The organism is Pseudomonas sp. BE134 (assembly GCF_031456105.1).
GTDB lineage: Bacteria > Pseudomonadota > Gammaproteobacteria > Pseudomonadales > Pseudomonadaceae > Aquipseudomonas.
In genome coordinates this window covers 1-115,343 of record NZ_JAVDUA010000009.1, presented here as the reverse complement: position 1 = coordinate 115,343, position 115,343 = coordinate 1, and the positions used below count along the sequence as shown (strand labels likewise).

Sequence of the window (115,343 nt, the reverse complement as noted above, 5' to 3'; positions counted from 1 at the left end):
AATGCGTGACCGACAATATCAACCGCACCGTGGCTGAAATCCGCGTGGCATTCCGCAAGGGCCAGTTGGGCGCTTCCGGTTCGGTGGCTTGGGACTTTAACCATGTCGGCATGATCGAGGCGTCTCCGGACAGCCCGGACGCCGATCCGGAAATGGCCGCGATTGAAGCCGGCGCCCAGGATTTCGAGCCGGGTGAAGAAGAGGGCACGACCTTGTTCCTGACCGAGCCTGCGGATCTGGATGCGGTGCAAAAAGCACTGCCTGAGCAAGGGTTTACCGTGTTGTCGGCGAAACTGGGCTACCAGCCTAAGAACCCGGTCACCGGGTTGAGCGACGAGCAAATGGCTGAAGTCGAAGCGTTCCTGGAAGGCCTCGACAACCATGATGATGTGCAGGATATGTTTGTGGGTCTGGCTGGGTAATTTGTTTATTCAGTAATACCGCTATCGCGAGCAGGCTCGCTCCCACATTGGATCTTCGTCGTACACAGATCCAGTGTGGGAGCGGGCTTGCTCCGGGCGGCGTTCCGACGAATGACCGCGAAGCGGTCACCTATCTTGAAGTTCCCGCACAATCTCGCTAAACCCCGGTCGCTTCAGCACCTCAGGCTGACAGCAGCGCTCTTGCAACACTTCCAGCTCTTCACGCGCGATATCGCTCAACCCCGAGTCGATGCGTTCCAGCAGTTCCCCCAGCAACACACCAAAGGCCCGCACCTCGATCCGTTGCAGCGCTCGGCTTTCCGGGCTGTCGCAGGTGGCGTGGAAAGACGCCGCGCCAAAATCGCCCAGCAGGCAATCACCGTGTTCATTCCACAGGATATTGTGGCCATAGAGGTCGCCGTGGGTGATGCCTTGGCGGTGCAAGTGCCTGGCCACCGAGGCGACGCCATGGGCGATGCGCAATGCCACGCCCGCGCTGAAACGGGTGTCATCGGTGTAGATGTCGCGGGTGCAGGAGGCCAGGCTCGGCAGCGCGGCCAGGTTGCGATAACTCGAATCGATCAGTTGCATGACCAGCCCGGATTGCTGCTCGGGATGATCGACGATTCGGCCTTCGACCCGGATCAGGTTAGGGTGAAGGCCGGCGGTGATGCAGGCGTTCATCTCGTGCAGGGGGGAGCCGTCGCTGGTCATTTCGCCCTTGTAGAGCTTGACCGCGACCGGTATGGCCGGGTGCTCCGGTTGATCCCATGTGGCCCGGTGAATCACTCCCGAAGCGCCTTCGCCCAGTTGCTGCTCCAGACGCAATTGGTCCCATGGAATCCGGGCTGTGGCTTCCAGCGCCGCCGCATCGGCTTCGTTTTCCAGCGGGTTACCGGCGTACGCCAGCCAGGTCAGGCTGGGCAAGGCCAGCAGCCATTCGGGCAGTTCACTGAGTTGATTGGCAGCGATGCGAATCAGCTCAAGTCGATGGCACTGACTGAGGCTGCGGGGCAGGCGCTGCAAGCGGTTGCCGGCGAGCATGAGTTTTTGCAGGTACGGTCGGTCGCCCAGTTCGGTGGGCAGTTGCGTGATGCGGTTATCGGTCAGAATCAACCAGCGCAGCAACGGCGGCAGCGCGGCGCCAGGGACGGATTCGATAGCATTGGCCTTGAAGCCGATCATCGTCAGCGCAGCGCATTGGCCCAGGCATGCTGGCAGTTCTGTGAACAGGTTTTCGGAGCAAAAAAGTACGCGCAAACGGGTCAGGCGATGCAGGTCATCCGGCAGGCTGCTCAAGGAGTTGCCGCTGAGGTTGAGCACTTCCAGCGAGTCTGCCAAGTCGAAGATTTCCCGGGGAAATTCTGTCAGGCCGCAGGCCAGGTCCAGGCGGGTGATGCCAGTCAATTGACCGGCACGCAGTTGGGCGAGGGTATCCATGGGCGAGTTCGCTTTTGATCAAGGGAAGGCGCAGGGGCCTGGAAGTGGGCGACATGATAGCGGTAAAGCAGGCTCGCCTGTCAGGCCGGTGCGCGCACTTCCTGCAACTGCCCCAAACGGCTGCGTGTACGCGCCAGATCGATGGCATCGCCGCCCAGGCTTTCACGCAATGGGTGTGGGCCGAGCAACGTCAGGTGCTTGTCCTGATCGTATAAAACGTCGATCAAATTGATAAAACGCTGCTGCGCGGCAATGGAGCAGTCGGCCAGGTCAGGCAGTTCGTCGATGATCCAGTGATCGAAGCGCCTACACAGCTCCAGGTAATCCATGACTGCCGTGGGGTGATCACACAGATCGGCAAAGGTGAATCCGACGGTCCGTTCTGCGCAGTGCCGCGCATGAAAATGCCGGGTACCGACCGGCAGCTGCAATGGCGGGGTGTTGCCTTCGGGCAGGTTCAACGCCTGGCGTTGCGTCACGCTACCCGGCCAGACATACCGGCCTTGCGTAAACACCTGCTGCGCATGGGTTCTGACCTGACTGCGGTAGTCATGCGGGCCGCCGACTTCCATCACGTGCATGCGGGCGTGGATCAGCTCGATAACGGGTTTGAAGCGTGCGTGGTAGAGCGGGTTGGGTAACAGGCCCTCTGGTGGATAATTGGACGTCACCAGCAGCAGAATACCGCGACGGAACAGCGCCTTGAACAAGCGCGTGATGAGCATCGCGTCGCCGATGTCATGGACGTGAAACTCGTCGAAACACAGCACCCGGCAATCGCTCAGCAATTCATCAAGGGTGACTTCCAGCGCATTGGGTTGATCGCGATGGGTGAACATGCCCTGATGCAGTCGGGCAAAGAATTCATGGAAGTGCAGCCGCTGTTTTTTTTCGATCGGGATCGCCTGGAAGAAGCCGTCGAGCAACCAGCTCTTGCCGCGTCCAACCGCACCATGCAGGTAAAGACCGGGTAGGGTTTTCGCCGACTCGCCGAGCAGGGCGGTGGCGTGCTGCGCCATGCAGTCGATCACCCGCAACTGACTGTGGCTGAGGGTGTAGCCCTGGGCATGGGACTTTTGGTGGAAGTATTCGTGGACGACTTTGCCCGCCGCCACGCCGCTGGCCGGTTCCGCAAGCGCCTTGCCGAAAAGGCCGCGCAAGGAAAGCCAGCGTGGTGTCAGTCGCGAACGTTTGGGCGGTCGAGCGGCCATTGTCATGTCAATCCGTAGTCGTCAGGCCGGCTCCCCGAGCAGCGGCGGCGTAGTGTAACCAGTTGGGTAATTTCTCTTCCAGTCCTGTCGACGGGTGAAGCGGGATTGAACAGACCGCCGGCCTTCGCAGGTGTCAGGGCAAAGCTGAACACATTTCGGAATGATCGCTGATTCCGTTGTGGAAGCGAGCCTGCTAGCGATAGCGGAGTGTCAGCTAACATCAACTTTGAATGTGCCACCGTCATCGCCAGCAGGCTGGCTCCCACAGGGGGCGTCAATCACAAAACCGCCCCCGCAATGGGATCAGCGGTGTGGTCAGAACTGTGCGGTTTGCTTGAGCATCTGCGCCGCCGGCGTGTCACTCGGGCTGACCATCGCATAGTTGTAGCCGCTGCCAGACCAGTACTCGGCCTGCAACTCGCCATCGCTGCGGCTGCCCCGTGGCAGCAAGTAGTTTTTCGGTCCTGGTGGGCGCACGTAGAAACTGATCTTGTGCCCGCCCTGATCCTCGTAAACCACCATCGCCGCCGGCCCTTGTTCGGTGCTGAGCAAACGGCCGCTGACCGGTTTGAAGCCTGCGCCTGACAAGTCGGGGAGACGATTGGCGCGGGTGAAATAACGGTCCAGCCAGCCCTGCATGTCACCGTCGGCGTTGACCTTGTAGTCGGCCGGCAAGATGCCTTGCTGGGCGATCAGGCGATAAGCCTGCATGGCATCGGTCATCGGCGGCGGGGCGCCGGGCAGGGTCATCTCACGCGCTTGCCAGCCGCTCAATCCACCGACGCTGACAGCGATCAACAGCACCGCCGCACTGGCCAGATGACGGTGGGACTGGTGTTTAAGGCGTTGGCGAATCAGTGCCGGGTCAAGCTCCTGATTGACCGGTTGTTGCAGGGCACCGCTCAGTGCTGCGCGCAATTGTTGAGCGTCCTGCTGCCAGGCGCGTACTTGCGCGGCTGCTTCAGGGTTGTTTTCCAGGTAGGTTTTCACCAGACGTCGGTCGGCGTCGTCAAGTTGGTGATCGACGTAAGCGTGCAGGTCACGCTCGCTCGGGGGCATGCTGATCATTTGAGTATCCGCAAAGAAGGGCTGGTGATTTCGCCGTCGCTGAGTTGGCGCAAGGCCTGGCGGGCGCGGGACAGGCGGGACATCACGGTGCCGGTCGGGACGTCGAGAATCTCGGCGACCTCTTTATAACTCAAACCTTCCACCGACACCCAAAGCAGCAGCGCGCGCTGTTCGGTGGTGAGTTGATCGAAGGCTTGCAGCGTCGATTGGGCAATCACCGTGCGTTCGACCGACGGCTGTGCGTCGTCGCGGCCGGTAAAGAATTCGAGCATTCGCGCATAACGCCGGGTGCGACGGTGGGCATCGAGAAACTGCCGGTACAGAATCGAAAACAACCAGGCGCGCAAGTCGCCCCCGGGGCGTTTGTCAGCCCAACTCGACAGCGCTCGCTCCAGGCTCGACTGCACCAGATCGTCGGCGCTGCTGGGATTGCGCGTCAGCGAACCCGCGAAACGCCGCAGCCTGGGAATGATTTCTCTGAGTTGTTCGTCGATATCGTTCATGAAGTTCTGGCTAGTCACTACGCTGGGACTAGGAAGACGCCCGGCATATGAGGTTATTCCACGCCTGCAAAAATAAACACCGGGCGATGGAATAAAGCGCAGTGGGGTACGTCTGCTTGATTCTTCTCACTTGTGGCCGACGGCCCTGGAGTTATTCATGGTAGATCGCTCATCACCGCCCACCCGGCCACCGCTGAGTGCCGCAAGCCTGACACTGCGTTTGACTGGCATTGCGGTCGTGGTCGCCGCGCTGGCCGGTGCCTTTGCCTACGTCAATGGCACACTCGACCCACAGCGCCTGACGCCGAAAGCGCTGATCAACGTGCTGGAAAAGAACAACGGCGTACACCCGGGTTTCCGCCGTAATCACGCCAAAGGTGTGTGCGTGATCGGGTATTTCGAAAGCACCGCTGAGGCCCGCAGCTATTCCAGTGCGCAGGTGTTCAGCGACGCCAAGACCCCGGTGGTCGGGCGATTCGCTTTACCCCCCGGCAATCCTTACGCACCCGACAGCGCCGTGCCGATCCGCAGCATGGCGTTGCGTTTCACCCAGGCCAACGGTCAACAGTGGCGCACCGGGATGAACAGCATGCCGGTATTCCCCGTGGGCACCCCTGAGGCGTTTTATCAGTTGCAGCAAGCCCAGTCGCCGGATCCGGCCACCGGTAAACCCAACCCGGCGGCGGTCCCGGCATTCTTCGGTGCTCATCCCGAATCTGCGCCGTTTCTGGCCTGGATCAAAACCGCCAAGCCGTCGGCCAGCTACGCGACAGAGACGTACAACAGCGTCAACGCGTTCTACCTGGTGAACGCCGCCGGTCAACGCCAGGCAGTGCGTTGGAACATGGTGCCAGTGGCGCAGGATGCGGCGGGTGCCACAGCGCCTGAGGGCAGTGATTTTCTTGAGAAAGATCTGGTTCAGCGCCTGTCAGCCGGGCCGCTGCGCTGGCAGTTGCAGATCACGCTGGCAAACCCGGAGGATCCGGTCAACGACGCCAGCAAGGCCTGGCCAAGCGGTCGCAAAGTGCTGAACGCCGGCACTTTGGTCCTTGAACGCACCCAGCCACAACTCAATGGCGAGTGCCGCGACATCAACTACGATCCGCTCGTGCTACCCAGCGGCATTGAAGGTTCCGACGACCCGTTGCTCGCTGCACGCTCAGCCGGTTACGCCAATTCCTACTTGCGCCGCACCAGTGAAGTCAGTCAGTTGAGTGCCGCTAAACAGGAGGCTCAACAATGAGCGCTCAACCGAACCATTTCGCGCCGTTGGCGCGGCTGCTGCATTGGCTGATGGCGCTGATGATCATTGCGATGCTGTTTATCGGCGCGGGAATGGTGGCCTCGGTGTCCGAGCGCCATGAGTGGTTACTCAATCTGCACAAGCCTTTGGGCGTTGCGATTTTGCTGCTGGTGATTGTGCGTTTGTTCGTGCGCTTTTCCACCCGACAGCCACCGTTGCCGGCGGATCTGCCGAGCTGGCAGGCACTGGCGGCCAAGGCCTCACACGTTTTGTTGTACGTCTTGATGTTGGTTTTGCCGTTGCTTGGCTGGGCCATGATTTCGGCAGCGGGTGACCCTGTGATGATCAGCAACTCGCTCCAGTTGCCCTCGATCCTGCCGGCCAATGCGCAGGTGTTTGCGTTCCTGCGCAAGGCGCATGGGTATCTGGCGTATCTGCTGTTTCTCACCGTGCTGCTGCACCTGGCGGCGGCGTTGTTTCACGGTTGGGTGCGGCGTGATGAGGTGCTGGACAGCATGTTGCGCGGCAAGGATCGCGGCTGACCTTGTAGTAGCTGGCGTAGCCTGCGTCCCGTGTAGCAGCTGCCGAAGGCTGCGTCCGGCTGCGAAGCAGTCGTAAAAAAGAACACCTCGGTCTTTCAGGTCAACCGAGTTGTTTGATGGCGACTGCTTCGCAGCCGGACGCAGGCTTCGCCAGCTGCTACAGGGGCGGGTGATCAGCGCAGGGTGTCGACCATGTCAGCGATGGTGGTCAACACGTCTTTGCCCAATTGCTTCGAGCGCTTGCCGGACCAGCCCGTGAGCGCATTCGGTGAGTCGTTGTTGTCCTTGAACGGCATCTCCAGGGTCAACGACAGGCAGTCGAATTTCTGGCCGACGCTGTTGCAGGCCAGGGTCATGTTGGCTTTTCCCGGTTCGTCGCGGGTGTAGCCGTGCTTGGTCTGGAAATCCTTGGTCAGGTGTTTCAGATGGCTGCGGAAGTGTTCTTCGAGTTTTTCGATTCGCGGCGTATAGCCCGGGTTGCCTTCGCAGCCGGCGGTGAACACGTACGGGATTTCTTCATCACCGTGGACGTCGAGGAACAGGTCGACGCCATACTTTTCCATCTGCTGTTGAGCGAACAGCACTTCCGGGCTGATCTCCTGGCTGGCGCTTTGCCAGGCGCGGTTCAGGTCCTGGCCCATGGCGTTGGTGCGCAGGTGACCATGGAAGGCCCCGTCCGGGTTCATGTTCGGGATCAGGTACAGGTCGGCACTGGCCAGCAGTTTGTTCAACACCGGGTCGTCGTGTTTTTCCAGGCGTTCGATCACGCCCTCCATGAACCACTCGGCCATGTGTTCGCCGGGGTGTTGCTGAGCAATGATCCAGACCTTGCGCCGGCCTTCGGCGCCCGTGCCCTTACGCAGCAACTGGATGTCTCGACCTTCAGCACTCTTGCCGGTGGCCAGCAGTTCGGTGCCGGCCTTGGTCAGGGCCTGTTCGATCAGCCAGTCGTGACGGCCACGGCCGTAAGGTTCGAAATAGGCAAACCAGGCGTGGGTGGCGGTGGCTTCGAGGCTGAAACGCAGGCAGTCGCCTTCGAAGATGGTGGGGACGCGGAACCAGTTGACGTGATCGTAGGATGCAACGGCCTGATAACCGTCCCATGCTTTGTTGTACGAAGACTTGCTGGCGTTATTCAGGCGGAACCAGTGCTCCTGACCGACGTGCAGGCCGCTGGCCTTGAAGTGGAACCATTGAAAATGCTGGCTGCGGGTGTCGGGTTTGATGGCCAGCAACGCTTGAAGCGGATTGCTGATATCCAGCACTTCGATGTTGCCGCTGTCAAAGTTTGCACTGATGTCGAAGGAAGATTTGGCCACGCTCATAGTCGGTTCCTGAATATGACTTTTATGGCTGCTACTTTACACGCTGGAAAGAGATTAGGCGGCTGGAAAAAATCGCCTGGCGCTATAGGTTGCCGTGTTGCCATTCACCCGGCACATCGCCCTGCGGTGAAGTGAAACCTTCATCGACACGTATAGATCACCATCAGAATTGCCCCCTGCACCGAGCCTGCACTGTGTGCCGCGTTCGGCGCGCGGCAACAGTAGTCGCCGACGTTCAGTGTGCGGTTCTGATCGTAGAAGGAACCTTGCAATACGAACAGTTGCTCCAGCTCTCCTTCATGGGTATGACTGGCGACATGGGCGCCGGGGTCGACTTTCATCAGCATGGTTTTTTCGCCGCGCCCGATGTCCTCAAACAGCGGTTTGATCCAGAAGCCTTCCGCTGTTGTCGGCAACCAGTCATCCATCGAGGAGGCGTAATAGAGGGAGCCTTCGACCGGTCCCTGGATGCCGTTTATCCCGGCAATTCTCCATGAGGGTGTTTCATCGCTTGGCATGTTGTTCACCTGAGTTCGTTTTACAAATCCTTGACCAGTCGCAAGGCATCGTAGATCGCGGCGTGGGTATTGCGCGCCGACACTGCATCGCCGATGCGAAACAACTGGAATCGGCCATCCGGGTTGGTCACCACCTGTTGTGGGTTGCCGACGATCAGGTCCTGATGTTCGACCACGCCGCCGTTGCTGGAAGCGGATTTCAGTTCGAAATACAGGTCGTCCAGCGGTCGGGTGCCGTGATTGACCACCACCTGATCCACGCGTCGAACCTTGCGCGCACTGCCGTAATCGCTGTCGATCGTTGCCAGCAGATCCTGACCCTCGCGCTCGACGGCGAGCAGCCGGAAGGTGACGGTGAAGGTGGTGTCCAATGCTTGCAGCGAGCGCATGTAGGGCACCAGATTCATCGCCATGACTTCCGGCGCGAAGGTCCGGTCCGGCGTCATGATTTCTACTTTTGCGCCACTTCTGGCGATGAACTCGGCCGCCTGCAGCCCCGCATGATCACCGGCGTCGTCGAACAGCAGGACATTGCGCCCGGGTTTCACATCCCCGGCAATAATGTCCCAGGTGGAGACCACCAGCTCATTGCCAGCCGAGAGTATCTCGGTATGGGGCAGGCCGCCGGTGGCGATGATCACCACGTCCGGGTTTTCGTCGTGGATGGTGCTGGCCTCGGCCCAGGTATTGAAACGGAAGCTGACGCCGCGCGCCAGACACTGGGCCATGCGCCACTCGACGATGCTGATCATTTCCCGCCGGCGTTCCGATTGCGCGGTGAGCCGAACCTGACCGCCGGCCTGGTTGGCGGCTTCGAACACCACCACTTCATGGCCGCGTTCGGCCGCCACTCGCGCTGCTTCCAGCCCGGCGACACCAGCTCCGACAATCACAATCTTGCGTTTGCTCGCCGCCTTGGGAATGTCATGGGGCATGCTGGTTTCACGGCCGGTGGCCGGGTTGTGAATGCAATAGGCAGCACCTCCCTGGTAGATCCGGTCCAGGCAATAATTAGCCCCGACACAAGGGCGAATATCCTCTTCGCGCCCCTCGATGATCTTGCGCACGATATGCGGATCGGTCATGTGCGCGCGGGTCATGCCGACCATGTCGATCTTGCCCGAGGCGATGGCATGGCGGGCGGTGGCCACGTCCGGAATCTTCGCCGCGTGAAAGGTGGGGAAGTCGGTGGCGGCGCGAATCTCTCCCGCGAAGTCCAGGTGCGGTGAGTTGCGCATGCCCTGGATCGGAATCAGGTCGGTCAAGCCTGCGTCGGTGTCGATGTGGCCGCGGACAACGTTGAGAAAGTCCACCATGCCGCTGTCTTTCAAGCGCCTGGAGATGTCCAGGCCGTCAGCCGCGGTCAGCCCGCCAGGCATCAACTCGTCGCCGGTATAGCGCACGCCGACGATGAACTCGTGTCCGACGCGCTGGCGAATGGCACTGAGGATCTCGAAGGTAAAACGCAGCCGGTTATCGATAGAACCGCCATACGGGGCATCGAGGTCGTTGGTCAGTGGCGACCAGAACTGATCCATCAGATGCCCGTAGGCTTGCAGTTCGATGCCGTCCAGGCCCGCAAACTTCATCCGTTCGGCGGCGTCGGCATAGTCCTTGATGATGCGTTCCACATCCCAGTCTTCCATCTTCTTCGGGAAGGAACGATGGGAGGCTTCGCGCTCGAACGAGGGTGACACCACGGGCAGCCAGTCGCCCTTGTCCCAGCGCGTGCGCCGACCCAGGTGCGTCAACTGGATCATGACGGCCGCGCCATGTTCGTGGCAGGCGTCGCTCAAGTCGCGCATCCAGCCGACCACCTCATCCTTGTAGGCCAGAATGTTGTTGAACACCGGCGGGCTGTCCCGGGAAACCGCAGCGGACCCGGCGGTCATGGTCAAGGCCACGCCGGCCTTCGCCCGTTCCACGTGGTAGGCGCGATAGAGCTCCTTGGGCATGCCGTCCACGGGATAAGCCGGTTCGTGGGCGGTGGTCATGATGCGATTTCGCAAAGTCAGGTGCTTCAACTGATAGGGCTGGAGGAGCGGATCATTCAGCATCGTCAAGACTCTCCGAAAGCGGGCAAGGACCTGTGTTGAAATTACGTTAGGGTGAAATGTACACCTATGTCAACACTCCGGACACAGGTGTACATTTTGCTTGCGTGGTGTTGTTTGAGCGGCTAGGATCGAGCCATGAACGAACAAACCAAAGCAGTAGAAACCGGCTGGAGAGGGTCGCTGGAAGGGTGGCTCGACGCAGCTTATGAAAGCCTGACCGAGTGCGGAGTCGACACGGTGCGGGTGATGCCGCTGGCTAAAAAACTGGGGTTGTCGAGAACCAGCTTTTACTGGTTTTTCAAGGATCGCGAGGAGCTGCTCGCCGCGTTGATCGAGCGCTGGCGGGTGAAGAACACCGGTAATCTGGTCGCCCAGACCGAGTGTTATGCCGAGAGCATTGCAGAGGCGATGCTTAACGTTTTCGACTGTTGGCTGAACTCCGATCTGTTCGATTCACAGTTCGAATTTGCCATGCGCAGTTGGGCCTTGCAGTCCGCTGAAGTGTCCGAGCATATCCGCGTTGCCGACATTGCCCGACGCGAAGCCCTGATCCGGATGTTCATGCGCTTCGACTACACATTCGAGGGGGCCGATGTGCGGGCCCGGACGATTTACCTGACACAGATTGGCTACATCAGCACCAACACCCGAGAGGATATCGGGGAGCGAATGCGGCGGATTCCCGAGTACGTGAAGATCTTCACTGGCCAGGAACCCCTGGAGCGCGAATTGAAACGCTTCTACTCCCGCCATGGGTATGTGATGGATGAGGTTTCATCGTCTACCCAGGACTGATCGCAACGTCTGACTGACGAAGGCAGGTTCACATGTGCGAAGAACCCACGATAGGCATTATCGGTGGATCGGGATGGCTTGGCCGTTCGATTGCCCTGGCGATGCTCGACAAGGCTTTTGTCCAGCCCGGTGCGTTGGTGCTTTCGAACCGTAGCGCAAGCAACCCGCTGTCCGTTGCCAAGTGGTCGCAGGTAACGATAACGCGCGACAACCAGGAACTGGTGGAGCGCTGTGAGGTGGTCATCGTCTCCGTGCGTCCCGAGCAGTTTGCCGAGGTAGAAATCTTCGCTGAAAACCGGTTGGTGATTTCCTTGATGGCAGGCGTTTCTCTGCAAGATGTGGCGCAGCGTACCGGCAGTCGGCAGGTGATTCGCGCCATGGCCAACGCCGCCGCCGAAATCAGCCAATCCTATACGCCCTGGTTGGCGACTCAAGAGGTAAGCGAAGAGCAGAAAGCGTTCGCTCAACGCTTGTTCGAAACCTTTGGTGGTGCCGATGAAGTCTTCAGCGAAAGTCATTTGAACTACCTGACGGCGCTGGTGGGAACAGGACCAGCTTACCCGGCATTGCTGGCTCGCAGCCTGTTTCAGCATGCCGTGAGCAGCGGCTTGCCACCGGCGATCGCCCAGCGCGCTTCCCATGCAGTGGTGGTGCAAGCCAGCCAGTTGATTGGCAATGGGCACTCCGTCGACGAACTCCTGGAGGCGCTCATCAGCTATCGCGGTGTCACGGCGGCGGGCCTCGACGCCATGCTCGCCAGCGGATTCGATAAAACAATAAAAGCAGGTCTGGACTCAGCGGCTTCGGTCGCCAATTCCATGAGTCCCTTTACCCATTCTGCTGACACGAAAGAAGGTCCAATGACGCGGTAGTTGGCCCTCCTTAACTCTGGCCGCAATCGAGGTTAGCGTTTATGAATTTAAAGTCTTTCTCGAAGACGGGACTTGCACTCGGCATCGTTGCCTTCAGCGGTTGGGTGTCAGCCTCCGAGTGTGGTGATGTGACGATTGCCAACATGAACTGGCAATCGGCTGAAGTCATGGCCAACGTCGACAAGCTGATTCTCAATGCGGGATACGGTTGCAATGCCGATCTGGTCACTGGGGATACGGTTCCGACCATCACCTCCATGGTCGAGAAGGGCCGGCCTGACATCGCGCCCGAAGGATGGATCGACTTGGTTCCGGAAGTCGCCAGGACCGGCATTCAAAGCGGCAATCTGATCCAGGCAGCGAACTCGTTATCCGACGGTGGCTCGCAAGGCTGGTGGATTCCGAAGTACATCGCCGACGCCCATCCGGACATCAAAACCTTCGAGGATGTGAAAAAGCATCCCGAATTGTTCCCGGCCCCTGACGACAAGAAAAAAGGCGCGATCTACAACGGCCCGCAGGGTTGGGGCGGCACTGTGGTCACCAGTCAGTTCTATAAGGCATACGACTTCGAGAAGGCCGGTTTCGTGCTGGTGGACACCGGTTCAGCCGCCGCGCTGGATGGCTCCATCGCCAAGGCCTACGAGCGCAAGGCGCCCTGGCTGGGGTTTTACTGGGAGCCGACCGCTTTATTGGGTAAGTACCCGATGGTGAAGTTGGACAATGGACATCCGATCGATGCCGCGGAGTGGAAACGTTGCAATACCGTCGCCGACTGTCCTGATCCCAAACCCAATGGCTGGCCGATTGATCGGGTCTACACCCTCACAACCAAATCCTTCGCCGCTCGCTCGCCAACGGTCATGGCGTACCTGAACAAGCGCGCCTGGTCCAATGAGACAGTGAATAAACTGATTGCCTGGATGACTGACAACCAGGCCACCGGTGAGGAAGGCGCCAAGTATTTCCTGAAAAACAACGAGGCGCTCTGGACTAAATGGGTCACCCCTGAAGCCAGCGGCAAGATCAAGGCTGCGCTTTAATCCACTGGGGTCGATGCAGCTCGCCTTCGCGCGCTGCATCGAGCCTCGCGCACCGATAACAATAAAAACACCCACGTATTGAAACGACCTGCCAGCTTTCTAATGGTCTTCTACAAAAGGGGAATGTCATGGAGTGGTTACTCAGCTTTCCACACATGGAGGACGAAAGACTCCGGGCCTTGAAAAAGGCCATCGATGGCGCCTTTCGGAACTTCACCAGCACCTACGGCGACAGCTTCGAAGCCTTTTTCCAGCCATTGCAGATTTTCCTCAATCAGTCCGAAAGGTTCATGACCACAACGCCATGGCCGATCATCATTGTGCTGGTCGCCTTGATTGCCTGGTTCGCCAGCCGCAGCTGGAGAATTGTCCTGGGTTGCGTGTTCACACTGATGGCGATCGGGTATCTGGACATGTGGTCCGACACGATGAAGACCCTGTCGATGATCTTCGTCTGCACGGTGATATCCATCGTCATCGGTTTGCCGACCGGCATCGCCATGGCCCGTTCCAACCGTCTGCAGAACCTGGTCAGCCCGGTACTGGACGTGATGCAGACCCTGCCGAGCTTTGTCTACTTGATTCCGGTGGTGATGTTGCTGGGGATCGGCAAGGTCGCGGGGCTGATAGCGGTTGTGATCTACGCCTTGCCGCCGATGATCCGCCTGACCAATCTGGGCATCCGTCACGTTGACGCCGAGATGCTCGAGTGCGCCGACGCCTTTGGTTCGTCCAGTTGGCAGAAACTGAAAAACGTCCAGTTACCCTTGGCGTTGCCCTCGATCATGGCCGGCATCAACCAGACGATCATGATGGCGCTGGCCATGGTGGTCATTGCGTCGATGATCGGCGTCCAAGGCCTTGGCCAGCCGGTGCTCAAGGCTATTTCCAATCAATATTTCACCTTGGGCATTTTCAACGGGCTGGCCATTGTCGGTATTGCGGTGATCTTCGACCGAGTCAGCCAAGCCTATGGCCGAAGACTGCAAAAGCATTTGGAGAGAGTTCATGGCCACTAATCTGACCAACGATTTCGGCATCGAAATCAGGCATCTCTACAAGATCTTCGGTTACCAGGCCCAGGCCAGTATCGAGCGGGTCAAACAGGGTATGAGCAAGGCGGAGCTGTTGAGCAATCACAGTCATGTGCTGGGGTTGAAGGACATCAATATCAGCATGCCGTCCGGGGGGATTCAGGTGATCATGGGGCTTTCCGGTTCGGGCAAGTCGACCTTGATCCGCCATATCAACCGCTTGATCGAACCCACCGCCGGCGAAGTCATTGTCGGTGGCGTGGATGTGCTCAAGATGAGCCAGAACGATTTGCGAGAGTTTCGCCGACATAAAATTTCCATGGTGTTCCAGAAGTTCGCGCTGCTGCCCAACCGCACCGTACTCGACAATGCGGTTTATGGACTGGAGATCCAGGGCATGTCCCGTGACAGGCAAGTAGAGATCGCAACAGGCTGGTTGGACCGGGTAGGGCTCCAGGGTTACGCAAATCACTATCCCAATCAGCTGTCCGGAGGCATGCAGCAGCGGGTCGGCCTGGCCCGGGCATTAGCCAGTGATGCGCCGATTCTGTTGATGGATGAAGCGTTCTCGGCCCTGGATCCGCTGATTCGGATGGACATGCAGTCGGTGCTGCTGGACCTGCAAAAAGAGATCAAGAAGACCATCGTGTTCATTACCCATGATCTTGATGAGGCGCTGCGCATTGGCGATCGCATCGCAATCTTGCGTGATGGTGAGGTAGTACAACAAGGCACCCGACAGGAAATCGTCATGAATCCTGCCGATGATTACATTGCCAACTTCGTCAAAGAAGTGAATCGGGGGCGGGTGATCGGCGTCGAGGCCATCATGCAGCCCATTGTTCAGGTGAAAGTCGGAGCGACGTTGACCGTACCCGTGGGGACGTCACTGGAGTCAGCAGTCAAAAGACTGGTTGAGGCGGGGCTCGATGAACTGGTGGTCACAGACAGTCAGGGTCAGCCAGTGGGGCAGTTGGCGCTGAAGTCGATTATCGCGACGATGGTCACCTCGACAGTGAGCGAGGAGTTGCAGGTCGTTCAGCCAAGAGTGATGTCAAAAGCGACACGACTTACTGAAGTAAATCCGGGGGAAATCGCAGGGTGAAAAGGGGGGCGTCCTCCATGACGCAGGCGCAGCTTAGAGACTATGCTATTGATTCTCAAGTGCTATTTGTACATGAGGTTGGCCCAATGATGCCGGGCTTCTCTTGCCAACCGATATTCTTTTGATATCATCCGCGCCATCGAATTTTTAGCACCTTAAAGACTTCATTAGCCTGAAGGAAAAGCCAGAGTAACTGGCAAAAAAAAACCCGGCAAAAAGCCGGGTAAAAAACCGTGATTAGCCTGATGAGGAGAGAGTCCGAGAGACCGACCTAAGGTCACTTGGACAATCGACTGATCTCGCGACCAGCTGAATGCAATAATAATCATTCTCGTTTGCAAGTCAAATGATTTTATCTGCTCGATTGGAAAACTCTTTCCTGTCCTCCCCGAACGCTCATCCGTTTCATACGATCTGATGCCCTTGCAAAGACCGATCGATCATTGCTTTGGCCATGTCAATCATGTGCACCGTCGAAAAGGCCAGGTCGCGACTGGCACCGTGCAGGTTATTGGCTGATTCATGTGCCGTCGCCGCAGCGCATCGCAATAAATCCGAGGCATGAACCAGTGCCTCTTCTGCGCTGATCTGCGGGTTCACATCAAAAAAACGCTCGACAGTCGCTGCTTCGGACACAGTTGGTTTCAAGTAATAATCCAGTGCTCGCTGTGCGGCGGCGTTGCCTTTTGGCGAGGTCAGGGTGGTATCGATTTCCATATCTGGCAGGTCATTGCAGGGTAACGTCATGACGATGGCAAGCTCCGTGATAGATTCAGATCCGTGAATCCATCCTAGTACGAACTGTATTTGTGACTGGAATTTAAATACTACAATTTGTGTTTTGTTGGTCGGAGTACCCCACGTATCGTGCCGCACATGGATAAATGGATTGAGTTAGTCAAAGCCAAGATGAGTGATCTCAAAGTCACTCAAGAGGTCCTCGCCGACCGCCTCGGGATGTCCCAGGGTGGTGTGGGTCACTGGCTGAATAAGCGCCGTCAGCCGAGCATCGAAGACATGAATCGTGTCTTGCACGCGCTCGGGATGGATTTTCTGGAAGTGGCGACGGTGATTCGCGAGCGTCTGGTCTTGCAGGACGACGAGCCTTGTCTGGCGCACAAGTACAACCCGTACTTCCGTTACCCGGTCAGCGATTGGCGAGAGCCCGCGCAAGTGCGTGACGGTGAGTTGTCGGTCTACGGCAAACCGCGTTTCGAGCTGACCGATTACCACGCGCAGGGCGCGGCGTTCTGGCTGGTGGTGGTAGGGGATGCGATGACCGCACCCACGGGCGTGAGCATCGCCGAAGGCATGATGATCCTGGTGGATCCTGCGATTGTGCCGGAGCCTGGAAAGCTGGTGATCGCGCAGTGGTCGGACAGCACCGAGGCGACCTTTCGCAAACTGATCGAAGAGGGCGGGCAGCGTTACCTGGTCCCGCTCAATCCGACCTATCCGAAAGCCCTTTACACCGATGAATGTCGAATCCTCGGTGTAGTGGTTCAGGCAACGGCCAAATTCTAATCAGATCGGTCCTCGAAAAACGTAGGACCGATCTTCATTTCACGCCTCTTCCAGCTCGACCAGCGCACTGCCTTCGCTGACCATTTCGCCTTCCTGGCAATACAGCGCCTTGATCACCCCCGCGTGGGGCGCACGAATGCTGTGTTCCATTTTCATCGCTTCCAAAACCACCAATTGCGCCCCGGCTTCGACCGTTTGCCCGGCCTCCACCAGTACTCGCACAATGCTGCCGTTCATTGGAGCGGTGAGACCACCGTGATGGCTGTGACTGGCTTCGACGGCGCTGATCGGGTCGTAGGACTCGATGCGGCGCAGTTCACCGTCCCATTGCAGATAGACAGAGTCACCACGACGGATTGCCCGATGCTGGCGGCGTACGCCGTTGTGCTCGGTGAGTAACTGCTCACCTTTAAGGTGGGCTGTGCGGATATCGCCCAAAGTCAGCGCCCGGTCCTGGCCTTCGCAGCTCAAGTGCAGGGTGATTTCTTTCGGCAAACCGGCACGGAAACCATTGCTGATCGCCCATGGCGAACTCGCGTCATCTGCACGTGGTGAGTCTGGCTGGCTCTGGGCAACCGCCTGAGCGGCCGCTTGCCAAAACCCGTCGCTGAGGTCCGAAGGCGCTGGCAACAATTGCTCCTGAAAACGCGGGATAAACCCGGTGTCCAGTTCTGCCGCCGCAAACGGGGGGTGAGCGATGATCCGGCGCAGGAAGTTGATGTTGGTCTTGAGCCCGCCAATCGCGAACTCATCGAGCATGCTCAACAAGCGCAAACGCGCCTGTTCGCGATCCTCGCCCCAGGCAATCAGCTTGCCGAGCATCGGGTCGTAGAACGGCGAAATTTCGTCACCTTCCTCGACTCCACTGTCGACCCGACGTCCCGGGCCTTCGGCGGATTCACGATACAGTTCCAGGCGTCCGGTGGCCGGCAGGAAATCATTGGCCGGGTCCTCTGCGTACAGGCGCACTTCAATCGCATGCCCGATCAGCGGCACTTCGGCCTGGGTCATCGGCAGCGCTTCGCCACGGGCCACGCGAATCTGCCAGGCCACCAGGTCCAGGCCGGTGATGGCTTCGGTGACCGGGTGCTCAACCTGCAGGCGCGTGTTCATCTCCATAAAGAAGAACTCACCGCGCGAATCCAGCAAAAACTCCACGGTGCCGGCGCCGACATAACCGATGGCTTGTGCCGAGCGAACAGCGGCTTCGCCCATGGCACGCCGCAGCTCCGGGCTCAAGCCTGGCGCGGGTGCTTCCTCAACGACTTTCTGGTGACGACGCTGGATCGAGCAGTCACGTTCGTTCAGGTACAAGCAGTTGCCATGCTGGTCGGCAAAGACCTGGATTTCCACGTGACGCGGTTTGAGCAGGTACTTCTCCACCAGCATCCGTGAATCGCCGAAGGAGGATTTCGCTTCACGCTGGGCCGAGGCCAGGGCTTCGGCCAACTGGCTGACGTCCTCGACCACTTTCATGCCTTTGCCGCCACCACCGGCGGTGGCCTTGAGCAGCACCGGATAGCCGATGCGCTCACAGGCATCGCGGAAAGTGTCGAAGTCTTGAGCTTCGCCGTGATAACCCGGCACCAAGGGCACACCGGCGGTTTCCATCAGCGCTTTGGCCGCGGATTTGCTGCCCATGGCGTCGATGGCGGAGGCGGGCGGGCCGAGGAAGATCAGGCCGGCGTCTTCAATTGCGCGGGCAAACCCGGCGTTCTCCGATAAAAAGCCGTAGCCCGGATGAATTGCCTGAGCGCCGCTGGCCTTGGCTGCCGCAATCAGTTTGTCGATTTGCAGGTAGCTGTCGGCGGCTTTGCTGCCTCCGAGATCGACGCGAATATCCGCTTCACGGCTGTGTCGCGCTTCACGATCCGTGGCGCTGTGCACGGCCACAGTGGTCAGGCCCAGGGCTTTGGCGGTGCGCATGACCCGGCAGGCGATTTCGCCACGGTTGGCCACCAGCAGGGTGGTGAGAACAGGTGCGCTCATCAACGCGGCTCCTTGGTGGTGGGGGCTTGCCAGGTTGGCGGACGCTTTTGCAAAAAGGCGCGCAATCCTTCCTGACCTTCGGGGCTGACGCGGATGCGGGCGATGGCGTTTTCGGTGTAACGGCGCAGTGCCGGCGTCAGCGCGCCGTGGCCGACTTCACGCAACAAATCTTTGCTGGCGCGCATGGCGGCCGGGCTGTTGAGCAGCAGGTTGTCGATCCACTGTTCGACCTTTTGCTCAAGCTCCGAAGCCGGATAGCTTTCCGACAACAAACCGATTTCCCGCGCCCGCTGTCCGCCGAAACGTTCAGCGGTCAGCGCATAACGGCGTGCCGCGCGTTCACCAATGGCTTGCACCACGAACGGGCTGATCACCGCTGGCGCCAAACCGATGCGCACTTCCGACAGGCAGAACTGCGCGTCGTCGGCGCCAATGGCCATGTCGCAGCAACTGATCAGGCCCAGCGCACCACCGAAGGCCGCGCCTTGCACCACGGCCAGGGTCGGGACTTTCATCTTGGCGAGGTTGTACATCAACTCCGCCAGTTCCCGGGCGTCGTCGAGGTTGGTGTGGTAATCGAGTTCGGCCGACTGCTGCATCCACGCCAGGTCCGCGCCGGCGCTGAAATGTTTGCCGCGTCCACGTACCAGCAAAAAGCGCAAGCTGGTATCGCTCGCGACGGTGTCCAGTGCGAGGATCAGTTCGCGGATCATTTCAGCATTGAACGCGTTGTTTTTTTCTTCACGGCTTAGCCACAGGGTGGCGAAACCCCGTGGGTCTATCAGCAGTTCGAGGGTTTTGAAGTCGCTCATGATTTTCTCCCGATCACATCCGGAACACGCCGAAGCGGCTCGGTTCGATAGGCGCGTTCAACGACGCGGACAAGGCCAGGGCCAGCACATCGCGGGTTTGTGCCGGGTCGATGACGCCGTCGTCCCACAGCCGTGCGCTGGAATAGTAGGGGTGACCCTGTTCTTCGTATTGATCGAGGATCGGTTGCTTGATCTCCGCTTCCTGCTCGGCGCTGAAGCCCTGGCCACTGCGCTCGGACTGCTCGCGTTTAACCTGCACCAATACCCCGGCAGCCTGCTCGGCGCCCATCACGCCAATGCGCGCGTTTGGCCACATCCACAAGAAACGCGGGTCGTAGGCCCGACCGCACATGCCGTAGTTGCCGGCACCAAAACTGCCACCGATGATCACGGTGAATTTCGGCACCTTGGCACAGGCCACCGCCGTCACCAGTTTCGCACCGTGCTTGGCGATGCCGCCGGCCTCATATTTTTGGCCAACCATAAAGCCAGTAATGTTTTGCAGGAACAGCAACGGGATGCCGCGCTGGCAAGCCAGTTCGATAAAGTGCGCGCCTTTCTGCGCGGCTTCAGCGAACAGGATGCCGTTGTTGGCGAGGATCGCGATCGGGTAGCCGTGCAGGTGGGCGAAGCCGCACACCAGCGTGGTGCCGAACAGCGCTTTGAATTCATCGAACACTGAACCGTCGACCAGACGCGCGATGACTTCGCGCACATCGAACGGTTGTTTGGCGTCCGCCGAGACCACGCCGTACAACTCGTCGCTGCTGTACAGCGGCGCAATCGGCGCGCGTTGTTGCAGTTCGCCGAGTTTGCGCCAGTTGAGGTTGGCGATGCTGCGTCGGGCAATGGCCAAGGCGTGTTCATCGCTCTCGGCGTAATGGTCGGCGACCCCGGAGATCTTGCAGTGCACATCGGCCCCGCCCAAGTCTTCGGCGCTGACCACTTCACCGGTCGCCGCTTTCACCAGCGGCGGGCCGGCGAGGAAAATGGTCGCTTGCTGGCGCACCATGATCGCTTCGTCAGCCATCGCGGGTACATACGCACCACCGGCCGTGCACGAGCCCATCACTACCGCGATTTGCGGAATGCCCATGGCGCTCATGTTGGCCTGGTTGAAGAATATCCGCCCGAAGTGCTCGCGATCCGGGAACACTTCATCCTGACGTGGCAGGTTGGCGCCACCGGAGTCCACCAGATAGATGCACGGCAGGCGATTCTGCTGGGCAATAGTCTGGGCGCGCAGGTGTTTCTTCACCGTCAGCGGGTAGTACGAACCGCCTTTCACCGTGGCGTCGTTGGCGACGATCATGCATTCGACGCCTTCCACGCGGCCGATCCCGGCAATCACGCCAGCGGCTGGAACGTCTTCACCGTAAACCTCGTAGGCTGCCAGTTGGCTGATTTCCAGAAACGGCGAACCTGGATCGAGCAGACGATTGATCCGCTCGCGGGGCAGCAATTTGCCTCGCGAGGTGTGGCGTTCTTGCGCCTTCGGGCCGCCACCGAGCTGCACTTGGGCAAGCAGGGTGTGCAGGTCGTCGACCTGTTTGAGCATCGCCGCGCTGTTGGCGGCGAACTCCGCCGAACGGGGATTGAGCTGGGTATGTAGAATCATGGCTTACTCCGTAAGCAGCTATAAGCGGCAAGCTTCAAGCGGCAAGCAAAAGCTGTTCTCTTGCAGCTTGAAGCTTGAAGCTTGCGGCTGACGAAATTCATTTCGTCTCGTTAAACAGTTCGCGACCGATCAGCATGCGACGGATCTCACTGGTGCCGGCGCCGATTTCGTACAGCTTGGCGTCACGCAGCAATCGACCGGCTGGGAATTCGTTGATGTAGCCGTTGCCGCCCAGAATCTGGATCGCGTCGAGGGCCATTTGCGTGGCGCGTTCGGCGCTGTACAGGATCACGCCGGCCGCATCCTTGCGCGTGGTTTCGCCACGTTCGCAGGCCTGTGCCACCGCGTAGAGATAAGCGCGGCTGGCGTTGAGTTGGGTGTACATGTCGGCGACCTTGCCCTGGATCAGCTGGAACTCGCCGATGCTCTGGCCGAATTGCTTGCGGTCGTGGATGTACGGAACGATCAAGTCCATGCACGCCTGCATGATCCCGGTCGGGCCGCCGGAGAGCACGACGCGCTCGTAGTCGAGGCCGCTCATCAGCACTTTCACCCCGCCGTTGAGCACGCCGAGGATGTTTTCTTCCGGCACTTCGACGTCATCGAAGAACAGCTCGCAGGTGTTGGAACCGCGCATGCCGAGCTTGTCGAACTTGTTGCTGCGGCTGAAACCTTTCCAGTCACGCTCGACGATGAACGCGGTGATGCCGTGCGGGCCTTTTTCCAGGTCGGTCTTGGCGTAGATCACGTAGGTGTTGGCGTCAGGGCCGTTGGTGATCCAGGTCTTGCTGCCGTTGAGCACGTACTTGTCGCCACGTTTGTCGGCGCGCAGCTTCATCGACACCACGTCGGAACCGGCATTCGGTTCGCTCATGGCCAGGGCGCCGATGTGCTCTCCGCTGATCAGTTTTGGCAGGTATTTGCTTTTCTGTTCGTGGTTGCCGTTGCGGTTGATCTGGTTGACGCAGAGGTTGGAGTGGGCGCCATAAGACAGGGCAACAGAGGCCGAGCCACGGCTGATTTCTTCCATGGCCACGACGTGGGCCAGGTAACCCAGGCCAGCGCCGCCGTACTCTTCCGGCACGGTAATGCCGAGCAGGCCCATGTCGCCGAATTTGCGCCACAGGTCGGCGGGGAACAGGTTGTCGATGTCGATCTGAGCGGCGCGCGGCGCGATCTCTTTGGCGACGAAGGACTGAACCTGATCGCGCAGCATGTCGATGGTTTCACCGAGGGCAAAATTCAGGGATGGATAGCTCATGGGGCACCTTTTGGCTTTTTTGTAGGGCGGAGAGGGCAGCGGTTCGCTTCTCACCTTTACGTTAACGTAAGCCTGTGACGAATGGCTGTCAATCACCCTTTACGTTAACGTCAACTTGAGCGAGAGTAGAGCCAGTTCAAGATTGAAAAGCGGACCAACTCTGTTGGAGTCGCCAGCCCATAAATAAAGACAATAGGGGTCATCATGGATCAACCCAGTGCAAGCCCGCAGCGCAGCTATACCCGTGGTTCCCAGGACAAAACCTTGCTGGCGATGACCATCGGCCAGGCGTTCGACAACACCGTTGCGCAGCACGCGACCGGGGAGGCGCTGGTCGTGTGCCATCAACAGTTGCGCTACACCTGGCAGCAACTGGCCGACGTCGTAGACCTGCATGCCAGAGCGCTGCTCGCGCTGGGTTTGCAGGCCGGTGATCGTCTCGGCGTCTGGGCTCCGAACTGCGCCCAGTGGTGCATAAGCCAGTTCGCCAGTGCGAAAATCGGCGTGATTCTGGTCAACATCAACCCGGCATACCGCAGCTCCGAACTCGAATACGTGTTGAAGCAATCTGGCTGCCAATGGCTGATCTGTGCCGGTGCGTTCAAAACCTCCGACTATCACGGGATGCTGCAAGGCCTTGTTCCTGAGCTTGCCGAGCAATCCATCGGACAATTGCACAGCGAACGCCTGCCCGACCTGCGCGGTGTCATCAGTCTGGATGCGCAGCCGCCTTCAGGTTTTCTGCCGTGGTCGCAATTGGCGGATCTGGCTGCCAGCGTTTCGAAGGAACAGCTGCTCGAACGCCAGGACAGCCTGCATTTCGATCAGCCGGTGAACATCCAGTACACCTCCGGCACCACCGGGTTCCCGAAGGGCGCGACCCTCAGTCACTACAATATTCTCAACAACGGTTACATGGTCGGCGAAAGCCTTGGCCTGACCGCCGCAGATCGCCTGGTGATCCCGGTGCCGCTGTATCACTGCTTCGGCATGGTCATGGGCAATCTCGGCTGCATCACCCACGGCAGCACCATGATTTATCCGAACGATGCTTTCGATCCGCTGCTGACCCTGGCCACCGTCGCCGAAGAAAAAGCCACGGCGCTTTATGGCGTGCCGACCATGTTCATCGCCATGCTCGATCAGCCCAAGCGCGCTGAATTCGATCTGTCGAGTCTACGCACCGGGATCATGGCCGGCGCCACATGCCCCATCGAGGTGATGCGCCGGGTCATCAACGAAATGCACATGAACGAAGTGCAGATTGCCTATGGCATGACGGAAACAAGCCCTGTTTCGTTGCAGACTGGCCCGTCAGACGAGTTGGAATTGCGCGTGACCACCGTTGGCCGCACCCAGCCGCAGCTGGAAAGCAAAATCATCGACGAGGCCGGTAACCTCGTGCCGCGCGGCACCATTGGCGAACTGTGCACCCGTGGTTACAGCGTGATGCTCGGCTACTGGAACAACCCGCAAGGCACGGCCGAGGCCATCGATCAGGCCGGCTGGATGCACACCGGCGACCTGGCGAGCATGAACGACGAAGGCTATGTAAACATTGCCGGGCGCAACAAGGACATGATCATCCGGGGCGGTGAGAATGTTTACCCACGGGAGCTGGAAGAGTTCTTCTTTACTCATCCCGCAGTGGCGGACGTGCAAGTGATCGGCATTCCATGCTCGCGTTATGGCGAAGAGATTGTCGCCTGGATCAAATTCCACCCCGGCCACAGCGCTACCGAGCAGGAACTGCAAGCCTGGTGCAAGGAACGCATCGCGCACTTCAAGACGCCGCGTTACTTCAAGTTCGTGGAAGAGTTTCCGATGACCGTGACCGGCAAGATCCAGAAATTCCGGATGCGCGAGATCAGTATCGAGGAATTACGCGGTAACAAGGCCTGACCACAACCCCCTGTGGGAGCGCCTGCTCGCGATAGCGGTAGTCCATCCAATACAGATGTCGACTGACCCACCGCCATCGCGAGCAGGCTCGCTCCCACAGGGATAGGCGGTTGAAATTACAAATCTCGGAAAGCACAAAGGGGAGCCGAAGCTCCCCTTTAATTTTGTCGTTGCGCATGCTCTTTTTTTGTTATTGAGGGGCGGCCTGTTGTTGTTTTTGGAAACCGTGACCCTTTACCGCTGTTTTTGTCGATCCCCATCCGGGATCAAGAGCAAACGTATTTTTTTGAGCGCTGATCTACTTTTTCGCTGAGCGATCCAACCAGTTCGGGAGCTACCTGAGGGTAGTTTTATTGTTCTCTGCCCGGTTGCGGGTAACTCCGAAAAGCACCCTGAAAAGCACATCTTCTCCAAAAAAATCTGTTAGCTGCGTCTCTGCCGTGTTGTTTTTGTTATGTCAGAGTCGTTACGTCTTATTTTTATTAGTGGTTGCTGCTTTTTTTGTTCTTGTTATGCAGTAGAGATAGCAGGACCCGTGCCAACTTTTAAAAAACCTTTAAAATCAATGGCTTGAGATTTTGTAGGATTTTTCAATAGGCCAAATCCCGTCAATTTGTTCCCGTGTTACTCGCTTGCCCCCACGTTTTCGACGTCGCGGTAACACCCCAAGGCCTCACTGTGCGCTACGGGCCTTGGCTACACGCGAACCGGTCGGACGCCCCAGCACCGTGCAAATCTGTTGACCGGCCAGGATCAAGGCATCCAGGTGGATACCGGTCTCGATACCCAGGCCGTTGAGCAGGTACACCACGTCTTCGGTGGCGACGTTACCGCTGGCGCCCTTGGCGTATGGGCAGCCGCCGAGGCCGGCAATGGAGCTGTCGAACACCGCGATACCTTCCAGCAGGCTGGCGTAGATGTTGGCCATGGCCTGGCCATAGGTGTCGTGGAAATGCCCGGCGAGTTTGTCACGGGGCACGTCGGCCGCCACCACCTCGAACATCTTGCGGGTGGCGCCCGCGGTGCCCGTGCCGATGGTGTCGCCCAGCGACACTTCGTAACAGCCCATGGCGTAGAGCTCGCGCGCAACCCGGGCGACTTGCTCGGGGGCGACGTTACCTTCGTAAGGGCAGCCCAGCACACAGGACACATAACCGCGCACGCTCACGCCATGTTGTTTGGCGGCGTCCATGATCGGCACGAAACGCTCCAGGCTTTCGCTGATCGAGCAGTTGATGTTGCGCTGGGAAAACGCTTCGGACGCAGCGGCGAACACCGCCACTTCCTTCACGCCCGCCGCGATCGCGTCTTCAAACCCACGCAGGTTGGGGGCGAGCGCGCCATAGGTCACGCCGGGTTTGCGCTGGATCTGCGCGAAGACCTCGGCGGAACCGGCCATCTGCGGTACCCATTTGGGGGAAACGAAACTGCCGACTTCTATGTAGCCCAGGCCTGCGGCGGTCAGCGCGTCGACCAGTTGAACCTTGTCGGCAACGCTGATCGGTTGGGCTTCGTTTTGCAGACCATCGCGTGGGCCGACTTCGACAATGCGTACGTGAGAGGGAAGGGACATAAGCAATTCACCTGTCTGTTAGAGATCGTTCCCACGCTCTGCGTGGGAATGCCTAAATGGACGCTCAGCGTCCGCTTTTGATAGGTGACGCGGAGCGTCACGGGATGCATTCCCACGCGGAGCGTGGGAACGATCAGGGCTACTTAAACCGCTTGGCTTTTGATGGTCTGTTCCAGCGCCTGGGTGCAGCGTTCCTGCGCGGTGTCCAGCTCCAGCTTCATTTGCTCGATGTCGAGCATCTGCTGTTCCAGCTGTTCGCGGCGCTCGGCGATCTTGTTCAACATGGTTTGCAGTTGTTTCTGATTGCCGCCGGTGGGGTCATACAACTCGATCAGTTCGCGGCATTCGGCCAGGGAGAAGCCAATGCGCTTGCCCCGCAGGATCAGCTTCAGGCTGACCTTGTCGCGGGGTGAGTAGATGCGCTCCTGGCCGCGACGCTCGGGGCTGAGCAGACCTTGCTCTTCATAAAAGCGGATGGCTCGCGTGGTGATATCGAGCTCGCGGGCGAGGTCGGAAATGCTGTAGGTCTGGCTGCTCATGGAAGCGCTCGAAAAAGGTCATGGCGCTAAGCTAATGGCAGGTTGACGTTTACGTCAAGGGGCGGGGGGCTTCAGTGTTCTTGCGGGCCTCATCGCGAGCAGGCTCGCCCCCACACGGGATCGGCGTTGAACACACAATCTGTGTCATGGCAGAGATCCCATGTGGGAGCGAGCCTGCTCGCGATGCAGGCGCCTCGATATCAAGTCTTACACCTTTTCGAGCTTCTTCTCATGCGCCGTCACCTGCTGGCACAACTCGATCATTTGCTCGCGCATCCAGCGGTTAGCCGGATCCTGATCGGTGCTTTCGTGCCAGTAGAGGTGCGTTTCCACCGGTGGCACGTCGTTGACCGGCAGGCTGAAGGCGTGCAAGTCATTGCGACGGGCGAAGCGCTCCGGCACGGTCATGACCATGTCGGTCTGTTGCAACACTTGCGAGGCCATCAAGTAGTGTTGGGAGCGAAGGGCGATCTTGCGCTGGATGCCCATTTTTCCCAAGGCGAGGTCAACATGACCCAGGCCACTGCGGCGGCTGGAAATGTGGATGTGGGTCATCGACAGATAATCATCAAGGCTGAATTTCTCTTTGCCCGCCAGCGGATGGCCCTTGCGCATGGCGCACACGTAACGGTCTTCCATCAATTTGACGTGACGTACCTGCGGGTCGGTGTTGAGCGGGGCATCTACTGCAAAGTCCAGACGCCCGGCCGCCAGTTCCTTGGTGGTTTCGCGGCGCTTTGACAGGAAGCTTTCGATGATCACCGTCGGCGCCAGGCGGCGCAGGCGCTGGAACAATGGCGGCAGGATCACCGCTTCGGTGAGGTCGGTCATGCTGATGCGATAGGTCTTGACCGCCTGCAGCGGGTTGAAAATGCGGCTTTCCTGCACCGACACGCGCAGCAGGGAGAGGGCGTTACGCACCGGCCCGATGATGTTCTGGGCCATGGGCGTCGGCACCATGCCTTGGGCGGTACGCACGAACAACGGATCGTTGAAGGTCTCGCGCAGGCGAGCCAGAGCGTTCGAGACCGCTGGCTGGGTAATGCCGACAATCTGCCCCGCGCGGGTCAGATTGGCCTCGGTGTAGATCGCGTCGAAGACGATGAAAAGGTTGAGGTCGACCTTGCTCAGATTCATTGCGCTGCACTCTTATTGTTGGTTCTCAATCAGCCGATCATATATCGGTGATGAATGTTAATACACGCCGAGAATAGGCTAGGTAAATTTTCATGGTTGTTCTAGCATCGATTGCATGACTTAAACAACCTCTGCCCAAGAAGGTAATGCTCATGGATTTCGCTTATTCGCCCAAGGTTCAGGAACTGCGTGAGCGCGTAACCGCGTTCATGGACACTTACGTTTATCCCGCTGAGGCGGTGTTCGAGCGCCAGGTTGCCGAAGGCGATCGCTGGCAGTCGACCGCCATCATGGAAGAGCTCAAACTCAAGGCCAAGGCTGAAGGCCTGTGGAACTTGTTTTTGCCTGAATCCGAACTCGGCGCCGGGCTGACCAACCTCGAGTACGCGCCATTGGCGGAAATCATGGGCCGCTCGTTGCTAGGCCCCGAGCCGTTCAACTGCTCGGCGCCAGACACCGGCAACATGGAAGTGCTGGTGCGCTACGCCAACGAAGAGCAGAAACAACGCTGGCTCGAGCCGCTGCTGCGCGGCGAGATTCGCTCGGCGTTCGCCATGACCGAGCCGGATGTTGCCTCTTCCGATGCCACTAACATGGCCGCTCGCGCCGTGCGTGATGGTAACGAGTGGGTCATCAACGGCAAGAAATGGTGGACCTCGGGCGCCTGCGATCCACGTTGCAAAATTCTGATCTTCATGGGCCTGAGCGATCCTGATGCGCCGCGCCATGCCCAGCACTCGATGATTCTGGTGCCGGTGGACACACCGGGCGTGAAGATCGTCCGTCCGCTGCCGGTGTTCGGTTATGACGACGCCCCTCACGGCCACGCGGAAGTGCTGTTCGAAAACGTCCGTGTGCCGTACGAAAACGTCCTGTTGGGCGAAGGACGCGGCTTCGAAATCGCTCAGGGTCGCCTTGGTCCGGGCCGGATTCACCACTGCATGCGTTCAATCGGCATGGCTGAACGGGCGCTGGAATTGATGTGCAAACGCTCGGTCAGCCGTACCGCATTCGGTAAGCCGTTGGCACGCCTGGGCGGCAACATCGACAAAATCGCCGACTCGCGGATGGAAATCGACATGGCCCGCCTGCTGACGCTTAAAGCGGCGTACATGATGGACACCGTCGGCAACAAAGTGGCGAAAAGCGAGATCGCGCAGATCAAGGTGGTCGCGCCGAACGTAGCCTTGCGGGTCATCGACCGGGCGATTCAGATCCATGGCGGGGCAGGGGTTTCCAACGATTTCCCGCTGGCCTATATGTATGCGATGCAGCGCACCCTGCGCCTGGCCGACGGCCCGGACGAAGTGCACCGCGCGGCGATTGGCAAATTCGAGATCGGCAAGTATGTGCCGAAAGAGATGATGCGTAGCGGGCAGTAATCTACTACACACAGATCGTTCCCACGCTCCGCGTGGGAATGCCTCTATGGACGCTCTGCGTCCCAATGGAATGTGACGCGGAGCGTCACGGGATGCATTCCCACGCAAAGCGTGGGAACGATCGGCTTGGTTAATACACCCAAACCTCAACCCGCCGATTCTTGATCCGCCCCTCATCCCCACTATTGGCCGCCACCGGCATCTCGGCGCCAAAGCCGCGAATCTCGCGAAACACCACGCCGCTTCTCACCAGTTCCCGCCGCACCGCCATGGCCCGCAACTTCGACAGCAGATCGGCGCGCGCCGGGTCGCTCTTGGCATCGCCGAACCCTACCAGCGTGACTTGGCGATTGGTTTTATCACGCTGCTTTATATAGTCGAGCACCCGCGACAGGTCCTGCTGTGCCTTGTTGTCGAGCGTCGCGCTGCCTTCCTCAAAACGAAAATTCACCGACAGCCGCTGGGCATGACGACTGAGAGCCTGATAACCCTCCGGCATCAACGCATTCGGCGTGACCGTGATGGCCTGGACCGTCTGGGCGATGAAACCGTTGGCCGCGACAATCGCCTGGCCTTGACTACTTTGCGCATACGCCGCCAACGCGTCGGCCCAGGGGTTTTTCCCCTGCGGCGGCAGGTAAAAGAACAGCCGGCGGGACAACGGATAGTCTTCCGTGGCGATCAGGCTGTTGAGCGGCAGCATTGCCTGGGATTGGCCATCGACGATCGCCACGGCTTTGGCCTGACGCACATAAGGCAGGCCGATGAACCCGATGCCCTGCGGGTCGTGGCTGACGGCGTCAGACAGTTGCTCGCTGGATTCGAAGCGTTTGGCGGCGCTGTTCAGCGTTTTCCCATGACGGCTGAGGACTACTTCGTTAAACGTGTCATAGGTGCCCGATTGATCATCCCGCGTATAGAGATGAATCGCTCCACCGGTCCCACCGAGTTCCTCCCAGGTTTTTGCGTCGCCGCTGAAAATTCGCGCCAGTTGTTCGGTGTCGAGTGTGTTCAGCGGGTTTTGCGGGTGAAGGATGATAGCCAGCCCGTCGATGGCGATGACTTGCTCGGCCTCAGGGCTTTTGAAGTCGCCCAAGGACTCGAGGTCTACCAGTTCGCTGTCCTTGATCGGGCGCGAGGACGCGGCGAGGTCGGCGCTGGCGTTTTTCAGGGCCTTGAACCCGGTGCTGGAGCCATGGGCGGCGACTTCCACCACGACCTGGCGACCCTGTGCGGTTTCGCCGACGATGCGTTGTTCGTTGGCTTTATTCGCACGTTCACTGTGAACCTTGAGCAGACCCTGTTCGCGCATCAGGCCTTCGACCAGCGCCGGGCCCAAGGCCGCGCCGATGGTGTTGGAACCCTGGATGCGCAACACCGGGCCGTTTTCAGGCGTCGGTAAATCGCCTGCCCGCGCCATCAACGGCAGGCCGGCGCACAGCATCAAGATAAACAAAACGCGCAGCGTCATGCCCGCACCTTAATAACCCAAAGAAAGTGCGGGGAGAATAAGTCAGCAGGATTTCCGAAAGATGACAGTTGTTTCTTAATTGTGGGAGCGAGCCTGCTCCCACAGGGTTTTGTGTTGAGCTTTAAAAATCAGCTCAACTCAAGCCAGATCGGCGCATGATCGGATGGTTTTTCCATCCCGCGCAGGTCGTAATCCACGCCGGCGTCCTTGATCCGTGGCAACAGGCCATGGGAGGCCATGATCACGTCAATGCGCAGCCCGCGCTTGGGCTCGTCTTCAAAGCCGCGGCTACGGTAATCGAACCAGCTGAAGCGGTCGGTCACGTCCGGGTTCAGGTGACGGAAACTGTCCACCAGGCCCCAGTTTTTCAAGCGGGCCATCCACTCGCGTTCTTCCGGCAGGAAGCTGCACTTGCCGGTTTTCAACCAGCGTTTCATGTTGTCCGGGCCGATGCCGATGTCGCAGTCTTCCGGCGAAATGTTGACGTCGCCCATGACCACCAGCGGCTGATCGTTGCTGAACTGGTTTTCCAGCAGTTGTTGCAGGTCGCTGTAGAAGCGCTGCTTGGCCGGGAACTTGGTTGGGTGGTCGCGGCTTTCGCCTTGTGGGAAATAGCCGTTCATGATGGTCACCGGCACGCCATTGGCGTCGGCGAATGTGCCCCAGATAAAGCGTCGCTGAGCGTCTTCTTCATCGGTGGCGAAGCCTTTGTGCAAGGCCAGTGGTTCTTTGCGCGAGAGCAGGGCGACGCCGTAATGGCCTTTCTGCCCATGGAAATACACGTGATAGCCCAACGCCTGAACCTCGGCCAGCGGGAATTGGTCGTCGTGAACCTTGGTTTCCTGCAAGCCGATGACGTCCGGCTGGTGTTTCTCAATCAGCGCCGCCAGCTGATGCGGGCGAGCGCGCAGCCCGTTGATGTTGAAGGAGACGATCTTCATGGTCGGCAGTCCTGGCAAAAGGGCGATGCTAGCTGACATGTAGGAATCGGGCCAGCGTGGGGTGAGGGGATTCGTGTTCGGCGGTAGGTCTTCTACCGCTCATGCGGGCCTCATCGCGAGCAGGCTCGCTCCCACAGTGGATCTGTGCAGGCCTACTGTATTCGCCAGTCTGGTCTATACCTTTGTGGGAGCGAGCCTGCTCGCGATGGCGTTATCACAGTCAGCACTGATTTCAATCAGTAAGGAACTGTGTCAGCACCGATAGGCTCGTAACAACAAGAGCACAGCCATTTGAGCTGTACCGGGGAGATCAACCGTTATGCCCGAAACCTCGACCGCCATTGCCGACATTCACATGCTCGACAGTGGCTATGCCCACGAAGCGCGTTCCCTGCTTTACCACGCTTACCGGCACGAACCGACCTTCGGCTACCTGTTCGAGGCCGAACGCCCCGGCTATGAACATCGCGTGCGGGCGACGGTGCGTGAGCTGGTTAAACAGCACTTTCTTCAGGACTTGCCGGCCATTGGCCTGCTGGTCAACGACCGTTTGATCGGCATCGCGTTGATCGCGCCGCCGCAACGGCGCCTGGGCATCACCGAAAGTTGGGCCTGGCGTTTGCGTATGGTGCTCAGCGCGGGGTTTCGCTGCACCCGCCGCTACCTCGACTACCACGCCGCCGTTGCCGCCTGCGTGCCGACCGATTCGGTCCACGTGCTGCCACTGCTGGGTGTTCACCCACAATTCCAAGGCAAACACTTCGGCGAACAACTGCTGCAAGCGGTGCATAACTGGTGCGCCGTGGATGAAACCTCCGAAGGTGTGATCCTCGACACCGGGAATTCACGCTATCTGGAGTTCTATAAGCGTCAGGGTTACGAGGAAATCGGCGAGGTCGCCGTAGGACCGATTCGCGAGCATGTTTTTTTTCACGCCAATCCTCAGGTATTAAAAACCTCAACGGCATAGGCGGTAGAACTTTAACGCCCCGGGAGGCTCTATCACGCTCCCAAGCTCGTGATAGCATCCGCGCCTATGAAGTTTCCAGGAAGAATTACCAGTGGCGTGCTGATGCTGTTCACCAGCTGCACGGTGCTGGCGAAAAGTGAATTGGATGTGCGGATCAAACCGTCCAACGATGAACTGAAAGCCAATATAGAGGGCTATATCGGCAGTCTCGGCGATCGTGACGAAGAAGCGTTGCAACGCTTCAGTCGCGGCGCCGAGGAGCAGGCGCGCAAGGCCGCCCAGGCCTTGGGCTATTACCAGCCGCAGATCGAGAGCGATGTGACGGGCGGCAAAACGCCGCGCCTGATACTCAACATCGACCCCGGCGAACCGGTGCACTTGCGCAATGTCACGATTCGCATCGACGGCCCGGCCGCTTCGCTCAAGTCTTTTCGTGTGCCCAAAAGCGCTTCGCTTAAAACCGGCGCAGTGCTCAATCACGGTCAATACGAAGACGCCAAACGCCTGATTCAGAATCAAGCTTCGCGCTTCGGCTTTTTCAGCGGTCACTTCACCCGTCAAAAGTTGTTGGTGGACCCGCGCGCTGGCGTGGCCGATATCGAACTCATTTATGACAGCGGCCCGCGCTACACCTTGGGCAAGGTCAGTTTCGAAGGCGACACGCCGTTTGACGATGACCTGCTGCAACGCATGGTGCCGTTCAAGCAAGGTACACCTTACGACTCCGAACTGATCGCCGAGCTCAATCAGGCCATGCAATCGAGTGGCTATTTCGAAAGTGTGCGGGTGGATACGACGCCGACGGCGTCCAAAAACGATGTGATCCCGGTAGACGTCAAACTCGAAACCCGCAAACCACGGACCATGGGCCTGGGGCTGGGTTATTCCACCGACGTCGGTCCCCGGATCAAGGCCAACTGGACCCGGCACTGGGTCAACCCGCAGGGGCACAGTTATGGCTGGGAGGCTGAAGTCTCGGCACCCCGGCAAAACGTCGGGCTGTTCTACGACATTCCCCTGGACCCGCCGCTGACCGACAAACTGCGCTTTGCCGGTGGTTATCAGAATGAAGAAATTGACGGCACCGACACCCGCAGCAAACTGCTGACCATCGGCCCGGAATGGCACAGCAAACTGCCCAGTGGCTGGCAGCGCGTGGTGTCGCTGAAATGGCAGCACGAGGATTACAAACTGGGTGACGACTCGGGGCTGAGTACTTTGCTGATGCCCGGCGTCAGCTATTCCTACCTTAAAAGCGACAACCGCATCGACCCGAGCCACGGCTACCGACTGCAATTCGAGTCCAAAGTGGCAAAAGAAGGCCTGGGTTCGGACACCAACCTGTTGTACGGCACCGCGTTGGTGAAAGGCTTGACCACGGTTTTCGAGAAACACCGGTTGCTGGGCCGGGTACAGGTCGGCGGCAGCGCTACCAATGGCTTCAAGTCGGTGCCGCCGTCGTTACGGTTTTTCGCCGGTGGCGATCAGAGTGTGCGCGGTTACGACTTTCAAAGCCTGTCCCCGGAAAATTCCGATGGCGACCGTATCGGCGGTCGTTACATGGTGGCGGCGAGTGCAGAATACCAATACTCCATCGCGGAAAAATGGCGGGTAGCGACCTTCGTTGACCAAGGCAATGCCTTTAATACACTCGAACTGCCGAGCCTCAAGACCGGGGTGGGTGTCGGCGTGCGCTGGATCTCGCCGGTGGGGCCGCTGCGCCTCGATCTGGCCCACGCGCTGGACGACGACGGCGGCATTCGACTGCACTTTTCAATGGGGCCTGAGCTGTGAACCGTGGTTTGAAAATAACGCTGCTGGCGATTCTGGCACTGTTGATTCTGGTCGTTGTCGCCGTGACCACGGTGTTAGGCACTGCCACGGGCAGCCGTTGGGCGCTCGGTTTTGTGCCGGGTCTGACCGCCGAAAATTTCCAGGGGCGTCTGGGTGGACAGTGGAGCGCGGACCATTTGGTGTGGCAACAGGACACCAGCCGGGTCGAGCTGAGCAAAGCGATTTTCGCTTGGTCGCCGCTGTGCCTGACACGTATGACGCTGTGCATCGAGCAACTCAAAGTCGATCGGGTCACCCTGCAATTTCCACCCGGTATCGATGAAGAAAGCAGCGGGCCGATCAGCCTTCCGGACCTGGCATTGCCCTTGGCCCTAGAACTGGGTGATGTCCAGGTCGGCAGCCTGCTGTTCAACGGCAGCGAAGCGCTTAAAGGCTTGCAACTGGCGGCCCACTGGACGGCGCAAGGCCTGCAGATTGACTCGGTGAAGTTGCAACGCGATGACCTGAGCCTGAACCTTTCCGGCCTGCTGCAACCCACGGGAAACTGGCCGCTCAAGGCTGAAGGCAACCTGACCCTGCCGGCTCCCGAACCTTGGGCACTGGCGCTGAAAGTCGACGGCGACCTGCTGAAAACCCTGAACCTGAAAGCCGACAGCAGCGGTTACTTGAACGGGCAACTGAGCGGTGAATTGCAACCGCTGGCGGACAACCTGCCGGCCAGGGTAAGAATCACCGCCGACGGCTTCAAACCCGTCGCCGACTTGCCGGACACCTTGCAACTCAATCAACTGGAACTCACCGGTGACGGCGACCTGAAAAGCGGTTACCAGTTGCACGGCAGCGCCACGCTCCCCGCCGAACAAGGCCCGGTCGCGTTGCTGCTGCAAGGCAAGGTCGACGCCAACGGCGCGCAGATCGCGGGCCTTGACCTCACCGCCAACGACAAGCAAAGCCTCAAACTCAGCGGCACCCTCGACTGGAGTAAAGGCCTGAGCGCCGACGCAAAAATCGACTGGCTGGATTTTCCGTGGCACCGCCTCTATCCGTTGATCGACGAGCCGGACGTGGCGTTGCGCAGCTTCAATGGCGTCATCTCCTACACCGATGGCAAGTACCTCGGCAGCTTCACAGCGGCGCTGGATGGTCCGGCCGGCGCCTTCACCCTGAACAGCCCGTTCAGCGGCGATCTCACCAAAATCTATCTGCAACAAATCCAGCTCCAGGCCGGGCAGGGCAAGGCTGACGGGCATTTGAACCTGCAATTTGCCGACGGCATTGTCTGGGACGCCGCGCTCGACCTGTCGGCGATCAACCCGGCGTACTGGCTGGCGGAGCTGCCGGGCACACTGGCCGGGCCGTTGCGCAGCAAAGGAGAAATGAAGAATGACAAGCTCAGCCTCAATGCTGACCTCGATCTGAAAGGCAAACTGCGTGGTCAACCGGCCGTTATCCAGGCCAAGGCCGATGGCGGCGGCGAACAGTGGAATCTCAATGCGCTGCAAATCCGTCTTGGCGACAACAGCATCAACGGCAAGGGCAGCCTGCAACAGACGCTCGCCGGCCAGATCGATATCAAGATGCCGCGTCTGGCCCAACTCTGGCCGCAACTGCGCGGCCAACTGAACGGCCGCATCGATGTCGCCGGCACGCTCAAGGCGCCGCAAGGCAAGCTGGGGCTGCAAGGCACGCAACTGGCTTTCGAAGACAACCGCCTGCAAAGCCTCAACCTCGACGCGACCCTCGACAATGCACAACGGGCGAAAATCGACCTCAAGGGTAGCGGCATTCAGGCCGGTGACACCTCGCTGGGCACACTGACCGCCCGCGGTCAGGGCGACATCAAAAACCAGAAGCTCAGCCTCGACCTGCAAGGGCCGCAACTGAAACTGGCCCTCGGCCTCGACGGTGCGCTGGACCAAGGCAATTGGCGCGGGCGTATGGCGAGCGGCGATATCCAGACCGGCGGGCAAGACTGGAGGCTGCAAGGCCCGGCGAAACTCGAACGGCTGGCGGACGGCAACATCAACCTCGGTGCTCACTGCTGGATGTCCGGACCGGCCAGCCTGTGCGGCGAAGACCAGCGTTTAATGCCGGATCCGAAGCTGCGTTTTCACCTCAAGCAGTTCCCGATTGAAAGCCTGGCGCAGTGGTTGCCCAAAGATTTCGCCTGGCGGGGCCGGCTCAACGCCGACCTGCAACTGGACCTGCCCGCCAGCGGCCCGAATGGCCTGATCAGCATCGACGCCAGTGGCGGAACGTTGCGCATGAAAGAGAAGGATCAGTGGCTGGACTTCCCGTACCAAACGCTGAAACTCACCAGCAAACTCACACCGAAACGCATCGACACCGACCTCAATTTCGCCGGCGGCAAGCTCGGCGAATTGATGGTTCAGGCGCAACTCAATCCGTTGCCAAAGAATAAACCGCTGACCGGTTCGTTCCGTTTGAGCGGACTGGACTTGTCGGTGGCGCGGCCGTTCGTGCCAATGGTCGAGAAGCTCACCGGGCGCCTGAATGGCAGTGGCACGATTTCCGGTGGCCTGTTGGCGCCGCAGGTCAACGGCAGCCTGTTGCTCAGTGACGGCGAAATCTCCGGGCCGGAGTTGCCGATGGCGCTGCAAGCCTTGCAGGTGCGAGCGGTGATTGCCGGTGAAACCGTGCAATTGAATGGCGACTGGAAGAGCGGCAAGACCGGGCAGGGCACCCTCAACGGCAATATTGCCTGGGGACAGGCGTTGGTGGTGGATCTGGCGCTCAAGGGCTCGCAATTACCGGTCAGCGTCGAGCCGTACGCCAAGCTGGAAGTCGCGCCAGACCTGAAGATCTCGATGAAGGGTGAAGAGCTGGCCATCGCCGGTAAAGTGCTGGTGCCCAAAGGCGAGATCATCATTCGCGAGTTGCCGCCTTCCACGGTCAAGGTATCCGATGACGTGGTGATCGTGGGTCAGCAGACTGAAGAGGGCAAGCCGCCCTTGGCCATGAAGATGGACATTGATGTGGTGGTTGGCGCTGACAAGCTGAGCTTTGCCGGGTTTGGCCTGACCGCGAATGTGCAGGGGCAGGTGCACATCGGCGACAACCTGGATACGCGGGGCGAACTGTGGCTCAACGACGGGCGATATCGCGCCTACGGTCAGCGCCTGACCGTGCGCCGGGCGCGCTTGTTGTTTGCCGGCCCGCTTGATCAGCCGTACCTGGACGTCGAAGCGATTCGCCAGACCGACGACGTGATCGCCGGTATTCGCCTGAGCGGCAGCGCCGAGCAACCGACCACGCAGATCTTCTCCGAACCGTCCATGAGCCAGGAACAGGCGTTGTCCTACCTGGTGTTGGGGCGTCCGCTGAGCACCAATGGCGAAGACAACAACATGCTCGCCCAGGCTGCGCTTGGCTTGGGTTTGATGGGCAGTTCGGGGGTGACCGGTGGATTGGCCAAAAATCTGGGAATTCAGGATTTCCAACTGGATACCGAAGGCACCGGCAATACCACCGCCGTCGTGGCCAGCGGCAACCTCTCGGAAAAACTCAGCCTGCGCTATGGCGTGGGCGTGTTTGAACCGGCCAACACCATTGCCCTGCGCTACAAGCTGAGCAAGAAGGTCTTCCTCGAAGCGGCGAGCGGCGTGGCGAGTTCGCTGGATATCTTCTACAAGCGGGATTTCTAAGCCCGTTCCCACAGGGATCCATTGAACCTGTGGGAGCTAGCTTGCCCTAATGCCGATTAGTTAAGCCATAACGCGATCCGTAGCAGCTGGCGAAGCCTGCGTTCGACTGCGCAGCAGTCGTGAAATCAGACGATGCGGTGTTTCAGGAGGACCGCAAACTCAGGTTTTACGACTGCTGCGCAGTCGAACGCAGGCTTCGCCAGCTGCTACAACAATTGCGTTACAGCAGAAATTGCTTAACTGATCGGCAGTAGGGCTTGCCCGCGATGAGGGTGGGTCAGTCAACATCAATGTCGAAGGTGCCGGCCTCATCGCGGGCAAGCCTTGCTCCTACAGGATGTCGTGCGCCGGTCAGCGGGTGGGCGCCGCCAGCTGCGGCGGCGGGGCGAAGTCGAACGGAGCAAGCGCAAAGCCCTGCTCATCCACCTGCAACGCCCAGCCCTGACGATCCCAGTCCCCCAGCACAATGCGCTTGGCCGCCTGTTCGCCCAGCTGCAACTTGTGGATGGCCGGGCGATGGGTATGGCCGTGGATCAAGGTCTTCACACCGTACGCTTGCATGATCCGCGGAATTTCTTCCGGCGTCACATCCACGATGTCATTGGCCTTCATGCGCGTCTGCGCCCGGCTTTCACTGCGCAGCTTGCGCGCCAGTTTGAGCCGCGTGCGCAGCGGCAGGTGCCGCAGGATGAACAGGCTGATGGGGTTGCGCAGGTAGCGACGCAGTTTCATATAGGCTTCGTCGCGGGTGCAGAGGCTGTCGCCGTGCATCAAGAGCACTGGCTCGCCATAAAACGGCACGACACTCGGGTCCTTCAATAACGTGCAGCCGGCCTGTTTGCAGAAGGCCTGGCCGAGCATGAAGTCGCGATTGCCGTGCATCAGAAAGATGGCCGTGCCGCTGTCGCTGAGGTCGCGCAGGGCCTGGCAGATGGAACGCTGAAAGGGCGTCATGGTATCGTCGCCAATCCACGCCTCGAAAAAGTCGCCCAGGATGTACAACGCACTCGCCGAGCGGGCGCGTCCGGCGAGCAAATCCAGAAACGCCCGGGTAATGTCCGGGCGCTCCTCTTCCAGATGCAAGTCTGAAATCAGCAGTATCACTCAATGATCTCGGCTTTCTCGATGATCACGTCTTCTGCTGGCACGTCCTGGTGACCGGCCTTCATGGTGGTGGAAACACCTTTGATCTTGTCGACGACTTCTTCGCCTGCAACCACTTTGGCGAACACGGCGTAGCCCCAGCCCTGGGTGGTCTTGGCGCTGTGGTTCAGGAAGCTGTTGTCAGCCACGTTGATGAAGAACTGGGCGGATGCCGAATGCGGCTCCATGGTGCGGGCCATGGCAACGCTGTACTTCACGTTCGGCAGGCCGTTGTCGGCTTCGTTCTGGATGCTTGGGCGCTTGTCTTTCTTTTCTTTCATGCCTGGCTCGAAACCGCCGCCCTGGATCATGAAGTTGCCGATAACGCGGTGGAAAACGGTGTTTTCGTAGTGACCGGCTTTGACGTACTCGATGAAGTTGGCCACGGTGATCGGGGCCTTATCAGCGTTCAGTTCCAGGACGATGTCGCCATGGTTGGTGGTCAGTTTGACTTGGGTCATGATTACTACTCTTTCAAGGAATTCGTGGATTTTGGGACACTAAGGCCCATCACCTGTTCAGCCTTTTTCGGCCAAGGAGCGCAGTTTAGCGTGACAGGCGCGAATTTCGAGGCTGTTTTTCATCGATAGCCTATTAAATGCGACCGTTTGCAGGTGCGCTCTGTCAGGTGCTTGACGGCATCGGCTATGATAGCGGCTTTGTTTTATCTGGCCCTTCTTCTGGCCGCGCACTTGTACGTTCAAGGATCCTATGAGCAAGCCCACTGTCGACCCTACCTCGAATGCCAAGACCGGCCCTGCCGTGCCGGTCAACTTCCTGCGCCCGATCATCCAGGCGGACCTGGACTCGGGTAAGCACACGCAGATCGTTACTCGTTTCCCGCCTGAGCCCAATGGCTACCTGCACATCGGTCACGCCAAGTCGATTTGCGTGAACTTCGGCCTGGCCCAGGAGTTCGGCGGCGTCACGCACCTGCGTTTCGACGACACCAACCCGGCCAAGGAAGACCAGGAATACATCGACGCGATCGAAAGCGACGTCAAATGGCTGGGCTTCGAATGGTCCGGTGAAGTGCGCTACGCCTCGCAGTATTTCGACCAGTTGCACGACTGGGCCGTTGACCTGATCAAGGCCGGCAAGGCCTACGTCGACGACCTGACCCCGGAACAGGCCAAGGAATACCGTGGCAGCCTGACCGAGCCGGGCAAGAACAGTCCGTTCCGTGATCGCTCCGTGGAAGAAAACCTCGACTGGTTCGCCCGCATGCGCGCCGGTGAGTTCCCGGACGGCGCACGTGTGCTGCGGGCCAAGATCGACATGGCCTCGCCGAACATGAACCTGCGCGACCCGATCATGTACCGCATCCGTCACGCTCACCACCACCAGACCGGTGACAAGTGGTGCATCTACCCGAACTACGATTTCACCCACGGTCAGTCGGACGCCATCGAAGGCATCACCCACTCGATCTGCACCCTGGAATTCGAAAGCCATCGTCCGCTGTACGACTGGTTCCTCGACAGCCTGCCCGTGCCGGCGCACCCCCGTCAGTACGAGTTCAGCCGCCTGAACCTGAACTACACGATCACCAGCAAGCGCAAGCTCAAGCAGCTGGTGGACGAGAAGCACGTCAATGGCTGGGACGACCCGCGCATGTCCACGCTGTCGGGCTTCCGCCGCCGTGGCTACACGCCGAAATCGATCCGCAACTTCTGCGAAATGATCGGCACCAACCGATCCGACGGCGTGGTCGACTTCGGCATGCTCGAATTCAGCATCCGCGACGACCTCGACCACAGCGCCCCGCGTGCCATGTGCGTATTGCGTCCGCTGAAAGTCGTGATCACCAACTACCCGGAAGGCCAGGTCGAGAACCTCGAATTGGCGTGCCACCCGAAAGAAGACATGGGCGTGCGCGTTGTGCCGTTCGCCCGTGAAATCTACATCGACCGTGAAGACTTCATGGAAGAGCCGCCAAAAGGCTACAAGCGCCTGGAACCGGCCGGCGAAGTGCGTCTGCGCGGCAGCTACGTAATCCGTGCCGACGAAGCGATCAAGGACGCCGACGGCAACATCGTCGAACTGCGTTGCTCCTACGATCCGGAAACCCTGGGCAAGAACCCTGAAGGCCGCAAGGTCAAAGGCGTGGTGCACTGGGTGCCGGCCGCTGCCAGCGTCGAGTGCGAAGTGCGTCTGTACGATCGCCTGTTCCGTTCGGCCAACCCTGAGAAGGCCGAAGACAGCGCCAGTTTCCTGGACAACATCAACCCTGACTCGCTGCAGGTGCTCACCGGTTGTCGTGCTGAACCCTCGCTGGGCAATGCACAGCCGGAAGACCGTTTCCAGTTCGAGCGCGAAGGTTACTTCGTCGCGGATATCAAGGACTCGAAACCGGGCGCTCCGGTATTCAACCGTACCGTGACCCTGCGTGACTCCTGGGGCCAGTGATTCAAGGAACATGACGTGCTAACGATCTACAACACGCTCACCAAGAGCAAAGAAGTTTTCAAGCCGCTGGATGGCAACAAGGTGCGCATGTACGTCTGCGGGATGACCGTGTACGACTACTGCCACCTGGGCCACGGCCGCAGCATGGTAGCGTTCGACCTGGTGACCCGCTGGTTGCGGTTCAGCGGTTACGACCTGACCTACGTGCGCAACATCACCGACATTGACGACAAGATCATCAATCGGGCCAACGAGAACGGCGAGTCGTTCGAGGCGTTGACCGAGCGCATGATCGCGGCGATGCACGAAGACGAAGCGCGCCTGAACATCAAGAAGCCGGACATGGAACCGCGCGCCACCGGGCATATTCCCGGCATGCACGCGATGATCCAGACCCTGATCGACAAGGGTTACGCCTACGCCCCGGGCAATGGCGACGTTTACTACCGCGTCGCCAAATTCATGGGCTACGGCAAGCTGTCGCGCAAGAAGATCGAAGACCTGCGCATCGGCGCGCGGATCGAAGTCGACGAGTCCAAACAGGATCCACTGGACTTCGTGCTGTGGAAAGGCGCCAAGCCGGGCGAGCCGAGCTGGCCTTCGCCGTGGGGCGATGGTCGTCCGGGCTGGCACATCGAATGCTCGGTGATGTCGACCTGCTGCCTCGGTGAGACCTTCGATATTCATGGCGGCGGCAGCGACCTTGAGTTCCCGCACCACGAAAACGAAATCGCCCAGAGCGAAGCGGCCACCGGCAAGACCTACGCCAACGCGTGGATGCATTGCGGCATGATTCGCATCAATGGCGAGAAGATGTCCAAGTCCTTGAACAACTTCTTCACCATTCGCGACGTGCTGGAAAAGTACCACCCGGAAGTCGTGCGTTACCTGCTGGTGTCGAGCCACTACCGTAGCGCGATCAACTATTCGGAAGACAACCTCAAGGACGCCAAAGGTGCACTTGAGCGTTTCTACCACGCGTTGAAAGGCCTGCCGAACGTGGCCCCGGCTGGCGGCGAAGCCTTCGTCGAGCGTTTCACCCAGGTGATGAACGACGACTTCGGCACACCGGAAGCCTGTGCGGTACTGTTCGAAATGGTGCGCGAGATCAACCGCCTGCGCGAGAGCGATCTCGATGCCGCGGCGGGTCTGGCAGCGCGCTTGAAAGAATTGGCGAGCGTGCTGGGTGTGTTGCAGCTTGAGGCGGATGACTTCTTGCAGGCCGGCGCTGAAGGCCGTGTGGATGCGGCTGAAGTGGATGCGCTGATTGCGGCGCGTCTGGCGGCTCGTGCAGGTAAAGACTGGGCCGAATCGGACCGTATCCGTGACCAGCTCACCGCCATGGGCGTGGTGCTGGAAGACGGGAAGGGCGGTACGACCTGGCGGTTGGCTGACTGATTGCTTTGCTGGCTACAAAACAAAACCCGCCTTGTGCGGGTTTTTGTTTGCCTCACTATCATTCCCACGCTCCGCGTGGGAATGCATCAATGGACGCTCTGCGTCCGCACTTGGGACGCGCAGCGTCCTGGGCTGCATGCCCACGCAGAGCGTGGGAACAATCACTCGGACTGGCGTAACCGTTTATAGAGGGTGTTACGGCTTACACCGAGCCTGCGCGCCAGATAAGAAATATTCCCCCCAGCCGCCCGCAACTGCCGATTCAAATCCTCAATATCATTCAAGTCCACCGCCAACGGCTCCGGCGAATCCACCGGTTCCATTTCCAGATCGACAAAAAAATCATCCGGTAAATGCTCAGGTCGCACCGGCTGCTCTTCAGCCATGGCCAGCGCTACCTGCATCACGCTGCTGACCTGTCTTAAATTCCCCGGCCACGGATGACGGCTGAACAACTCCAGTACCTCTCGACTCAGTCCGGCCCACTGGCTCGGTTCGCGGTGTTGCTCCCATAGGCGTTTGAATAGTGCTTCCTTGTCACTGCGTTCGCGCAGAGGCGGCAGTTCCAGGGTCAAACCACCAATCCGGTAATAAAGATCTTCACGAAACCGCCCCAACTGCACCTGTTCGCGCAACGAGCGGTTAGTTGCCGAAATAATCCGTATATCCACCGGGAACAACTCGCTGCTGCCCACCGGTTGCACGCAACGCTCCTGCAACACTCGCAGCAGTCGAGCCTGAGTCGGCAACGGCATATCGCCGATTTCATCAAGGAAAAGGGTGCCTTTGTCGGCTTTGCGGATCAGCCCGATGCTGCCTTTCTGGTTGGCGCCGGTGAACGCGCCTTTTTCGTAGCCAAACAGCTCGGATTCCACCAGTTCGGCGGGGATCGCTGCACAGTTGACGGCAATGAACGGCTGTTTGCTGCGTGAACTGGCCTGGTGCAGGGCTTTGACGAAAACTTCCTTGCCGACCCCGGTTTCCCCGTGGATTAACAGCGGAATGTCTTTTTCCAACAGGCGTTCGGCCTGACGCACGGCTTTTTCTACGCGGCCGTCACCGAAGTGCAGGGTGTTGAGGCTGATCGCTTCGAGTGCCGGCACGACTGGCTCGGCGAAAACTCTAGGCTGAATCGGCACCTGCTTAGGTCGCCTCAACAGGCATTGAAAGCGGTTGCGCCCCGAAGCTTGCAAAGCGAACGGCAGGCCGTCGGGCTGGTTCAGCAGTTCGAGCAGCGAGACCTTGAACAGGCTCTCGATGCTGACCCGCGACAGGCTGATGCCCAATAGATTGTCGGCCCGGCGATTGGCGGACAGCACCTGGCCGGTCTCATCGAAAATCATCAGCCCGGCCCATTGGCTGTCGAGGTTGTTCAGCCCGGTGTTGAAAGTCAGTTGAAAATGCTGGCCATGGAACAGGTTCAGAATCAGCCGGTTTTCCACGGTCTGGCTCATCATTTTGACCATGCCCAGGGTGTGCGAAGGCGGCAGGTAGCTGTCGCTGGACACATCCAGCACCGCAATTACTTTGCGTTCGGCATCGAAAATCGGCGCGGCGGAACCGGTCATGAAACGATTGGCTTTCAGAAAGTGTTCATCGTGTTCAATGTGCACGGCTTGCTCGCAGGCAAGTGCGGTACCGATTGCATTAGTGCCGCTGCAACGCTCCATCCAGCTGGCGCCGGCGCTGAAACCACGGGTCAGGCTCGGTTCGATAAAGCGCTGGGTGCCCCACGTTGTAAGGACCTGGCCCTGATTGTCGGCAAGCATGATCAGGCAGTTGGAATTGCTCAGGATGTTTTCGTAGTACGGCAGCACTTCCTGATTTGTGGTCTGCACCAGGGAATGTTGGCTCTCCAGTAATTGCGCGATGCCTTCGGCCGGCAGTTGATCAAACGCGGGTGCGCTCTGGTGATCGAGACCAAAGGCGCGGCAACGTTTCCAGGAGTCCTGAATGACGGCGTCGTGGGAGAGCGGCAAGGCGGGTGCGGCCATGGCAGTCGATCTCTGAGCAAGCTTTATATTGTTTTTGTTATGGGCGAAATCAAGTTTTAGGTGATGCATGCTGCCAACGCGAACACTTGTAGCAGCTGGCGAAGCCTGCGTCCGGCGACGCAGTCGTCGTAAAACCTGAATGCGCGGTCATCCTGATAAACCGTGGCGCCTGATTTTACGACGACTGCGTCGCCGGACGCAGCCTTCGGCAGCTGCTACACAAGGCGTGTGTATTTCGGAATTCTTTGCAGTAAAACGGTGTGTAGAGTGTTGTTCACTATTGTTCATTGTCAACTCGTGGATTGTTCAGTTGTTCAATCACGGTTGTTCATTTCTGTTCAGCAACGAAAGTGCTTACACCCTTTGCTGAAGGATTTTCAAACCAGATCAATAGCTTGCCATTTTTGGCACGAAACTCGCTCTGTAGCTACGGTCGCTTGACTCCAAATAATAAAAAAGGCCGAGCCATGTCATTAACCCTGGAGCACGTCAGCCGCACCGTCGAGGGCCAGACCTGGATCGACGATGCCTGCCTGAGTTTTGAACCTGGTTCCTTCAACGTTTTGCTCGGGCGCACGCTGTCCGGAAAAACCAGTCTGATGCGTCTGATGGCAGGTTTAGACAAGCCCGACAGCGGCCGCATCCTGATGAATGGCGTTGACGTCACCCAGCGCCCGGTGCGCCTGCGTAACGTGTCGATGGTCTATCAACAGTTCATCAATTACCCGACCATGACGGTCTTCGAAAACATTGCCTCGCCGTTGCGCCAGAGCGGTGTTTCCAACGAACTGATCCAGAGCAAAGTGCTGGAAACCGCGAAGATGCTGCGCATCGAGAAGTTCCTCCAGCGCCATCCCCTCGAACTCTCCGGCGGCCAGCAACAGCGCACGGCCATGGCCCGCGCGCTGGTCAAAGATGCCGAGCTGATTCTGTTCGATGAGCCGCTGGTGAACCTCGATTACAAGCTGCGCGAAGAGCTGCGCCAGGAAATGCGCGAGCTGTTCAAGGCGCGGCACACCATCGCGATTTATGCCACCACCGAGCCCAACGAAGCCCTGGCACTGGGTGGCACCACGACCATTCTTCACGAGGGCCGGGTGATCCAGAGCGGCAAGTCGTCCGAGGTGTATCACCAGCCGCAAAGCGTGCTCGCGGCAGAGCTGTTCTCCGAGCCGCCGATCAACCTGATGCCGGGGCGAATTGCCGGTAACGAAGTCAGCTTCGCCAATTTCGTGCACTTCCCGTTGAACGTCGATCTGCGGCCGGTGGGCGAGGGCGAGTTCCGTTTCGGCGTGAGGCCCAGCCACATCTCGCTGGTACCGAGCAACGACGATGACCTGGAACTGGCCGTGACGGTCGAGGTCGCCGAGATCAGTGGTTCGGAAACTTTCCTGCATGTGCGCAACGAGCATTTCCTGCTGGTGCTGCACTTGCCCGGCGTTCACGAATACGACGTCGATGCGCCGATCCGCATTTATATCCCGACCCATAAACTGTTTGTGTTCGATGCGCAGGGCCGTTTGGTCCAGGCGCCCGGTCGCCGTATTGCGAGGGTTGCCTGATGGCCGAAATTCGTTTGCAGAACCTTGCCCACAGCTACACCAAAACCCCGACCGGTCCCGAGGATTACGCGATCCGCGAGATGGACCACGTTTGGGAACAGGGCGGCGCCTATGCGTTGCTCGGGCCTTCGGGGTGTGGCAAGTCAACCTTGCTCAACATCATTTCCGGGTTGCTCAGCCCCTCTCAAGGGCATGTGCTGTTCGACGGCAAAGCGGTCAACAACCTGACGCCGGAGAAGCGCAACATCGCCCAGGTTTTTCAGTTTCCGGTTGTCTACGACACCATGACGGTGTTCGATAACCTGGCGTTTCCGCTGCGTAATCAGGGCATGGCCGAAGCGAGAATTCACACCAAGGTGCAAGAAATTGCCGAGGTGCTGGACCTGCAGGCGCTGCTGAGCAAAAAGGCCAGCAACCTCACCGCCGACGAAAAGCAGAAAGTCTCCATGGGCCGTGGGCTGGTGCGCGATGACGTCTCGGCCATCCTGTTCGACGAACCGCTGACCGTGATCGACCCGCACCTGAAGTGGAAGTTGCGGCGCAAGCTCAAGCAGATCCACGAGCAGTTCAACATCACCATGGTCTACGTCACCCACGATCAGCTGGAGGCCTCGACGTTCGCTGACAAAATCGCGGTGATGTACGGCGGGCAGATCGTGCAATTCGGTACGCCGCGAGAATTGTTCGAACGGCCGAGCCACACCTTTGTCGGTTACTTCATCGGCAGCCCGGGGATGAACCTGATCGAGGTCACGCCGCAACCGGGGGGCGTGGGTTTCGCCTCGACGCATCTGCCGCTGTATGAGGCGCAACAACTGCGCATCGCCGAGTCCGAGTGGAAAACCCTCAAGGTCGGCATCCGTCCGGAGTTCGTGCATGTGTGGGACGAACCCTTTGATGACGCGATGAAGGCTCAGGTCGTACACATCGAGGACCTCGGCACCTACAAGATCCTGACCCTGAACCTCGACGGCGCGCCGTTGAAAGTTCGCCTGGCCGAAGACAAACCGGTGCCTGAAGGCACGGCGTACATCAGTTTTCCGGCGCAGTGGTTGATGGTGTATGCCGATGAATATCTGCTGGAGGCGCAGCCATGAACAAGGTGCAAAACAACAAGGCCTGGTGGCTGGTGTTGCCGGTGTTCCTGCTGGTGGCCTTCAGTGCGGTGATCCCGATGATGACGGTGGTCAACTATTCGGTGCAGGACATCTTCGACCAGTCCAGCCGCTACTTCGTCGGTGCCGACTGGTACAGGCAGGTGCTGCTCGATCCGCGCCTGCATGACTCATTGTTGCGCCAGTTCATCTATTCCGGCTGCGTGCTGCTGATCGAAATCCCGCTGGGCATCGCCATCGCCCTGACCATGCCAACCAAGGGGCGCTGGTCGTCGCTGGTGCTGATCATTCTGGCGATTCCGTTGCTGATTCCATGGAACGTGGTCGGCACGATCTGGCAGATTTTCGGCCGCGCCGATATAGGCTTGCTCGGTTCGAGTCTTAATGCCATGGGCATCAGCTATAACTATGCGGCGAACACCATGGACGCCTGGGTCACGGTGCTGGTGATGGACGTATGGCACTGGACGTCGTTGGTGGCGCTGTTGTGCTTCTCCGGTTTGCGGGCGATTCCGGATGTGTATTACCAGGCCGCGCGGATTGATCGGGCCTCGGCCTGGGCGGTGTTCCGGCACATCCAGTTGCCCAAGCTGAAAAGCGTGCTGTTGATCGCGGTGATGCTGCGGTTCATGGACAGTTTCATGATCTACACCGAGCCGTTCGTGTTGACCGGTGGCGGCCCGGGGAATGCCACGACATTCCTGAGTCAGACCCTGACTCAGATGGCTGTAGGGCAATTCGACCTGGGGCCGGCAGCCGCATTCTCGCTGGTGTACTTCCTGATCATCCTGTTGGTGTCCTGGCTGTTCTACACCGCCATGACTCACTCTGACGCCAACCGCTGAGGCCCGCCATGAGCAAGAGAAAGCTGATACCGCTGCTGATCTACATCCTGTTCCTGCTGGTGCCGATCTACTGGCTGCTGAACATGTCGTTCAAGAGCAACACCGAAATCCTCGGCGGCCTGACGTTGTTCCCCGCGGATTTCACCTTGCATAACTACAAGGTGATTTTCACCGATCCCGCCTGGTACACCGGTTACCTCAACTCGCTGTATTACGTGAGCCTGAACACGGTGATTGCCCTGAGCGTGGCTCTGCCGGCGGCGTATGCGTTTTCGCGCTATCGCTTTCTCGGCGACAAGCACCTGTTCTTCTGGCTGCTGACCAACCGCATGGCGCCACCGGCGGTGTTCCTGTTGCCGTTCTTCCAGCTGTATTCCTCGATCGGTTTGTTCGACACCCACATCGCGGTGGCCTTGGCGCACTGCCTGTTTAACGTGCCGTTGGCGGTGTGGATTCTTGAGGGCTTCATGTCCGGTGTTCCCAAGGAAATCGACGAGACGGCCTACATTGACGGCTATAGTTTTCCCAAGTTTTTCGTGAAGATTTTTATCCCGCTGATCGGTTCCGGCATCGGCGTCACGGCGTTCTTCTGCTTCATGTTTTCCTGGGTTGAATTGCTCCTGGCGCGAACGCTCACGTCGGTGAATGCCAAGCCGATTGCGGCGGTGATGACCCGCACGGTTTCGGCGTCGGGCATCGATTGGGGCGTGCTGGCGGCGGCGGGGGTGTTGACCATCCTGCCGGGCATGCTGGTGATCTGGTTTGTTCGAAACCACGTGGCCAAGGGCTTTGCCCTGGGTCGGGTATGAGGAACTGATGATGATGGAATGGATGAGTTGGACGGTCCCCACCGCAGTGTTCTTCATCGTCATTGGCCTGATTCTGGTGGGCATGACGACCTGGGAATTACGTTCGCCGAGCATTCTTCGGCGGGGTTTGTTGCCGATTGCCACCACCCGTGGCGATCGGCTGTTTATCGGTCTTCTCGGCAGCGCCTACCTGCATTTGCTGGTAATTGGCGTCACCGACTGGAGCATCTGGGTAGCGTCCGCGTTGTCCCTGGTGTGGCTGTTGGCTGTGATGCGTTGGGGCTAGTCGAATCGCTCGGCAAATGGTGTCCCGAAACCCAAACAGGAGGTCTCTATGTTCGACAAAAACAATAAGCTGCGACATAGCATTTCATTGGCAGCCATGCTGGCACTCAGTGGGTTGAGCGCTTCGGCCTGGGCCGATGCCTATGAAGACGCTGCGAAAAAATGGATCGGCAGTGAGTTCAAGCCATCCACATTGACAGCCGATCAACAGCTGGAAGAGCTGAAGTGGTTCATCAAGGCGGCGGAGCCGTTTCGCGGGATGAACATCAAAGTGGTTTCGGAAACCATCGCCACCCACGAATACGAGTCCAAGGTGCTGGCCAAGGCGTTCACCGAGATCACCGGCATCAAGCTGACCCACGACCTGCTGCAGGAAGGCGACGTGGTGGAAAAACTGCAGACCGTGATGCAGTCGGACAAGAGCATTTATGACGGCTGGGTCAATGACTCGGACTTGATCGGTACTCACTTGCGCTACGGCAAGACTGAATCGATCACCGACCTGATGGCCAACGAAGGCAAGGACTTCACCTCGCCGACCCTGGACCTCAAGGACTTCATCGGCATCTCCTTCACTACGGCCCCGGACGGCAAGCTCTATCAGCTGCCTGACCAGCAATTCGCCAACCTCTACTGGTTCCGCGCCGACTGGTTCGAACGGGCAGACTTGAAAGCCAAGTTCAAGGAAAAGTACGGCTACGAGTTGGGCGTGCCGGTGAACTGGTCGGCCTATGAAGACATCGCCAAATTCTTTAGCGAAGACGTCAAGGAAATCGACGGCAAGCGGGTTTACGGCCACATGGACTATGGCAAGAAAGACCCGTCCCTGGGCTGGCGCTTTACCGATGCCTGGTTCTCCATGGCTGGGGCTGGCGACAAGGGCCTGCCCAACGGCTTGCCGGTGGACGAGTGGGGCATTCGTGTCGAGGATTGCCACCCCGTGGGCTCCAGCGTGACCCGTGGCGGCGACACCAACGGGCCGGCGGCGGTTTTCGCTACTCAGAAATACGTCGACTGGCTCAAGGCCTACGCGCCACCGGAAGCGGCGGGCATGACCTTCTCCGAATCCGGTCCGGTGCCGTCCCAGGGCAACATTGCCCAACAGATTTTCTGGTACACCGCATTCACCGCCGACATGACCAAAGCGGGTCTGCCAGTGGTAAACGCCGATGGCACGCCAAAATGGCGCATGGCGCCGTCGCCGCGCGGTCCCTACTGGGAAGAAGGCATGAAGCTGGGGTATCAGGACGTGGGTTCCTGGACGTTCATGAAGTCCACGCCTGAGAAGCAGAAACTTGCCGCCTGGCTCTATGCGCAGTTCGTGACTTCGAAAACCGTGTCGCTGAAGAAAACCATCGTCGGCCTGACCCCGATCCGCGAGTCGGACATCAACTCGCAAGCGATGACCGACCTGGCACCGAAACTCGGTGGCCTGGTGGAGTTCTACCGCAGCCCGGCCCGTGTGCAATGGACCCCGACCGGGACCAACGTGCCGGACTATCCGCGTCTGGCGCAACTGTGGTGGAGCCACATCGCCGAAGCGGCCAGCGGTGAGAAAACCCCGCAACAGGCACTGGACGGTCTGGCCAAGGATCAGGACGCGATCATGACCCGTCTGGAACGTTCGAAGGCGCAAACCACCTGCGCACCGAAAATGAACCCCGAGCGCGATGCGCAATACTGGTTCGATCAACCAGGTGCACCGAAGCCGAAACTGGCGAACGAGAAGCCCAAGGGTGAAACCGTCAACTACAACGAGCTGCTGAAGTCGTGGGCGAACGCGCCTAAGTAAGCTTCTGCACTGAGAAAGGCGAACGGCACCGAAAGGTGCCGTTTTTTTGTGCGCCCAGCATGGGCGCAATCTTGTGGGTGAAAGTCCCGCCGTAAGCTGACCACAGCGAACGAAGTGAAGCGCAACTGCATGAGGGCGACTGAGTGTGGGGAGGAAGCGTGAATCGAAACCGCGAGCCGATGGACAAGAACCGGATACAAGGCGATGCCGACCAGGGCGAGCGGGCAGCAAACCGCAAAGCTCTTGTGGTCAAAGGGGCGGCAACGTAAATCCGGCGGTTGTGCGGGGAAGGATTGCGTTCTTACCTGAGGCGATCTCGCCTCGCGCCTGAAAGGGCGACGGCGCTAGCCGGAGCGAGAAGTCAGCAGAGGCCGTAGTAGTCTTTTTTTTGACGAAGGGCCGAACGAGAGAAAGTGTTATAGGCCATGTTGATGCGAAAGACTGGAAGTCAGATGCCTGCCAAACGCGGGGCGGATGGAGACGACGAGCGGTGAAACCGTGAGAAATCCCGTCAGCGACGAGGTCAATCGCCCGCAAGATGAACCCGATAACGCAGGGCAAGGGCTGCTGGAGCGGGCCTTTGCGAGAGAAAACCTGAAACGGGCATGGAAATGGGTCAAGGCCAACAAGGGTGCTGCGGGCGTCGACGGTCTGGATATTGAACAGACGGCCGAACATCTGCTGACTCAGTGGGCGGCGATTCGTGAACAGCTCATTTCAGGCGCCTACCGGCCCAGTCCGGTAAAGCGTGTGGTAATTCCCAAGCCTGACGGTGGCGAGCGCGAGCTAGGTATCCCGACGGTTACCGACCGGCTGATACAGCAAGCGCTGTTGCAAGTCCTGCAGCCACTTATTGATCCAACTTTCAGTGAATACAGCTACGGTTTTCGGCCAGGACGCTGTGCTCAGGATGCTGTTTCGGCGGCTCGGCGCTACGTATCTTCAGGCCGAAAAGTAGTCGTGGATGTTGATCTGGAGAAGTTCTTCGACCGGGTTGATCACGACATCCTGATTGATCGCCTCGGCAAACGGATTGCGGATCGCGCCGTTATACGGCTGATCCGGGCTTATCTGGATGCGGGAACGCAGATCAATGGCGTGGTCGAGAACAGCCGCTGCGGGGCGCCGCAAGGCGGCCCGCTGTCGCCGTTGCTGGCGAACGTGCTGCTGGACGAAGTGGATCGTGAGCTTGAACGTCGAGGTCATTGTTTCGTGCGCTACGCCGACGACGCGAATGTGTATGTTCGCAGCCGAAAGGCGGGGCAGCGGGTGATGGCTTTGCTGACGCGTCTGTATGAAAAGCTGCACTTGAGCGTCAACGAAAGCAAGAGTGCGGTCGCGAGCGCGTTTGGCCGCAAGTTTCTGGGATACGCTTTCTGGGCATCTCCACAAGGCGTCAAAAGAGCAGTAGCGGTCAAGGCGCGTCAGCAGTTCAAGCAACGAATACGCGAACTCACCCGTCGCTCGGGCGGTCGCAGTCTGCGACAGGTTGTCGAAAATCTACGGCCTTATCTTCTGGGCTGGAAAACTTACTTCGGGTTGTCGCAAACGCCCAAAGTCTGGCGAGGGCTGGACGAGTGGATGCGTCACCGATTGCGAGCGATCCAGCTTAAACAATGGAGGCGTGGAACGACGATCTACCGCGAACTGAGGGCGCTGGGAGCCAGCAGCCAATCGGCCCGGAAAGTGGCGGTCAACTCTTATAGTTGGTGGCGTAATAGCCGCTTTGAGCTGAATCGAGTGTTGGATTGGTGCGACTCTCATAACCTCAATCTCTCGAACCGCCCGGTGCGGACCCGCATGCCGGGTGGTGTGGCAGGGGAGCGGCCTATGAAGGCCGTCCCCTATGCCGATGTCTGCGATTTAAAAAAAGCCGCCGCGCTACACATTCGGGTCAGCTTTGATCTTCCTGTAGACCACTGCCTCATCCCTGTCTCCTGGTTGATAGTACCCAGTCATCTTCACATCAGCGTCCCTTTCAAGCCTGGATTTTTCATGCTCAAAATCCTGTTGTTCGTACAGCAAACTGCGAGAGCGGGTCTCGTGGAAGATAGCGCGCTCGCCGGCCGAAAAAGAAAAGCTTCTCTGGCGGATATTTTGATGGTGGCAAAAAGATATCACCCGGGTAAAATCAGCCCGACCCGCGCAATGCGGGTAGCCAATGACGGCACAAAAAAAAGAGAAAACCTTATGCTTATTCGCAAAACTCTTGGCGCGACCATTGTTGTGGCCGCGATCTTAACGTCGGGCTGCGCTAGCATCGTTGGCGACAGCAAATACCCTGTTGCGGTGTCAAGCGCCCCTGCAGGCGCTTCTTTTGATGTTTTGGACAAGAGTGGAAAGGTGGTTCATTCGGGTAATACCCCAAGCACGGTCACGCTGAAATCGGGTCACGGCTACTTCAGCGGCGAGACTTACACCCTGAAATTCAAGAAGGCAGGCTACCCAGACCAAACCGTCGAGCTGGACTCTGGGCTTAGCGGCTGGTATTGGGGCAATATCTTGATTGGTGGCGTCATCGGTTTACTGATCGTTGATCCGCTGACAGGTGCAATGTACAAACTGCCTGAGAGTGTTTCCGCCGATATGGGCACGCCTGTCGCCGTCAGCGTTCCTGCCGGTTTAAGCATTGCCTCCATTGACACCTTGACTGCTGCTCAACGCCAAATGTTGATCCCGATCCAATAAGGGGCGCGGACTATCTTCTCCCCTTGGAGGCGATGAGTAGATTACTGAAAGCCCGCGCTCGGCGGGCCTTCTTTCGAAGGGCCACTACTCGCAGAGCAAGGACTCTCGTTGGGAGGGGCTGATGGCTTTCGATCTTTTTTTATTCTGGCGCCATTAGCACGGCGAGAGTCATCTTGATGAATTCTTCATTCTTGTCGAGTGTGTCCAGGGTGCAGCGCACATTGTCGGCGACGTCAGCTGATCCGCGCTGCTCGACCCAGTTCGACAGTTCCCAAATTGCGGCTTCGAGGGCGAGCTGATTTTCGTTGAGTTTGAAAAGCAGGGAAGGGAGCAAGTCAGAATTTGGCATCGCGAGTCCTCCGTATAGATTTCAGCGTAGCAGGGGGAATTCACGAGCGAGAGGAACTCCATCAGATCCCATAAATTGCCCCACTACTCGTGCTGATTGCTTTCATCGGCAAAGGTTGTTCACGATTCAGGCGTAAGATAGCGGTGCTACCTCACCAAAAGGAGCCGCATATGATCGCTGATCAAATGAACAAGCAGGCATCTGAAGGCAGGGCTGTTTGGGATCAATATTTCTGCGCTGCGTTGATTGCGGAAAGCAATCTGACGGCACCAGTCGTAGGAGGGGCTACTCACGAAGACAGGCAGAACCTGTTGATTGAAAGAGCCAAGACCCTCGCCGACAAGATGATGGAAAACAGAAAATAACCGGAGCCCAGCCGTAGCGCTGGGCTCGTCACGTCTGGCGACCGCAATGACGGGCAGTGTGGGCATTCTGATTAAGGCGAACGGTCTGCTGATTTGATAGATTCCGTAAAAATAGTGTGGATATTTAAAGGGTTACGAATGTTATTAACCAGGCGGTGAGCGAAATTATATTGTTACAAGGTGAGTGTTGGGATATTATCGCCCCGCGTTCACCACCACGGTTTATGCATTTTTAAGTCCCAAGCTTCCATCAGCTGCTTGGGATTTTTTTTGCCTGAAATTTGTCATGGGGGCTTTGAGCGTCAAGGTGCCGCCGCCTCAAATCGGGCAAGTACCGGGTTTTTGGGCTACTACTGACAGGCCAAACTCAATCTCGGTCTGATGGAGTCTATCGATGCTGGTTCATTGGTCTCTTGCGGCGATTCACTTACTTGCTTTTGCGTTGGGCTTCTGGGCGGTTTTAACCCGAGGCACGGCATTCAGTCGACTGGCGGCCGGGACAGGGGAGCCTCGTCGCGTGCTGATGGCCGATAATCTGTGGGGGATCAGCGCCGTCATCCTCCTGGTTACCGGTGGGCTGCGGGCCTTTGGTGGGTACGAAAAAGGTACCGACTACTACCTTCACCAACCCCTGTTCCATCTCAAGATGACGCTCTTCATATTGATTTTGCTGCTTGAGGTCGCTCCAATGCTGGCGCTGATCAAGTGGCGAATTGCGCTTGCCCGTGGCTCGGCAATCGATACCGGGCGCGCAAAGCTGTTTGCCCGAATCAGTCATGTCGAAGCATTGCTGGTATTGCTGATGGTCGTAGCAGCGACCGGAATGGCGCGCGGAGTAACCTTTGGTTAACCGATTGCGGTAGGTCCTTCCTCGGGGATATTCGGAAATGTCTGACATTCATCGCCTGGGACATGCCGGTACTATCGGCTGCATGTTTTGGCGAGAGAGGTGAATGTGTAAACGGCGGGCAATACGGCGCTCGAATCTTTAGCCAGCCGTTGTTCAGGGCGAACGGGCTGGCTACTGACTGCAACAGGATTCAGGGGGTTTGTGGCTTGTCCGGCGCGGTAAGGCCAGCCTGAATGCGTTGGTAGATTTCTTCACGATGCACTGCAACGTCTTTCGGGGCGTTGATGCCGATCCTGACTTGCTGGCCGCTCACGCCCAGGATAGTGATCGTAATATCGTCACCGATGTTTATGCTTTCACCGACTTTGCGGGTGAGTATCAGCATGGTCTTCTCCTTGATTGCTTTGTAGGGCACCTGATTTCGAACAGTGCAGAGGTCGGTGGTACGTATAGATTAGTGCGAAGTCTCACGGTTTGGGTGCCTCTTTCTGACGCGCAGATGCTGCATTAATTCCCAAGGCGTAACTATACAGAGGCGGCCACCATCATTCTCGTTGTTTTGTGCCCATTTTGCGGCACTCGGGAAGTATTCATGAATGTTAAAATCACCGCTTTCAGCATTAAGAGGGAACCGTTGTGCGCAAAATGGTCTTGGTAATCGCTGTATTGGCGCTGGCTGGGTGCGGTGAGGGCAAGGGTGTCGATGCCCAGGCGTCCAAACCGGCAGTCGTCTCCGCACCCACGGCGGCTAGCGGGCCGCAATGGGACCTCGAAGTGCGAGGCGTAACCCCCCAGGCTGTCAGCGATTTGAGCGGCTGGTTGATCGAGCATAGCTTCGTTTCCAACGTCGTCATGGAAAATGGCAAGGCGCGCATTCTGATGGGACCATACAGCTCGAAAGCCGAGACCGAGGCCAAGCAGGCAGAGGTGGCTGCCGCGCTCAAACGGGCCAAGAAACAGAATATTGAAGTGCTGGTGCTAGAGCGTCCTGCGGTCCAGTAACGCAGACGGCTGGAAACGCAAAAGGCCTCGGGTATTAAACCGAGGCCTTTTAGCTATCAGTGGGTGATCAGCTGCAGGCTTTCATATTCACTGGCCCGACAAACTCATTCCCACGCCCCATAACGCACGCCACGCTCTGGTTGCGCTGACGCTCCCAGGCTTCAACCGGATAGGTTTTGTTCCAGGCCTCGTACAGTTGGCGATCCTGTTTCGACAAGCTCAAACCATACTGCTTGCTCATGTAAAAATAAGTCCGGGCTATCATGCCGCGGATGGAAGGGCGGGGCATGACCTTCTTCGCCTTGAAATCGACCTGAGTCAGGCATGAGCCATATTGACCGGTTTGCACCGGCAGCCAACCAAAACTGAAGTTATTGCGATCGCCGTTCACCTCATTATACGGTACTGCCGTTCGTTGACATGGTGAGGATTTATGTATAAAAAATAATATAAACAACGATTTATGTAGATTTTTATCCGTATTTTTCAATGAAAAACGTGTCAACGTTGACATTTCTGGGTTTGGACATTCCTGCTAACATCCGATAGACGGTAGTGGATGGATCGGAGCGAGCTTCCATCTTCATGAACGCTCTCAAGACGGCTATTGCGTTCACGAATGCCAGTACCTATGTACGGTCGACTTCGCCAGCCCAAGCTTCTCCGCCGCTTCTGCCTGACTAAACCCAGCAGCCTTGAGAGCCTTAACAGCCTCGGCACCCTGAGTGTTGCCAGGCTTTCCTCTAGGACGCTTCACCAATTCTTTGCCAACAAGCTGACCACGTAAAAGCTCCAGTCCTCCTTCAGCTTGGAATGCGTCCAGCTGATCCCGTGCCCGGCTGAGCGTGATCACATAGGGCTCGTCTTTGTGTGTGGCCAAGCAGATGGCAAGCAGGGCGACAGGATCAAACTGAAGCGCGTCGGATAGCTCAATCAGCTTCTCCAGCGTAATGCTGCTTCTGCCTTGCTCCAAATTCCCAATGTTGGCTTTAACGCTGACCTCAGCCAGATCGCCGTAATCTAATCCTCGCGTAGTGCGGATTGCTCTGATCGCGCCTGCAATCTCTTTCTTGAGCGACATGATCCGTCCTAAAAAACGAGGATAGAGCCATACGCGGCCGGTTCCGATAAACCTCGTTTAATGGTATTATCGGAACTGTTGAGGCTCTTCCGCCGTTTGGACGAAGTGTTTCTGCATAGACAACATGCGGCGACTGCATGCGGGTCATCCCTGGCAGGGGTAGACGCGAACATATCAGATGTATTGACGGAGATTCACTGGGATGAGCAAAGACGAATACAAAGAACAAGGCGAACTGCTTTACGGCTCCGGTGAGCCACTGGCTGGGTCGGAGGAGAGCGATGAAGCCCTCATAGAGCTTGTGAAGACTCGCTTCCCGAACAAACCCTACTGTTTGGTCGAAGACTGGATTCTTGCTCGAGTGGACGTGACAGAAGACGAACTAAAAAAAATCCATGCATTTGGCCAACTGCCCATGGTGGTTTTTGCGGACAATGTTATTTTTGACAGTGAGCGACGATTTGATGTAGGGGACTGGGTGCGCAGCACTTTCGCTACTTCTTTTCAGGACGGTTTTCTCTTTGAGACCCGAAACACCATTTACGTCCTGTGCGGCAATGGGCATGAAAAATCAGTTAGCCTTAAAACAATTATTTCATTTCGTCTCTAGGTCGCACCTGCGATAGCGCGAAGCTGGAGTAAAAATGTTCAGAACCTACGAAAGTGATATTGCAGGTGTACCTGGCATGTTTGGCGAAGGCCTCGCGCATTGGCACCACGTCTATCTAAAAATTCGTCACGAAGATCGAATGATCTCTTCGGTTCAGATGCTGAATGACGAGAGTAAGTGGAGACAGATGTCACCGAGCTAAGTGAATAGCCACGATTTTCACAAAGCTGGGTACACCGAAAACCAATCAAGCCGAATGTTCCAATGAAACTCCAAATCTATTCCGACTTGCACAATGAGTTCTCCAGGTTCGAACCCATCAACAGTGATGCTGACGTCGTCATTCTCGCCGGTGACATCGACCTGAAATCGCGAGGAGTGAAATGGGCGAATGAAGTGTTCCAGTGCCCGGTGATCTACGTGTGCGGAAATCACGAGCACTACGGTGGTCACATAGATCACACGTTGCGCAAGATGAAAGAGGCGGCATTGCCGCATGTGCATGTGTTGGAAAATCAGGCTCTGATTTTGGATCAGGTTCGTTTTCTGGTTACCACGGGGTGGACGGATTACAGTTTGACCGGAGACATCCATGCTGCGATCCGCACTGCGCAGGAGTGGATGAATGATTTTCGCGTGATAAGAGCTGATGCGAGCTACCGTCGCTTGCGGCCTGCTGATCTGATCGCCAAATCAAAGACGGCCTACAACTGGTTGGCTCAGGCATTAGACACGCCATTCGATGGCAAAACCGTGGTTATCACCCATCATGCGCCAGTGGCTGACTATCTCTGAAGAGCATGCAGGTCACCTGGCGGCTGCCTATGCGAATGACTGGTCGGATTTGTTGGGGGACGCTGATCTTTGGATCTACGGGCATACGCATGTAGCGGCAAACTTCATCAAAAATAGCTGCCGTTTGGTTTCAAATCCGCGCGGCTATCCAGGGGAGAATACCGGTTTTGTTCCTGATCTGATTATCGAGCTTTGAGAGCTGGCGATAGGAAGTGAGGAGCGAAGCGGCGGCGTGCGAGCTTTTGCGCGTAGCGGTTTCATCAAAACTCGTTTGGGCACGGAACCAGAGAATCACGCCGCATACGGCCAGCGCGGCATAGATCCACCGCCAGTTAGCCACCACCAGAATCGCTGAGCCGAGCAGTGGTGCTATCAGCGGCGCAAGGTTATTGACCAGTGCCAAATGGCTCTGCAACTTGCGGGCTTGAACACCCTCAAAACGGTCTCTGACAATGGCAATGGGAAGTGTTGCAGCCGCTCCGGCTGCGCATCCTTGTAGGAAGCGCGCACTGAGCAACAGGGTGATGTCCTGAGCAAAGGTGCAGGCAATGCCTGCGATGGCAAACACCACCAAGCCGGCGAGAAGAATAGGGCGTCGACCGATCCGGTCGGACAGTGGCCCAAAGAGCAATGGCCCCAGCACGAATCCGAAGATAAACACGCTCAGAGTTTGAGAAGCGGACGCTAGAGATACGCCAAGCGCCTGACTGATGTCGGCAATTGCAGGCAATCCCATATCGATAGAGAGTGGTGGCAGCGCTGTGACGGCACCCAACAACAAAATGTATAGCCACAGAGGGCGTGACACGGACATTAATCAGGACTCATTGGCTTGAAGCTTAGTGGCTAGGGAAGTGTGGAAGGACAAATTCGGCGAGCTCTTCCATGACCTCATCTGCCGGCCTTGAGCCATATTTGAGGTTGAACGCCATATGCGAAACGCCGATACGCTCATCCTCTTTCAGGAACTGAATCAGCGCATTTCGGCCCATCCGATAGCCTGAGTGAATCTTCTGAGGCATCTCATTCGGGTTCGCTGCCAAGTCGAAATTCATGCCTTGAAGCATGGGCTTGAATTTACCTGGGCAATGCTCAGCAACAAGGGCTTTCCAGTCCTTGGCTGCAGCGCGGAGCGTCTGGTGATCCAGGATGTAGTAGAGCCAACCATCAGCGTGTTCGGCGATCCATGGCAGTGATTGTCGGCTCGTGCCTGTCACCAGCGCCGGTATGCGGTTATGGACTGGTTTGGGCAGAAGATCCGTTTGCCCATCCATGCTGATCAGGCCCTTGGTGCCCATCCTCGGGAACGTTTCTTCTGTCAGTTGCCGCAACGCGTGGAAGGTGTCTTGAAACCTTTGCCCTCGCGTCTCGAAATCAATATCAAAAGCAGGGTACTCGACCGGGCGATCACCGGATGCCACGCCCAGCAGCAGGCGTCCACCGGATAACTGATCGACAGATGCAGCGGCTTTCGCCAGGTGAATCGGATGGCGCAACGGTAGTACCGCACTGGATGTCCCCAGCGCTATGCGTACGGTCTTGGCGGCTAGGTATCCCAGGTAAACGAAAGGGTCGAACACCTGACCGACGTCGCCAAAATTTGGGTCGAGCAACGGAACATCGCGAGCCCAGAGTGCTGCAAAGCCAAGTTGCTCAGCGCGGCAGGCGAGTTCTGCGTGGTTGGCCAGCGTCGGTACTGCGCCCTTATAGGATTCAATTGCCATGATGAAGCCGAGGGTGAGGCGCCCTTGTTGGAAGGCACGCTCGAATCCAGTATGGTGACTCAGATCGACGCCAAAACTCATTGGGCAGCCACCGCAACTCCATAGGAGTCTTCGAAGAAGCGGTAGCGCGTGATCAGCTCGTTGATGACTTCAAATTCGATCGCGAACTCGCTGATGATGGTTTTGCCAGTACGAATGACCTGGCACTGCAGTGAGCCGAGCGCGACACCGCGTTCGTAGTCGGCCATCAACGACTTGATGTTGAATTCTTGGGGCTGCAGATAGGTTCCAAAGTCGCGATAAAACGCAGCCACTGCAGCACGGCCTTTGCGCTGGCCAACCCAAGGAGCTATGTCAGAAGCACCAGGAATGCTCCAGTCCACATCTTGGCTAAAGCACTCCGCAATGGCCTCCGGGCTTTGTCCGGACGAGATCTTTGCGAAAAGGGTGCGGATCACTTCGAGGGTTTTTTCAGTGCTCACAGTTTCGCGGCTCCGATTGAGAAAAAAGGGGGCTTTCAGCTCCGCGTGGGGAGCTGAAAGCAGGTGCGACGACTGAGTTATTTGCCGAATTGGCTCATGGTTTTTTCGTAGGCGCTATTTGCCATCTGCTCTAGAGGAAGCATGCGGTGAGTGTCGGACAGCACTTCAAGACCCCATGGGCCTTCATAGCCAGCAGCCTGAACAGCCTTGATGAATGCCGGGATGTCGAAGGTACCGTCGCCTGGCAGGACGCGTTTGTGAATGGTGTCCATCCACAGTGGTTCGATGGCGTATTTGTGAGCGTCGTTGAGCTCGATCGACTTGATGAAGCGAGCCGGGATCTTGGTGATATCGTTAAAGTCAATGCCACCGCGCTGGAGGTGCCAAATATCGAGCAATAGACCGCCGTTTGGCTGGTTGGCGCCTTCCACGATGGCCAAAGCGGTTTCGATGGTTCGCACGTTGCTGAAAGGCATAATTTCCAGAACGACGTTGGCACCGACCTCTGCAGCCTGTTGGCTCAGCAGGGTGAATTCCTTGACCATCACGTCGATATCCGCAGTGTCCTCACCGATGCCAGGGCCGATCTTGATGGAGCGAGCGCCCAAAGCTTTGGCTGCTTCGAGTAGCTCCTGGCGAACCTTGTCCGACTGACGGCGACGTTCACCGGTGTGATACCAGTCAACCAGGAATTCCAACTCGACATGCTTGATACCATTCTTTTCGAGAATGGCTTTCATGGCGGGATATCCAATCTTGTCGACGGTATCGATCATGCCGTTGTGAACCAAGCCGATGCCTTTAAAGCCCGCGTTGCCCGCAGCTTCCATCCGATCCTCGAACGAGTACGGGCTGACTTCGGTGGGGCCCATCGGATAGATGTCACCTGCAATAGTCCAATACGCAGCAAGCAGTTCAATATTCTGAGTCTTCATTTCTCTGTCCTCATTAGGATTGGAATCAACGTGAGAACAGACTAAGGTAGAGCTTTGTTGCGATAAACCTCATTATGCTCCTTTCATAGTGGAGTAAAGGTAGACAATGGCGCAGGTTGAACAGGCCTTAAGTGGTGTGCTGATTTTCGTTACTGCGGCGCGGGCTGGAAGCTTTACCGTCGCTGCCGACCGGCTTGGCATCACCAAGTCAGCGGTGGGGAAAAGCATCGCGAAGCTCGAAGAACGGCTCGGATGCAAACTTTTTCATCGAACGACACGAAGCTCGGGCCTGACCGTAGATGGCGAGGCCTACTTCGCAAGCTGCTCGGCTGCAGTAGATGACATCCTCGCTGCAGAGGCATCATTGACCAGCCACCAACAAACGCCCAGTGGACGCCTGAGAGTTGATCTGCCTGCCGCCTATGGCAGAAGCGTTGTGCTGCCGGTGCTACTGGAAATCCTGGATGCGAATCCCGCTCTCAAGTTGACGGTTACATTCACCGATGCCGTCATTGACCTGATTGAAGAGGGGATTGATCTTAGTATCCGCTTCGGGACATTGAAGGATTCCAGCGGCCTTGTAGCTCGTCGACTTACCGTGCAGAAGCAGATCATATGTGCCGCACCCAGATATCTCGCGAAGCACGGCTGCCCTGAATCTCTAGAGGAGCTGCAGAACCACAGTTGCATCGTGAACTACCGACGTGGGCAGCGGATGAGTTGGAGTGTCCTGGATGTGGACGGAGAACTCACACGCATCACTCCACCCGGTACTCATGAGGTTGGAGATGGCGATGCCATCGTTTCCATGACAGTGGCCGGGCAGGGCATTTGCCAGATGCCGAGCTCTTTAGTTCGAGATCATCTTGAGGCGGGGCGGCTCGTCCAGGTTCTTGAAAAATACAATCCAGGTGACGTGGAGATCCATGCGGTATGGCCACAGACTCGCCATTTGTTACCGAAGGTTCGACGTGTCGTGGACGAACTGGTAGTAAGGGCTGAGCGCGGGGCGTTGGATTGAGGGAGATCTGACAAGTATGGTGACTGACTTAAACTGACGAGCACGCCAGCAGGTGAACCCCGCTGGCGTTTTCCGATTATTAGATCGAGGCGCCTTCTTCGCCAGTGCGGAAATCAAAGCTGGTGGTCAGCCCGCCATCGGCAATGATGTCCGATCCAATAAGAGCACCAGCACCATTCGACAGCAGGAACAGCCCAGCCCTTGCTACATCACGGGCAGAGGTGATGCGACCCACAGGCTGACGCTTCGCACGGGTTTTGTGGAACAGGTCAGGATCCGCTGCCGACTCTAGGTGACGCTGGAACAATCCGGCCATCATGGCACCAGGGCTCAGTACGTTCACACGGATGCCTTGTCTTGCGTGATCCAAAGCAGCAGTCCGAGCGAGTTGGCGCACTGCTGCTTTAGAAGCGTTATAGAGCGCCAGTTGTTGTTCGGCGAAACTCGCGTTTACGCTAGCAACAGCGACGATGGAGCCACCCCCAGTTTCTACCATCAATGGGATCAGCGCCTTCATTGCCAAGGCAGTACCCACCACGTTGACGTCGAAGGTGCGTAGGATTTGCGCTTTGGTATTTTCTGTCACCAACCCAACGTCCAGAATTGCCGCTGAGGTGACCAGTCCGTAGGAGTGATAACCGCTGTCTTTAAGGCAATCGACCACGGCTTGCCAAGTTGTTTCTTCAGTGACATCCCCAGACACGTGATGATAGCCGTGAGCCTCCTTTAGCTGAGCTGCGGCATCTGTAAGATCGACGCCCACGGTATATACACCGTTGTCTACGAGCAGTTGGCAGATTTCCAGACCCAGACCTGAAGCTGCACCCGAAACGGCGACAGCGTGCGGCAACTCGAAAGAAATTTGTGCAGGCATTTTTAACTCCTTTTAGACTTTATTGGGTTCAGCGGCCAACTGCGGCGTTGCACTCACTAACATTGGCTTTGGTGATAATTTGCTGGGGCAGGTAACGTACGTTCTCGGGTTTCTTGCCATTCAGCAGATCGACAACCGCCTGAGCAGCGTACTCGCCGTCCTGGACGGGTGACTGTAGAACCGTGGCGTATTGGGTGGCCGGGTGGCGCTGCCGTTTATGAGCGCCTATGCGGCGACCCGCGGCGCACTGGCGAGCTACGTGCAAGGCGCCAATCGCGAGCTTGAAGGGACAAACGTATCCCTGTCGTTCTTCGGGCCCGCCCCCTCCAACACTGAGTCGGAGTCCCCGTTTTTCGACATGTGGAAAAAGATGGGCGTCGACCTATGCGAGCCTGATGAAGTTGCACGCGATATCCTCGCCACGATCCGCCAGCGACGTAAGGAGCATGTTATGGGTGGCGCGCTGCTCAAGATGATGACGCTCATGAACGCCATCTCTCCATCCGCTGCTGATGCGATAGGTCTGCGGAAATTTGGGAAGCTCATCAAGCAATATAGCCCGCGTTGATTAGGGGCTTCGAACTTTATTCGGGGCGGGCAGAAGGGCTTCGCTTCTCAGCCGTCCCTATAACATGGCTTACCGCATGCAGTGCGGGTGTGCAAACTGTGGCTGCCTCTTACCGGCAAAGTCTAGGAAGGCACCTTTATGGACGAAGAACTTTTGATCCATGAGATCAGGCGTGTGATTGCATTAATGCTGGCTTGAAGAAAGAAATTGAATTTGAGACCAAGCTGAGTGCACTGCTGGGTGAATACAGCTACAGCCTAAAAGACGTGATCAACCTGCTTGATCCGAAGTCTGATCGACGTGCACCAGTTGCCGAGCCCCAAGCCAGTACTCGGACACCATGCCAGGTTAAGTTCTACAAGAGCCCGAACACCGGTGAAATCGTCGAAACCAAAGGTGGCAATCACAAGACCCTGAAGGAATGGAGAGCTGAGCACGGCTTCGCGACCGTTGAGTCTTGGTTGACCAAGGGAGTTTGGTTTGAGCACGAGCGGCATTTTGCTGACTGAGCCGCTGGCTTCGACAATCGCCCCGACATATTCGGGGCTTTTGGAGGCGGTCAGGCACGACGCGTTGCGCGCATCCGCCTGGCCCGAACCGCCAACGCTCCATCCTGAAGCGTTCAGAGGGGGAAGCGATAGGCTTCACACTTTTACCGATATTTTGTCTTTATTAAACAATAAAGTCAGATTTATGGGATTTTTTTGCTCTAGTCCTGAGCTAGTCTTACATTTTTCTCAACGATATTTCCCTAGGATGCAGGATCCACGGGCACTCAGCGACTGTGTCTTGTTTGAGGTGTGGCAGGAAATGCCGATGGTCGGCAACATTGCGCTTTTTTGTTGACAAACGCAGGTAGGGTTACGATGATTGCATTGCGTTTTTGCACAATAATAAGCAACCTAGCAGGCCCATCATGAATGACCAGACAGTAAAGTGCGAAGTGGAAAAAGCGGTCGTCAGAAAGCTCACGCTGCGGCTGATCCCGTTCCTGATGTTTTGCTACTTCATTGCGTACGTGGATCGCGTAAACATCGGCTTTGCCGCGTTGACGATGAACAAAGACATTGGGTTGACTGCAACCATATTCGGGTTTGGCGCGACGCTCTTCTTTGTCGCCTATGTGCTTTTTGAAATGCCAAGCAACATTGCGATGGAAAAGTTCGGCGCTCGACGCTGGATTGCGCGAATCATGATTACGTGGGGGATTGTAGGATTTTTTACTGCCTTCATCACGGGCCCTTACTCCTTCGGCCTTTCGCGCTTTTTGCTTGGTGCTGCTGAAGCCGGTTTTTTCCCAGGCGTCATTCTGTACCTCACTCAGTGGTTCCCCAAGGCATACATGGCACGTATCGTGGCTGTATTCATGGTTGCCGTGCCACTGTCTAATTTCCTCGGTTCACCGCTTTCGGCAGTCCTTTTAAAACTGGATGGGTTCTTGGATTTCCGAGGCTGGCAATGGCTGTTGATGCTCGAAGCCCTTCCTGCGGTAATCATGGGCGTCTTGACGTTGTTCCTTTTGCCGAGCAAACCGTCTGAAGCGCGGTGGCTGACTGCAGATCAGAAAGACTGGCTCAGCAATCGTCTCGAGGCAGAAAGGCTGGAGAGAGAAGTTAAGGAGCGTGAGAAAGGTCTGACCAAGGAGAAGACTAGAGGCAAGATCATGGCCGCTCTGACTAACAAAAACGTCCTCTTGTTAGCTGTCATCTACATGAGCATCTCTGCAACCAGTAACACGCTTTCGCTGTGGATGCCTCAGATCCTTAAATCCTTTCACCTGACTGATATGCAAACCGGTTTGTTGAATATGATCCCGTTCGGCTTGGGCGCGGTTTTCATGATCTTCTGGGGCATGCGAGCTGACAAAAAAGCCGAGCGGATCTTCAGCACCGCAATCCCGCTGGCAGTTACCGCAATCAGTTTCGCAGCCACTTTGCTTACTGATTCGCTCACGATTACGTTGATTCTGTTGTCGTTGGTACTGATTGGTAACTTTGCATTGAAAGGGCCGTTCTGGGCTCTCACATCCGAAACCCTTTCTCCGGCTGTACTTGCCGCTGGTATTGCGGCGGTTAACACACTTGGTCACCTCGGTACTGGTGTTCTTAATTTCTTTGTCGGCGTTATCCGCGAACACACTGGGAGCTTCCCTTTGGCGCTTCTGCCGCTCTCAGGTATGTGCGTAGTGGGCATCTGTTTAGTGTTCTATATCGGTCGCCAAAATACGAAGGAACTGGAGCGTCAACAGCGAGTAGCAGCCCTGAGCTCTTGAACCTTTAGTAAAAGCTTGCTCAACGATTGAAAAATTTTAATGGTGGTATTCATAAGGCAGAGGTTGGCTTGTGGATACCACCATTTTTTTCGCCTGTTCATGCATTTATCAACGAGCTAACTTTCTGGTGAGCGTCGATACGTCACCGATTATCCGATCAAGCTTCATCATTACGTTCCTAGGGATTCTAATCCCGCTCTCCGCAACCAGAGGTAATAAGCAAGATGGCCAAGGCCGCTGACGTAGTTGTGCAATGTCTAGAAAACGAAGGTGTGGAATTCGTCTTTGGTATTCCCGGTGAGGAAAACCTTGACCTGCTAGAGTCCCTTCGCAAGTCGCAGATCAAGTTGGTGCTGACGCGCCATGAACAATCTGCCGGCTTCATGGCCGCTACTTATGGTCGTCTCACGGGCAAAACCGGTGTCAGTCTGTCGACTCTTGGGCCAGGTGCAACGAATTTGGTGACTGCCAGCGCGTACGCCTATCTGGGCGGCATGCCAATGCTGATGATTACTGGCCAAAAGCCGATCAAAAAGTCCAAGCAAGGCCGTTTTCAGATCATCGACGTCTGCGGCATGATGGCTCCTATCACCAAGTACACGCACCAATTCGCCTCGGCAGACAATATCCCTGCACGGATGCGTGAAGCGTTTCGTCTAGCGGAAGAAGAGAAACCCGGAGCCGTCCATTTGGAACTTCCGGAGGATATCGCCGCTGAGCAAACCGATAGCATGCCGATCCCTCCGAGTTTGCATCGTCGTCCATTGGCGGAGCACAAAGCTGTCGAGGCAGCTGTCGAGAAGCTGCAGAAAGCGCGCAGCCCAATCCTGGTCATTGGCGCTGGTGCCAACCGCAAGATGACTGCAAAGGTTTTGAAGCAACTGATCGACAATACCGGCATCCCATTTATCACCACCCAGATGGGCAAAGGCGTGGTTGATGAACGCCACCCTCGTTTCCTCGGCAACGCCGCATTGTCGTCGGGAGACTTTGTTCACCGCGCCATCGAGGCTGCCGATCTCATCGTCAATATCGGCCACGATGTGATCGAGAAGCCGCCTTTCTTCATGGTTCGTGGCGGTACCGAAGTCATCCACATCAACTTCCGCTCCGCTGAGGTTGATGCCGTGTATTTCCCGCAGATTGAAGTGATTGGTGACATCGCCAATGCCGTCTGGCAAATCGGCGAAACCCTGAACGACACCAGCCATTGGGACTTCACTCGCTTGATGGCCATTCGAGAGGCAAACGAAGCCCAGATCATTGAAGGTGCAGACGACGACAGATTCCCGGTTTATCCCCAGCGTTTGGTTGCGGACATTCGTCGCGTGTTGCCGTCCGAAGGCATCGTTGCTTTGGACAATGGCATCTACAAAATCTGGTTTGCCCGCAATTACAAGGCTCATAAGCCCAATACCGTCCTCTTGGACAATGCATTGGCGACTATGGGGGCGGGATTACCATCGGCTATGGCCGCACACTTGGTGTATCCAGATCGCCCGGTGATCTCGGTATGCGGGGACGGTGGATTCATGATGAACAGCCAGGAGTTGGAGACAGCAGTTCGCCTGAATATGAACTTGATTGTTGTAATCCTGCGCGACGATGGCTACGGCATGATCCGCTGGAAACAGGCCAACATGGGCTTCACCGATTTCGGCCTGGACTACGGCAACCCAGACTTCGTTAAGTACGCAGAGGCTTATGGCGCCAATGGCCATCGCGTTGAGAGTGCGGAAGGCTTCCTACCGCTGCTGGAGCACTGCATTAAAACGCCGGGCGTACACGTGATCGATTGTCCGGTCGATTACAGCGAAAACGACCGCATCCTGAACACGGAGTTGCGCGAGCGTAGCGCTGCCATTTGATGCATGGCGGGCAACCCAATGCCCGCCGTACTTTTATGAGTGAGTACAGGAGCTGCTCCATGCAATTCAATGATTCGAACCTTTTCCGCCAGCAAGCCTTCATCAATGGCGCTTGGGTTGATGCGGACAATTGTCAGACGATCAAGGTCTATAACCCGGCAACGGGCGAGATTCTGGGCACTGTGCCGAAAATGGGCGCTGCCGAAACCCGCCGAGCCATCGAAGCCGCTGATAAAGCGCTGCCGGCCTGGCGTGCACTGACCGCCAAAGAGCGTGCAGGCAAGCTGCGTCGCTGGTTCGAGCTGATGATCGAAAACCAGGACGACCTCGCTCGCCTGATGACTCTCGAGCAGGGCAAGCCGCTGGCCGAAGCCAAGGGCGAAATCGTTTACGCTGCTTCGTTCATCGAGTGGTTCGCCGAAGAAGCCAAGCGCATCTACGGTGACGTAATTCCAGGTCACCAGCCAGACAAGCGTCTGATCGTGATTAAGCAGCCAATCGGCGTGACCGCCGCGATCACCCCGTGGAACTTCCCGGCTGCCATGATCACCCGTAAAGCAGGCCCGGCCCTGGCCGCCGGTTGCACCATGGTGCTCAAGCCTGCTTCGCAGACGCCGTTCTCCGCTTTTGCTCTGGCCGAACTGGCCCAGCGTGCCGGCATCCCTGCCGGTGTGTTCAGCGTGGTGTCCGGCAGCGCCGGCGACATCGGTAGTGAGCTGACCAGCAACCCGATCGTGCGCAAGCTGTCCTTCACCGGTTCGACCGAAATCGGTCGTCAACTGATGTCGGAATGCGCCAAGGACATCAAGAAAGTGTCTCTGGAACTGGGCGGCAACGCGCCGTTCATCGTGTTTGACGACGCCGACCTGGATAAGGCGGTCGAAGGCGCGATCATTTCCAAATACCGCAACAACGGCCAGACCTGCGTTTGCGCCAACCGCCTGTACATCCAGGATTCGGTCTACGACGCGTTCGCCGAGAAGCTGAGAGTGGCTGTGGCCAAACTCCAGATTGGTAACGGTCTGGAGGAGGGCACTACCACTGGCCCGTTGATCGATGAAAAAGCCGTGGCCAAGGTACAAGAGCATATTGCTGACGCTGTTGCCAAAGGCGCCACCGTGTTGTTTGGCGGCAAGTCGATGGAAGGCAACTTCTTCGAGCCGACCATCCTGACCAACGTGCCAAACAACGCTGCCGTGGCGAAGGAAGAAACTTTCGGCCCATTAGCGCCGCTGTTCCGCTTCAAAGACGAAGCCGATGTGATCGCGATGTCGAATGACACCGAGTTCGGACTGGCCTCGTACTTCTACGCTCGCGACCTGGGTCGTGTGTTCCGTGTGGCTGAAGCTTTGGAATACGGCATGGTTGGCGTCAACACCGGTCTGATTTCCAATGAGGTCGCTCCGTTCGGTGGCATCAAGAGCTCGGGTCTGGGCCGTGAAGGTTCCAAATACGGCATCGAAGATTATCTGGAAATCAAATATCTCTGCTTGGGGATCTAGCTGCGTCCTAGGTTTAACAAATCTGGACTCTTCGAGAGCTTGCATTCGAATGTGTGACGTTGAATATCCCCGTTCTTCAGCCACACCTGTGGGGTAGTAGCACTTCGCTTTTACCCCGCAGTCCGCTACCAGATGCTTTGAGAGTTCATATTCCTTTCGTTCGTAGGCACCTTAGTAGCGACTTGGACAATGCATCGCTCCTCTTCGTCTACCGCTCTCAGCAATTCGAGAGATTATCAGGGCACGGATGGATGCGCCCTCAATGTTCGTGAAGAGGATACTCGTGGCAGAAATCCATTGGTCGAGATTTGTGACGACCCCGCTGATAGGGATCATTGGTGGGATTCTTGCGAGTTACGCGCACTGGCCCTTGCCATGGATGGTGGGCTCGCTTGTCGCTGTGATACTGGTTAAGTGCTGCGGCCCTTGGCAGATCGCCCCTCTACCTGGTGGGCGTAATGCTGGCCAGTGGGTGGTGGGCTTGGGTATCGGACTGCATTTCAATGCGGCAGTCATCGAGCAAATCCTAAACTATTCCATCCCTATAGTTGCCGGCGCAATAATTACCACCATGGTGAGTGTCATTGCCGTTTGGTTAATGCGTTCCAGTGGGCACGACAGAGCGACCGCATTCTTTTCTTCCATGCCCGGAGGGGCTGCGGAGATGGTGAATCTGGGGCAGCGCAACGGTGCGCTGCTAAGCCAAGTGGCGGCAGCTCAAAGCTTGCGTGTAGTGATCGTCGTATTGACCGTTCCCGCTGCTTTCAAATTCTTCATGGGCGAAGGGGTGGCCGTGGCTTCCCATTCGGAAGTTAGCTATTACTGGTTATTGGTGTTGTTTCCCTTGGGCGGGGTCGCAGGTTGGCTGCTGCAATATATGCGACAGCCAAATCCATGGATGTTCGGCTCTATATTTGTAAGCGCTTGCGCGAGCGTCTGGTTTGATTTGCATTTGGCTTTACCCACGGGAGCCAGTCAGTTTGGACAGTTGATGATCGGGAGCAGTCTTGGATGCTTCTTCGAGAGATCTTTCTTTAGAGATGCGCCAGGTTTTTTAGCGCGCAGCTTTTTATCTACCTGCTTGATGATAATCATAGCGGGAGCCGCCGCCGCAGGACTTGGATGGCTTACGTGGCTCGATTTTCGTTCCTTGACGCTGGGCATGATGCCTGGAGGCATCGCGGAGATGAGCTTGACGGCGGAAACTTTGCAACTGTCTGTACCGCTGGTGACGGCGATGCAAACCCTTCGGTTGGTACTGGTGTTGTTCTTGGCCGAACCCCTTTTTCGCTACTGGCAACGAAAGGACAAGGCAAAGACACAGTGAAGGTGTCGCAGTTCGGGGACGAACAGTTCATTCAGCTATTGATGGTAAAACGCACCACTAACAGCGAGTTCAGTCGCTATTAGTGGTTCGCGCATCACGGATTCAGGACGCCGAAACTATGTCCGAAGGAACCAGTACTTGCCCGATCATCAGCCGGCGAGCAGATCGACTCATCACGGCTTTCGATACCGTCCAAACACCGTCTTGCTCTATAGCTTCGGCGCCAACAGCAAGACTTCCTGATGGGTGGCCAAAATGAATCTGTCTGCCAATCGAATCTGGATTCAGTCGATTCAACACGGTTCCTGGAATGATAGAGGCGACCGCGATCGCCACTGCTCCAGTGCCTGTCATGGCATGATGCAGCTTGCCCATGGAGAAGATCCGCGCGTTCAGATCTAAAGTAGATGGATCAATTTGTTTGCCGTTTACCGCTGTATAGGCAGATGGTTCCGCGACAAAGGAAAGCTTAGGAGTATGCGGGCGTTTCAAGGTCGCTTCTGCAGCGGTCGCAGCAAGCCCCATTCGGACTGCTGCATGAGCTCGAATTGCTTCGGCCTTAGCCAGCAATTCGTGGTCACCGTTTACATCTTTTTGCAGCTCGTTTCCTTGCAATCCCAACACACTCGCCCGAATGAAAATCGCAGGGTTACCAGCGTTGATCATGGTCATTTCTACATCGCCGACTCCCGGAACTGAGAGGGTATCGATAGGGTTGCCCGTCGGGAACATGCGGCCTCCCTCTTCGTCTTCGCCCGCGCCTGGATCAAGGAACTCGATTTTGATTTCTGCAGAAGGGAACGTTACGCCGTCCAGCTCGAAGTCACCTTCCTCAACTACCTGCCCATCTCTCATTGGCACGTGGGCAATGATTTTTGAGTTGATGTTGGCCTGCCAAATTTTAACTACAGCTATGCCGTCGGTAGGTGCATCCACCAAGCCTTCCGCAATCGCAAATAAGCCGACGGCGGAAGTGAGGTTTCCGCAGTTGCCCGACCAATCGATGACAGGCTGATCAATCGCTACTTGGCCAAATCGGTAATCGACATCGCAATCCTCCCGGTCGGAGCGATTGATCAGCACCACTTTGCTCGTGCTAGAGGTAGCGCCACCCATGCCATCAATTTGTTGACCATAAGGATCTGGACTGCCAATGACCCTTAACAGGATGCGGTCGCGCTCGATGACATCAGATGGCAGCCAATCAGTTCGAAAGAAAACGCCTTTGCTGGTGCCGCCTCGCATAAATACGGCTGGATAGGCTACTTGTGGCATTGGGAAGCTCCTGTTGGGTCGTGAAATCCTATATTGCGTTTTTACCTTATAAAACACAATAATTCCACCGTCTCGATTGTCGGATGAATTTGCGCTTTTCACCACAGCGCTGCCCTACCGTGTATATTTGCTGCTCCCAATGCCTTTAGATCAGCCAAGCCAACAGACATGACTCAGGATTTGACCAACAGTCAGCGCAAGGCGCTGCGGGAAATCATCAATTACGTCCGTAGAGAGCGGTTGCCCGTAGGTACCCACTTGCCGGAATGGACGCTTGCTAAGCTAATTGGTACCTCGCGCTCACCGATCAAGGTGGCTCTCGAGTGCCTGGTGACAGCCGGTTTGATGCGGTATGACAAAAATCGGGGCTTCCACATCCACGGCGACGTCGACAGCCTGACTCCGGAGGTTCTATCTCATTTAACTGAGACAGATGATCCGCTTTACTTGAAGCTCGCCAATGCGAGATTCCACGGTACTGTGCCGGAGTCGGTCACCGAGGCAGATTTAACCCGTGAATTGGGTGCTTCACGGAGTGAAATCGGTAAAATTCTCGCACGCGCGCAGAGCGAAGGATGGGTGGAGAAAGAGGTTGGTTATGGGTGGCGCTTTTTGCCGATGATTGATTCTTTGGAAGCGTATGAAGACATGTACTCGCTACGTCTGGCCATTGAACCGGCGGGTATTCTGAGCTCTAAATTCAAGCCTGACATGGATCAATTGCATGCACTGCGAAAGGAGCAGCAGGCGATCCTGGACGGTGGTTATATGACCATGAGCGCCATCGAGCGGTTTGAATCCAATGCAAAATTTCATGAAACGATTGCAGAATGGTCTGGCAACCGATTCGCTTTACAGACCTTGCGACGTCTTGATCAGGTTCGTCGATTGGCTGAATATCGGCAGACCAAGCATGACCTTCCGCGCCAGGCGCTAGCACAGGAACATTTATCGATTCTTGAAGCTATCGAGAAGGGCGACAATCTGGGGGCTGCGAGCTTCATGCGCCAGCACATTGAAGGCGCTTGGCGTAAAAAGGCTGTCTCTGCCGTCTTCGATCGAGAGCCAACCTAAAACCTACTGAAACTGAAGCTCAGCACCATCTCATCAAAGCTCAAAGGCCGCCTTTCGCGGCCTTTTTTGCGCCTTTCGTCCTTAATTGCGTTTCTGCGTTGACAAAATCAATATGTCAGCTCTACTCTAATTGTGTTTCTTAATAAAAATAAACAATTAGAGCCTGAGAGAAGCCTGATGACCGACTCAACCTTTCCTGCGATTAAGCGTCTGCAAACCTTTGAGACGTCCGATGGGCGAGTGCACCGTTACCATTCTCTGGCTGATTTACAGGCAGAAGGGTATCCGCTGTTGGGTCGCTTACCTGTAGTGATACGAATACTGTTGGAGTCTGTGCTGCGCAATTGCGATGGCACCAAGGTTTTGGCTTCTCATGTTGACGACCTGGCCTCATGGCAGCCGCAGGAAAGCCGTGAGCGTGAGATTCCATTTGTGGTGGGCCGTGTTTTACTTCAAGACTTCACCGGTATTCCTTTACTGACCGACCTGGCTGCTATGCGCAGTCAGGCGAAAAAACGTGGCGCGAATCCCAAGGCTATTGAGCCATTGGTGCCTGTTCATTTGGTGGTGGATCACTCAGTGCAAACCGAGTTTTCCAATGTTCCCAATGCGCTACGTCAGAACATGGAGGTTGAATTCAAGCGCAACAGAGAGCGCTATGAGCTGATGAAGTGGGGCATGCAGGCATTTGAGACTTTCAAAGTTATTCCGCCGGGCATAGGTATTTGCCATCAAATCAACCTTGAATATTTGGCTCAGGGCGTAATCGAAAATAATGGCGTGGTCTATCCGGACACCCTTGTAGGAACAGACAGCCATACCACCATGATTAATGGTATCGGCGTGCTCGGTTGGGGCGTTGGTGGCATCGAGGCTGAAGCGGGCATGCTCGGTCAGCCGGTATACATTCTGATGCCCGACGTGATTGGTGTCGAACTCAAAGGTGCATTGCGCGCAGGCGTTACTGCAACCGACGCAGTCCTTCAGATAACCCAAACACTTCGTGCAGCGAAGGTGGTGGGTAAGTTAGTCGAGTTTTTTGGTGAGGGTGCCAGCTCCCTCAGTGCGACTGATCGCGCCACTATTGCAAACATGGCACCTGAGTATGGAGCCACCAGTGGCTTCTTCCCGGTTGACGAAAAGACTCTTGATTACTACGCGCAAACGGGACGTAGTGCTCAGCAGGTAGAGCTGATCCGTAAATACTTCGAGGTACAAGAACTGTTTGGTTCACCTGCGCCGGGCACTATTGACTACTCATCGGTCATTACTGTTGATCTTGATCGCATAGTTCCCAGTGTTTCGGGCCCAAAGCGTCCACAGGATCGTGTCGATCTGGTGGCTTTGGGACGTCGATTTGATGAGGTGATGCTGCAGGATGCCAAAAGTGGCGGCTACGCCAAATCGCCAGCGCAACTGGAAGAACACTACACCGTTCACGCGTTGCCTGCGGGTGCCCCTGGCCCTGCTCAAGACTATGAGGTCGGGCATGGCCATGTCTTGGTTGCTGCGATTACGTCTTGCACTAATACCTCGAACCCTGAGTTGCTAATTGCAGCTGGCCTCTTGGCCCAGAAGGCTGTTCAGAAAGGACTCGTTGCCAAGCCATGGGTCAAAACGCTGTTCACACCAGGCTCCCGCGTAGTAACGGCGTACCTGCAAGATGCAGGTCTGATCGAGCCACTGAGTCAGCTGGGATTCGATATTGCAGCCTATGGCTGTGGTGCGTGTGTCGGCAACATTGGCCCACTTGATTCTGCGCTGGAAAAAGTCGTCGTAGGCCAGGATTTGGTATGCAGCGCTGTGTTGTCTGGCAATCGCAATTTCGAAGCTCGGATTCACGGGAATTTGCGTGCAAACTTTCTCGCCAGTCCACCACTCGTTGTCGCGTTTGCCTTGGCAGGAACCACACGTTGTGATTTGACCACTGAGCCTCTAGGCCACGACGCTAATGGACAGCCGATCCTGCTTGCCGATATCTGGCCTACCAACGACGAAATCAAAGCGTTGAGCGTCAAAGCGGCCAATGCAGAGCTCTACAAGAGTCTCTATGCAGACCTGACGCGTGACCACGATCTATGGAATGCCATCAAGACCACGGAGGGTGAGGTGTACGATTGGCCAGAGTCCACCTACGCAGCGGAACCTGATTTTTTCGACACTGAGCAAGCCGCTCGCCCGATCATTGCCGCCCGCGCGTTAGCAATTTTGGGTGACTCCATCACCACTGATCACATCAGCCCAGCAGGTTCTATTGCTGCTGATTCTAGTGCTGGTCAATGGCTTACCGAGCATGGCGTAGATCCGAAGGACTTCAACACTTACGGTGCTCGTCGTGGGCATTTCGAAGTGATGGTGCGCGGAACATTTGCCAACGTCCGATTGAAGAATCTGATGCTACCGACACGTGCTGACGGATCCGCTGATGAAGGCCCCTATACCGTGTTGCAACCGACGGGGGAAAGAGCGTCGTTGTTTGATGCCTCCCGGACGTATTTGGCAAACGAAACTCCTGTCCTCATTTTCGCCGGTGAAGAATACGGCACGGGTTCGAGTCGTGATTGGGCTGCGAAAGGCACGCGACTTCTAGGTGTGCGAGCTGTGATTGCGAAAAGCTTCGAGCGTATACACCGCAGTAATTTGGCAGGCTTGGGTGTTTTGCCTTTGCAATTCAAAAATGGAGAGGATGCGGCTTCGCTCAGGCTAAATGGCACAGAGTCTTTCGACATATTGGGCGTGGAGTCTGGCGTCCAGCCAACCCAGGACGTGACCCTGCGAATCCATCGAAAGGATGGCAGTCAGCAGGATGTCACTCTGTTAGCGCGCATCGATACGGCTATCGAAGCTACCTACTTCGCTAATGGCGGAATTCTCCCTTACGTATTGTCGAGCCTGCTGGAGCCTTCCTCTAACGATCAAGAGCGCGAGAGTTGCGCGATCAACGCTTAAGTAAATGAAGCAGGTGGGATGCATCTTCACCCGTGACCACTAGGCGTGAAAAAGCATTGGGCCAAGTTCACTTTGGCGATCCTAGAAAACTCAACCGTTGAATCAAGGAGCATGTCTTGATTGAGCTTTTGAATACACCTGGTATCTGGTTAGCGATTCTACAAATCATCGCGATAGATATTCTACTGGGCGGTGACAACGCAGTAGTCATCGCGTTGGCATGTCGGAAATTGCCGGAGGCACAGCGCAATCGAGCCATTTTGGGTGGCGCAATGGGTGCGATTTTGCTGCGGATTGCGATGATATTTTTCGCCTTGCAGCTTCTCGAATTGCCCTACCTTAAACTTGTTGGCGCAGCTCTATTGTTGTGGGTCGGCGTCAAATTGCTCATTCCAGAACAAGAGGATGCCCACGACAATTTAACCGCAAGCCCTCAGCTTTTCGGCGCGATCAAAACAATTATTGTCGCCGATGCGGTGATGAGTTTGGATAACGTCGTTGCCGTGGCAGGTGCCTCTGGTGGCAGCCTTGAGTTGGTTATTTTCGGCATCGTAATAAGCATCCCAATCATTATTTGGGGCAGCAAACTTGTGTTGCATTTCATGGATCGGTTCCCTGTAGTGATAACGCTAGGTGCAGCTTTGCTCGGATGGATTGCGGGCAGCATGGCTTTCACTGATATCAGCCTACCCGCACTTCCAGAATGGTCGCGCTATGTTGCCGGCTTGGCTGGCGCGCTGATGATTTTGGTTGTTGGGAAAATCATCGCGCGTGTTCGAGAAACTACGCCCCAGCAAATACTAAATTGCGAGAGGAGCGAATGAATATGTCTTTCGATATGTCGGATGTTAAAAACAGCCTGGCGCCCTTGGGCCATCTCCGCGTAGCAATAAACCTGGGCAATCCAGTGCTGGCACAGAGAGATGGCGATGGAAAGTTGAAAGGCGTCTCCGTCGATTTAGCCAGAGCGTTCGCATCGGAGTTGGACGTGCCCGCAAAGCTTCATGCATATGATGCAGCGGGTAAGGTGTTTGAAGCACTTGAGGTGGGTGAATGGGATCTTGCTTTCCTTGCCATCGAACCTGTCAGGGCCGAAAAAATTGCCTTTTCAAAACCCTACGTCATCATCGAAGGAACCTATTTAGTCAAAACCGACAGTGGGTTTCAGGGAGTAGCTGATCTAGATAAATCAGGCGTCACTATTGGCGTTGGAAAAGGTGCTGCTTACGACCTTTATCTGTCCCGCACCTTGAGCAATGCCACACTCGTTCGCGCTCCTACCTCAGCAGGCGCCGTTGATATTTTTCTTGCCGAACGTCTTGATGCAGCTGCCGGTGTGAGGCAACCACTTGAGCAATTCGCCCTTCAGAATGACGAAGTGCGAGTACTGCCCGATAGCTTCACGCAAATCCGGCAAGCCATGGCAATCCCTATTGAAAGAACGCATGCAGCGGCATATGTGCAGGATTTTATTCAGCGCCACATAGGGAGTGGATTTGTTGCCGAGTCGTTATCGAAAAGCGGTCAAGGAGAAGTGCACGTACCGCCTAATTGTTAGTTTTTGGCCAAGTAAAAAATCCTCAAATAAATGTTTATAAAACTGCTTTCCGTTGTTAAAGCAGGGGTCACTCCCTGGACGAAGTTCAACCGGCACCAACAAAAACAATAGTATCGGGAGAAACAGCATGTTCAATCCAATCCGTCGTTACAGTTGCTCTATGACGCTTCTTGCAGCCGTTGCTGCTGCAACGCTCACAACCTCCGCTATGGCTTTGGATACAGTGAAATTCATGGCTCCAGGTTCAGTTGGAGGCGGGTACGACCAGACAGGTCGGATCTTGGGTAAAGCCTTAATAGAATCCAGCGCGGCGAAGTCCATCACATTCGAAAATAAGGGTGGGGCCGGGGGCACTTTGGGGCTTGCGCAATTTGCCAACAGCACCAAAGGTGATCCAAATGCACTGCTCGTGGTCGGTGCGATCATGGTCACTGCGGAAGAGCAGAACAAGCCTCAGATCACCATGAAAGATGTGACACCCATCGCCCGTTTGTTCACGGAGTACAACGTCTTCGCGGTTCGTGCGGAGTCGCCTTACAAAACCCTCGAAGATTTGCTGAAGGACTTCAAAGCCAATCCATCCAACATCAAATGGGGTGGTGGCTCCAAGGGGTCGATTGACCACATAGGCATCGCTGAGTTGGCAGGCAAAATGGACATTCCGATCAACAAAGTGAATTACGTTGCCTACGCAGGTGGCGGCGAAGTCGTTGCCGCGACGTTAGGTGGTCACATCACGGTGATCACTGGCGGCTACGCGGAACTCGCCAAATACGTTCAGACCAAGCAGTTCCGTCTGCTCGCCGTTGGTGCTCCAGAGCGCGTTGCCGGTATCGATGCTCCAACGTTAAAAGAAAAAGGCTACGACGTGATTATCGGTAACTGGCGTGGAGTATATGGCGCGGCGAACCTGAGTCCAGAGCAGCGTAAAGAAGTCACCGACGCGGTTTTAACCTCGGTTGATAGCAGCGTCTGGCAAGACAATGTCAAAGCGAATGCATGGACACCTAGCGTCCTGACTGGCGATGAGTTCGGCAAGTTTGTCGATGATGAACATACTCGTCTTCGTGCCATGTTGGTTACTGTTGGGCTGCTTTGATATGGCCTGGTCAAGACAAGTATCGCCGGCTCAGCTGGCAATCGGAGCAGGTCTAATTGCAATCTGTTTGATATTGGCCGTCGGTGCCTTTCGATTTCCTCCTGAGCGAGGCTTTGTGATCCTGAGCGCTTATGTCTACCCCTATGCCGTTTCGTTGTTTCTTGGAAGCGTTGGATTACTGCTTTGTCGCCAGGCGGCTTTTGGTGGCTTTCAAGAGCTGCCCGGCGGTAGCGATAAAACAAGACAAGCGCTGTCAGGCGGCAAAGCTGGTGCGGCTTGGGTGACCGGAGGATTGGTGTCGATCGCCTTGCTCATCAACATCATCGGATTTGTATTGGCTGCTGCTCTTCTTTTCGTTTGTTCTGCTCGGGGATTTGGTAGCGGACGTCCGGTTCGAGATCTCGCTATCGGAATCGCTCTAACGCTGCCGATTTATTGGCTTTTCAATGCTGGGCTAGGGGTTTCCCTTCCGCCCCTAATCAACGCCTGGATTTGACTTAGGCAGAAGGAGATTATGAGGTGGAAATTCTCTTAAGCTTGGCATCAGGCTTTGCATCCGCGTTTGATCCAATCAATTTGGTGTGGGGCTTTATTGGCTGCCTACTCGGTACTGCCATCGGAGTGCTGCCAGGTATCGGCCCTGCATTGACCGTGGCATTACTGCTGCCAATTACAGCGAAGGTCGACCCTACGGGTGCCTTAATCATGTTTGGGGGTATCTACTACGGCGCTCAATTCGGAGGATCTACTACTTCGATTCTGCTCAATACGCCGGGCGAGTCATCCTCCATGGTTACGGCGTTGGAAGGCAATCTCATGGCCCGCAATGGACGCGCGGGCCCTGCGTTGGCGACGGCGGCGATAGGGTCTTTTGTCGCTGGCACAATCGCAACGTTACTGCTGACCCTTTTTGCGCCAATAGTCGCGACACTGGCGCTGAAATTTGGCCCTGCCGAGTATTTTGCGATTCTGGTGTTGTCCTTCACCACTGTATCAGCGGTGCTAGGTGCCTCAATGCTGCGAGGATTCGCATCACTAGGTATTGGACTGACCATCGGGTTAATTGGGTTGGGTTCCACTTCGGGGATTGCGCGATACACCATGAGTGTGCCGGAGATGGTCGATGGCATTGAAGTGGTGCTGGTGGCTGTTGGTTTGTTTGCTGTGGGAGAGGCGTTATACAGTCTTCTTTATCAAAAAGAGGAGGACGCTGGTCGGCATCGTATGACGTCGTTATGGATGACGCGCTCTGATTGGAAGCGATCTATTCCTGCCTGGATTCGAGGAACCATGATCGGCTTTCCTTTCGGTTCCATCCCTGCCGGCGGTGCTGAGATTCCAACTTTTCTTTCATACTCTGCAGAAAGGAAACTGAGCAAGTACCCCGAAGAATTTGCAGCCAGTAAAGGCAAGGGGGCCATCGAAGGGGTCGCAGGCCCCGAGGCTGCTAACAACGCGAGCGCTACTGGATCACTGGTTCCATTGCTGACGCTAGGCATTCCTACCTCGGCTACGGCGGCGATTTTGTTGGCAGCTTTTCAGAACTACAACTTGCAGCCGGGCCCAATGCTATTCCAGACCTCCGGAGACCTGGTCTGGACGCTCATCGCCTCTCTGTATATTGGCAACCTGATACTTCTCGTTTTGAACCTTCCCCTGGTCGGCCTGTGGGTGAAATTGCTTCAGATCCCTCGGCCATATTTGAACGCTGGGATCCTTGTCTTTGCCACCATCGGTGTGTATGGCATGCGCCACTCTTCATTCGATCTGATGCTGATGTTATTGATCGGCTGGATTGGGGTGTTGATGCGACGGTTCGACTTTCCTATAGCGCCTGTCATCGTAGGCATGCTGCTGGGCCCAATGGCGGAAAAGCAACTTCGGAATGCACTGTCTATCAGTCAGGGGGACTGGACGATATTTATCACGCAGCCTATTTCTGCTGCTTTCCTCGCGATTACGCTGTTGGTACTGCTCGTTCCTTACGTGCTTCATTCTCGAGGAATCAGGCTACAGGAAGACGATTAAGTCCAAGTTTAGGGGCTGCCGAAAGGCTGCCTGCTTTTACAGAACGCAGCCGACTATTGTCTGGGAACTCCCTCATGCCATGAAGGCTGTTAATAAAGTCTTGGCTGACCAAGTGATCTTGGTTTGAGTACAAAAGGGCCCTATTAGGGCCCTTGCTCCATTCACAGAGTCGTTCCAACAGTTTCGCCCAAGTTGAATTTTGTAGACGGTGAGCTACTGATCCGAAGCGGACGTCATCATATTCGTAGGACGACCGATGTGGCTCGGCAAACATCGAGCTAATCGAAAAGCCCTAGGCGATTTTCACATTCATCGTGATTTTGGCAGTGAAAACTTTCACGCCACCCTCGTCGAAAATATCAACCGGGACGAACTTGTCGCCTCCGGTTTCCCAATCAATGCCACTGCCATCGGCAACCGCGCGAATGCTCGATTTTGCTTTCGCAAGATATTCAACAGTCATGCCTTTCGGAATCCATTTGGCGCCTGAAGGAATCGAAGCGTCAGTCATCATTCCGCCCGCTAACTCGGCTGCGTTGCACAGGGCTATCGCATGCACAGATGCCAGATGGTTGGTGATTTCCTTGCGAAACGGCACGTTTACCACTGCATGGCCTGGGCTCAGCTCTGAAATCTGTGGGGTGATCGTGCTGAAGTAAGGTGCCATTTGGCAGGCCATATTGCTGAACGCGGCGGGGCCTACGCTATTGAACATGCTTAGAGCTTGGCTCATGAGATACCCTTTTGGCTGGTTGCAGAACAATATTCTGTAACAGAACAATATTCTGTTAAGTTGTGGACTGTCAAGCCAGGCTTTCTCTACGGTGCACTCACCCTATACACTCCGCTTCATTTGGCGTTTCTCCCATGCATTCAACTGATCTGATCGAGCGTATCTATCCGGGAAGGCGTAGCGAGCTCAAGCGCACTATCCTGCGCCGAGCGCTTGCCTGCTTTAACGAGGTAGGCATCGAAGCCACAAACATCGAGACCATTCGCGCTCAATGCGATACGAGCGTAGGCGCTATTTATCATCACTTCGGCAGTAAAGAGGGTCTGGTAGCCGCTCTTTTTTTCGCTGCGCTAGAAGATCAGGCTGCGCTGCGAGATAGTTATTTGCAGAAAGCACAGACGGCTCAAGCGGGTGTAGCGGCTCTGATCCATAGCTACGCTGAATGGGTCGATGACCAACCGGATTGGGCTCGCTTTGTTTTCCAGAGTCGCTACGCCGTCTCTAATGGGCCGTTCAACGGTGAATTGCTTGAACGCAATAAACAACGCAACAGGCAATTGTTGGACTGGATGAGTATCGAGGGCAGAAAAGAGCTGTTCAGTCACCTTCCCACAGAACTCATACCCTCTCTCATCATCGGAGCGACGGAAAGCTATTCGCGTGCCTGGCTTTCCGGGAGAGTCAAAAAAAGTCCGAAGGTGTACCGTGATTTTCTCGCGAAGGCTGCGTGGAGCTCGATCATGCAAAGCTGATGCACGCGTTACAGCCTTACTCCGGATGGTGGCCAAATCATCGACAGCGCACGCTGACGGTCACGTCAAATTTCCAAGCGTATCTTCCAGGGGTAACAACACCAATGCGCGTATGAGTGGCTATTGGAAGACAAAGCGTTGTGGGAAGCGAGTTAACCTGGTTTGAACGATCTTCGTCAGTATCGTGACGAGGAGGAGACTGTGATGGTGGTGTCGGAATCTGAATACGGCTCCGCGACCGTTGAGTCTGGCTGACCAGGTTTGAGTGCAAAAGGGTCGTTTGAGGGCGCCATTTATTTGCAGCTTATCGACTTAATCAACCAAATTCTCAAGAGGAGATTCCGGCTATCTGATAGCCGTCCACACGAGGTACAAAAGACCGATGAGCTCCGGCTAAGAGCGCAGAAGTCGCGCTGTTGCGCTCACAAAAAGCAGAAGAAATACCAAGCCACTCAAGGCAATGGAAAGTGTACTTAGATGGGCGACGAAACCAATAACTGCTGGCCCTATGAGGATGCCTGCGTAGCCCATGGAAATAACTGCCGGTATCGCCACCCTTTGAGGCATACGGTTTTGGCGCCCGACTGCGGTAAAAAGAACTGGGACAATGTTCGAACAACCGATTCCAAGTAAGGCATAGCCTATCAATGATGCTGGCCATCCATCGAAACCAAGCGACACCATCATGCCAGTGGCGGCAATAACTCCTCCGAAGGCCACTACGCGCACACCGCCGAGTTTGCGCACGATCGCATCGCCTGTAAGGCGACCGACCGTCATCGTTGCGGCGAAACTGGCATAACCCAGACCTGCCAAATTGGGCTCCATTTCTCGGCTCGACACTAGGAAGACCGCGCTCCAATCCAGCATTGCCCCTTCAGTTAAAAATACAATGAAGCACAAAGTCCCCAGCAGGAAGACGATACCTTTAGGCATCGCAAAAATTGGCCCGTCCTGTTCTGTTCCGTATGTCAGTAATGTGGGTATCGCTTTGTAGAGTGCCCCCATAACGATGGCGACGATGCATAGCACGGAAAATATTGGATCGAGACCGATACTCAGCAGTACGGTTAATGCTCCCGCGCCTAGGATGCCTCCCACGCTGTACATGCCATGGAAGCCAGATTGCAGGGCCTCGCCGCTGTTCTTTTCGACGATTATTGATTGAATGTTTATCGCGCAATCAAGCATGCCCATGCTGGCTCCGAAAAGGAGTACTGCCAGCACAAGAGCTGGTAACCAAGCGATGCTGCTCAAGAGGGTAAGCACAGCGCATAGTGCGACAGTTGACCAGACAATCACTGGGCGACAGCCATAGCGCGCTGTGAGATGTCCAGCGAACGGCATTGCTGCGATAGATCCGAGCCCCAATCCGAGAAGCAGTAAGCCCAAGCCACCATCATCCAAGCCGGTTCGTTCCTTCGCGAGTGGAACCAGAGGTGCCCAGGCAGACATGACGAGTCCGGTGATCAGGAAGACGATGCGAGTGGAAACCCGTTCACCATAATTGTTGCTAATGGCTAATGATGGGGTGGAAGCACTCATCTGTTGGTCATCCTTATCTGCGTAATGCTAGTCATGCGGAGGGCGGCCGGATCATGCATCAATGGCTGGAACCCAATGAGTACGACCTCCGGATATTCTGAACTCAGCACCCGGTTCTCTAGGAGGTAAACATTATGGGCAGGCTTGCTAAAGCAGTTGTACGAGAGCGACATTGGCTAGCCCAATTTGGCAGCTTTCATCTGCTGATCCTTGTATAGGTTGGGAGAGCAACAAAAATCACAGTGCGACTCTGACATCGATACCGCAGTGAAGGTGTTCATCTGAGCTGACCCGGAGTAGAACAGCAACGTCATACCCATGGTTGTGCCAGGGGACACTCCCATTTCGATTGCCATCACACCAGTCACTAGGCCAAACGGTATAACGCCAGGAATCAATGGGGTGAGAGTCCATACGCCGCCGAGAAAAGCTTCCATTTTGGTTCGGTACTGCATGTCTTCTCCAGTGGTAACCAGCTGCGTGAACGAGCGGCGGCGGTATTCATAAACGCGCAATTTTCGAGTCTTTAGCGCAGAGTAAGTCTCTTTGTGAAGTGGCACGCTGTCGAGTCGCCTGCCAACAGATGAGGGAGCCAACAGTAACCATCACTGCTCCCTGCCAGAACTGAGTAGTCAACTGAGCGCTCAGCCACGTTGCGGCGAATGCTGATGAGAGCACTGGAGAAAAGTAGGACGCGGTGGCCAGTAGCGTGAGGTTTCCACGCAAAATACCGATGTTCCAGAGGGCATAACCACCCGCCATTGATGCACTGGCGGCGACGAGCTCCAAGCTACTGCTCAAGGTGAACTCAGGAATTACCTCATGGCTGAAAGAGTATTTCACCCACAGAGCGCCGGCCGTGAGAATGAAAAAAAGCACAATTAGATTTTGTCCGCCGGCATAGCGTCGCGTGACGTTACAGTACAACGCGAAGATGACCGCGCCGCCTAATGCCAAGCTGTAACTCAAGGGATTGGATTCAGCATTGGCCACAACGCTTGATAAGGATAGTCCTTCGGTGCTCACCACCCAGAGAATTCCGAAGATCGCCAAAGCTGTGCCTGGCGCAATAATCCAGCGCGCCTTTTGTCCGTTCATCAACATGGCAAGTAGTACGGTCATGCAAGGCCAGAGGTTATTCACCACCCCGAGCTGAATGGCCTGGTGGCGGTTGGTGGCAATGAGTCCGCGCGTTTCCCCCTGATCTAGAAGAGCTGCTGCGCGAAGTAGCAGTTTAGCCCCGCGTGCTGTGACTTCTTTCGACAATCCTGAGGGTCATCCTCGATGGGGAGGTCGACCAGATCACTCAGGCGTCATGAGCACAGCAAGCGTTATGTCGATGAATTCTTCGTTCCTGCTGATTGTGTCCAAAGCACCACGAACGTTGCCGGCGACCTCCGCTGATCCGCGTTGCTCGACCCAGAGTGTCAGCTCCATGATCGCGGCTTCGAGGGCGAGTTGGTTTTGATTGATCTTGAAGAGTAGAGAAGGGAGCAGGTCTGAATTTGGCATCGCGATTCCTCCGTGAAAGAGGGTAGCGTAGCAGGCGGACGTTATTCCCGTTCCAGCTACCTGGTGTCTAAGATCACCGGTTCAATAGTAACCAGATCTCCGATCAGCACCGGATGGTAACGAGAGAGATACCGTACCTGCTCAGTAGGTAATGCTCGGTGCAGGATCACGCATTCCTAACTGCTTCGGATATTGAGCATTTAATGTCGAACAAACAGCCTCTGCCTCCGTCCTGACTTTGAATACGCCATGCCTGCTGGCTGACCCTCCCTCTACAAGATCGACGACTCTGTATCGCTTGCTGCCATCGTCCAGCGTGGTGGTTTCAATGACTCTGAATCTTGCGTGCATGGTTGCTTTCCGTGCATGACATTGGTGGCTTACAAGTACCGGCAAAACGAGACGTTTTCAAGAACGGAACGGGCTTAAGCTGAGACAATTTATGACGGTACACCGTGCCTCTCATCGCGGGAAGGACGGTTTAGTAGTAGGTGCCGTGTTGAGCCATTTCCCCTAAAGTCGCTACTTCGGGCCAACTGGGCCCGGCTGAACTTTTGGTGTGCCTGATAGAGGTGCATATGAAGTCCTTCTGAACGAACATCAGTGGTACGGCCTGCCCATCCGAAGTGACCCTGGCGATTAAGCGCAGCTCGAATAGAGCCTTCACTCAATGCTCATGGGCATGTGAATGGATTGTCAGGGCACCAGGTACATTGGTGCGTTCGAGCCCCCCATGTTCCAGCCACCGAAGGGTCTGCTCATATGCGCGCTGCAGCAAAGACTCGGTCTGGTCAAAGTTGAACACCGAGACATCCACAGGGCACAAAGGCGGGACGATGTGCAGGCTGGTGAGAGTGCGGAAGTGTTCGATGTCACTTACCAACTGGCGCATGCTCATCAGGTTGACGGTATGTAGGGCTAAGTGTTGGTGCTGACGCCGAATTGACCCAGTGGCCGAGATGTCACTGCCCCAGTCTTATTCCTCGCGAACCATTGCCTATGCTGGATTTCTGCCTACCAAGGGTAGGGCAGCCTTGCGTCGGCACGTGGGTCAATTCGGCGTCAGCGTCTACAGCTCATGAGGACGCATTGGGCATGATGCTCGAGGGTACGCAATCCGAAATATCCATCTGATTAGTAGCGTATTTTTTACTCTCAAGAAACCGGCTCTATTAGGGCGAAGACTGATCCAGGTCAACATGTCTGGATTCTTATTGTGCTCATCATGCAAGAGACTTATGTACTCGTGCCTTGGTCAGGATTTTCTTGGATGGTTATATGAGTGGTGCTGTTGCGCGACTGCAATCTTTCATGGGGACGTTTTTCTCCAACCTGGCCGCTAAACGTGGCCTGCTGATATTCGTGCTGCTGGTTCAGGGCGCCTGTGCGGGGGGGTACCTGTACCTGGAGCACAACTGGATCGAAGCAGGGGTGGTGCAGAGCCTGAAAAACGTGTCGTCGATGCATCGGCGCAGCTTTGACCTGCTCGAAACCACGCTGAACTACCAGCTCTCGTCGGTCGGTGAGGCCGTGCAGGCCGTGGGTGACCGCTGGAATGCCCCACTCCTGCATGCGCTGTTGGCAAAGGAAGTAAAAAGTGAATGGTTGGATGCTGTAGTCATCCTCGACGCAGCTGGCAATATCGTTGCCCTTGACGCTGACGTGCCACTGGAGTCGGTCTTGTTGCCGGGTGTGTTGGCGAAGCGCTCCTTCAAGGACTTGCCCAATTATCAGGCGGCCCTGGCGGGTGGGGCCGAGTTCGCCACCTTTTTTGCTCCGCGTCCGAATGCCCTCGAACTGGGTGGCGGGGGGATTACGCTGTTCCGGATGATCAGGTCGGCGGACGGGCAGTTGCTCGGCACTGTTGTCGGCTTTACCAGTCTGCACAGCATGTCGGCTTTGCTGAATATCGATGCCGCACGGGGGTTCGATCTGGGCCAGGACGGCATCCTAGGGTTTATTGATCAACGCACGCATGAATGGCTGTATCGCTATGCACATGCAGGGACTTCAGTCGTCCAGGGGCATAAGGTCATCAGCCCCCCATTGTTCGAGGACACCCGGTACGGGGTGGAGGTGAAGTTTTACCGATCCCCCATCGACGGCCTGGAGCGAATTGCCGTGTTAGCCCCGCAGCGCGACCATCAATGGCTGCAAATGGTCGCGGCGAGTAAGGACGAGTACCTGTTTAACTGGCGCCTCCAGGTGGCTTTCTCGGTGCTGGCATTTGCCGGCATGGCTGTCCTGCAGTGGCTGCTACTGGGGTTTTTCCGTCGGAATCACCAGCAGCGTAGGTTACTGGATCTGGTTCTCGACAGCATTGATGCCAATGTTTATTTCAAGACCCTCGAGGGGCGCCTCCTCTACATCAACGCCAAGGCTGCTGCCTACTTTGCCATGCCCGCTGACCAGCTCATCGGTCGTCTGGAGCGCGAATTCCTGCCGAAGGAAACCGCCGATAGATTTCATGAGATGGATCGCGAGGTGATCACCTCGGGCAAAAAGCACATCGGCATGGAAGTCGTCACGATGCCCAATGGCCAAACCGTTCACTTATCCTCGATCAAGGTGCCGATGCAGTTGCCGGGCCAACCGCCCACCCTGATCGGCGTTTCGACCGATGTGACCGAGTTGCATAAGCAATCCGTTGCCCGTGAAGCCGCCGAAAAGGCACTGGCGGCACACAACCACGCCCTGTGGTTGAACAACCAGGTGCTGGAGCAATTGGGCCAGAATGCCTCGTTGCCTGAGGTGCTGAACACCATGCTGCGCATCATCGATGACTATCGTCCCGGTGTACTGGGCTCCGTGTCACTGGTGGCTGACAATGGCAGGGAGCTGGTCGGCTGTGCCGCACCCAATTTGCCTGAGGCGTGGTTGAGAGCCACGGCGCGGTTACTGATCGAGGATAGGAGCGGGTCTGGTGCGACGGCTGTTCACCGTGGGGAGACCGTCATTGTTGAGGATATTGCTACCCATCCCTATTGGGCCGCGCCTCATGTTGCCGTTCTTCGTGACATGATCCTCGGTCTCGGGCTGCGTGCGGTTTGGTCACAGCCGATCAAAAGCAATGAGGGCAAGGTGCTCGGTGTCTTCAATATGTATCAGCGTGAACCCGCCGCCCCGGATGCCGAGGATCTCGTTTTGCTGGCGGACTATGCCCGACTCGCGCAGATGGTCATCGAGCGCGCGCGCCTAGCCGAGGCCTTGCAGGAAAGCCAGGCCCTGTATCGCTTGATGGCAGAAAACAGCAACGATGCGATCTGGGTGATGCAATTTCCGGACTTGACCTATAGCTATATGAGTCCCTCGATTGTATGGCTGTACGGCTGGACGCCGGAAGAATTCGCCGGCCAGCCACCCGAGGAGCTGATGTCTGCGCAGGAGTTACGCAGGTGGAGCGATACGGTCAAGGAGCATGTCCGACGTATTGGCGAAGGCGACCTGACGGCCTGTTTGATCGAACATGAGCTGGAAGTCCGAAATAAGGATGGCCATCTTGTCCAAGTCGAGACGGTCGCCAATATCATGCTGGACAGCGCCTCCCGACCGACTCACATTGTCGGCAGTTCCCGGGACATCACCCGGCGTAAGGCCGCCGAGGACTCCATCCGGAAAATGGCGTTCTTCGACCAACTGACCGGTTTGCCCAACCGCCGCATGCTGGAAGACCGGCTGGCTCAGCTGCTCGCTCTGGCGCAACGGGAACAACGTAAACTGTCACTGCTCTTTGTGGATCTGGACAAGTTCAAGGCGGTCAATGATCAGCACGGGCATGCCGCCGGCGACTGGCTATTGAAGCAGGTCGCCTCACGTATGGGTTCGGTACTGCGCACCTCCGATACCGCCGCACGTGTCGGCGGCGATGAGTTTGTCATCCTCCTGCCTGATGCCCGCACGACAGAAGAGGCCGTGCTGGTCGCGGAGAAAATCCGTTGCGTCCTTGAGCTGCCCTTTGTCATGGATGACGGCGTAGAACTGGATATTTCGTCGAGTATCGGCGTGGTGATGTACCCCGACCAGGCGGACAATATGCGCGACCTGCTGCACTTTGGCGACGAAGCCATGTACCGCGCCAAGAAGGGCGGCAGGAACGCGGTGGCGGTGTTTGCCGCGCCGGCACAGCCATCCCCTGTTGACGTCCAGGTCTGAAAACAGAACGCCTGTTGAGGAACACCAGCCATTTCTAATGGCTGGTGTTGGGCAAGCGTGCAGTCGAGGAGAAAAACTTCTCACATGTCGCAAAAATCCTGAGTTATGCGACGACTGACTCGGGATTGGCGGTAAAGGCATTGCGATGTCGCGTGAGTCTGTCGCTGGTGCTCAATGATCTGCGACATGAAATGCGATAAATGTCCATCGCCTCAACACAGTGCTTTGATTAAGTCAGAAAGGCCCGAATGGAAGTTTCCAGGTGATTGAGCAGAGTTTCAAAATTAGATTTTCAGAGATCGAAATCACAGTGCCACCGGCACCCGGTCTCTATGAGATCGTGACTGCTGAAGGCGGGCTGCTGAAGGTAGGTATCAGTGGCAATCTGCGCAAGCGGCTTGTACAGCACAGGCAATCCAAGCAGTCTCGACTCAAGCTCAAGGAAGGAGGAGATTGGAGCAACCCGAATGACGTCATGAGCAAGCAGTCGATACTCGCGAAGCACTTGTTTTTCCATTCCCCAACTCCTGGCTACGATTTGAAAACTGAAGCTGGTAGGCAGTCCTTCCTGGAGCAGCGGTGCCATGTGTTGGTAACCGTAACCACGACTCGGAAGGAGGCTCGCGAGATGGAAAGGCTCAAGGAGCAAAGTGGCGCATATCAATTCGTGGGAGTTACACAGGCTCACAGGCCAGGATGATTAGCTCCCCATCGATATCACGTCTTCCCGTGGCTAATAGACCTACGCAGCGGGCAATGGAGATGTCGCTGGTTCGGGCCCATTGGCCCGGCTTAGCCTTAGGTTTTTCAGGGAGGTGAACATGCTGTTCTCAATCAATGAAAACCAACCAAGCCCGCCCATCCTTGGAGATATTTGGACAGACTTGGGATTGCCTTCACGAGGCACGATGACTTCATGACATCGTTCGGCATGGACTACCTTTTGCGTTCCTTGATCAGATAGCGCCCCGTCTTCAGGTTGATGGTGAAGTTATCGCCTAGGCTATTTGCGTGTCGCCCACAACGTTGGCACACAGGTCGAAAGCAGGGCGGTTCAACACGGTAAAAATCGACCGTTTGATCGCATTGGTAGCTGACTTTGAGGGCGCCCGTTGGTGCTGACGCCGAATTGACCCAGTGGCCGAGATGTCACTGCCCCAGTCTTATTCCTCGCGAACCATTGCCTATGCTGGGTTTCTGCCTACCTGGGTAGGGCAGCCTTGCGTCGGCATGTGGGTCAATTAGGCGTCAGCGTCTACACACTCGGCAATGACCGAGTAAAAACCACGATGGGCGGGTGCAGCCATTGCTGTGCTGGGTTTCGCTGAAGAGCTGCAACGCATTAGGACGCTATTCTGGGTAGAACCGAGGCACGTATAGGCTTGACCGGATACCAAAACCACCCATTGTCCTCAACCGGGACACTGGTGTTTCTCTCAATTGTGAAAATGTGATGGCTTTCGCTACCGTTGGGAAATGAAAGTTCAATCATGTAGGCGCTGAACCAGTTTGCCAGCGCTGGCAGTTGGAGCCCTAGCCAGCCAGGCTTGTGAAATAAATCAAAGGTGTAATTTAACCCTGTGTAGACAGCCCGCGCCCCTTCATTGAATTGAAACAACACGTCGTCCAAAACGAAGTCGTCTTGTTCCATTACATAAATTTTAACTTCACCTTGTGCCCTTATCATCGACTCGCTCCTTGCGCTGGGGATACCCAATAGCAATACCTGCATCCAACCACCATTTCAAGCACTGCCCAAGAGAGACACCAAAGTCTCAAGGAATCCCTATGGTGATGACAGCAAAACAGCTGCGCTTCGTCGATGAGTACCTGATTGACCTGAACTCCACGCAAGCCGCTATCCGTGCGGGGGGCAGCCCGAAGACGGCAAGAGTCATCGCGGCGCATAACTTAGCAAAACTTAACATTCAGCCGGCAGTCGCCGAGAGGATGCAGGGGCGCTCAGGTCGGGGGGGGGATCACCGCGCACCTGCTCGTGGGCTGGCAATCATCGGTGGCAGTAGCTACATTTGGCGAGCGAATGAGAGGCAAGCTAAGCAATATTAGCCAGATGTCAGTCATAAGGCTGAAAGGGGTCTGCAAAATGAATGCTCACCAACGCCGCAGACGTATCGTATTTTGGCGCGGATCGTTCCCCGTGATACTCGGCTTTGTAATTCTAGTCGTGGCTTTGATACTGGCTGACCGAGTAGCACCAGAAAATACCCTGGAGTTCGATGGCGTAAATCTGCACCAGCAGGTTGGCCACTCTCAGAAATTGGAACGTCAGGGATCCGGCCAGACAGTCGGAGCGCAGCGACGCGAGGTTGCATTGTTAGTCTGAAGTCTCTGCCGCCGCTCATTTCGTTGCGCGTCTGCGCATCGATTCGCCCTTCAGTTCGATTTAATACTCGTGCGAACTAAGGCATCAGAATCTCCGTACGTCGTCGCTGAACACTCCGTGAGCTTCAACGTGTTCGTTGTAGGCATTTATTGCTTCGCTGTTCTCTGCCAGCCATTGCTCACACTGCTTCTTCGTCTGGGTCTCCGCCAGCGCCTGCTCTAATATAGTTTCCTCTTGAGTGTGCATGGTATTTCCTCCATTTCAGCCGCATTACCAAGCCAAAGCTTAAGTTAAAACACAATTTTTCAGACGGTCAATCAGACCCAGTACGGCTTGAGTTTCTATCGAAAAGCTGACCCACGAGATTGCGCAGCTCAAGCGCTTCAAGTTTGCCAAGCGCAGCGAGCAATTAAGCCCGGATCAAACCAGTCTGCTCAATGATCTGATCGACACTGACATTGCCGCCATGGGTTTATTTATGCAGTTGTTATCAGTTGTCGTAGTGCCAACGGTACTCATGGTCATTTTCGGCGCTCGGCAAATCCGCAATGCGATTTCTCTGCCAAAATGACAGGGCGACCCGCCAGCATCTGAAGGCAACAAGGAGACTTGCTATGGGTTGGTATTGCCATCCATCCCCCCTGCGGGGCGGGGGGAGTACGTGGCAAGTCTCGATGCTGCAATCCTACTCGCAGAGCTGGGAGACGAACCTGATTTCACCGAGTGCCCGGTGCCAGGCATGGCCAGATTGACCGACAAAAACAAACAACCAATCGAATGACCAGGAGTCGCGCCATGATATTGAAAGTTCTGAGCGTCAGCTTTGCTGCCTTTGCTGCCTTTGCAGCTGTGGCAGCTTCTTCTGTGTTCGCTACCGGTAGTACCGATCCCAAGCCGACGCGTTCGATTGATCCGGGCATCCCAACAAGTGAGTACCGCTTTGCCCTGCTGGAGGTTGACCATAAGCTGGACAATGCAGCAATGCACCAGCTTGGGCGGCAGTTGAGCCTGAAGAGGAAGACGCAATTGGACTCGGTTACGAAAGCCATAGCCGGAAATGGCAAGTTCAAGGTGCAGGGCAATCCCGCCTCTGTATTGGTTGTTGAAGGCGAGCATTTCCCACTGGTGGTGATGGAAGGGGTCGCAAGAGATCAAGCTGTCGCGGCGGGGAAAAGCTTGGAAGCAGTGCCGACTGAAACGAAGGTTGGCTACATCCTGGACGTGGAAGAGACGAAAATCGACGGTGCGCGCCGTAAGATGCACACCACTATTCGATTCCAACAGTCGGTATTGGCTGACACCGGCAGCACGGCAACGACCTCTTTCGTTGAGCAGGACACGATGGGCGTGGGTGATGTGCGCATCATGTCCTGGGAGCTGGCCGGCAAGCAGTACGCAATGGCCATCCGTGCGGAACATTTCTAAGGGGAGACAAAGGCAAGGGTGGCTGTTGGCGCCGACGCCGAATTGAACCAGTCGCCGAGATGTCACTGATCCAGTCTGACTCCTCGCGAACCATTGTCTGTGCGGGATTTGTGCCGACTTGGGGCGGGGCAGTCTTGCGTCAGTACGTGGGTCAGTTCTGTGTTGGCGGCTACAGGGGGGGATTGGGAAGGGCGAAATCAAGAAGTAAAAACCCCGCATGTGCGGGCAAAACTATTCGCTGATCCTTCAGCCGTCTTATAGTCAGTGTAGATCCAGTGAGTAAAGGTGCAAGGCAGGAACGAAAGCCACACGCTGAGGCATTCCCACCATGCTGCTTTGGGGGGGATTGACGCCGGTCATTCAAGGGGGGGCAACGGCGTCATTCCGCTTTAGTCTATCGCGTGTGCCGCAGTGATTTCCGTACAATGAGGGCGAGAGATTGACTGATGCCATCTCACGTTTGTGACGCCAAGCTGCTCTGCATACTCAACAATAGTTGAATAGCTTCCCTCCCAATTTGACGGTCGCGCCCGTCGAACAGCGGGCGAATCAAACAGCGCGTAACACACGGCATCATGCGAAGTAAGACAATTAGCGGGATGCTCAAGCACCCTTCTTTGACCTTGGAAGCTGTAGCGCGGGCGTGAAAACGGTAACGGCTGCACAGGTCGAGCAGTGGGCAATAGACGCCGGGCGCAGTCTGTTTTTGTGCGACGTGCGCACCGTCGAAGAGTTTGCCGCCGCAAGCTTGCCGGGCGCGCAACACACACCGGGCGGCCAGTTGATTCAATCTACTGACCTGTATGTGGGCGTGCGCAAGGCGCGGCTGGTACTGATCGACAGCGATGGTGTGCGTGCGCCAATTGTCGCGAGTTGGCTACGCCAGTTGGGGCATGAGGTGTATGTGCTGGAGGGTGGCGTGAGCAGCGGTCTGGCGTTACCTGCAGGCGAGGTGATCGGCCACGAGGCGCTGCCATCGATCACGGCGCAGGCACTGTCTGATGCACTCAAAGATGAGGCCGTCGCGCTGATCGATCTGCGTCCGAGCATGACCTATCGCAAGGGCCATATTGCGGGTTCGCGCTGGTCGATCCGCTCGTTGCTCGCGCAACACGTGGCGGGTGAGCAGCGACCGCTGGTGTTGTTGGCCGATGATGCGCAACTGGCCACGTTCGCCACACAGGAGTTGCCCGAAGACCAGCGCGCTCAGGTGCGGCTGTTGGGCGGCGGGCTCGGTGCCTGGCGTGCAGCGGGTTTCGCCGTGCAGGAAAGCCCGGACACTCCATCCAACGATCAATGCATTGATTTTCTGTTCTTTACCCATGACCGCCACTCCGGCAACAAGAATGCGGCGCGTCAATACCTTGCATGGGAAATCGGTTTGCTGGCGCAAATGAGCGACGACGAAATCGCAAGTCTCAACCCATTGCGACCTCAAGCGCGTCCGGATACGAGGGTGCGTACGCGTCTGGTGCATTCGGCGCGGGCTCAGGGGGCCGGCGGCCGCTTAGTCAATGTGCCGGTCACTCGCTTAAGCACCGTGCTGTTCGACAACCTGGCGCAAATGCGTGACGCTCGCGCCCGGCGTGATCATTAGCGTGTGCTCAGTTATGGTGCCCGCGGCAACCCGACGGCGTTCGCCCTCGAAGACTTGGTCACCGAGCTGGAAGGTGGTTATCGCACTCGCTTGTTCGGTACCGGGTTGGCAGCGATCGCGCAGACGTTTCTCGCTTACCTGCGGCCGGGCGATCATGTGTTGATCACCGACGCGGTATACGCGCCTGTGCGGCGCCTGGCCCGGGATTTTCTTCAGCCCTTCGGTATTCAGGTCAGCTATTTCGCCCCGGACGGGCGTGACTTGGAGGCTCGACTGCAAGCCAACAGCAAAATGGTCTACACAGAAGTGCCAGGCTCATTGTTGTATGAACTGTGCGACTTGCCGGCCATTGCTGCCCTGTGCAAACCGCTAGGTATCCTGCTGGCCGTCGACAACACCTGGGGCTCGGGTTACCTGTGCCGACCGCTGACGCTCGGCGCAGACATCTCGATCATGGCGCTGACCAAGTACCTGAGCGGCCACAGCGATGTGGTCATGGGCAGTGTCTGCACCCGCGAAGAAGTGTGGCCGGCACTCGCGGCCATGAGCGACAACTTTGGAGCAACCGTCAGCCCCGACGACGCCTATCTGGTACTGCGCGGCGCTCGAACGCTGGCGCCTCGACTGGAGGTGCATGAACGTCAGGCTCTGGAAATCGCACATTGGTTGCAAGCGCAACCGCAGGTGAAACGGGTGTTCCATCCGGCCTTACCCGATCATCCCGATCATGCCTTATGGAGGCGGGATTTCACTGGCAGCAATGGCTTGCTGTCCTTTGAGTTGAACGAGACGGACACCGTGTATATCGAGCGTTTCATTGATGCGCTGCAGCTGTTCGGGTTAGGCGCTTCCTGGGGCGGTTTTGAAAGTCTGATTACCGTGGCCGATACCCAAGACCGTAACAGTGCGGCTGATCGCTCATTAAACCCGGTGTTGCGTTTGCACATCGGGCTGGAAGATGTCGCCGCGTTGATTGAAGATCTGCAGCACGGATTTCGGGCTTTAGGGTAACCGACGAAGGAAAGCTGCTGAAAGTAGATATCAGCGGCAATCTACGTAGACGGTTTATCCATAGGCTGCGTCCGGGGCATTGTGGAGCGGCGCCCAGCCACGGCTGGGCGCCATTTGACTCAGCCAGTGTGGTGACTCTCGGCAAGTGCGTAGACGGAGGTGTCGATGCCTTCGAAGCGCGCTTTCAACTGCAGCGCCAGATACAGCGAATAATGCCGTGACTGATGCAGGTTGCCACCGTGGAACCAGAGGTTTTCCTGCTGTGTTGGCTTCCACATGTTCCGCAGTTCGCCTTCGTACGGGCCAGGATCATTCGTGGTTCCAGAACCCAAGCCCCAGCAGCGGCCGACCTTGTCAGCTACTTCCTGGGAAATCAGCTTCGCCGCCCAACCATTCATTGAGCCATAGCCCGTGGCGTAGACGATCAGGTCTGCCGGTAGTCGGCTGCCATCGTTGAGTACGAGGGCATCGGCTTCGATACGCTCAACGCCAAGGCCAGGTGCGCTCTTGAGCTTGATCGTGCCGTTAGCGATCAGTTCGGAGGCGCCGACGTCGATGTAGTAACCAGAACCACGGCGTACATACTTCATGAAAAGGCCAGACTCGTCGTCACCGAAATCGAGCATGAAGCCGGCCTTGGCCAAGCGCTCGTAAAAGTCCTTATCACGCTCCTTGATCGCGTCAAAGATGGGTTGATGAAAGCTTGGCATAACCTTGTAGGGGATCGAGGCGAACAGCATGTCTGCCTTGTCTGTGGTCAAACCCGTCTCCAGGGCGTCTTCAGAGTAGAGCCCACCGAAGACGAGATCCATTAAACTGTCGGAACGCACGATGTGGGTGCTGGAGCGTTGCACCATGGTCACCTCGGCGCCGTTCTCCACCAAGTCGGCACAGATATCGTGAGCCGAATTGTTCGCACCGATGACCACCGCGCGCTTGCCGCTCCAGGCGTCTCCGCCGGGATGGCGGCTGGAATGGTGCTGCTGACCATTGAAAACCTCGGCACCCGGATAACTAGGAACATTGGGTACGCCAGACATGCCGGTGGCAAGGATCAACTGGGTAGGCTGTAAAGTCACACGCTCGCCATCGCGCCGTACTTCAACCTTCCAAGTGCCACTTTGCTCGTCAAAGCTGGCGCTCACGCATTCTGTACGCGGCCAATAATTGAGTTCCATGACTTTGGTGTACATTTCTAGCCAGTCGCCAATCTGGTCTTTTGGGGTGAAGACTGGCCAGTGATCGGGGAAGGGTAGGTAAGGCATATGGTCGTACCAGACAGGGTCGTGCAGGCACAGCGACTTGTAGCGACCGCGCCACTGATCGCCAGGACGCTCAGCCTTGTCGACGATCAGGGTTGGCACGCCCATTCGCTTGAGCCGCGCAGCGAGCCCCAGCCCACCCTGGCCGCCGCCCACGATCAGGCAGTAAGGTTGGGTGGTAATGCCTAGCGAAGCTTCTTCGTCACGACGGCGTTCCAGCCAGTTGCGTTTATCGGCATGGGCGTGGCCATGATTGGCACCCATTGGACGACGCCGGCCCTTGGGTTCTTCAAAGCCTTTGAGCTCGCGCATGGTCGTCAGCAGCGTCCAGCACAGGCCTTCCTTCAGACGCACGTAGCCTTTACCTCGCGACGCACCGGTTTCCAGACTGATCCAACCTTCGAGTACACCGTTACTCAGCGTCGCCTCACCTTCCAGTTTCCATCGCTCAGGACGAGTATGGTCGAGGCGTGTTTCGAGCATGTCTCGGATGGCAGGCTTGCCTTCCAAGGTCACTATGTTCCAGCTGAAAAGTAGCAGGTCACGCCAGTGACACTCTTCGGTAAACAATTCCAGCGCACCGTCCAAATCACGCTGGACGAGACACTCGTTGAGGTTTTCGACCCAGGCCGCGAGCTGAGCAGTTGGCGTTTGCAGAGGTGTTTCGATAGCGATGTTCATGGAGCCTCTCCCGATCTTGTTGTTTTTGTAACAATTTGCCTTAGAGCAAGGCCCGGGCCATCTTCATGAAAGCCCCGTTGCAGAGCGGCTGCCGCAGTACTGCTCAGGCTTTGACTCGGATCTATGTCACGATTCTGAGAATGGCGGATGACAGAGTGTCACGCGGCGCAAAGAGCGCTCGTTGCAGTCTTTTCATATAAGCTGCGAACAGACCCGTGTCCTGACCGTAGCGGAGAACAAGAATAATGAAGCCGGCCTTGATCAACGCCCATGCACAACAAGTGCTGCAAGCCGTGCAGGGCACTATTGCCAGCCACAGCCCTACTGCTGACCTGGCCATCACACGATCCTGGCGCCGGTGCCTGGATCAGTATCAGCTCGATCCCGCCAGCCGCCGCGCGCCTAATGTGGTTGAACAACCACGCTTGCAGGATCACCGCGCGCCACTGGAACACATCATTGCCGTGGCGCACTGGCAGATGAGCAGTTTGCACCAACAGCTCGGGCGTGACGGCCACGTGGTGCTTCTCACCGATGCTCGCGGTGTGGCGATCGACAGTGTGTTTAACGAATCCGAGCGAGCCGAGTTCCAGCGTTCCGGGCTGTGGCTAGGCTCGGTATGGAGCGAGGATTACGAGGGCACCAATGGTGTCGGCACGTGCTTGGTCGAGCGCCAGCACGTAACCATCCGTCGTGATGAGCATTTCCGTGGCAAGCACGTCGGCTTGACCTGTTCAGCGAGCCCGATATTTGATGCGAGCGGAGAGTTGCTTGCCGTGCTCAACTTCTCTTCTATGCGAGAGGAACAGAGTCTTCAGCAAAACTTCCAGGCCATGGCGCTGACCAACCTGTCAGCCAAGTTGATCGAGAGTTGTTTTTTCCTGGGGCATGATCCGCAGCGATACTTACTGCGCTTCCACCCTGAGGCTGGCTTCGTTGGGCTGCTGGGTGAAGGTCTGCTCAGTTTCGACGAGAGTGCCCGTATCTGTTCAGTCAATGATGCTGCGCTGGATCTGCTGGGCCTGAGCCGTGACCAGGTGGTTGGGCAATCTCTGACGATGCTGCTGGAAACACCTATCGATCAGGTGATGAGTCAGGCCAGTTCTCAGCCGAGTGTCTGTTGGCCAATGCGGCTGGTGGACGGGCGTCTGCTCTACGGACAGTTGCGAGAACCCTTACGCCAGGTGCCTTTAGTCACTCCTACAATCCCCAAAATTAACGACGTGCACGTGTGTCTGGAAGACCCGCGCCTTCAACGCGGCTTTGCTCGCGCATTGCGTGTTTTGGAGCGTGACGTTCCGGTGTTTTTACAGGGCGAAACCGGTACCGGCAAAGAAGCTTTTGCAGCAGCGCTGCATCGCGCCAGCTCCAGAGCGAGCCAGCCATTTGTGGCGATCAATTGCGCGGCTATTCCAGAAACGCTGATCGAGAGCGAGCTGTTCGGTTATCGCGGCGGCAGCTTCACCGGCGCACGCAAGGACGGGATGATCGGTAAGCTGGAGCAGGCCCATGGCGGCATTCTATTTCTCGATGAGATCGCCGATATGCCACTGGCGTTACAGACTCGCCTGCTGCGTGTGCTGGAGGAACGTCAGGTGGTGCCGCTAGGCGGCGCGACGGCACGTCCGCTCGACGTACGCCTCATCAGTGCCAGCCACCAGGATCTGCACGCCTGTGTAGCCGAAGGGCGTTTTCGCGAGGATCTGTTTTATCGCATTGCCGGGTTCGCCGTGCAGCTCCCGCCGCTGCGCGAACGATCAGACAAGGGCAGTTTGCTCGACCTTCTGCTACGCGAAGAGACAAAAGGTACAAGGATTCGGCTGGAGGCGGGCGTCAGAGAGCGCTTGCTGACGCAGCCTTGGCCGGGCAACGTCCGGCAGCTGCGTACGTGTCTGCGCACACTGGTAGCGTTGGCGTTGGAGGGGCGTGTCACTCTGGACGACTTGGCGGAGTTGCTGCCAGCAGCGCCAGCGACAGCCGCGCTGGTCGAAAATCCGCTTGGCGTATCCGAACGGCAGACGCTGCTAACGTTGATTGAGGCGGAACACTGGCATATCGCCCATGTTGCCGCCCGCCTGGGGATCAGCCGCAATACGCTCTATCGCAAACTGCGTCATCACGGAATTTCACGACCCGGGTGAATGCAGAATGATATCGTCGCGTTTCCTGCCTCTGCGGACTTGGATTGAGGCGATAGAGGTCGGGCAGGAGAGGGCGCTAATGCTAGAAGCAACCATGTGTTCGTGTACGACACGATGCCAGCTCCGTATGACACATATGTGGCCTTCATATGGGATTTAGCGAAGGCAATCTTGTCTCGCTGGTAGCTGATAAAGCGCCCCGCCAGTTTCCTAAAGTCGCTACTTCGGGCCAACTGGGCCCGGCTAAGCTTTAGGTGTTCCTGATGGAGGTACCGATGACGTCCTTCTGGACGGACATCAGTGGTACGGCCTGCCCATCCGAAGTGCCCCTGGCGATTAAGCGCCGCACGCATTGAGCCATCACTCAATGCTCATGGGCATGTGAATGGATGGTCAGGGTTCCGGGTACCTTGGTGCGTTCGAGCCCCCCACGCTCCAGCCACCGGAGGGTCTGCGTATAGGCGCGCTGCAGCAAAGACTCGGTCTGGTCAAAGTTGAACACCGAGACTTCCACAGGGCACAAGTGCGGGACGATGTGCAGACTGATGAGATTGCGGAAGTGTTCGATGTCACTTACCAACTGGCGCATGCTCATCAGGTTGACGGTATGTAGGGCTAGGCGATCAAGCCTCGGGGCGGTTGTGGTAGGGCGCAACTCACTCCTGTAGGAACCACCACTACGTTGGTGGCGCCGAGGGCTACGGCAGTTGAAATAGGTGTATTGCTTGCCACGCTACCGTCAATCAGGAATTGATCGGAAATTTTTACGCAGGGGAACACCAACGGGATGGCCGCGCTGGCCAGCAATGCCTGTCGGAGTTCGCCACTGGACGGAACGGTCTTGGCACCGCTCAGCAGGTCGGTGGTGACGATGTGCAGGGGTAACGTCGCATCCTCAATGCGGTGGATAGGTAGAGCTTGTCCTAGCAGTCTGTTCAAAGCCGCCGGCTGCAACAGAAACCCACGTCCTTTGATCAGTCCTCTACAGGTATCGAGCCAGGACAATGGAAAGATGTCCGTTTTACGCAGACCACACCAAAAACTGGCTAGCGCCTCGACACCTTCCAAATCGGGCCTTGCGGCAAAGTAGGCACCATTGATGGCGCCCACCGAAGCACCCACCACCACGTCGAATCGAACATTAGCCTCGACCAAGGCTCGCAACATGCCTACCTGGACAGCACCCAAGCTGCCACCGCCAGCGAATACGATTGCGGTCTTGGTCGCCATGCGCGAAGTCTCGGTGCAGAAATGTATCGAATCAGTGTAGCTGGCGGGTCGGCGTTACTTCCGGATGTCAAACTGCAAGATGGTGGAAGTGCCTGATCCGACCCCCGGCGTTTGTGAGGTTTTAATCCAAATAGCTGCATGCGGAGTAGGATATGTAGACGCACTGGAGTCTCTCGGGCGCTACCAAGTTAAGCCGTTATTACCACACGTCCCCGGCCAAGAAACCAGCGGCAAGATTGCAGCTATTGGTGATGGTGTGGTTGGCCTTGCAGTGGGTGATCGAGTAATCACCCAAATACATGGCGGATTTGCGGAGAAAACCGTGGTAGTGGATACCGCCGTTGTCAAAATACCAGATGGGATGGAATACGCTCAAGCTGCGGGATTCAAAGTTAATTATGTCACGGCATTGCACGCATTGCGCGATCGAGGAAACTTGCAACCGGGTGAAACACTTCTCGTTATTGGAGCCGCAGGTGGGGTAGGTTCAGCCGCAATCCAAGTTGGAAAATGTCTTGGAGCGAAGGTCATAGCAGTAGCGTCTTCGCCTGAAAAGCGTGCATTCGCGCAGCAGCTGGGAGCAGATCAAGTACTCGATTCAGGTGCTGTAGACTTTCGTGAATTGGTGAAAGAACTGTGTGGGCAAAAGGGGCCAAACGTGGTGTTTGACCCAGTCTGCGGCCCCCTATTTGAGCCGGCTTTTCGATCACTCACTTGGGGGGGCAGACACCTAGTGGTAGGGTTCACCGGCGGGCCAATCCCTTCACTGCGTGCAAATTTACCGCTGCTAAAGGGGGCCTCCCTTGTCGGCGTGGATGTCCGCCAATTTACTCTCTACGAAGTGGAAAAAGCTGAAGGACATCTGCAGGAACTCTTGAGCTGGGTTGCAGAAGGCCGCCTTTCCCCGCCTATTGGTAAGCAATTTGAATTTGACGAGTTTATCCCAGCGCTTGAGTACGCGTTAACGGGAAAAGGTCTTGGTAAAACTGTCATCAAAATTAATGATGTCTGATGTGGATGGCACTTACTTAATATATTCAAGGGTTCTCCGAACAAGGCTGCAGACGTGCTGAAATGCGCCTGACTACTTGATCCGAGCCGCGATGGGCCAGATGAGTTCCAGATGCTCACACCATGGATAAGATCAGTTTTCACCACACCGCAGTTATTGGTGCAGAGTTTCTACGCCCTCCGTCGTACTGCCAGACTTCGAGTGTCCCGACTCTACCATCAGGCGACCTGCAGTACTCGCAGTAGTCCAGGGTGTCACAGTCGTTGAAGAGTGTGAGCTGCCATCCATCAATCTCAACGGGCATGAGGCCGTGGTAGATCTCATTCCATGACTGGATGGAGCTTCGCTTCATGATGCGTTTACCGGCATCGATCCAAGAGGGGGGAAAGATGTCAGTTTTACAAAGCCGGCGCCAGAATCCGGCGAGCGCTTCGACGCCATCGGAATCGGGCCTTGCGGCAAAGGGCTACGTTGATAGCGTCTACCGAAGCGCCAACCACCATGTCGGATTGAACATTGGCCTCGACCAAGGCCCGCAACCACAAGGTTGATTGAGGAGGAGGTCTGAATTTCAGTAAAAACTGATAGCGTCTGGTGGATGAATTTTAGGAATAACAGAGTGGCTTTAAATAACTTAACTTCGTTTAGATCAATTATTTCTTTCGGTTATTTATAAAGATTTTGTACGAATATCCATGACGATGATTTTTATGTGATGGCATTTTATTTGACGGCTATAGCATCTATTCTGCTGCTTTAGCGTTTAGCAGTGCAATGATCGGTGCGCAATTGCGGTTATGGCATTGGTTTTCGCTGTTTGATGGACACCTTGTACCAAGTACTTCAGCCCTTAGAATCAGGCCCCATCAGCCTCATCCAATTCTTCAATCCTTCAGGGAATCAAACGATGATGAACCCCATGCAATCGCAAATGCCAATGAGCTCCAACATGCCGATGATGTCGATGATGGGCATGCCGATGATGATGGCGACCATGACCTGCGACATGATGGATGACGGCATGATGTGCAAAATGATGCCGGCCGCTGGCATGGACATGGCCATGTTCAAGAACAGCGCTGAAATGATGCAGATGATGATGAACTGCGGCATGCCGATGATGATGCATTGCGGCAACATGAGCATGATGTGCATGTCCCAGGCTGCCATGGCCATGCCGATGATGAACATGATGATGCCAATGCCGATGATGGGCATGCCGATGCCATCGATGAAGTGCGTGATGGAATGCACTATGATGGCGGACTGCATGATGTGCAAAATCATGCCGATGGCCGGCATGAACATGGACATGATGAAAAACTGCTGCGCCTTGATGATGAAGATGATGAACGACTGCAGCATGCCGATGATGATGAGCTGCAACAACATGCCGTTGATGTGCTGCACCTGCTGATCCATCGACATTAAAAAAGCCCGGCAAAGGGTTAATCCTGCCGGGCTTTTTAATGCCTGTTTTCAGTCCAGGCGTTCCGGATACGTCACCACCAGATACGCTACGGCTTCGCTGTTAGCCGGATTGCGATAGCGGTGGGGCTGGTCGGCATAGAACAGGATCGAGTCGCCGGTGGAAAGCAGGTAGCGTTCATCGTTGACGCTGATTTCCAGCACACCTTGAGACACCACCAGGTTCTCCTGCACACCGGGGCCATGGCCTTCGCTGACGTCCTCACTCAGCGGGCTCAAGCGCAATTCGTAAAACTCCGATTGCCGGGCCATGTCGAACGGAAACAACGCCCGACTGACAAAATCGCCGCTGGCACTGACTAGGCGTTTGCTTTTGCTTGCCGACAGCACCGCCACTCCTTCAAGGGCCCGATGCTCAAGAAACGCGGCCACCGATACCTTCAAGCCTTTGGCTATTTTGCACAGCACCTTGATGGAGGGCACACTGCGTCCAGATTCGATTTGCGCCAACATCGCCCGGCTCACGCCGCACTGGCGGGCCAGCGCATCCAGGGACAGATGCCGCTTGCCGCGCAAGCGTTGCAGGTTTTGTGCAACCCGCCCACATATCGGATCTTCATCGAGTGAGTCCAGGTTATTGAAATCCACTTCGGGTTCGTCGGCGCTCGCCAGAAACCGCGAGGGTTGCTGCACGCTCACGCGTGACGCGTCTCGGAAGCGTTGGTCGCTTGCATCCATGGGTATGCCTGTAAACTGGCGTTGTGAGCATACATTTCCCACATGGCACGCGCCCGCTGCTGAGCCTGTTTACGTTTGCGGTAACTGACGAAATCGATAAGGTTGGCAGGCGTATTCATAAGGCTCTTCACTGTCGAGATAAATGACGGTATGAGGCGAGACTACCTGAGTACGTTTATAACAATAAATACTATTTATTTATGTGCTAATTCTTTTTTGTTATTTTCGAGAGGGTTGATCGCGGGGTTTGCAGGTGGTGTCTTCACTACGCGGTAGAGCCTGACGTTGATTGTTGTTGTCGCTCATTCGGGCAAAGCCCGGCTTGGCGTAGCGCACGTGCAGGATGGCAACCTTGCGACTGTTACCATGCGTAAAATCGCGCTACACCAAGCTTTCTGGCACGCTGCCGGAATGTGATATCTGACGAAGTTTGAGCGCTGCTTGACTGAAACCGAGGCCTAATGGAAAGCTGGTATGGAACATCTCGACTAAAGGACGCGACATTATATGGAAATCCACTTTTCTCAAATCAGCGAGCGTTTGAACAATCGTCGATTTACGGTAGCTAATAACGCCCATGGGCTATCTGGTGCAGGCACAGTATTTCATTACCATGTCGAGGAAAATGCCATTTCGAGTACTTACCAAGGTGGCCGGATTCGCATGGGCAATCAAGTCGGACGCGCGACAGGCCCCAATACCATTGAGCTCCTTTTTCACTGTTTAACTTTGGATGGTGAGATCCTTGCCGGCTGGTCTCGTGGCACGGTCGGCGTTGATCACGCAGGACGCACCACTCTGAGCTTCGTTTGGGGTTGGTTGTCGGGGGCAACTGGGGGAGGGGAGTCTAGATACATCGAGCTTGCCGCGTAGCGTTTAGTCGAGAACGTTATCTTGTGCAGAAATCGTCGATAAATTTCTCTTGGCCAGATGAGTCGATTTGGTATTCAACTGTCCATCTACCGTCGTCAAACACAAGATGGTAACCCCAGCAGTTTCTAAGCGGTTCCCGAACATCGATGGCCCGAAACTCGCGCATCAGATCGTGTGAGCCAGCATGGTCTCCATGCTTGATCCGCCAAGCAGCAGCCCTGATGAATTGTCCATGACTGAAGACTAGGATGTCCTTCGCATCGTGATCCACAAGCTTGGCCAGCATCGCATCTACGCGCCCGAGCAGACTATCGAACGACTCAGCGCCTGGCCCATCAATCATCGCCGCGTCACCGTTCTCCCAGTAGCTTTGTGCGTGTGGCTGTCGGTCAGTCTGAGTAGTGCCAGCAAAGCGGTTTGGGCTCAAATACGTAAATTCTTCGACGGGCCACAGTTCGAATGGAACGTGGGGGAAGTGCGCTGCTGTTGGTAGTGCCGTTGCGATGGCGCGTTCGAAGGGGGAGGAGATGATCAGGTCGGGTGCGGACTTGAAGGATTCAGCAAGCGTCCGAGCTTGAAGCTGGCCTTTTTCGGTCAACGGTATTGAGTCCGGCGCTGTAGTGGCAAGGCCCGCGTTCGCGGCGCTCTCAGCGTGGCGTATCAACCTTGCGATTTTCATCACAGACCTTCTGTTTGATTTGGCTAAACACCTCACTTGTCCTTGGCGGTGCCGCGCTGTTCGTCATTCCAAAATTCAGTGAGCTCATCTATTCGATCCGCGATTTGAGGCGTCGTTGATAAGACTAGGCAGCGCGCATTGCCGACAAATTCTTCTATCAGGTACACCGCGTCGCCGACATCCAGCTCGAGCTCCTGCAGCGCCTCATCGGGAATTCGGATTGCACCGTCACCATCCCATTCTTCGATGGTGATTTTCGTAGGTGACTTTTTCACGTGTGGTCTCCGTTGCTTTGAACCGGCAAGTCGCTCCTGCCTGTAGATTCTCAGTGGTAAGTTTTACAGATCCGGATAATCGTCAAGCCTAAGGCTAGGAGCGCTCGCGTCTTGCGGCTCGCTCTGGGGCGTATGTATCACTCCGGCTTCAGCATCTGCACGCATCTGTTCAATCTCCTTCTGAAATGCCTTGTCCTGAACCGTGGGTTTGCTGCTGTACGGCTTACGCTCTGGTTCAGGTTTGGCTGCATAAGTCGTTACCGCGTCTGGGTCGTGCTGCAGTTTTTCCTGGACTTGCGATTCCAGCATTGCACGGAGGGCGTCTTTGTCGGGACGGTTCAGCAATTTGTTACTCCTAGTTGGCAGTCAGCGATTGGCTCATTGGCTCATTGGCTTGGTAGTGTGAGATGGGGCATCCAAGCCTTAGCATCAATCGCCTGCGGTGAATGATGTGATCAGGTATGAAAATAGCAAATGCCGGACGGGTGTCTCAGCCTAATGTTCGGCATCGGCATCGGCATCGGCATCGGCATCGGCATCGGTTTTGCGAGACCAGCTTTCAACAAGCAGCAACTACTTGCAGTTGCCTGCCTTTCGATATCCTGCCGCTTGGGCCTCAGATTCTGACGTGAAGGAGACCTGGTTTTTTTCAGACACCTGACCATAGCCAGGACATCCCATTGAGAGGTGGTACACCTGGCTCTGTCGGTTACCAATGACCACACCTGTCCCTGTCCCTGTCGCGAGGGTATCTGTATGCCAACAGCTGCGCCAATCGTATGAAAGTGTTGGTGCACGATGGGCTGCGTAGCTGGGTGCCGTCGCCTGCATCAGGGGAAGTTTATCTGGCTCGGTTCTCAACACGGTTGCAAATAGAATTAGCCATGCAGCTTGGAAGGTAGACTTATACAGTGCTTAAAATCACCCGATAAGAAAAATCGATACCTGCTTAAAGATTTCCCGGAGGTGCAGCAGATACCTGCGGCATATAGTCATGCCCAGCGTTCGGCTATCGGCGCGTTCTCTGGTCTGCATCGATGTTCAAACCTACCGGTGTTTTTAACAAAAATAAGAAGGTGAAAGCATGAGTAACGAAATAGACTTCAGCATGAGCGGTAACAACGTTAACACGGGTTCGGCCTTGAGCTCAGAAAGGGAGAATCTGAGAACGTTAATTCGCGCCGGTGTTATTGGCGGTCTGACCGGCGCGGTAATCATCTGGATTTACGAGGCCCTGATTTGGGTTGGGGTGCAGCATCTGATGCCGCTCACCGGCATTCCGCGCAACGCGACAGGTCTCGTGTTCGGCAAGGAGGTGCAAGAGGCGCTCGGCCCTTGGGCTTATCTTCTCGGCACCGCGATTCATTTCTTCTTCGCAATCGGCTGGGGCGTCCTGTTTGCTCTCGTCTGGCCGTATTTCCGTCGTCGTGGATACGAAGCGACTTTCATCGCGCTGTTCTACGCCGTCATCGCATGGATCGTGATGCACGTGGCCATCGCCATCGCTTCGGACAATCATCCGAATTACTACGACCCCGTCGTCGTCATCGGTGGCTTTATGTCGCACTTCTTCTTCACGGTATCGCTCGCACTGACCGTTAAGAGACAGCTGGCATCATGCCCGGCTGCGTAGTTCGGAGCTAACGTTAAGAGTGGTGTATGGGCAGCTTAAAAGCATTCGACTTCAGGCGGCGAGTTTCTGCTGAATCGGGTGTTCGCCTTGCACCGGTTCCACGAACGTTACCGGCGATCTCCGCTGAGCCCCGCTGTTCGACCCACAACGTCAATTCCATGATCGCGGCTTCGAGGGCGAGCTGGTTCTGATTGATCTTGAAAAGTAGGGAAGGGAGTAGATCTGCGTTCGACATTGGGATTCCTCCGTGAAAGAGGCCAGCGTAGCAATAAGCCTAGAAAGTCGGGCTCGACTCCACCAGGGTAAGTACGAGCTAACCAAGTGGTCTTGGGTTGAGTACAAAAGGGCCCTTCACAGGCTGTGTAAAAACACCCTAGCGAAGGCGCCAACAAACGTCCCGATATGTTCGGGGCGTTTGTTTTGTGCTGAAACAAGACCTTTCAGCCCATTAATACCATCAACTGTTGCAGACTTATACGAACTGCTCCGCTTCTGTTCCACGGTTTTGTTTGTGTGCCTCATGGCCTTTTGGCCTGAGTACGTGTCGATTAATCTGAAACGCTATTTGTAGAACGGAAAACTCGGACTGACTTCCCGCAGCACCGACCAGAAAAACCTCCACCAACCATTTTACCAGTGGTGGAGGGGACGGGTTTGATGACTCGATGCATTGAAGTCCGCGGAGGTAGACGAAACCTGACTTCGTCAAAGGACATCAACCTCCACTACTCCAGTCGTAACCACAAGCAAGAAAGTAGAACACCGCTAGCTGTGGATCAACCCAGCGCGATTGGGCATTCGTTAACGCGCAATTTTGTTATCTGACCCACATGCACCCTCAACTCAAGCGATTCCTGCCCTGCGTTTACAATCCTCTCGCTTCTCCTTGATACCCATCCAAGTGTCTTCAGTCCGAGAGGAGATAAATCTAATCCGCTCCATGGATCCCACTCGGCGACAGAGCAATTCTGCGCAGCGTGTAGCTGTTTTTACCCAAGCCCAGCTACCTCCCCAGCTTCCGTCGGGCACATCTATGTAGTCTCGGTGTTCATCATCGTCTTGGCACCTCACATATCTGGTATGCAGGACTTGCTATTAGGCGAGCTTAGATTTCCTCGCATAATCAAGTCACGGCGTGCGCTTCAACCTGCGTCGTTCCATATACCTAAAACAAAAGCGCAGCAGCGCGACGGAGATCGGTATGCAGTCTTGGTACAGCAGTATGGCGCCCAACCAGCGTAAAACATTTTGGGCATGCTTCATGGGCTGGGCATTAGACGCAATGGATGTTCAATTATTCGCGTTTGTAATCCCGACTTTATTGGCAGTATGGGGAATGACGAAAGCTGAGGCGGGCGTGATTGGGACAGCCGCACTGGTTTCATCAGCTGTTGGTGGTGTTATCGCGGGTGTCTTGGCTGATCGCATTGGACGGGTCAGAGTACTTAAGCTAGCCATCCTTTGGTTCTCGCTTTTTACAGGTTTGTCAGCTCTGACTGATTCTTTTCACCAGCTTTTGCTGACTCGCAGTTTGCAGGGACTTGGGTTCGGTGGTGAGTGGGCAGCAGGCGCTGTGTTGATCGGTGAAGTCGTCGACAAGCGTATTCGTGGACGTGCCGTAGGCTCGGTACAAGCTGGTTGGCCCGTCGGCTATGCCTTGGCGGCGCTAGCTTACTGGATGACTTTCAGTCTCCTACCAGATCACACGGCTTGGCGTGTGCTGTTCGTGATTGGTCTGCTGCCAGGTTTCATGGTGTTGTGGATGCGTCGCAATATTCACGAGTCTGAGGCCTTCGAGGCAGCAGCCGAATATCGTGAAAAGACATCCCTGTGGACTACGTTTGCTTTGATATTTTCTCCCAAAATTCTACCGCGCACTGCAATGGCCTCGATGATGGCCGCAGGTGCCTTGGGCGGAAACTACACCATCCTCACCTGGCTAGTGACGTACTTGCGTGAGACGCAAGGCCTGACGATCAGCATGACCACCTTATATCTGGCGGTGAACATTTTCGGTTCGTTTTGCGGATATATCTGCATGGCCCATCTCAGTGATGCCTTGGGGCGTCGGAAGACTTTCGCGCTATCGGCCGCTGGCGCAATGGTGACTGTCTTGGCCTACACGCAGCTGCAATTACCCATGTGGGGCTTATTGCTGTTGGGATTCCCGTTAGGGTTTTTCCAGTCCGGAATCGTCTCTGGGATGGGGGCGTGCTTCACCGAGCTTTTCCCCGCACAGATTCGTGCCAGCGCAGGTGGCTTTTCCTACAACTTCGGTCGAGGAATAGGCGCTCTGGTGCCTGCCGGAGTGGGCCTGACCAGTGCTTCATTTGGACTCGCTGCCTCCATCGGTGTTTGGGCTGCCTGCTCTTACGTTGTGGTGTTTGCCGTCGCGCTCTTCCTACCGGAAACTCGTAACCAGGAACTCTTAATCCATGTCTGATTCCATCCAACCGCGTAATGGCGGCCAGATCCTCGTTGAAGCTTTGCTGCGCAATGCCGTCGATACCCTTTACTGCGTACCTGGTGAAAGCTACCTACCAGTACTCGATGCACTGTGCGATACGCCATCGATTCGCACAATTGTCACACGGCATGAAGGCGCCGCCTCGAACATGGCCGACGCTTACGGAAAGTTAACCGGACGTCCTGGCATCTGCTTTGTCACGCGGGGCCCTGGTGCCACACATGCCAGCAACGGAGTGCACACGGCGAAGCAAGACTCAACACCTATGATTTTGTTCGTCGGGCAGATCGAAAGCCGCTTTAAGGGGCGCGAAGCGTTTCAGGAAGTTGACTACGCGCAGATGTTTGGCGGCTTGGCAAAATGGGCTACCGAAATCGACAGCATCGAACGCATACCCGAGATTGTGAGCAAGGCATTCAGCATCGCCATGTCTGGCCGTCCCGGCCCAGTAGTAATTGGGTTGCCGGAAGAGGTCTTGTTTGGTGCCGCGCAAATTGTTGATGCACCAGCTGTTCGTATTGCGCAGGGTGCTCCGGATCCATCATCAATGCCCATGCTACACACGCTCCTGGCTGCATCAAAGAGACCGCTGGTGATCGTCGGCGGCACTGGGTGGGATCTAGAAGCGACTCTATCTTTCCAGCGTTTCGTTGAAGCAAACGACCTGCCAGTAGCTGCATCATTCCGACGTCAGGATCTGTTGGACAACCGGGATCCGCACTATGTCGGTCAGCTTGGACTCGGCACTTCGCCGAAATTGCTGGAGCGAGTAAAAAACGCTGACCTGTTATTGGTGGTTGGCTCCCGTTTGAGTGAAACGGTGTCTCAAGGCTATGCGCTGATCGAGAGCCCGATGCCTCATCAGTTGCTAATACATGTTCACCCCGACCCAGAAGAGCTGAACCGCGTATATCAGGCGGAGTTGCCGATCCTGTCATCGATGCGCGGTTTCACTGCGGCCACTGAAAAGCTTCAGCCAGTTGATGGTAGGGCGTGGCAAGAATGGCGCGCTGCCGCTCGCGCTGATTACATTGATCATTCCACACCGCCGCAGCCGCATCCGCAATTAGCGGGCGTCGACATGGGGGCGGTGATGGCTCACCTCAATAAGGTGCTGCCGGACAATTCAATCATCACTAACGGCGCCGGTAATTACACGGTATGGGTGCACCGCTTTTACCGTTATCGTCAGCCCGCAACAGAACTTGCTCCAACCAACGGCGCAATGGGCTACGGGTTACCTGCCGCTATCGCCGCGAAGTTGCACGCTCCCGAACGTACCGTGGTGTGCTTTGCGGGTGACGGCTGCTTCATGATGTATCCGCAAGAGCTGGCGACGGCGATGCAGTTCAAAGCGCCAATCATCGTGATCGTGGTGAACAACGGCATGCTGGCGACAATCCGCATGCATCAGGAACGCGAGTACCCTGGTCGTGTCTCGGCCACGGAGTTGACGAACCCTGATTTCATTGCCTTCGCCAAGTCGTTTGGCGCACATGCTGAGCTTGTCGAACGTACAGAGGACTTCGCTGCAGCTTTTCAGCGTGCACAGCAAGCGGGTGTCGCTTCATTGATAGAGCTGCGGGTCGACCCGAAGCAAATCACTCCTCAATCCCGATTGGATTGAAGTGCGCCCCTGCCAGTTGGTCTCGCAGGAAAGTTCACCGGTGAATTTTGCCCGGGTAAGGAATCAGTTATGACAATATTGCTAGGACACAACTATATCGGCAGTCTGCGTAGCGCTGAGGGTACAGTGCTACTGCAAAGCTTCGACGCCACCACCGGAGAGCCGCTGCCGGTAAAGTTTTCGCAAGCTGTAGAATCAGAAGTCGACGCCGCTGCCAAATCTGCAGCCGCAGCTTTCCCAATCTTTCGCAACCTCAGCGCTGAAAAGCGCGCGCAATTTCTCGATGCCATTGCCGATGAGATCGATGCGTTAGGCGAAGATTTTATAAACACCGTGTGCCGCGAAACTGCACTGCCACCTGGACGCATCCAAGGTGAGCGCGGACGTACCAGCGGCCAGATGCGATTGTTCGCCAAAGTGTTGCGGCGAGGTGATTTTTACGGAGCAAGGATCGACCGTGCGTTGCCGCATCGCCAGCCGACACCGCGCCCAGATATCCGACAGTGTAGGATCGGTCTGGGGCCAGTAGCTGTATTTGGCGCGAGTAACTTCCCATTGGCCTTCTCCACGGCCGGTGGTGACACCGCTTCGGCACTGGCTGCTGGGTGCCCTGTGGTTTTCAAAGCGCATAGCGGGCACATGGCGACTGCTGAGTGGGTGGCGGACGCTATCATCCGCGCCGCGCTACGCACCGGAATGCCAGAGGGTGTATTCAATATGATTTATGGCGGCGGGGTAGGAGAGTGGCTGGTGAAGCACCCTGCGATTCGAGCTGTAGGTTTTACCGGATCGCTCAAGGGAGGCAATGCACTCAGCCACATGGCTGCAAGCAGGCCGCAACCTATACCGGTATTTGCCGAAATGTCGAGTATCAATCCAGTGTTTCTACTGCCTGATGCCTTAAATGTGCGCGGCGAACAAATCGCGGCTCAACTGGCGGGTTCGGTGACGATGGGCTGTGGTCAGTTTTGCACTAACCCAGGCTTGGTGATTGGCCTTCGATCTCCGCAGTTCACGGCGTTCATCCAAATGTTGGTTGCCAACATGCAGGCTCAACCGGCTCAAACCATGCTCAATACAGGTGCTTTGGCCAGTTACATCCAAGGCATCAACGAGCTGCACGAACATCCAGGGTTGACGCACTTGGCGGGCAAATCGCAGGTGGGGGATCAGGCTCAACCGCAACTGTTCATGGCTGAAGTCGGCTTGCTGCTCAAAGACGATGCATTACTCCAAGAAGAGGTGTTTGGGCCGACGACTGTCGTAATCGAAGTCGAAGACAATACTCAGCTTGAGGCAGCTCTGCAGGGCCTGCGCGGGCAATTGACGGCGACCCTAATAGCCGAAGCCGACGAGTTACTTGAGTACCGCTGGCTCGCCGATTCACTGCAGCAAAAGGTTGGTCGAATTCTCGTCAATGGGTATCCGACAGGTGTTGAAGTCTGCGAAGCGATGGTGCATGGAGGGCCGTATCCAGCGACTTCTGACCCACGCAGCACCTCGGTAGGCAGCTTATCTATCGACCGCTTTCTGAGACCAATTTGTTTCCAGAACTACCCGGATTCGTTGCTTCCTGAGGCATTACAGAACAGCAATCCGTTGGGAATACTACGACTGGTGGACGGGGATGTGAGCAGGACTGCGTTACCCGTTGACGCTATACAAACCCGTTAGAAGAGAAAGCGAGGGGTGCCAGTCAAGGACTGACTGGTACCGAAACCAGAGATGCCCCCGGCCACATCCCTTGCTCAACCATCGCAGCAGCATGCTGGCGGATGATCTGGGTAACCTCCCAAAGCCCGTCGGCAGTCGTCCTGTTTTTGGGCCACACGATTGCTACGGTTCGACTGACATCCGGCTCTTCCAATCGATAGCTCTTCAGTCGCCCTATTTTAATCTCCTCCATCACTGCAGCAGCCGGTAAAACCGTGCAACCACATTTTTCGAGCACTAACTGTTTGGTGATTGAAATCGATCCGTCGCATTCCAAAGCGATGTTTGTCGTAAAGCCGTATCGCCCAGCGAGAGACTCCACAAGCAGACGCAAGCCGTGGTGCGTACTCGGAAGTATCAAGGGAATTTCCCCCAGATCACGTACGGCGATGGAGTCGCCCTCCAGTGGATAGTCTCCAGGGGTGATCAACTGCACGCCTTCACTCAACAGTGGGTCGAACTGCAGCGCGCCTGGATGTTCCGGCAAGTACAAAAGGGCGATGTCCACTGAACCTTCGCTCAGGCGATTCAAGATGTCAGCTGCTAGTCCTTCGACAAAATGCAACTGTGTCAGTGGATAGCGTGCCTTCAACGCGTGACCAATCCGGCCAAATAATATGCGCGCGATGGTGGGCTGGGCAGCGATGCATAATTTGACTGGGCCATGCTCGACACTTTCTCGCATTACTCTTTCTGCCTCGGCCAGCGTTTCGTTCATTTGGGTAGCAAAACCCAACAATTGCTGGCCACGGTCGGTAAGCGTAACGCCACGCCCGCTGCGATGGAAAAGACGAACCCCAAGATCTGCCTCCAATAGACCGATACGCCGGCTTATCGTCGATTGGTCGGCACCTAAAGCCAACGCCGCACGGGAAATACTTGCGCTTTTGACCACTTGCGCAAAAAGGGCAAGATCATCTGAGTTCATACGGTCTCCAAATGCAGTGAGAGGTCTTGGTCACGTTGAAGGTCATTCTGAACGATCTGCTACATCCCCAGAGCGCATATCAGGTATGAACGAGCCCCATGAAAGACAGGACACCGTTTCCCCCTTACGATAAGGGATAGGCAAACGGTTATGTTTATGACTAACAGCAACGATAAGAGTG

General features: G+C 56.4%; 96 protein-coding genes and 9 pseudogenes (1 of these 105 running past the window's edge). 59 read left to right on the top strand and 46 right to left on the bottom strand.

The window, feature by feature from the left end:
- Positions 1-422, top strand: the 3' portion of a protein-coding gene (locus tag J2Y56_RS10020; protein ID WP_007946909.1) for a YebC/PmpR family DNA-binding transcriptional regulator. 286 nt of this gene lie to the left of the window's left edge; 422 of the gene's 708 nt are visible here — the last part of the coding sequence; its start codon lies off the left edge, out of view; the stop codon is at positions 420-422.
- Positions 423-548: 126 nt separating this feature from the next.
- Here the strand turns inward: J2Y56_RS10020 and J2Y56_RS10015 are convergent, their stop codons facing one another.
- The 4 genes from J2Y56_RS10015 to J2Y56_RS10000 form a co-directional block, all read right to left on the bottom strand.
- Positions 549-1,862: a leucine-rich repeat-containing protein kinase family protein gene (locus tag J2Y56_RS10015; protein ID WP_310349958.1), complete on the bottom strand. Its 1,314-nt coding sequence runs from the start codon at positions 1,860-1,862 to the stop codon at positions 549-551.
- An 80-nt stretch (positions 1,863-1,942) separates the two neighbouring features.
- Positions 1,943-3,073 (bottom strand): cell division protein ZapE, encoded by a 1,131-nt coding sequence (zapE, locus tag J2Y56_RS10010; RefSeq protein WP_310349957.1) that lies wholly within the window; start codon positions 3,071-3,073, stop codon positions 1,943-1,945.
- Positions 3,074-3,388: 315 nt separating this feature from the next.
- Positions 3,389-4,141 (bottom strand): anti-sigma factor, encoded by a 753-nt coding sequence (locus J2Y56_RS10005; RefSeq protein WP_310335159.1) that lies wholly within the window; start codon positions 4,139-4,141, stop codon positions 3,389-3,391.
- A complete protein-coding gene (locus J2Y56_RS10000; protein ID WP_007946913.1) occupies positions 4,138-4,644 on the bottom strand; it encodes a sigma-70 family RNA polymerase sigma factor in 507 nt (168 codons plus the stop codon). The genes J2Y56_RS10005 and J2Y56_RS10000 overlap by 4 nt, the downstream gene beginning before the upstream one ends.
- Positions 4,645-4,801: 157 nt before the next feature.
- Here J2Y56_RS10000 and J2Y56_RS09995 point away from each other — a divergent pair, with 157 nt between their 5' ends.
- Both J2Y56_RS09995 and J2Y56_RS09990 read left to right on the top strand, forming a co-directional pair.
- Positions 4,802-5,887: a catalase family peroxidase gene (locus tag J2Y56_RS09995; RefSeq protein WP_007946914.1), complete on the top strand. Its 1,086-nt coding sequence runs from the start codon at positions 4,802-4,804 to the stop codon at positions 5,885-5,887.
- On the top strand, positions 5,884-6,429 hold the full coding sequence (locus J2Y56_RS09990) for a cytochrome b (protein WP_007946915.1): 546 nt from the start codon (positions 5,884-5,886) through the stop codon (positions 6,427-6,429). The genes J2Y56_RS09995 and J2Y56_RS09990 overlap by 4 nt, the downstream gene beginning before the upstream one ends.
- Before the next feature lie 173 nt (positions 6,430-6,602).
- Here J2Y56_RS09990 and J2Y56_RS09985 read toward each other — a convergent pair whose 3' ends face one another.
- From J2Y56_RS09985 to J2Y56_RS09975, 3 genes are all read right to left on the bottom strand, one after another.
- Positions 6,603-7,754 carry a M14-type cytosolic carboxypeptidase gene (locus J2Y56_RS09985; protein ID WP_007946916.1) on the bottom strand — a complete coding sequence of 384 codons (1,152 nt, stop codon included), beginning with the start codon at positions 7,752-7,754 and terminating at the stop codon, positions 6,603-6,605.
- A gap of 140 nt (positions 7,755-7,894) precedes the next feature.
- A complete protein-coding gene (locus J2Y56_RS09980; RefSeq protein WP_310349955.1) occupies positions 7,895-8,272 on the bottom strand; it encodes a cupin domain-containing protein in 378 nt (125 codons plus the stop codon).
- Positions 8,273-8,292: 20 nt separating this feature from the next.
- Positions 8,293-10,329 carry an NADH:flavin oxidoreductase gene (locus J2Y56_RS09975; protein WP_310349953.1) on the bottom strand — a complete coding sequence of 679 codons (2,037 nt, stop codon included), beginning with the start codon at positions 10,327-10,329 and terminating at the stop codon, positions 8,293-8,295.
- Between the two features lie 135 nt (positions 10,330-10,464).
- On the opposite strand from J2Y56_RS09975, the gene J2Y56_RS09970 reads away from it, so the two are divergent.
- The 5 genes from J2Y56_RS09970 to J2Y56_RS09950 all read left to right on the top strand — a co-directional run bounded on the left by J2Y56_RS09970 (position 10,465) and on the right by J2Y56_RS09950 (position 15,178).
- Positions 10,465-11,124, top strand: a complete 660-nt coding sequence (locus J2Y56_RS09970) for a TetR/AcrR family transcriptional regulator (RefSeq protein WP_007946937.1) — start codon at positions 10,465-10,467, stop codon at positions 11,122-11,124.
- 32 nt (positions 11,125-11,156) lie between these two features.
- The gene (locus J2Y56_RS09965) at positions 11,157-11,996 is read left to right on the top strand and encodes a pyrroline-5-carboxylate reductase dimerization domain-containing protein (RefSeq protein ID WP_310349951.1); all 840 of its coding nucleotides are present in this window, start codon (positions 11,157-11,159) and stop codon (positions 11,994-11,996) included.
- Between the two features lie 41 nt (positions 11,997-12,037).
- Complete coding sequence (locus J2Y56_RS09960; protein ID WP_007946939.1) at positions 12,038-13,039, top strand: ABC transporter substrate-binding protein; 1,002 nt, start codon at positions 12,038-12,040, stop codon at positions 13,037-13,039.
- A gap of 155 nt (positions 13,040-13,194) precedes the next feature.
- Positions 13,195-14,058 (top strand): proline/glycine betaine ABC transporter permease, encoded by an 864-nt coding sequence (locus J2Y56_RS09955; protein ID WP_202949218.1) that lies wholly within the window; start codon positions 13,195-13,197, stop codon positions 14,056-14,058.
- Entirely contained in the window at positions 14,048-15,178 is a 1,131-nt protein-coding gene (locus J2Y56_RS09950; protein WP_310349949.1) for a glycine betaine/L-proline ABC transporter ATP-binding protein, read from the top strand. Before J2Y56_RS09955 ends, J2Y56_RS09950 begins: the two co-directional genes overlap by 11 nt.
- Positions 15,179-15,583: 405 nt before the next feature.
- Here J2Y56_RS09950 and J2Y56_RS09945 read toward each other — a convergent pair whose 3' ends face one another.
- On the bottom strand, positions 15,584-15,925 hold the full coding sequence (locus J2Y56_RS09945; RefSeq protein ID WP_007946943.1) for a DUF6124 family protein: 342 nt from the start codon (positions 15,923-15,925) through the stop codon (positions 15,584-15,586).
- Between the two features lie 129 nt (positions 15,926-16,054).
- Between J2Y56_RS09945 and J2Y56_RS09940 the strand changes: the two genes are divergently transcribed.
- The gene (locus tag J2Y56_RS09940) at positions 16,055-16,702 is read left to right on the top strand and encodes a LexA family transcriptional regulator (protein WP_007946944.1); all 648 of its coding nucleotides are present in this window, start codon (positions 16,055-16,057) and stop codon (positions 16,700-16,702) included.
- Between the two features lie 39 nt (positions 16,703-16,741).
- Here J2Y56_RS09940 and J2Y56_RS09935 read toward each other — a convergent pair whose 3' ends face one another.
- From J2Y56_RS09935 to J2Y56_RS09920, 4 genes are all read right to left on the bottom strand, one after another.
- Positions 16,742-18,691 carry an acetyl/propionyl/methylcrotonyl-CoA carboxylase subunit alpha gene (locus J2Y56_RS09935; protein WP_310349948.1) on the bottom strand — a complete coding sequence of 650 codons (1,950 nt, stop codon included), beginning with the start codon at positions 18,689-18,691 and terminating at the stop codon, positions 16,742-16,744.
- Positions 18,691-19,503, bottom strand: a complete 813-nt coding sequence (locus J2Y56_RS09930) for a gamma-carboxygeranoyl-CoA hydratase (protein ID WP_007946946.1) — start codon at positions 19,501-19,503, stop codon at positions 18,691-18,693. Before J2Y56_RS09930 ends, J2Y56_RS09935 begins: the two co-directional genes overlap by 1 nt.
- A 13-nt stretch (positions 19,504-19,516) precedes the next feature.
- The gene (locus J2Y56_RS09925) at positions 19,517-21,121 is read right to left on the bottom strand and encodes a carboxyl transferase domain-containing protein (protein WP_310335189.1); all 1,605 of its coding nucleotides are present in this window, start codon (positions 21,119-21,121) and stop codon (positions 19,517-19,519) included.
- Between the two features lie 97 nt (positions 21,122-21,218).
- Positions 21,219-22,382, bottom strand: coding sequence for an isovaleryl-CoA dehydrogenase (locus J2Y56_RS09920; RefSeq protein ID WP_008053622.1), 1,164 nt, complete (start codon positions 22,380-22,382; stop codon positions 21,219-21,221).
- 204 nt (positions 22,383-22,586) lie between these two features.
- Here J2Y56_RS09920 and J2Y56_RS09915 point away from each other — a divergent pair, with 204 nt between their 5' ends.
- The gene (locus tag J2Y56_RS09915; RefSeq protein ID WP_310349945.1) at positions 22,587-24,284 is read left to right on the top strand and encodes an AMP-binding protein; all 1,698 of its coding nucleotides are present in this window, start codon (positions 22,587-22,589) and stop codon (positions 24,282-24,284) included.
- Positions 24,285-24,957: 673 nt separating this feature from the next.
- Here J2Y56_RS09915 and J2Y56_RS09910 read toward each other — a convergent pair.
- The 3 genes from J2Y56_RS09910 to J2Y56_RS09900 form a co-directional block, all read right to left on the bottom strand.
- Complete coding sequence (locus tag J2Y56_RS09910; protein WP_310349943.1) at positions 24,958-25,857, bottom strand: hydroxymethylglutaryl-CoA lyase; 900 nt, start codon at positions 25,855-25,857, stop codon at positions 24,958-24,960.
- A 143-nt stretch (positions 25,858-26,000) separates the two neighbouring features.
- Positions 26,001-26,396 carry a MerR family DNA-binding transcriptional regulator gene (locus J2Y56_RS09905; protein ID WP_310335196.1) on the bottom strand — a complete coding sequence of 132 codons (396 nt, stop codon included), beginning with the start codon at positions 26,394-26,396 and terminating at the stop codon, positions 26,001-26,003.
- A gap of 207 nt (positions 26,397-26,603) precedes the next feature.
- Positions 26,604-27,533 carry a LysR family transcriptional regulator gene (locus J2Y56_RS09900; RefSeq protein WP_007946953.1) on the bottom strand — a complete coding sequence of 310 codons (930 nt, stop codon included), beginning with the start codon at positions 27,531-27,533 and terminating at the stop codon, positions 26,604-26,606.
- Positions 27,534-27,685: 152 nt separating this feature from the next.
- Between J2Y56_RS09900 and J2Y56_RS09895 the strand changes: the two genes are divergently transcribed.
- Complete coding sequence (locus J2Y56_RS09895) at positions 27,686-28,915, top strand: acyl-CoA dehydrogenase (protein WP_310349941.1); 1,230 nt, start codon at positions 27,686-27,688, stop codon at positions 28,913-28,915.
- A 130-nt stretch (positions 28,916-29,045) separates the two neighbouring features.
- On the opposite strand, the gene J2Y56_RS09890 is transcribed toward J2Y56_RS09895, so the two are convergent.
- Entirely contained in the window at positions 29,046-30,386 is a 1,341-nt protein-coding gene (locus J2Y56_RS09890) for a substrate-binding domain-containing protein (protein WP_007946955.1), read from the bottom strand.
- A 128-nt stretch (positions 30,387-30,514) separates the two neighbouring features.
- On the bottom strand, positions 30,515-31,327 hold the full coding sequence (gene xthA, locus J2Y56_RS09885) for an exodeoxyribonuclease III (RefSeq protein WP_007946956.1): 813 nt from the start codon (positions 31,325-31,327) through the stop codon (positions 30,515-30,517).
- Between the two features lie 319 nt (positions 31,328-31,646).
- On the opposite strand from xthA, the gene J2Y56_RS09880 reads away from it, so the two are divergent.
- The 3 genes from J2Y56_RS09880 to J2Y56_RS09870 all read left to right on the top strand — a co-directional run bounded on the left by J2Y56_RS09880 (position 31,647) and on the right by J2Y56_RS09870 (position 37,756).
- The gene (locus J2Y56_RS09880; RefSeq protein ID WP_310349939.1) at positions 31,647-32,297 is read left to right on the top strand and encodes a GNAT family N-acetyltransferase; all 651 of its coding nucleotides are present in this window, start codon (positions 31,647-31,649) and stop codon (positions 32,295-32,297) included.
- A 66-nt stretch (positions 32,298-32,363) separates the two neighbouring features.
- A complete protein-coding gene (locus J2Y56_RS09875) occupies positions 32,364-34,091 on the top strand; it encodes an autotransporter assembly complex family protein (RefSeq protein WP_310335203.1) in 1,728 nt (575 codons plus the stop codon).
- On the top strand, positions 34,088-37,756 hold the full coding sequence (locus tag J2Y56_RS09870; RefSeq protein WP_310349937.1) for a translocation/assembly module TamB domain-containing protein: 3,669 nt from the start codon (positions 34,088-34,090) through the stop codon (positions 37,754-37,756). The genes J2Y56_RS09875 and J2Y56_RS09870 overlap by 4 nt, the downstream gene beginning before the upstream one ends.
- 351 nt (positions 37,757-38,107) lie before the next feature.
- On the opposite strand, the gene lpxH is transcribed toward J2Y56_RS09870, so the two are convergent.
- Positions 38,108-38,860 (bottom strand): UDP-2,3-diacylglucosamine diphosphatase, encoded by a 753-nt coding sequence (lpxH, locus tag J2Y56_RS09865; protein WP_310349935.1) that lies wholly within the window; start codon positions 38,858-38,860, stop codon positions 38,108-38,110.
- Positions 38,857-39,360 (bottom strand): peptidylprolyl isomerase, encoded by a 504-nt coding sequence (locus J2Y56_RS09860; RefSeq protein ID WP_007946961.1) that lies wholly within the window; start codon positions 39,358-39,360, stop codon positions 38,857-38,859. The genes lpxH and J2Y56_RS09860 overlap by 4 nt, the downstream gene beginning before the upstream one ends.
- Before the next feature lie 250 nt (positions 39,361-39,610).
- Here J2Y56_RS09860 and J2Y56_RS09855 point away from each other — a divergent pair, with 250 nt between their 5' ends.
- A complete protein-coding gene (locus J2Y56_RS09855) occupies positions 39,611-41,308 on the top strand; it encodes a glutamine--tRNA ligase/YqeY domain fusion protein (protein ID WP_310349933.1) in 1,698 nt (565 codons plus the stop codon).
- A 15-nt stretch (positions 41,309-41,323) separates the two neighbouring features.
- Positions 41,324-42,706 (top strand): cysteine--tRNA ligase, encoded by a 1,383-nt coding sequence (gene cysS / locus J2Y56_RS09850; RefSeq protein ID WP_007946963.1) that lies wholly within the window; start codon positions 41,324-41,326, stop codon positions 42,704-42,706.
- 161 nt (positions 42,707-42,867) lie between these two features.
- On the opposite strand, the gene J2Y56_RS09845 is transcribed toward cysS, so the two are convergent.
- Positions 42,868-44,700: a sigma-54-dependent Fis family transcriptional regulator gene (locus tag J2Y56_RS09845; RefSeq protein WP_310349931.1), complete on the bottom strand. Its 1,833-nt coding sequence runs from the start codon at positions 44,698-44,700 to the stop codon at positions 42,868-42,870.
- Positions 44,701-45,167: 467 nt separating this feature from the next.
- Here J2Y56_RS09845 and J2Y56_RS09840 point away from each other — a divergent pair, with 467 nt between their 5' ends.
- The 7 genes and pseudogenes from J2Y56_RS09840 to ltrA all read left to right on the top strand — a co-directional run.
- Complete coding sequence (locus J2Y56_RS09840; protein WP_310335240.1) at positions 45,168-46,262, top strand: ABC transporter ATP-binding protein; 1,095 nt, start codon at positions 45,168-45,170, stop codon at positions 46,260-46,262.
- Entirely contained in the window at positions 46,262-47,359 is a 1,098-nt protein-coding gene (locus tag J2Y56_RS09835) for an ABC transporter ATP-binding protein (RefSeq protein ID WP_310349930.1), read from the top strand. Before J2Y56_RS09840 ends, J2Y56_RS09835 begins: the two co-directional genes overlap by 1 nt.
- Positions 47,356-48,222, top strand: a complete 867-nt coding sequence (locus tag J2Y56_RS09830) for a carbohydrate ABC transporter permease (RefSeq protein ID WP_007946967.1) — start codon at positions 47,356-47,358, stop codon at positions 48,220-48,222. The genes J2Y56_RS09835 and J2Y56_RS09830 overlap by 4 nt, the downstream gene beginning before the upstream one ends.
- 8 nt (positions 48,223-48,230) lie before the next feature.
- Entirely contained in the window at positions 48,231-49,031 is an 801-nt protein-coding gene (locus J2Y56_RS09825; protein WP_007946968.1) for a carbohydrate ABC transporter permease, read from the top strand.
- A gap of 13 nt (positions 49,032-49,044) precedes the next feature.
- On the top strand, positions 49,045-49,317 hold the full coding sequence (locus J2Y56_RS09820; protein WP_033049407.1) for a DUF2160 domain-containing protein: 273 nt from the start codon (positions 49,045-49,047) through the stop codon (positions 49,315-49,317).
- A 48-nt stretch (positions 49,318-49,365) separates the two neighbouring features.
- On the top strand, positions 49,366-51,108 hold the full coding sequence (locus tag J2Y56_RS09815; RefSeq protein ID WP_310349929.1) for an ABC transporter substrate-binding protein: 1,743 nt from the start codon (positions 49,366-49,368) through the stop codon (positions 51,106-51,108).
- Between the two features lie 498 nt (positions 51,109-51,606).
- Positions 51,607-52,866: pseudogene (gene ltrA, locus J2Y56_RS28440) on the top strand (group II intron reverse transcriptase/maturase); the annotation flags it as partial.
- A 1,069-nt stretch (positions 52,867-53,935) separates the two neighbouring features.
- On the opposite strand, the gene J2Y56_RS09805 reads toward ltrA, so the two are convergent.
- Positions 53,936-54,145: a hypothetical protein gene (locus J2Y56_RS09805; RefSeq protein WP_007946973.1), complete on the bottom strand. Its 210-nt coding sequence runs from the start codon at positions 54,143-54,145 to the stop codon at positions 53,936-53,938.
- Positions 54,146-54,315: 170 nt separating this feature from the next.
- Here J2Y56_RS09805 and J2Y56_RS09800 point away from each other — a divergent pair, with 170 nt between their 5' ends.
- Positions 54,316-54,510, top strand: coding sequence for a hypothetical protein (locus J2Y56_RS09800; protein ID WP_007946974.1), 195 nt, complete (start codon positions 54,316-54,318; stop codon positions 54,508-54,510).
- Between the two features lie 394 nt (positions 54,511-54,904).
- Positions 54,905-55,360 (top strand): DUF2214 family protein, encoded by a 456-nt coding sequence (locus tag J2Y56_RS09795; RefSeq protein ID WP_310335248.1) that lies wholly within the window; start codon positions 54,905-54,907, stop codon positions 55,358-55,360.
- Between the two features lie 190 nt (positions 55,361-55,550).
- On the opposite strand, the gene csrA is transcribed toward J2Y56_RS09795, so the two are convergent.
- Positions 55,551-55,745 (bottom strand): carbon storage regulator CsrA, encoded by a 195-nt coding sequence (gene csrA, locus J2Y56_RS09790; RefSeq protein ID WP_007938114.1) that lies wholly within the window; start codon positions 55,743-55,745, stop codon positions 55,551-55,553.
- A 251-nt stretch (positions 55,746-55,996) separates the two neighbouring features.
- Here csrA and J2Y56_RS09785 point away from each other — a divergent pair, with 251 nt between their 5' ends.
- The gene (locus J2Y56_RS09785; protein ID WP_007946976.1) at positions 55,997-56,362 is read left to right on the top strand and encodes a hypothetical protein; all 366 of its coding nucleotides are present in this window, start codon (positions 55,997-55,999) and stop codon (positions 56,360-56,362) included.
- 67 nt (positions 56,363-56,429) lie between these two features.
- On the opposite strand, the pseudogene J2Y56_RS09780 reads toward J2Y56_RS09785, so the two are convergent.
- Together J2Y56_RS09780 and J2Y56_RS09775 are read right to left on the bottom strand one after the other, a co-directional pair.
- Positions 56,430-56,756: pseudogene (locus tag J2Y56_RS09780) on the bottom strand (endonuclease); the annotation flags it as partial.
- Between the two features lie 219 nt (positions 56,757-56,975).
- A complete protein-coding gene (locus J2Y56_RS09775; RefSeq protein WP_310349925.1) occupies positions 56,976-57,443 on the bottom strand; it encodes a helix-turn-helix domain-containing protein in 468 nt (155 codons plus the stop codon).
- A 202-nt stretch (positions 57,444-57,645) separates the two neighbouring features.
- On the opposite strand from J2Y56_RS09775, the gene J2Y56_RS09770 reads away from it, so the two are divergent.
- Together J2Y56_RS09770 and J2Y56_RS09765 are read left to right on the top strand one after the other, a co-directional pair.
- Entirely contained in the window at positions 57,646-58,053 is a 408-nt protein-coding gene (locus J2Y56_RS09770; protein WP_310349923.1) for a glutathione S-transferase N-terminal domain-containing protein, read from the top strand.
- A gap of 264 nt (positions 58,054-58,317) precedes the next feature.
- Positions 58,318-59,044 (top strand): annotated as a pseudogene (locus tag J2Y56_RS09765) (metallophosphoesterase family protein).
- Here the strand turns inward: J2Y56_RS09765 and J2Y56_RS09760 are convergent.
- From J2Y56_RS09760 to J2Y56_RS09745, 4 genes are all read right to left on the bottom strand, one after another.
- Positions 58,979-59,662, bottom strand: a complete 684-nt coding sequence (locus tag J2Y56_RS09760; RefSeq protein WP_310349921.1) for an MFS transporter — start codon at positions 59,660-59,662, stop codon at positions 58,979-58,981. The pseudogene J2Y56_RS09765 and the gene J2Y56_RS09760 sit on opposite strands and share 66 nt — an antisense overlap.
- A 25-nt stretch (positions 59,663-59,687) precedes the next feature.
- Positions 59,688-60,653, bottom strand: a complete 966-nt coding sequence (locus tag J2Y56_RS09755; RefSeq protein ID WP_310349919.1) for an LLM class oxidoreductase — start codon at positions 60,651-60,653, stop codon at positions 59,688-59,690.
- The gene (locus tag J2Y56_RS09750; protein ID WP_310349917.1) at positions 60,650-61,054 is read right to left on the bottom strand and encodes a nuclear transport factor 2 family protein; all 405 of its coding nucleotides are present in this window, start codon (positions 61,052-61,054) and stop codon (positions 60,650-60,652) included. The genes J2Y56_RS09755 and J2Y56_RS09750 overlap by 4 nt, the downstream gene beginning before the upstream one ends.
- A gap of 77 nt (positions 61,055-61,131) precedes the next feature.
- Positions 61,132-61,989 carry a sugar phosphate isomerase/epimerase family protein gene (locus J2Y56_RS09745; RefSeq protein ID WP_310349916.1) on the bottom strand — a complete coding sequence of 286 codons (858 nt, stop codon included), beginning with the start codon at positions 61,987-61,989 and terminating at the stop codon, positions 61,132-61,134.
- A gap of 106 nt (positions 61,990-62,095) precedes the next feature.
- On the opposite strand from J2Y56_RS09745, the gene J2Y56_RS09740 reads away from it, so the two are divergent.
- On the top strand, positions 62,096-63,010 hold the full coding sequence (locus J2Y56_RS09740) for a LysR family transcriptional regulator (RefSeq protein WP_310349914.1): 915 nt from the start codon (positions 62,096-62,098) through the stop codon (positions 63,008-63,010).
- A gap of 79 nt (positions 63,011-63,089) precedes the next feature.
- On the opposite strand, the gene J2Y56_RS09735 is transcribed toward J2Y56_RS09740, so the two are convergent.
- Positions 63,090-63,884, bottom strand: coding sequence for an SDR family oxidoreductase (locus tag J2Y56_RS09735; RefSeq protein ID WP_310349913.1), 795 nt, complete (start codon positions 63,882-63,884; stop codon positions 63,090-63,092).
- A 217-nt stretch (positions 63,885-64,101) separates the two neighbouring features.
- On the opposite strand from J2Y56_RS09735, the gene J2Y56_RS09730 reads away from it, so the two are divergent.
- The 6 genes and pseudogenes from J2Y56_RS09730 to J2Y56_RS09705 all read left to right on the top strand — a co-directional run bounded on the left by J2Y56_RS09730 (position 64,102) and on the right by J2Y56_RS09705 (position 71,421).
- The gene (locus J2Y56_RS09730) at positions 64,102-64,452 is read left to right on the top strand and encodes a hypothetical protein (protein WP_310349911.1); all 351 of its coding nucleotides are present in this window, start codon (positions 64,102-64,104) and stop codon (positions 64,450-64,452) included.
- 185 nt (positions 64,453-64,637) lie between these two features.
- Positions 64,638-64,961, top strand: a pseudogene (locus tag J2Y56_RS09725) (histone-like nucleoid-structuring protein, MvaT/MvaU family); the annotation flags it as partial.
- Positions 64,962-65,368: 407 nt separating this feature from the next.
- Complete coding sequence (locus J2Y56_RS09720) at positions 65,369-66,724, top strand: MFS transporter (RefSeq protein ID WP_310349909.1); 1,356 nt, start codon at positions 65,369-65,371, stop codon at positions 66,722-66,724.
- A gap of 224 nt (positions 66,725-66,948) precedes the next feature.
- Positions 66,949-68,592: an acetolactate synthase large subunit gene (locus tag J2Y56_RS09715; RefSeq protein ID WP_310349907.1), complete on the top strand. Its 1,644-nt coding sequence runs from the start codon at positions 66,949-66,951 to the stop codon at positions 68,590-68,592.
- Between the two features lie 59 nt (positions 68,593-68,651).
- The gene (gene gabD / locus J2Y56_RS09710; RefSeq protein ID WP_310349905.1) at positions 68,652-70,094 is read left to right on the top strand and encodes an NADP-dependent succinate-semialdehyde dehydrogenase; all 1,443 of its coding nucleotides are present in this window, start codon (positions 68,652-68,654) and stop codon (positions 70,092-70,094) included.
- A 262-nt stretch (positions 70,095-70,356) separates the two neighbouring features.
- Entirely contained in the window at positions 70,357-71,421 is a 1,065-nt protein-coding gene (locus tag J2Y56_RS09705; protein WP_310349903.1) for an AbrB family transcriptional regulator, read from the top strand.
- Between the two features lie 102 nt (positions 71,422-71,523).
- Here J2Y56_RS09705 and prpF read toward each other — a convergent pair whose 3' ends face one another.
- A complete protein-coding gene (prpF, locus tag J2Y56_RS09700) occupies positions 71,524-72,696 on the bottom strand; it encodes a 2-methylaconitate cis-trans isomerase PrpF (RefSeq protein ID WP_310349901.1) in 1,173 nt (390 codons plus the stop codon).
- A gap of 168 nt (positions 72,697-72,864) precedes the next feature.
- On the opposite strand from prpF, the gene J2Y56_RS09695 reads away from it, so the two are divergent.
- The 7 genes from J2Y56_RS09695 to J2Y56_RS09665 all read left to right on the top strand — a co-directional run bounded on the left by J2Y56_RS09695 (position 72,865) and on the right by J2Y56_RS09665 (position 81,404).
- Entirely contained in the window at positions 72,865-73,770 is a 906-nt protein-coding gene (locus tag J2Y56_RS09695; protein WP_310349899.1) for a GntR family transcriptional regulator, read from the top strand.
- Positions 73,771-73,947: 177 nt separating this feature from the next.
- Complete coding sequence (acnA, locus tag J2Y56_RS09690) at positions 73,948-76,719, top strand: aconitate hydratase AcnA (RefSeq protein ID WP_310349898.1); 2,772 nt, start codon at positions 73,948-73,950, stop codon at positions 76,717-76,719.
- 116 nt (positions 76,720-76,835) lie between these two features.
- Complete coding sequence (locus J2Y56_RS09685) at positions 76,836-77,543, top strand: TerC family protein (RefSeq protein ID WP_310349896.1); 708 nt, start codon at positions 76,836-76,838, stop codon at positions 77,541-77,543.
- A 2-nt stretch (positions 77,544-77,545) separates the two neighbouring features.
- Complete coding sequence (locus J2Y56_RS09680; RefSeq protein WP_310349983.1) at positions 77,546-78,277, top strand: ABC transporter substrate-binding protein; 732 nt, start codon at positions 77,546-77,548, stop codon at positions 78,275-78,277.
- Between the two features lie 127 nt (positions 78,278-78,404).
- Positions 78,405-79,376, top strand: a complete 972-nt coding sequence (locus tag J2Y56_RS09675) for a tripartite tricarboxylate transporter substrate-binding protein (RefSeq protein WP_310349894.1) — start codon at positions 78,405-78,407, stop codon at positions 79,374-79,376.
- A gap of 1 nt (position 79,377) precedes the next feature.
- The gene (locus J2Y56_RS09670; RefSeq protein WP_095056228.1) at positions 79,378-79,872 is read left to right on the top strand and encodes a tripartite tricarboxylate transporter TctB family protein; all 495 of its coding nucleotides are present in this window, start codon (positions 79,378-79,380) and stop codon (positions 79,870-79,872) included.
- A gap of 23 nt (positions 79,873-79,895) precedes the next feature.
- Positions 79,896-81,404 carry a tripartite tricarboxylate transporter permease gene (locus tag J2Y56_RS09665; protein WP_310349892.1) on the top strand — a complete coding sequence of 503 codons (1,509 nt, stop codon included), beginning with the start codon at positions 79,896-79,898 and terminating at the stop codon, positions 81,402-81,404.
- A gap of 292 nt (positions 81,405-81,696) precedes the next feature.
- Here J2Y56_RS09665 and J2Y56_RS09660 read toward each other — a convergent pair whose 3' ends face one another.
- Positions 81,697-82,137: a hotdog fold domain-containing protein gene (locus tag J2Y56_RS09660; protein ID WP_310349890.1), complete on the bottom strand. Its 441-nt coding sequence runs from the start codon at positions 82,135-82,137 to the stop codon at positions 81,697-81,699.
- 134 nt (positions 82,138-82,271) lie between these two features.
- Here J2Y56_RS09660 and J2Y56_RS09655 point away from each other — a divergent pair, with 134 nt between their 5' ends.
- Positions 82,272-82,889, top strand: coding sequence for a TetR/AcrR family transcriptional regulator (locus J2Y56_RS09655; protein WP_122556982.1), 618 nt, complete (start codon positions 82,272-82,274; stop codon positions 82,887-82,889).
- A gap of 393 nt (positions 82,890-83,282) precedes the next feature.
- Here J2Y56_RS09655 and J2Y56_RS09650 read toward each other — a convergent pair whose 3' ends face one another.
- The 5 genes and pseudogenes from J2Y56_RS09650 to J2Y56_RS09630 all read right to left on the bottom strand — a co-directional run.
- Positions 83,283-84,434, bottom strand: coding sequence for an MFS transporter (locus tag J2Y56_RS09650; protein WP_122556983.1), 1,152 nt, complete (start codon positions 84,432-84,434; stop codon positions 83,283-83,285).
- 176 nt (positions 84,435-84,610) lie between these two features.
- Positions 84,611-84,889 carry an AzlC family ABC transporter permease gene (locus J2Y56_RS09645; protein ID WP_310349886.1) on the bottom strand — a complete coding sequence of 93 codons (279 nt, stop codon included), beginning with the start codon at positions 84,887-84,889 and terminating at the stop codon, positions 84,611-84,613.
- A 46-nt stretch (positions 84,890-84,935) separates the two neighbouring features.
- Complete coding sequence (yddG, locus tag J2Y56_RS09640) at positions 84,936-85,700, bottom strand: aromatic amino acid DMT transporter YddG (protein ID WP_310349884.1); 765 nt, start codon at positions 85,698-85,700, stop codon at positions 84,936-84,938.
- A 36-nt stretch (positions 85,701-85,736) separates the two neighbouring features.
- Complete coding sequence (locus tag J2Y56_RS09635) at positions 85,737-85,946, bottom strand: hypothetical protein (RefSeq protein WP_310349883.1); 210 nt, start codon at positions 85,944-85,946, stop codon at positions 85,737-85,739.
- Positions 85,947-86,613: 667 nt separating this feature from the next.
- Positions 86,614-86,868: pseudogene (locus J2Y56_RS09630) on the bottom strand (patatin-like phospholipase family protein); the annotation flags it as partial.
- Positions 86,869-87,224: 356 nt separating this feature from the next.
- Here J2Y56_RS09630 and J2Y56_RS09625 point away from each other — a divergent pair.
- Both J2Y56_RS09625 and J2Y56_RS09620 read left to right on the top strand, forming a co-directional pair.
- Positions 87,225-90,098, top strand: coding sequence for a diguanylate cyclase (locus J2Y56_RS09625; protein WP_310349881.1), 2,874 nt, complete (start codon positions 87,225-87,227; stop codon positions 90,096-90,098).
- 262 nt (positions 90,099-90,360) lie between these two features.
- A complete protein-coding gene (locus J2Y56_RS09620; protein ID WP_238543935.1) occupies positions 90,361-90,798 on the top strand; it encodes a hypothetical protein in 438 nt (145 codons plus the stop codon).
- 642 nt (positions 90,799-91,440) lie between these two features.
- Here J2Y56_RS09620 and J2Y56_RS09615 read toward each other — a convergent pair.
- The gene (locus J2Y56_RS09615; protein ID WP_007945122.1) at positions 91,441-91,785 is read right to left on the bottom strand and encodes a hypothetical protein; all 345 of its coding nucleotides are present in this window, start codon (positions 91,783-91,785) and stop codon (positions 91,441-91,443) included.
- 101 nt (positions 91,786-91,886) lie between these two features.
- On the opposite strand from J2Y56_RS09615, the gene J2Y56_RS09610 reads away from it, so the two are divergent.
- Positions 91,887-92,165, top strand: a complete 279-nt coding sequence (locus J2Y56_RS09610; protein WP_007945124.1) for a terminase small subunit — start codon at positions 91,887-91,889, stop codon at positions 92,163-92,165.
- A 361-nt stretch (positions 92,166-92,526) separates the two neighbouring features.
- On the opposite strand, the gene J2Y56_RS09605 is transcribed toward J2Y56_RS09610, so the two are convergent.
- Positions 92,527-92,688, bottom strand: a complete 162-nt coding sequence (locus J2Y56_RS09605; protein ID WP_007945125.1) for a type II toxin-antitoxin system CcdA family antitoxin — start codon at positions 92,686-92,688, stop codon at positions 92,527-92,529.
- A gap of 97 nt (positions 92,689-92,785) precedes the next feature.
- On the opposite strand from J2Y56_RS09605, the pseudogene J2Y56_RS09600 reads away from it, so the two are divergent.
- The 3 genes and pseudogenes from J2Y56_RS09600 to metC form a co-directional block, all read left to right on the top strand.
- Positions 92,786-92,953, top strand: a pseudogene (locus J2Y56_RS09600) (transposase); the annotation flags it as partial.
- A 284-nt stretch (positions 92,954-93,237) separates the two neighbouring features.
- Positions 93,238-93,867 carry a hypothetical protein gene (locus tag J2Y56_RS09595; protein WP_310349879.1) on the top strand — a complete coding sequence of 210 codons (630 nt, stop codon included), beginning with the start codon at positions 93,238-93,240 and terminating at the stop codon, positions 93,865-93,867.
- Positions 93,868-94,504: 637 nt separating this feature from the next.
- A pseudogene (gene metC / locus J2Y56_RS09590) lies at positions 94,505-96,475 on the top strand (cystathionine beta-lyase); the annotation flags it as partial.
- 119 nt (positions 96,476-96,594) lie between these two features.
- On the opposite strand, the gene J2Y56_RS09585 reads toward metC, so the two are convergent.
- Positions 96,595-98,418 (bottom strand): NAD(P)/FAD-dependent oxidoreductase, encoded by a 1,824-nt coding sequence (locus tag J2Y56_RS09585; RefSeq protein ID WP_310349878.1) that lies wholly within the window; start codon positions 98,416-98,418, stop codon positions 96,595-96,597.
- Positions 98,419-98,663: 245 nt separating this feature from the next.
- Here J2Y56_RS09585 and J2Y56_RS09580 point away from each other — a divergent pair, with 245 nt between their 5' ends.
- Entirely contained in the window at positions 98,664-100,559 is a 1,896-nt protein-coding gene (locus J2Y56_RS09580; RefSeq protein WP_310349876.1) for a sigma-54-dependent Fis family transcriptional regulator, read from the top strand.
- Between the two features lie 364 nt (positions 100,560-100,923).
- Here J2Y56_RS09580 and J2Y56_RS09575 read toward each other — a convergent pair.
- Positions 100,924-101,789, bottom strand: a pseudogene (locus tag J2Y56_RS09575) (patatin-like phospholipase family protein).
- A gap of 79 nt (positions 101,790-101,868) precedes the next feature.
- Here J2Y56_RS09575 and J2Y56_RS09570 point away from each other — a divergent pair.
- From J2Y56_RS09570 to J2Y56_RS09560, 3 genes are all read left to right on the top strand, one after another.
- A complete protein-coding gene (locus J2Y56_RS09570) occupies positions 101,869-102,801 on the top strand; it encodes an NADPH:quinone oxidoreductase family protein (protein ID WP_310349980.1) in 933 nt (310 codons plus the stop codon).
- A 350-nt stretch (positions 102,802-103,151) separates the two neighbouring features.
- Positions 103,152-103,352 carry a hypothetical protein gene (locus J2Y56_RS28435; protein WP_007945080.1) on the top strand — a complete coding sequence of 67 codons (201 nt, stop codon included), beginning with the start codon at positions 103,152-103,154 and terminating at the stop codon, positions 103,350-103,352.
- A 356-nt stretch (positions 103,353-103,708) separates the two neighbouring features.
- On the top strand, positions 103,709-104,218 hold the full coding sequence (locus tag J2Y56_RS09560; RefSeq protein ID WP_081502776.1) for a hypothetical protein: 510 nt from the start codon (positions 103,709-103,711) through the stop codon (positions 104,216-104,218).
- 62 nt (positions 104,219-104,280) lie between these two features.
- Here J2Y56_RS09560 and J2Y56_RS09555 read toward each other — a convergent pair whose 3' ends face one another.
- Positions 104,281-104,967 (bottom strand): helix-turn-helix domain-containing protein, encoded by a 687-nt coding sequence (locus J2Y56_RS09555; RefSeq protein WP_007945082.1) that lies wholly within the window; start codon positions 104,965-104,967, stop codon positions 104,281-104,283.
- 507 nt (positions 104,968-105,474) lie between these two features.
- Between J2Y56_RS09555 and J2Y56_RS09550 the strand changes: the two genes are divergently transcribed.
- Positions 105,475-105,840, top strand: coding sequence for a hypothetical protein (locus J2Y56_RS09550; RefSeq protein WP_081502777.1), 366 nt, complete (start codon positions 105,475-105,477; stop codon positions 105,838-105,840).
- Between the two features lie 16 nt (positions 105,841-105,856).
- Here the strand turns inward: J2Y56_RS09550 and J2Y56_RS09545 are convergent, their stop codons facing one another.
- The 3 genes from J2Y56_RS09545 to J2Y56_RS09535 form a co-directional block, all read right to left on the bottom strand.
- Positions 105,857-106,519, bottom strand: a complete 663-nt coding sequence (locus J2Y56_RS09545; protein WP_007945084.1) for a histidine phosphatase family protein — start codon at positions 106,517-106,519, stop codon at positions 105,857-105,859.
- 32 nt (positions 106,520-106,551) lie between these two features.
- Positions 106,552-106,794, bottom strand: a complete 243-nt coding sequence (locus J2Y56_RS09540) for an AbrB/MazE/SpoVT family DNA-binding domain-containing protein (RefSeq protein WP_310349875.1) — start codon at positions 106,792-106,794, stop codon at positions 106,552-106,554.
- A 63-nt stretch (positions 106,795-106,857) separates the two neighbouring features.
- Positions 106,858-107,139, bottom strand: a complete 282-nt coding sequence (locus J2Y56_RS09535; RefSeq protein ID WP_310349874.1) for a hypothetical protein — start codon at positions 107,137-107,139, stop codon at positions 106,858-106,860.
- 153 nt (positions 107,140-107,292) lie between these two features.
- Between J2Y56_RS09535 and J2Y56_RS09530 the strand changes: the two genes are divergently transcribed.
- The gene (locus tag J2Y56_RS09530; RefSeq protein WP_310349985.1) at positions 107,293-107,421 is read left to right on the top strand and encodes a hypothetical protein; all 129 of its coding nucleotides are present in this window, start codon (positions 107,293-107,295) and stop codon (positions 107,419-107,421) included.
- Here J2Y56_RS09530 and J2Y56_RS09525 read toward each other — a convergent pair.
- Positions 107,368-107,520 (bottom strand): annotated as a pseudogene (locus tag J2Y56_RS09525) (deoxyribonuclease I); the annotation flags it as partial. The gene J2Y56_RS09530 and the pseudogene J2Y56_RS09525 overlap by 54 nt on opposite strands.
- Before the next feature lie 358 nt (positions 107,521-107,878).
- Between J2Y56_RS09525 and J2Y56_RS09520 the strand changes: the two are divergent.
- The 4 genes from J2Y56_RS09520 to J2Y56_RS09505 all read left to right on the top strand — a co-directional run bounded on the left by J2Y56_RS09520 (position 107,879) and on the right by J2Y56_RS09505 (position 114,195).
- Positions 107,879-108,427, top strand: coding sequence for a hypothetical protein (locus tag J2Y56_RS09520; protein WP_310349873.1), 549 nt, complete (start codon positions 107,879-107,881; stop codon positions 108,425-108,427).
- Between the two features lie 1,201 nt (positions 108,428-109,628).
- Entirely contained in the window at positions 109,629-110,870 is a 1,242-nt protein-coding gene (locus J2Y56_RS09515) for an MFS transporter (RefSeq protein ID WP_310349871.1), read from the top strand.
- Complete coding sequence (locus J2Y56_RS09510) at positions 110,863-112,521, top strand: thiamine pyrophosphate-binding protein (RefSeq protein ID WP_310349869.1); 1,659 nt, start codon at positions 110,863-110,865, stop codon at positions 112,519-112,521. The genes J2Y56_RS09515 and J2Y56_RS09510 overlap by 8 nt, the downstream gene beginning before the upstream one ends.
- Positions 112,522-112,590: 69 nt before the next feature.
- On the top strand, positions 112,591-114,195 hold the full coding sequence (locus tag J2Y56_RS09505) for an aldehyde dehydrogenase (NADP(+)) (protein WP_310349868.1): 1,605 nt from the start codon (positions 112,591-112,593) through the stop codon (positions 114,193-114,195).
- Positions 114,196-114,217: 22 nt separating this feature from the next.
- On the opposite strand, the gene J2Y56_RS09500 is transcribed toward J2Y56_RS09505, so the two are convergent.
- Entirely contained in the window at positions 114,218-115,162 is a 945-nt protein-coding gene (locus J2Y56_RS09500) for a LysR family transcriptional regulator (RefSeq protein ID WP_310349866.1), read from the bottom strand.
- Between the last annotated feature and the right edge of the window lie 181 nt (positions 115,163-115,343).

Coding starts and splice junctions, on each gene's coding strand:
- J2Y56_RS09720 (WP_310349909.1), top strand. CDS start 65,369: ATGAATGACCAGACAGTAAAGTGCGAAGTGGAAAAAGCGGTCGTCAGA.
- J2Y56_RS09905 (WP_310335196.1), bottom strand. CDS start 26,396: ATGAGCAGCCAGACCTACAGCATTTCCGACCTCGCCCGCGAGCTCGAT.
- J2Y56_RS09805 (WP_007946973.1), bottom strand. CDS start 54,145: ATGCCAAATTCTGACTTGCTCCCTTCCCTGCTTTTCAAACTCAACGAA.
- J2Y56_RS09635 (WP_310349883.1), bottom strand. CDS start 85,946: ATGCCAAATTCAGACCTGCTCCCTTCTCTACTCTTCAAGATCAATCAA.
- J2Y56_RS09605 (WP_007945125.1), bottom strand. CDS start 92,688: ATGCACACTCAAGAGGAAACTATATTAGAGCAGGCGCTGGCGGAGACC.
- J2Y56_RS09715 (WP_310349907.1), top strand. CDS start 66,949: ATGGCCAAGGCCGCTGACGTAGTTGTGCAATGTCTAGAAAACGAAGGT.
- J2Y56_RS09515 (WP_310349871.1), top strand. CDS start 109,629: ATGCAGTCTTGGTACAGCAGTATGGCGCCCAACCAGCGTAAAACATTT.
- J2Y56_RS09995 (WP_007946914.1), top strand. CDS start 4,802: ATGGTAGATCGCTCATCACCGCCCACCCGGCCACCGCTGAGTGCCGCA.
- J2Y56_RS09585 (WP_310349878.1), bottom strand. CDS start 98,418: ATGAACATCGCTATCGAAACACCTCTGCAAACGCCAACTGCTCAGCTC.
- J2Y56_RS28435 (WP_007945080.1), top strand. CDS start 103,152: ATGATGCGTTTACCGGCATCGATCCAAGAGGGGGGAAAGATGTCAGTT.
- J2Y56_RS09680 (WP_310349983.1), top strand. CDS start 77,546: ATGTCTTTCGATATGTCGGATGTTAAAAACAGCCTGGCGCCCTTGGGC.
- J2Y56_RS09705 (WP_310349903.1), top strand. CDS start 70,357: ATGTTCGTGAAGAGGATACTCGTGGCAGAAATCCATTGGTCGAGATTT.
- zapE (WP_310349957.1), bottom strand. CDS start 3,073: ATGGCCGCTCGACCGCCCAAACGTTCGCGACTGACACCACGCTGGCTT.
- J2Y56_RS09520 (WP_310349873.1), top strand. CDS start 107,879: ATGAGTAACGAAATAGACTTCAGCATGAGCGGTAACAACGTTAACACG.
- J2Y56_RS09845 (WP_310349931.1), bottom strand. CDS start 44,700: ATGGCCGCACCCGCCTTGCCGCTCTCCCACGACGCCGTCATTCAGGAC.
- xthA (WP_007946956.1), bottom strand. CDS start 31,327: ATGAAGATCGTCTCCTTCAACATCAACGGGCTGCGCGCTCGCCCGCAT.
- J2Y56_RS09950 (WP_310349949.1), top strand. CDS start 14,048: ATGGCCACTAATCTGACCAACGATTTCGGCATCGAAATCAGGCATCTC.
- J2Y56_RS09595 (WP_310349879.1), top strand. CDS start 93,238: ATGATATTGAAAGTTCTGAGCGTCAGCTTTGCTGCCTTTGCTGCCTTT.
- J2Y56_RS09925 (WP_310335189.1), bottom strand. CDS start 21,121: ATGATTCTACATACCCAGCTCAATCCCCGTTCGGCGGAGTTCGCCGCC.
- J2Y56_RS09835 (WP_310349930.1), top strand. CDS start 46,262: ATGGCCGAAATTCGTTTGCAGAACCTTGCCCACAGCTACACCAAAACC.
- J2Y56_RS09555 (WP_007945082.1), bottom strand. CDS start 104,967: ATGGATGCAAGCGACCAACGCTTCCGAGACGCGTCACGCGTGAGCGTG.
- J2Y56_RS09825 (WP_007946968.1), top strand. CDS start 48,231: ATGAGCAAGAGAAAGCTGATACCGCTGCTGATCTACATCCTGTTCCTG.
- J2Y56_RS09980 (WP_310349955.1), bottom strand. CDS start 8,272: ATGCCAAGCGATGAAACACCCTCATGGAGAATTGCCGGGATAAACGGC.
- J2Y56_RS09875 (WP_310335203.1), top strand. CDS start 32,364: ATGAAGTTTCCAGGAAGAATTACCAGTGGCGTGCTGATGCTGTTCACC.
- J2Y56_RS09730 (WP_310349911.1), top strand. CDS start 64,102: ATGAGCGCCTATGCGGCGACCCGCGGCGCACTGGCGAGCTACGTGCAA.
- J2Y56_RS09505 (WP_310349868.1), top strand. CDS start 112,591: ATGACAATATTGCTAGGACACAACTATATCGGCAGTCTGCGTAGCGCT.
- J2Y56_RS09625 (WP_310349881.1), top strand. CDS start 87,225: ATGAGTGGTGCTGTTGCGCGACTGCAATCTTTCATGGGGACGTTTTTC.
- J2Y56_RS09900 (WP_007946953.1), bottom strand. CDS start 27,533: ATGAATCTGAGCAAGGTCGACCTCAACCTTTTCATCGTCTTCGACGCG.
- J2Y56_RS09645 (WP_310349886.1), bottom strand. CDS start 84,889: ATGCAGTACCGAACCAAAATGGAAGCTTTTCTCGGCGGCGTATGGACT.
- J2Y56_RS09960 (WP_007946939.1), top strand. CDS start 12,038: ATGAATTTAAAGTCTTTCTCGAAGACGGGACTTGCACTCGGCATCGTT.
- J2Y56_RS09970 (WP_007946937.1), top strand. CDS start 10,465: ATGAACGAACAAACCAAAGCAGTAGAAACCGGCTGGAGAGGGTCGCTG.
- J2Y56_RS09530 (WP_310349985.1), top strand. CDS start 107,293: ATGTTCGGCATCGGCATCGGCATCGGCATCGGCATCGGCATCGGTTTT.
- J2Y56_RS09975 (WP_310349953.1), bottom strand. CDS start 10,329: ATGCTGAATGATCCGCTCCTCCAGCCCTATCAGTTGAAGCACCTGACT.
- J2Y56_RS09985 (WP_007946916.1), bottom strand. CDS start 7,754: ATGAGCGTGGCCAAATCTTCCTTCGACATCAGTGCAAACTTTGACAGC.
- J2Y56_RS09740 (WP_310349914.1), top strand. CDS start 62,096: ATGGCGCAGGTTGAACAGGCCTTAAGTGGTGTGCTGATTTTCGTTACT.
- J2Y56_RS09670 (WP_095056228.1), top strand. CDS start 79,378: ATGGCCTGGTCAAGACAAGTATCGCCGGCTCAGCTGGCAATCGGAGCA.
- J2Y56_RS09610 (WP_007945124.1), top strand. CDS start 91,887: ATGGTGATGACAGCAAAACAGCTGCGCTTCGTCGATGAGTACCTGATT.
- J2Y56_RS09940 (WP_007946944.1), top strand. CDS start 16,055: ATGGATAAATGGATTGAGTTAGTCAAAGCCAAGATGAGTGATCTCAAA.
- J2Y56_RS09760 (WP_310349921.1), bottom strand. CDS start 59,662: ATGTCCGTGTCACGCCCTCTGTGGCTATACATTTTGTTGTTGGGTGCC.
- J2Y56_RS09890 (WP_007946955.1), bottom strand. CDS start 30,386: ATGACGCTGCGCGTTTTGTTTATCTTGATGCTGTGCGCCGGCCTGCCG.
- J2Y56_RS10000 (WP_007946913.1), bottom strand. CDS start 4,644: ATGAACGATATCGACGAACAACTCAGAGAAATCATTCCCAGGCTGCGG.
- J2Y56_RS09550 (WP_081502777.1), top strand. CDS start 105,475: ATGGAAATCCACTTTTCTCAAATCAGCGAGCGTTTGAACAATCGTCGA.
- J2Y56_RS09935 (WP_310349948.1), bottom strand. CDS start 18,691: ATGAGCGCACCTGTTCTCACCACCCTGCTGGTGGCCAACCGTGGCGAA.
- J2Y56_RS09655 (WP_122556982.1), top strand. CDS start 82,272: ATGCATTCAACTGATCTGATCGAGCGTATCTATCCGGGAAGGCGTAGC.
- J2Y56_RS09855 (WP_310349933.1), top strand. CDS start 39,611: ATGAGCAAGCCCACTGTCGACCCTACCTCGAATGCCAAGACCGGCCCT.
- J2Y56_RS09735 (WP_310349913.1), bottom strand. CDS start 63,884: ATGCCTGCACAAATTTCTTTCGAGTTGCCGCACGCTGTCGCCGTTTCG.
- gabD (WP_310349905.1), top strand. CDS start 68,652: ATGCAATTCAATGATTCGAACCTTTTCCGCCAGCAAGCCTTCATCAAT.
- J2Y56_RS09830 (WP_007946967.1), top strand. CDS start 47,356: ATGAACAAGGTGCAAAACAACAAGGCCTGGTGGCTGGTGTTGCCGGTG.
- J2Y56_RS09660 (WP_310349890.1), bottom strand. CDS start 82,137: ATGAGCCAAGCTCTAAGCATGTTCAATAGCGTAGGCCCCGCCGCGTTC.
- J2Y56_RS09570 (WP_310349980.1), top strand. CDS start 101,869: ATGGTGGAAGTGCCTGATCCGACCCCCGGCGTTTGTGAGGTTTTAATC.
- J2Y56_RS09820 (WP_033049407.1), top strand. CDS start 49,045: ATGGAATGGATGAGTTGGACGGTCCCCACCGCAGTGTTCTTCATCGTC.
- J2Y56_RS09930 (WP_007946946.1), bottom strand. CDS start 19,503: ATGAGCGACTTCAAAACCCTCGAACTGCTGATAGACCCACGGGGTTTC.
- J2Y56_RS09580 (WP_310349876.1), top strand. CDS start 98,664: ATGAAGCCGGCCTTGATCAACGCCCATGCACAACAAGTGCTGCAAGCC.
- J2Y56_RS09910 (WP_310349943.1), bottom strand. CDS start 25,857: ATGTCCCTTCCCTCTCACGTACGCATTGTCGAAGTCGGCCCACGCGAT.
- J2Y56_RS09560 (WP_081502776.1), top strand. CDS start 103,709: ATGATGAACCCCATGCAATCGCAAATGCCAATGAGCTCCAACATGCCG.
- J2Y56_RS09955 (WP_202949218.1), top strand. CDS start 13,195: ATGGAGGACGAAAGACTCCGGGCCTTGAAAAAGGCCATCGATGGCGCC.
- J2Y56_RS09675 (WP_310349894.1), top strand. CDS start 78,405: ATGTTCAATCCAATCCGTCGTTACAGTTGCTCTATGACGCTTCTTGCA.
- J2Y56_RS09755 (WP_310349919.1), bottom strand. CDS start 60,653: ATGAGTTTTGGCGTCGATCTGAGTCACCATACTGGATTCGAGCGTGCC.
- J2Y56_RS09945 (WP_007946943.1), bottom strand. CDS start 15,925: ATGACGTTACCCTGCAATGACCTGCCAGATATGGAAATCGATACCACC.
- J2Y56_RS09840 (WP_310335240.1), top strand. CDS start 45,168: ATGTCATTAACCCTGGAGCACGTCAGCCGCACCGTCGAGGGCCAGACC.
- J2Y56_RS09880 (WP_310349939.1), top strand. CDS start 31,647: ATGCCCGAAACCTCGACCGCCATTGCCGACATTCACATGCTCGACAGT.
- J2Y56_RS09815 (WP_310349929.1), top strand. CDS start 49,366: ATGTTCGACAAAAACAATAAGCTGCGACATAGCATTTCATTGGCAGCC.
- J2Y56_RS09510 (WP_310349869.1), top strand. CDS start 110,863: ATGTCTGATTCCATCCAACCGCGTAATGGCGGCCAGATCCTCGTTGAA.
- J2Y56_RS09800 (WP_007946974.1), top strand. CDS start 54,316: ATGATCGCTGATCAAATGAACAAGCAGGCATCTGAAGGCAGGGCTGTT.
- J2Y56_RS09895 (WP_310349941.1), top strand. CDS start 27,686: ATGGATTTCGCTTATTCGCCCAAGGTTCAGGAACTGCGTGAGCGCGTA.
- J2Y56_RS09795 (WP_310335248.1), top strand. CDS start 54,905: ATGCTGGTTCATTGGTCTCTTGCGGCGATTCACTTACTTGCTTTTGCG.
- J2Y56_RS09775 (WP_310349925.1), bottom strand. CDS start 57,443: ATGTCGCTCAAGAAAGAGATTGCAGGCGCGATCAGAGCAATCCGCACT.
- J2Y56_RS09545 (WP_007945084.1), bottom strand. CDS start 106,519: ATGAAAATCGCAAGGTTGATACGCCACGCTGAGAGCGCCGCGAACGCG.
- J2Y56_RS09915 (WP_310349945.1), top strand. CDS start 22,587: ATGGATCAACCCAGTGCAAGCCCGCAGCGCAGCTATACCCGTGGTTCC.
- acnA (WP_310349898.1), top strand. CDS start 73,948: ATGACCGACTCAACCTTTCCTGCGATTAAGCGTCTGCAAACCTTTGAG.
- J2Y56_RS09770 (WP_310349923.1), top strand. CDS start 57,646: ATGAGCAAAGACGAATACAAAGAACAAGGCGAACTGCTTTACGGCTCC.
- J2Y56_RS09860 (WP_007946961.1), bottom strand. CDS start 39,360: ATGACCCAAGTCAAACTGACCACCAACCATGGCGACATCGTCCTGGAA.
- J2Y56_RS09745 (WP_310349916.1), bottom strand. CDS start 61,989: ATGAAGACTCAGAATATTGAACTGCTTGCTGCGTATTGGACTATTGCA.
- J2Y56_RS09990 (WP_007946915.1), top strand. CDS start 5,884: ATGAGCGCTCAACCGAACCATTTCGCGCCGTTGGCGCGGCTGCTGCAT.
- J2Y56_RS09965 (WP_310349951.1), top strand. CDS start 11,157: ATGTGCGAAGAACCCACGATAGGCATTATCGGTGGATCGGGATGGCTT.
- J2Y56_RS09920 (WP_008053622.1), bottom strand. CDS start 22,382: ATGAGCTATCCATCCCTGAATTTTGCCCTCGGTGAAACCATCGACATG.
- csrA (WP_007938114.1), bottom strand. CDS start 55,745: ATGCTGATACTCACCCGCAAAGTCGGTGAAAGCATAAACATCGGTGAC.
- J2Y56_RS09615 (WP_007945122.1), bottom strand. CDS start 91,785: ATGATAAGGGCACAAGGTGAAGTTAAAATTTATGTAATGGAACAAGAC.
- prpF (WP_310349901.1), bottom strand. CDS start 72,696: ATGCCACAAGTAGCCTATCCAGCCGTATTTATGCGAGGCGGCACCAGC.
- J2Y56_RS09695 (WP_310349899.1), top strand. CDS start 72,865: ATGACTCAGGATTTGACCAACAGTCAGCGCAAGGCGCTGCGGGAAATC.
- J2Y56_RS09650 (WP_122556983.1), bottom strand. CDS start 84,434: ATGAGTGCTTCCACCCCATCATTAGCCATTAGCAACAATTATGGTGAA.
- J2Y56_RS10015 (WP_310349958.1), bottom strand. CDS start 1,862: ATGGATACCCTCGCCCAACTGCGTGCCGGTCAATTGACTGGCATCACC.
- J2Y56_RS10005 (WP_310335159.1), bottom strand. CDS start 4,141: ATGATCAGCATGCCCCCGAGCGAGCGTGACCTGCACGCTTACGTCGAT.
- J2Y56_RS09500 (WP_310349866.1), bottom strand. CDS start 115,162: ATGAACTCAGATGATCTTGCCCTTTTTGCGCAAGTGGTCAAAAGCGCA.